At 48.0% G+C, this 90,094-nt stretch carries 65 protein-coding genes and 3 pseudogenes; 50 read left to right on the top strand and 18 right to left on the bottom strand.

Annotated elements, in window-relative coordinates:
- The first annotated feature begins 134 nt into the window (after nt 1-134).
- From KQI79_RS15360 to KQI79_RS15345, 4 genes are all read left to right on the top strand, one after another.
- The gene (locus KQI79_RS15360) at nt 135-401 is read left to right on the top strand and encodes a helix-turn-helix domain-containing protein (protein WP_055109595.1); all 267 of its coding nucleotides are present in this window, start codon (nt 135-137) and stop codon (nt 399-401) included.
- A gap of 16 nt (nt 402-417) precedes the next feature.
- The gene (locus KQI79_RS28480) at nt 418-6,099 is read left to right on the top strand and encodes a DEAD/DEAH box helicase family protein (protein WP_483311394.1); all 5,682 of its coding nucleotides are present in this window, start codon (nt 418-420) and stop codon (nt 6,097-6,099) included.
- Between the two features lie 282 nt (nt 6,100-6,381).
- Complete coding sequence (locus tag KQI79_RS15350) at nt 6,382-6,576, top strand: transposon-encoded TnpW family protein (RefSeq protein ID WP_010274578.1); 195 nt, start codon at nt 6,382-6,384, stop codon at nt 6,574-6,576.
- 81 nt (nt 6,577-6,657) lie between these two features.
- Complete coding sequence (locus KQI79_RS15345) at nt 6,658-8,604, top strand: recombinase family protein (protein WP_216539118.1); 1,947 nt, start codon at nt 6,658-6,660, stop codon at nt 8,602-8,604.
- 83 nt (nt 8,605-8,687) lie between these two features.
- Here KQI79_RS15345 and KQI79_RS15340 read toward each other — a convergent pair whose 3' ends face one another.
- Both KQI79_RS15340 and KQI79_RS15335 read right to left on the bottom strand, forming a co-directional pair.
- Nucleotides 8,688-8,918, bottom strand: coding sequence for a helix-turn-helix domain-containing protein (locus KQI79_RS15340; protein ID WP_216539117.1), 231 nt, complete (start codon nt 8,916-8,918; stop codon nt 8,688-8,690).
- Nucleotides 8,919-9,772: 854 nt separating this feature from the next.
- Nucleotides 9,773-10,975 carry an IS256 family transposase gene (locus KQI79_RS15335; RefSeq protein WP_187373801.1) on the bottom strand — a complete coding sequence of 401 codons (1,203 nt, stop codon included), beginning with the start codon at nt 10,973-10,975 and terminating at the stop codon, nt 9,773-9,775.
- A gap of 690 nt (nt 10,976-11,665) precedes the next feature.
- Here KQI79_RS15335 and KQI79_RS15330 point away from each other — a divergent pair.
- From KQI79_RS15330 to KQI79_RS15260, 15 genes are all read left to right on the top strand, one after another.
- Nucleotides 11,666-12,526 (top strand): ParB/RepB/Spo0J family partition protein, encoded by an 861-nt coding sequence (locus tag KQI79_RS15330; protein WP_010274562.1) that lies wholly within the window; start codon nt 11,666-11,668, stop codon nt 12,524-12,526.
- A gap of 420 nt (nt 12,527-12,946) precedes the next feature.
- Nucleotides 12,947-14,275 carry a methyl-accepting chemotaxis protein gene (locus KQI79_RS15325; protein ID WP_216539116.1) on the top strand — a complete coding sequence of 443 codons (1,329 nt, stop codon included), beginning with the start codon at nt 12,947-12,949 and terminating at the stop codon, nt 14,273-14,275.
- A 142-nt stretch (nt 14,276-14,417) separates the two neighbouring features.
- The gene (locus KQI79_RS15320) at nt 14,418-15,980 is read left to right on the top strand and encodes a helicase C-terminal domain-containing protein (RefSeq protein ID WP_253298172.1); all 1,563 of its coding nucleotides are present in this window, start codon (nt 14,418-14,420) and stop codon (nt 15,978-15,980) included.
- A gap of 179 nt (nt 15,981-16,159) precedes the next feature.
- Nucleotides 16,160-16,444, top strand: coding sequence for a hypothetical protein (locus KQI79_RS15315; RefSeq protein ID WP_216539114.1), 285 nt, complete (start codon nt 16,160-16,162; stop codon nt 16,442-16,444).
- Between the two features lie 49 nt (nt 16,445-16,493).
- Nucleotides 16,494-17,444 carry a DUF3991 domain-containing protein gene (locus tag KQI79_RS15310; RefSeq protein ID WP_216539113.1) on the top strand — a complete coding sequence of 317 codons (951 nt, stop codon included), beginning with the start codon at nt 16,494-16,496 and terminating at the stop codon, nt 17,442-17,444.
- A 164-nt stretch (nt 17,445-17,608) separates the two neighbouring features.
- Nucleotides 17,609-17,899 (top strand): type II toxin-antitoxin system Phd/YefM family antitoxin, encoded by a 291-nt coding sequence (locus KQI79_RS15305; RefSeq protein WP_007130980.1) that lies wholly within the window; start codon nt 17,609-17,611, stop codon nt 17,897-17,899.
- A complete protein-coding gene (locus KQI79_RS15300) occupies nt 17,877-18,194 on the top strand; it encodes a type II toxin-antitoxin system RelE/ParE family toxin (protein ID WP_007130979.1) in 318 nt (105 codons plus the stop codon). The genes KQI79_RS15305 and KQI79_RS15300 overlap by 23 nt, the downstream gene beginning before the upstream one ends.
- Before the next feature lie 266 nt (nt 18,195-18,460).
- Entirely contained in the window at nt 18,461-18,817 is a 357-nt protein-coding gene (locus KQI79_RS15295) for a plasmid mobilization protein (protein WP_010274554.1), read from the top strand.
- Nucleotides 18,818-18,831: 14 nt separating this feature from the next.
- Nucleotides 18,832-20,241 carry a relaxase/mobilization nuclease domain-containing protein gene (locus KQI79_RS15290; RefSeq protein WP_216539112.1) on the top strand — a complete coding sequence of 470 codons (1,410 nt, stop codon included), beginning with the start codon at nt 18,832-18,834 and terminating at the stop codon, nt 20,239-20,241.
- Nucleotides 20,150-21,025 (top strand): DUF3801 domain-containing protein, encoded by an 876-nt coding sequence (locus KQI79_RS15285; protein ID WP_054819553.1) that lies wholly within the window; start codon nt 20,150-20,152, stop codon nt 21,023-21,025. The genes KQI79_RS15290 and KQI79_RS15285 overlap by 92 nt, the downstream gene beginning before the upstream one ends.
- Complete coding sequence (locus KQI79_RS15280) at nt 21,022-21,927, top strand: ArdC-like ssDNA-binding domain-containing protein (RefSeq protein ID WP_216539111.1); 906 nt, start codon at nt 21,022-21,024, stop codon at nt 21,925-21,927. Before KQI79_RS15285 ends, KQI79_RS15280 begins: the two co-directional genes overlap by 4 nt.
- A 21-nt stretch (nt 21,928-21,948) precedes the next feature.
- A complete protein-coding gene (locus KQI79_RS15275) occupies nt 21,949-22,140 on the top strand; it encodes a hypothetical protein (RefSeq protein WP_216539110.1) in 192 nt (63 codons plus the stop codon).
- Nucleotides 22,127-23,896: a VirD4-like conjugal transfer protein, CD1115 family gene (locus KQI79_RS15270; RefSeq protein WP_216539109.1), complete on the top strand. Its 1,770-nt coding sequence runs from the start codon at nt 22,127-22,129 to the stop codon at nt 23,894-23,896. Before KQI79_RS15275 ends, KQI79_RS15270 begins: the two co-directional genes overlap by 14 nt.
- The gene (locus KQI79_RS15265) at nt 23,893-24,195 is read left to right on the top strand and encodes a glutamyl-tRNA amidotransferase (RefSeq protein WP_216539108.1); all 303 of its coding nucleotides are present in this window, start codon (nt 23,893-23,895) and stop codon (nt 24,193-24,195) included. The genes KQI79_RS15270 and KQI79_RS15265 overlap by 4 nt, the downstream gene beginning before the upstream one ends.
- 66 nt (nt 24,196-24,261) lie before the next feature.
- A complete protein-coding gene (locus KQI79_RS15260; RefSeq protein WP_483311393.1) occupies nt 24,262-25,101 on the top strand; it encodes a VirB6/TrbL-like conjugal transfer protein, CD1112 family in 840 nt (279 codons plus the stop codon).
- A 41-nt stretch (nt 25,102-25,142) separates the two neighbouring features.
- On the opposite strand, the gene KQI79_RS15255 is transcribed toward KQI79_RS15260, so the two are convergent.
- From KQI79_RS15255 to KQI79_RS15225, 7 genes are all read right to left on the bottom strand, one after another.
- Entirely contained in the window at nt 25,143-25,283 is a 141-nt protein-coding gene (locus tag KQI79_RS15255) for a hypothetical protein (RefSeq protein ID WP_216539107.1), read from the bottom strand.
- A gap of 66 nt (nt 25,284-25,349) precedes the next feature.
- Entirely contained in the window at nt 25,350-28,487 is a 3,138-nt protein-coding gene (locus tag KQI79_RS15250; protein ID WP_216539106.1) for a type I restriction endonuclease subunit R, read from the bottom strand.
- 17 nt (nt 28,488-28,504) lie between these two features.
- Nucleotides 28,505-29,743: a restriction endonuclease subunit S gene (locus tag KQI79_RS15245; protein ID WP_216539105.1), complete on the bottom strand. Its 1,239-nt coding sequence runs from the start codon at nt 29,741-29,743 to the stop codon at nt 28,505-28,507.
- Nucleotides 29,733-31,256 carry a class I SAM-dependent DNA methyltransferase gene (locus KQI79_RS15240; protein ID WP_216539104.1) on the bottom strand — a complete coding sequence of 508 codons (1,524 nt, stop codon included), beginning with the start codon at nt 31,254-31,256 and terminating at the stop codon, nt 29,733-29,735. Before KQI79_RS15240 ends, KQI79_RS15245 begins: the two co-directional genes overlap by 11 nt.
- Nucleotides 31,257-31,271: 15 nt before the next feature.
- Nucleotides 31,272-32,780, bottom strand: coding sequence for a restriction endonuclease subunit S (locus tag KQI79_RS15235; protein ID WP_367398204.1), 1,509 nt, complete (start codon nt 32,778-32,780; stop codon nt 31,272-31,274).
- A 1,764-nt stretch (nt 32,781-34,544) separates the two neighbouring features.
- Nucleotides 34,545-35,570, bottom strand: a complete 1,026-nt coding sequence (locus tag KQI79_RS15230) for a sensor histidine kinase (protein ID WP_216539102.1) — start codon at nt 35,568-35,570, stop codon at nt 34,545-34,547.
- Nucleotides 35,567-36,238: a response regulator transcription factor gene (locus KQI79_RS15225; RefSeq protein ID WP_055110401.1), complete on the bottom strand. Its 672-nt coding sequence runs from the start codon at nt 36,236-36,238 to the stop codon at nt 35,567-35,569. Before KQI79_RS15225 ends, KQI79_RS15230 begins: the two co-directional genes overlap by 4 nt.
- Nucleotides 36,239-36,424: 186 nt before the next feature.
- Between KQI79_RS15225 and KQI79_RS15220 the strand changes: the two genes are divergently transcribed.
- The 5 genes and pseudogenes from KQI79_RS15220 (at nt 36,425) to KQI79_RS28295 (ending at nt 43,079) form a co-directional block, all read left to right on the top strand.
- Nucleotides 36,425-37,192: an ABC transporter ATP-binding protein gene (locus tag KQI79_RS15220; RefSeq protein ID WP_007130972.1), complete on the top strand. Its 768-nt coding sequence runs from the start codon at nt 36,425-36,427 to the stop codon at nt 37,190-37,192.
- Nucleotides 37,179-40,373: an FtsX-like permease family protein gene (locus KQI79_RS15215; RefSeq protein WP_216539101.1), complete on the top strand. Its 3,195-nt coding sequence runs from the start codon at nt 37,179-37,181 to the stop codon at nt 40,371-40,373. Before KQI79_RS15220 ends, KQI79_RS15215 begins: the two co-directional genes overlap by 14 nt.
- 314 nt (nt 40,374-40,687) lie before the next feature.
- Nucleotides 40,688-40,976 (top strand): annotated as a pseudogene (locus KQI79_RS28475) (transposase); the annotation flags it as partial.
- 547 nt (nt 40,977-41,523) lie between these two features.
- On the top strand, nt 41,524-42,462 hold the full coding sequence (locus tag KQI79_RS15210) for a VanZ family protein (RefSeq protein ID WP_216539100.1): 939 nt from the start codon (nt 41,524-41,526) through the stop codon (nt 42,460-42,462).
- Nucleotides 42,463-42,755: 293 nt separating this feature from the next.
- On the top strand, nt 42,756-43,079 hold the full coding sequence (locus tag KQI79_RS28295; RefSeq protein WP_216539120.1) for a transposase: 324 nt from the start codon (nt 42,756-42,758) through the stop codon (nt 43,077-43,079).
- A 132-nt stretch (nt 43,080-43,211) separates the two neighbouring features.
- Here KQI79_RS28295 and KQI79_RS15200 read toward each other — a convergent pair whose 3' ends face one another.
- Complete coding sequence (locus KQI79_RS15200; protein WP_213413269.1) at nt 43,212-43,577, bottom strand: helix-turn-helix domain-containing protein; 366 nt, start codon at nt 43,575-43,577, stop codon at nt 43,212-43,214.
- A 77-nt stretch (nt 43,578-43,654) separates the two neighbouring features.
- On the opposite strand from KQI79_RS15200, the gene KQI79_RS15195 reads away from it, so the two are divergent.
- From KQI79_RS15195 to KQI79_RS15155, 10 genes are all read left to right on the top strand, one after another.
- Complete coding sequence (locus KQI79_RS15195; RefSeq protein ID WP_074048690.1) at nt 43,655-44,107, top strand: site-specific integrase; 453 nt, start codon at nt 43,655-43,657, stop codon at nt 44,105-44,107.
- Between the two features lie 120 nt (nt 44,108-44,227).
- On the top strand, nt 44,228-45,343 hold the full coding sequence (locus tag KQI79_RS15190) for an ABC transporter substrate-binding protein (protein WP_253298171.1): 1,116 nt from the start codon (nt 44,228-44,230) through the stop codon (nt 45,341-45,343).
- Nucleotides 45,333-46,334, top strand: a complete 1,002-nt coding sequence (locus KQI79_RS15185; RefSeq protein ID WP_367398203.1) for a FecCD family ABC transporter permease — start codon at nt 45,333-45,335, stop codon at nt 46,332-46,334. Before KQI79_RS15190 ends, KQI79_RS15185 begins: the two co-directional genes overlap by 11 nt.
- On the top strand, nt 46,331-47,158 hold the full coding sequence (locus tag KQI79_RS15180; protein WP_216539098.1) for an ABC transporter ATP-binding protein: 828 nt from the start codon (nt 46,331-46,333) through the stop codon (nt 47,156-47,158). Before KQI79_RS15185 ends, KQI79_RS15180 begins: the two co-directional genes overlap by 4 nt.
- A gap of 36 nt (nt 47,159-47,194) precedes the next feature.
- Nucleotides 47,195-48,133, top strand: a complete 939-nt coding sequence (locus KQI79_RS15175; RefSeq protein WP_216539097.1) for a magnesium chelatase ATPase subunit I — start codon at nt 47,195-47,197, stop codon at nt 48,131-48,133.
- The gene (locus tag KQI79_RS15170; protein WP_216539096.1) at nt 48,123-50,120 is read left to right on the top strand and encodes a VWA domain-containing protein; all 1,998 of its coding nucleotides are present in this window, start codon (nt 48,123-48,125) and stop codon (nt 50,118-50,120) included. The genes KQI79_RS15175 and KQI79_RS15170 overlap by 11 nt, the downstream gene beginning before the upstream one ends.
- Before the next feature lie 39 nt (nt 50,121-50,159).
- Nucleotides 50,160-53,858 carry a magnesium chelatase subunit H gene (gene bchH / locus KQI79_RS15165; RefSeq protein WP_216539095.1) on the top strand — a complete coding sequence of 1,233 codons (3,699 nt, stop codon included), beginning with the start codon at nt 50,160-50,162 and terminating at the stop codon, nt 53,856-53,858.
- Between the two features lie 59 nt (nt 53,859-53,917).
- Complete coding sequence (locus KQI79_RS15160; protein WP_155609851.1) at nt 53,918-54,811, top strand: class I SAM-dependent methyltransferase; 894 nt, start codon at nt 53,918-53,920, stop codon at nt 54,809-54,811.
- Between the two features lie 175 nt (nt 54,812-54,986).
- Nucleotides 54,987-55,178 (top strand): metal ABC transporter permease, encoded by a 192-nt coding sequence (locus KQI79_RS28025; RefSeq protein ID WP_306437000.1) that lies wholly within the window; start codon nt 54,987-54,989, stop codon nt 55,176-55,178.
- A 129-nt stretch (nt 55,179-55,307) separates the two neighbouring features.
- On the top strand, nt 55,308-56,222 hold the full coding sequence (locus KQI79_RS15155; protein WP_216539094.1) for an NAD(P)/FAD-dependent oxidoreductase: 915 nt from the start codon (nt 55,308-55,310) through the stop codon (nt 56,220-56,222).
- A gap of 106 nt (nt 56,223-56,328) precedes the next feature.
- Here KQI79_RS15155 and KQI79_RS15150 read toward each other — a convergent pair whose 3' ends face one another.
- The gene (locus tag KQI79_RS15150; RefSeq protein WP_216539093.1) at nt 56,329-56,541 is read right to left on the bottom strand and encodes a hypothetical protein; all 213 of its coding nucleotides are present in this window, start codon (nt 56,539-56,541) and stop codon (nt 56,329-56,331) included.
- Nucleotides 56,542-56,572: 31 nt separating this feature from the next.
- A complete protein-coding gene (locus tag KQI79_RS15145; RefSeq protein ID WP_055109555.1) occupies nt 56,573-57,283 on the bottom strand; it encodes a GAP family protein in 711 nt (236 codons plus the stop codon).
- 88 nt (nt 57,284-57,371) lie between these two features.
- Here KQI79_RS15145 and KQI79_RS15140 point away from each other — a divergent pair, with 88 nt between their 5' ends.
- The 7 genes and pseudogenes from KQI79_RS15140 to KQI79_RS28285 all read left to right on the top strand — a co-directional run bounded on the left by KQI79_RS15140 (nt 57,372) and on the right by KQI79_RS28285 (nt 65,292).
- Nucleotides 57,372-57,965: a TetR/AcrR family transcriptional regulator gene (locus KQI79_RS15140; RefSeq protein ID WP_095397584.1), complete on the top strand. Its 594-nt coding sequence runs from the start codon at nt 57,372-57,374 to the stop codon at nt 57,963-57,965.
- A gap of 397 nt (nt 57,966-58,362) precedes the next feature.
- Nucleotides 58,363-58,494, top strand: coding sequence for a GrpB family protein (locus KQI79_RS28470; protein WP_373872046.1), 132 nt, complete (start codon nt 58,363-58,365; stop codon nt 58,492-58,494).
- A gap of 814 nt (nt 58,495-59,308) precedes the next feature.
- Nucleotides 59,309-59,905: a TetR/AcrR family transcriptional regulator gene (locus KQI79_RS15130; RefSeq protein ID WP_196427080.1), complete on the top strand. Its 597-nt coding sequence runs from the start codon at nt 59,309-59,311 to the stop codon at nt 59,903-59,905.
- 193 nt (nt 59,906-60,098) lie between these two features.
- Nucleotides 60,099-62,204 carry an MMPL family transporter gene (locus KQI79_RS15125; RefSeq protein WP_230192068.1) on the top strand — a complete coding sequence of 702 codons (2,106 nt, stop codon included), beginning with the start codon at nt 60,099-60,101 and terminating at the stop codon, nt 62,202-62,204.
- A 243-nt stretch (nt 62,205-62,447) separates the two neighbouring features.
- Nucleotides 62,448-63,804 (top strand): annotated as a pseudogene (locus tag KQI79_RS15120) (ISNCY family transposase).
- Nucleotides 63,805-64,024: 220 nt separating this feature from the next.
- Nucleotides 64,025-64,884: pseudogene (locus KQI79_RS28290) on the top strand (transposase); the annotation flags it as partial.
- Nucleotides 64,873-65,292, top strand: a complete 420-nt coding sequence (locus tag KQI79_RS28285) for a VanZ family protein (protein WP_356710800.1) — start codon at nt 64,873-64,875, stop codon at nt 65,290-65,292. The pseudogene KQI79_RS28290 and the gene KQI79_RS28285, both read left to right, overlap by 12 nt.
- A gap of 351 nt (nt 65,293-65,643) precedes the next feature.
- Here KQI79_RS28285 and KQI79_RS15110 read toward each other — a convergent pair whose 3' ends face one another.
- The 6 genes from KQI79_RS15110 to KQI79_RS15085 form a co-directional block, all read right to left on the bottom strand.
- Nucleotides 65,644-65,904 carry a hypothetical protein gene (locus KQI79_RS15110; RefSeq protein WP_007130949.1) on the bottom strand — a complete coding sequence of 87 codons (261 nt, stop codon included), beginning with the start codon at nt 65,902-65,904 and terminating at the stop codon, nt 65,644-65,646.
- Between the two features lie 172 nt (nt 65,905-66,076).
- Nucleotides 66,077-66,745, bottom strand: a complete 669-nt coding sequence (locus tag KQI79_RS15105) for a DUF6431 domain-containing protein (RefSeq protein ID WP_216539092.1) — start codon at nt 66,743-66,745, stop codon at nt 66,077-66,079.
- Nucleotides 66,746-67,645: 900 nt separating this feature from the next.
- Nucleotides 67,646-67,864, bottom strand: a complete 219-nt coding sequence (locus KQI79_RS15100) for a hypothetical protein (RefSeq protein ID WP_007130946.1) — start codon at nt 67,862-67,864, stop codon at nt 67,646-67,648.
- 7 nt (nt 67,865-67,871) lie between these two features.
- Nucleotides 67,872-68,963, bottom strand: a complete 1,092-nt coding sequence (locus KQI79_RS15095; protein ID WP_216539091.1) for a GerAB/ArcD/ProY family transporter — start codon at nt 68,961-68,963, stop codon at nt 67,872-67,874.
- Nucleotides 68,960-70,144, bottom strand: coding sequence for a Ger(x)C family spore germination protein (locus tag KQI79_RS15090; RefSeq protein WP_216539090.1), 1,185 nt, complete (start codon nt 70,142-70,144; stop codon nt 68,960-68,962). The genes KQI79_RS15095 and KQI79_RS15090 overlap by 4 nt, the downstream gene beginning before the upstream one ends.
- Entirely contained in the window at nt 70,141-71,625 is a 1,485-nt protein-coding gene (locus tag KQI79_RS15085) for a spore germination protein (protein WP_216539089.1), read from the bottom strand. The genes KQI79_RS15090 and KQI79_RS15085 overlap by 4 nt, the downstream gene beginning before the upstream one ends.
- A gap of 967 nt (nt 71,626-72,592) precedes the next feature.
- Here KQI79_RS15085 and KQI79_RS15080 point away from each other — a divergent pair.
- The 9 genes from KQI79_RS15080 (at nt 72,593) to KQI79_RS15035 (ending at nt 89,922) form a co-directional block, all read left to right on the top strand.
- Entirely contained in the window at nt 72,593-73,204 is a 612-nt protein-coding gene (locus KQI79_RS15080) for a hypothetical protein (protein WP_216539088.1), read from the top strand.
- A gap of 48 nt (nt 73,205-73,252) precedes the next feature.
- Complete coding sequence (locus tag KQI79_RS15075; RefSeq protein ID WP_216539087.1) at nt 73,253-73,942, top strand: response regulator transcription factor; 690 nt, start codon at nt 73,253-73,255, stop codon at nt 73,940-73,942.
- Entirely contained in the window at nt 73,939-75,108 is a 1,170-nt protein-coding gene (locus KQI79_RS15070; protein ID WP_216539086.1) for a sensor histidine kinase, read from the top strand. The genes KQI79_RS15075 and KQI79_RS15070 overlap by 4 nt, the downstream gene beginning before the upstream one ends.
- A gap of 171 nt (nt 75,109-75,279) precedes the next feature.
- Nucleotides 75,280-77,841: a winged helix-turn-helix domain-containing protein gene (locus tag KQI79_RS15065; RefSeq protein ID WP_216539085.1), complete on the top strand. Its 2,562-nt coding sequence runs from the start codon at nt 75,280-75,282 to the stop codon at nt 77,839-77,841.
- Between the two features lie 153 nt (nt 77,842-77,994).
- Nucleotides 77,995-80,814 (top strand): RCC1 domain-containing protein, encoded by a 2,820-nt coding sequence (locus tag KQI79_RS15060; RefSeq protein WP_216539084.1) that lies wholly within the window; start codon nt 77,995-77,997, stop codon nt 80,812-80,814.
- A 74-nt stretch (nt 80,815-80,888) separates the two neighbouring features.
- The gene (locus tag KQI79_RS15055) at nt 80,889-81,218 is read left to right on the top strand and encodes an RCC1-like domain-containing protein (RefSeq protein ID WP_216539083.1); all 330 of its coding nucleotides are present in this window, start codon (nt 80,889-80,891) and stop codon (nt 81,216-81,218) included.
- Nucleotides 81,173-84,043: an RCC1 domain-containing protein gene (locus tag KQI79_RS15050; protein ID WP_483311395.1), complete on the top strand. Its 2,871-nt coding sequence runs from the start codon at nt 81,173-81,175 to the stop codon at nt 84,041-84,043. The genes KQI79_RS15055 and KQI79_RS15050 overlap by 46 nt, the downstream gene beginning before the upstream one ends.
- A 327-nt stretch (nt 84,044-84,370) precedes the next feature.
- Nucleotides 84,371-86,410 (top strand): S-layer homology domain-containing protein, encoded by a 2,040-nt coding sequence (locus KQI79_RS28270; protein WP_483311392.1) that lies wholly within the window; start codon nt 84,371-84,373, stop codon nt 86,408-86,410.
- Nucleotides 86,411-86,619: 209 nt separating this feature from the next.
- Complete coding sequence (locus tag KQI79_RS15035) at nt 86,620-89,922, top strand: S-layer homology domain-containing protein (protein ID WP_216539080.1); 3,303 nt, start codon at nt 86,620-86,622, stop codon at nt 89,920-89,922.
- Nucleotides 89,923-90,094: the final 172 nt, after the last annotated feature.

The raw sequence follows: 90,094 nt of genomic DNA, 5'->3' as shown, positions 1-90,094 counted from the left end.
ATTCCGGAAAGTCCAGTCCCAAATTTATTTTTCAAAGATCAACTGGAAATTTTGAAGGCGGCCGCCAGTCCCCTAGGGGACTGGAAGTAAACTCAAAACTGCCTTCAAGAAATACTATATGAGGAGGACGTACAATGAATGATCTAGCACGCTACAAGCTGATCGCGGGAGCAGCCGTCCCGCCAGCTGCAAAGCTGTTGTACGGCTATTTGCTGGATAGTACGGGCGGGCGACACAAGTTGGTCTACCTGTCCAGTACAAAAATGGCAATCGATGTAGGTTTTTCTCCTTCGACGGTATGTCGAAACTTGCACCGTTTGCAGAGTAAGGGCTTGATTCGGATCATGACCCGCTATTCGGAGGAGGGGATTCAACTGGCCAATCAGATTACGATCTTATGAAAGGAGAAAGGTACCGTTGACCTCGAAAATACAGCATATCGTTGATTTGTCCGTTCATGCCGCCCGCACGGTTGTGGAACATCCCGACCGTTGGGCGGATTTTTTATCGACAGCGGCGTGGAACTACAAGTATCCGTTTCAAGATCAGTTATTAATCTATGCACAGCGGCCCGATGCTACAGCTTGCGCATCCATCGACGTCTGGAACAAGCGGCTCAACCGTTGGGTCAAACGCGGGGCGAAAGGTATTGCACTTATCGAAGACCGGGGCAACCATTTTGGGTTACGGCATGTGTTTGATATCTCGGACACGCAAAGCCGAGATCCTCGACCGGTCTCGCTTTGGCGCATGGAGCCGGGCGATATAGCGGTCGTTACGGAAACGTTGAACAATGCGTTTGGCGAGCAGGAACCGGATGCGGCATGGCCGAATGCGCTGCTGAGCGCAGCACGGAACGCGGTGGATGACAACAGTTCGAATTATGTGGATTCGCTGGTTCGAGAGCTTGAGGGCAGTCTGCTTGAAGAACTGGAACGCCAACCTGTGGAAGTGCTGTTCCGTCAGACCGCGTATCATTCCGTTGCCTATATGGCGCTAACCCGCTGTGGTATGGACGCCTCTCACTATATTGGACGGGAGGACCTTTCAGGCATCGGGAATTTCAATACACTGCCCGCTCTTTCGCAGTTTGGAGCAGCGATCAGCGACATCGCGGAGATGATGCTGCGGGAAATCGAATCGACGATACGGGTGCAGCGGCGTGTAGAACGTCAGACTTCACAGGCTAGAGACGTTCGCACCGTTGCAAGAGAAACGGCCTTGACGCAAAATGAAGCTAAACGATTGCCAGAAAGGATGGATGAACATGGAAGTGACTTACACCCGTCAAGGGGACTATCTGCTGCCCGACCTGACACTGACCGAGGATCATCAACTGATCGGCAAGTATGGGATGTTGCGCAAAAACTACCTGAAAACCGAGAAGAAAGGCACATACGCCAGCCTGATGCTCTCGGGCGAACTGCACCAGCATCTGACGGAAATCGACCGGTCGGCGCGGACGCAGCTCGAACAGACGATGAACGAACTGCTCCGTCTGCACCCGGCCCCGGACAAAGCGAGCGATCCGCTGGGCTGGACGGGTTACATGAACAGCCTGAAGCAACAGGCGGAGGAGACCATTCTGACGGAACTGATTTACAACTAAAATGGTATGATCGAAAAACGGAAGATCGGAGTCTTCCGTTTTTTCATGACCATAACGCCATCAACGATCTGCTGCGCACTGCTCCTTTATTGAAAAGCAAGTCGGAAATCGAGGCTTTTTTTGCCGCGCATGAAAATGAAGACGAGCGGGCGTTGTATGTGCGAAGCCTGTTTGCGCCGGGTCAGACCGAGCTTACGCTGGACGAAGACCTTCTTATCGGGTATGAACCGTATCGCAATGTGCTCCATCTTTGGACGGGTCCGGCAAACGAACCAACCGCACAAAGTTTTTATGATTGGGAAGTGATCGTCGGCCATATCAACAGTATGATAGTACTTAACGAATTTGACCCGGCGCGAAAGACGAAGCCATCGGTTCAGCAGCAAACCTTATTTATGGAACAGGCGGAGGCGGATACAGCCTCCGCTTTTGTCTGGCCGCAGGCGTTGATCGATGCGATTCTCCAACAAGGCAGCGGCTTTGCTAACAGCAAATATCGCATTGCTTTGTATTTTCAGCAATCGTTATCGACAAAAGAAAACGCCGAATTTTTGAAACGGGAATACGGCACGGGCGGGCGCGCCCCTGTACTGATCGGCACGGATATTTATGAGCACCATGATAGCAAAGGCATCACGTTGACCCGACGTTCAATGACGGATCAAGAGCAAAAGCTGGTGTTGCCTTGGATGAAGGTACAGAAGCGAATCGGCGAGTTGCTGGCGGCGGGACGTTATCTGAATCGTTTGGAAACGGAACGACTTCCTGCTTTTGCCGAGCAACAGGAGGAGCGCCGCGGGCAGATGGCCGAAGAAGCGTCTGCTCGCGAACGGTTGGAACAAGAACAGCCCTCCTCCTCACAGCAGTCGGAGACGATGGATCGGAAGCAGGCGCGTTATGCCTATGCGCCCGGCGATACGGTCTTTTTCGGCGCGGACGAATATGAGATTTTGCTGGTGGAAAACGGTAACGTGATGTTGCGGGATGTTCATTTTCCGCTTTTCACAAAGGAACTGGAACGCCGAAATTTTGAACGCATCCTGCGTGAAAATCCGCTTAATGATCATCTGCTAACTGATGAACAAGGAGTGGAAACCGAAGCGGAGGAACCTGCCGAAAAAGAAATGGAGCTGGAGCTTTCCGATGGAGATGAGCCGAAGTCTGCCTCGGCATCCCTTCAGTTAACCGAACAAGTATCGGATGAGGCGCATAATGAGGAAGCATCCTCTGCTCCTTCCGCTGTCGAGGATGTACGGTCTGTTGCACCGCAAACGTCTGCGGTGAATTACCGTATCACCGATGACCAGTTAGGGCATGGCGGAGCCAAGGTTAAGTATGGTTTTAATGTAGCCGCGATTCGCTTACTCAAACAATTGGAGCAAGAAGAGCGCCAGGCAACTGCGGATGAACAGGTCGTTCTCGCCCGCTATGTCGGATGGGGCGGAATCCCACAAGTATTTGACGAAGCGAACGCGCAATGGACGGCCGAATATGCCGAGCTGCAATCGTTGCTGGAGCCGGACGAATATGCGTCCGCTCGTGCATCAACGCTGAACGCTCACTATACGTCTCCAGTTGCCATTAAAGCAATCTATGGTTGTCTGGAAAGGATGGGCTTTCGCAACGGCAATATTTTAGAGCCGTCCTGCGGGATTGGCAATTTCTTCGGGTTAGTTCCGGAGTCGTTTCAAGACTCTCAGCTATTTGGTGTAGAACTGGACAGCATCACAGGTCGCATCGCCAAGCAGCTTTACCCGCAGGCGACGATTGCGATCAGTGGGTATGAGGAAACCGCTTTGCCGGATAGTTTTTTTGATTTGGCCATAGGGAATGTTCCTTTCGGCGGGTATGGTGTGGCGGACAAACGCTATGACAAGCACAAGTTTCTCATTCACGATTATTTCTTTGCGAAAACATTGGATAAAGTGCGTCCGGGCGGCATTATTGCCTTTATTACATCCAAAGGCACAATGGATAAACAGAACCCGGCTGTCCGCAAGTATATTGCGGAACGGGCAGAACTGCTGGGCGCAGTTCGTTTGCCAAACAACGCTTTTCAGTCCAACGCCGGAACGGAAGTGACAGCGGATATTTTGTTTCTGCAAAAGCGCGACCGAATGGTGACCGTCACCGAACAAAGTGCGGAATGGATTGGCTTGGCAGAGACAGCCGAAGGCGTGCCGATCAATGCGTACTTTGCTGCGCATCCTGACATGGTGCTGGGCACGATGGCGTTTGATGATCGGATGTATGGCAATAGGCAGGAGACGACCTGCAACCCGTACCCGGATGCTAATTTAAGCGAACTGCTGGGAGAAGCATTGACCAATATTGATGCCGACTGGGAAGAGGTAGAGCGTGAGGTGATGCCGGATGAAGAGGACACGTCCCTCCCGGCCGATCCGACCGTGCGCAATTTCAGTTATACCCTTGTGGACGGCCAACTGTATTACCGCGAAAACAGCCGGATGCACCGAGTGGACACGTCGGCCACGGCCGCCGGGCGAATCAAAGGTATGATCCGATTGCGGGATACGGTGCGCGAACTGATCGAATACCAGACGGAAGATTATAGCGACGAAGAGATCCGGGAACAGCAGCGGAAATTGAATGCGCAGTATGATCGTTTTACCGCCCAATACGGTCTGATCAACAGCCGCGCCAACAGCCTGGCATTCGCCGACGATAGCGCCTATTTTTTACTTTGTTCATTGGAAGTGCTCGACGAGGAAGGGAAGCTGCTACGCAAAGCCGATATGTTCACGAAGCGTACGATTCGGCAGCGCACGACCGTTCGGCATGTGGAAACGGCAGAGGAAGCGCTGGGCGTCTCCATTGGAGAAAAAGCACGTGTCGATCTCCCCTATATGCAAGAATTGACCGGCATGACAACGGAACAGCTTGTTCAGGAGTTGCGCGGCGTGATCTTCCCCAACCCGGAAAGACTGGATGAGAAAGGACAGCCGGTTTTTGAAACGGCGGATGCTTATTTGTCTGGCAACGTTCGTGACAAACTTCTGATTGCACGGCGTGCCGCCGAAGTGGATGCAGAGCGGTATGGCGAAAATGTCAAAGCATTAGAAGCGGTGCAGCCGAAAGATTTGGATGCTTCCGAGATTGATGTGCGGTTAGGAGCGACGTGGCTTCCTCCGGAAGTGATCCGGGAGTTTATATTCGAACTGGTGGACACGCCATACATGTTCCGGCAGTCTATCGACGTCTTGTATTCCGAATATACAGCTGCCTGGAATGTCCGAGGGAAAAGCAATGACCGCAGCAACAACATTAAAGCCAACGTGACCTTCGGAACGAATCGTGTGAATGCGTATAAGATTTTGGAAGATACCTTAAATTTGCGAGATGTGCGCATTTTCGATACCGTGCTGGAGAATGGCGTGGAAAAGCGCGTTTTGAACAAGCAAGAGACCGCAATTGCCCAACAAAAGCAGGAGATGCTGAAAGAAGCGTTCCGCGATTGGATTTGGAAAGACCCGCAGAGGAGGGAACGATTAACGCGTTTGTACAATGATCGTTTCAATGCGATCCGCCCGCGCGAGTACGATGGCAGTCATATTCGGTTTACGGGAATGAATCCGGAAATCCGGCTGCGCCAACATCAAGTCAATGCGGTTGCCCGGGCGCTGTATGGAGGCAATTCCCTTTTTGCTCATTGTGTAGGCGCAGGCAAAACGTTTGCCATGACCGCTGCGGCCATGGAAAGCAAGCATCTTGGCTTATGCAGCAAAAGCATGTTCGTTGTTCCTAATCATTTGACGGAGCAGTGGGCAGCGGAGTTTTTGCAGCTCTATCCATCGGCCAATATTCTGGTAGCGACCAAGAAGGACTTTGAAACAAAGAACCGGAAGAAGTTTTGCGCGCGGATTGCCACCGGCGACTATGACGCGATCATCATCGGACATTCGCAGTTTGAGAAAATTCCCATATCGATGGAGCGCCAACGTCAACAACTGGAGGAACAAATTTACGAGATCACAAGCGGCATTCGCGAGCTGAAGGAGGCCAAGGGCGAACGGTACGCGATCAAGCAACTGGAGAAGACGAGGAAGACGCTGCAAACCAAGCTGGCAAAGCTGAACGATACCAGCCGCAAGGATGATGTGGTCACCTTCGAGGAGCTGGGAGTGGATCGGCTATTCGTGGACGAGGCCGATTCGTACAAAAACCTGTTTCTTTACACGAAAATGCGCAATGTGGCCGGACTGTCGCAAACCGAAGCGCAGAAGTCGTCGGACATGTTTGCCAAATGCCGCTATCTGGACGAACTGACCGGAGGCCGGGGTATCATCTTTGCGACGGGTACGCCGATCTCCAATTCCATTACGGAAATGTATACGATGCAGCGCTACTTGCAATATGAGCGGCTGCGAAAGCAAGGATTGCAACATTTTGATTCCTGGGCTTCGACGTTTGGCGAGACGGTCACGGCGATTGAACTGGCACCGGAAGGTGTAAGCTGTGGTGGAGGGTAAAACCCAAATCTAGCTGATGGTCAACTCATTTGTGGCGAAATGAATTTTGGCTAAATGAAGGACATAGATTTTGCAAGTGTACCGATAAATGCTGGAAGCTTGCGAAGAAATATACCAATACGAGAATAACTCTTATCATACAGGCTGAAAAGAAGATTGCCAATGGCGCAGGCGTGGCGATCTGTCTTGTTCAGCCTTTTTTGTGTGCCTTTTAAGCTCTGAAATGGCGCTGTAGGCTGCGCTAAGCGCATGCAGCGTATTAGGAATGAAAGGAGCCGTTACATGACCGAATATCAAAATCCGGATGCTGTGTCGCCGAAACCCGATTTACCCGTCGCCGCGCGCAGGTTATCCTGCAAAATTGGCTCAACGACCTACGATGTGACGATTCATTTCAGTAAGACTAGCAAGGAAAACATGAATGACAAGATACTGCGTCTTGTCCGCAACGATTTGCAACGCCGCCTGACGGAATAAACGGCACAATGGAGGCGGCAACTGAATGCATGATAAAATGACACCAGCCACAAATGAGTTGACTGTCTGAAAGGAGCTATTATGCTTAGACAGTCAAATGAGAAAATCACCGCCCTGTACGAACGCCTTTCGAGAGATGACGAATTACAGGGAGACAGCAACAGCATAGTCAATCAGAAGAAGATGTTGGAGGATTACGCAAGGAATAACGGCTTCAAGAAACTTGTTCACTTCACAGACGACGGCTATTCAGGCACGAACTTTGAAAGACCTGGCTGGAAACAGCTCATGGCAGAAGTTGAGCAGGGAAAAGTCGGCGCAATCATCGTCAAGGACATGTCGCGAGTCGGGCGTGATTATTTGCGCGTTGGCATGTACACGGAGGAATTTTTCAAAAGCGGCATACGCTTTATCGCAGTCAATGACAATGTGGACAGCGACAACGGGGACAACGACTTTACCCCCTTTCGCAACATCATGAATGAATGGACGGCGCGGGACACCAGCCGTAAAATCCGGGCGGTTTTCCGGGCTAGGGCTATGGAGGGCAAGCGCATATCGCCATCAACGCCTTATGGCTATCTGCGCGATCCGCAGGACAAGCAAAAATGGATTGTGGACGTGGAAGCTGCGGAGGTTGTGCAGCGCATTTTCCGACTTGTAATCGAAGGGTATGGCGTCTACCAAATCTCTGATATATTGACTGCTGACAGGGTGCTTATTCCTTCCGCTCATTGGGAACGCATCGGGGCAGATAATCAAAGGCACAAGCATTATCAAGACCCGTACCGTTGGCGCGGCGGCGTGGTGGCCAAAATCCTTGAACGCATGGAATACATGGGCCATACCGTAGCTTTCAAGACTCATACCGTATCCTACAAAGACAAACGATCCAAGGCGACAGCGCCGGAAGAACGGGTAATCTTTGAAAATACGCATGAACCCATCATCGACCCGGAAACGTGGCACAATGCCCAGCGGCTGCGTCGAACGGTGCGTAAGCCTGATAAGAAAGGAAAGCCAAGCAGGCTGACAGGGCTTCTTTATTGCGCCGATTGCGGCGCGAAAATGACCCATGACCGCTCCCATGACAAGCGACCGGGTAGAAGCTCCAAGAACGAATACTATTGCTCCAGCTACCGCTCCCAAACCCGTAGTTGCTCGATGCATTATATCCGCGTTCCAGTTGTCGAGACGCTGATTCTAAATGCGCTTCGGGAGGTTAGCTCTTTTGCAAGGACAAACAAGCAAGAATTTATTCGTATGGTTACGGATAGTACCTCCGAGCGGCAGGATAAAACGGCAAAGCAACAACGGAGGAAGCTGATCGCTTACCGGAAGCGGAGTAATGAGCTTGATAATATCATTCGTAAGCTGTACGAAGACAATTTGAGCGGAAAGCTATCGGACAAGCGTTTCGAGAAGCTATCCAGCGATTATGAACGAGAGCAGGAAGAACTAGAGCAGACTATCGAGCGCTTACAGAGCGAGATTGACAACATGGAGAAGCAGACGGTCAATGCAGATCGATTCCTCGACTTGGTTGATCGTTACACCGATTTTGAGGAACTTACTACGCCAATACTGAATGAATTTGTGGAAAAGGTAGTTGTTCACGAAAGGGCTAGAAGCAACCGCTACACGACCACGCAAAAGGTGGATATTTATTTTAACTTTGTGGGGCTAGTGGAGTTACCGGGAGAAAAAAATAACGTCTTCCCTGTTAGCAGTACCCTGCAAAAAAACGTTTCAAAAAAGGCCATGAAAGCTTATGCGCCTCTTAAGCAGTATTTGGAACAGCAGAGTGCCGTCTCGCTTCAATTGACCATTTCTGAAATTGAGAGGGTCATTGGGAGAAGACTGACGGCGACTGCGTACAATTACAGGACGTACTGGTATCCGCGGAAGAATCGTCCATTAGCCAACATCATCTATAATGCCGGCTACGACGTTGAAAAGCTGGATTTGGTGCGTCAGGTTATTCTGTTAAAAAGAGCAGAAACTGACGTAAAGCAGTTTATAAGCTGATTAGGATGATACTTCGGATGGGACGCGCCTAGCGGGGGATAAGGAACGTTGGGGAAGCGTTCACACAATTTTAAATGCCATAGTTAATCCTGTTCTCGAATACGCCCGTAAGGTTTGGGGTTATCGGTCAGCCCTAATAAATAATCGACACTTACTTTATGGAACTTTGAAAGTTTTATTAAAACAGATGTTGGAATATCCAAATCACCGCTTTCGTAGTGGGAATATGTGGCTTGAGTAATATTTAAGTGTTCCGCCATTTGTTGTTGTGTAATGTCTTTATCTTCTCGTAAATCCCTTACCTTTCTGTACATGTCTATCACCCAAACCAATACTACTTTATGCGGTTTTGGTATATTGACATTTATGCGATATTCGTATAATTTTGGTTCTATGGTATATTTGTAGGAAAATGGAACTACTGGGGTGATGGAATGTTTTATTTCACGTGGCTAGAAATGCCTACATGGGCGAGAGTGATTTACTTAATAGCGGGTATTTTGTCATGGGTTATCTGTTTTATACTTGAAGCAAAATATCGACGGGAATTAAAAAAATGCCGGGAAAGCGCTCCCGACACCAAAACATATTTTCATTAAAGGTCGTCAAAACAGTTATCGTCCAATACCTTTCCTCGTAAAAGGTGCGGCATATTTTCGCGGACAAAAAGCTGGGAGATATATTCCTAGCTTTTTGTGTTACTTTACATTCTAAAATGGCATTAATAGACGATCCAATTGATAGATTTTTATTTCAACAACAATATTTTCGAAAAGCGCATTTCTGAAAGATAATCACGCTTCAGATTGATGTTCGCAACGCGAGATGGTTGTCTCGCGTTGCAGCAAGCACTGAATCTGGTCTCCCAAATTTGCTTGTTGAGGGCTGCACCCCCAATCCCCCAATTTCACACTGCCGCAGCGGTGGCGGAGCATGGTAGCTTTGTCTGTAAAGTGTCATGGGATTACAATGTGATTGATTTCATTGCTATACGAATCAACAGGAGGTGATGATAGAAATGAACCATATGTCAGAAATCCTTGAGAGGGCCCACATTCAGTGTATTCGTGAATATTTGCTACGTGGCGCGGCAGGCACCGACATCAATCCGAAGGGTAGTGTCCCGTCAAGTGGTGTAAAATCGATTTCTACCGCGTGACCCAGATATTTACTTCTGCAAGAGTGTGGTGGATGCAAGAGGAAGTTGCTCCCCGTTGACGATTTTGGCCATGGATTCAAGACTAAAATAACGGCGTGCGACGGTCCATTCATCTTGCTGTTCGATCAAGATGGCACCGATCAATCGGATAGCGGATTCCCGATTCGGGAATATCCCTACCACATCAGAACGTCGGCGGATTTCCCGATTCAAGCGCTCCAGTGGGTTGGTGGAATGAATCTGCCGCCAATGCTCTCTGGGAAAGGCCATGTAGGCCAGTACGTCACTTTCTGCCTGCTCAAGAATATCCATGGCTTTCGGGAACTTACCACGAAGTTGCTGGGCGACTTGTCGGAGTTGCAATACAGCCGCCTCTTGGCTCGGTTGCGCAAAAATCGTCCGGATGATCGACGATACCATCGATTGCGACGACTTCGGTACCTGGCTCAGGACATTGCGCATGAAGTGAACACGGCAACGCTGCCAAGTGGCGCCCACCAGAACCTGCCCAATCGCTCTGCGCAACCCTTCATGAGCATCACTAATCGCTAATTGCACACCTCGAAGTCCCCGAGCGACCAGTTTCCGTAGAAACTCAAGCCAAAATGAGCCGTCCTCGCTCATGCCAAGATCAAAACCGAGAACTTCCCGGTCACCGGTCTCCCGGATACCGATGGCCACGATAAGCGCCATGCTGCGTACCCGGCCGCCCTCACGTACTTTGGGGAACGTGGCATCCAACCAGACATAAGGGAATTGCCCTTCGAGCGGGCGCTCCTTAAAGGCCATTACGACATCATCCAGCTCTTTGCAGATCCGGGAGACTTCGCTTTTGCTAATGCCTTTCATGCCTAGGGATTCAACGAGTTCATCTACTTTTCGTGTACTGACGCCGTGTATGTACGCCTCCTGCACAACGGAAAGCAATGCCTTTTCCGCACGCTTCCGGGGTTCAAGCAGGGAAGGGAAGTAGCTGCCTTTGCGAAGCTTCGGAATATTCAGATCGAGTGTTCCGACCCGTGTATGCCATTCCCGTTGCCGGTAACCGTTGCGCTGGTTGCTTCTTTCCGTGTTTCGTTCATAACGCTCGGCACCGATCTGGGCCGCTACTTCCGCCTCCATCAAGGAATGAACAAGCACATTCAAGGCTTCTTTGAGAAAGTCTACATCACCATCAGAACCAGACTTGCGTAAAAGCTCCAAAAGTGACATTCTATCTATAGAAGCCACGGTTTGATCCTCCTTCTAAAGTAGAGTTGCGTCACTTTAGTAGAAATCATACCGTGGCTTCCCTTGTCAAGAAGCCCGGAGCAATTTTACACCACTACTATGGACTATAACTATCCGAAGAGCCACAAGGAACGGATTGACGAAGTGCATAATTCTGCCATGGAGCTTATAGAGCAAAAGTTCCCCAATATGGATGAACACGAGGAAGTAACCAAAAAGGTTTATAACTATGCGGGCACCTGCGAAGATGTGTATATGGAAATTGGACTGCAATGCGGTTTTATACTGGCGGTGCAGTTACTCGGTAATACGCAAACAAAATAGGAAACCGATGGAATCATATCGTGAAGGACTGCCATAAGTGGCGGTCTTTTTTCTTTTGAGGCGATACTGGCGCTGGAACGGCAAGTCGACACGTTTTGGCGCTTTTTATTTAGAGCCCCCCCTGCTCGTTATTGACGGGAAGAAGCGGTTTCTGTTCGAATCAGGTACCGTTCATCATGAACCACGTTCAGCTAACGGGACCAAATGCCGGCGGGAAAACGGAGGGGTATTAGGGGCGCTGCCCCTAACAAGCGAATTTGGATATCCAAATTCAGTGCTTGCTACAACACAAGACAGTGGTCTCAAGGTAGAACTCAAGAACTCGCCGAAGAAGAAGGAGTGGAACGGATGAAAGAAAACGTTACAGCAATTCCCATAGACCAGTTGTATTCTTTTCACGAAAATCCCTATAAAGTGGCGGACAATGAGGAACTGCAAGCCTTGTCCGAAAGTATAAAGATGTACGGAGTTATTTCGCCGCTGGTAGTACGCCAAAGAACCGAGGGGGGCTATGAAATTATATCAGGTCATCGCCGGAAGGCAGCCTGTGAAAAGGCGGGGATTGATATAGTTCCTGCCTTTGTTCGTGAAATGGACCGATACGCCGCCATTATTGCCTTGGTGGACAGTAACCTCCATCGTGAGCATGTGTTGCCGTCCGAAAAAGCCTTTGCCTACAAAATGAAACTGGAAGCCATCAAAGCGCAGAGACAACGTAATGATTTAGTCGAATCTGCAACTTCTGACCGAATCGGACACAAGTCGCGCGAATGTGTGGCTCATGATGTTGGGACAAGTGCAACGCAAGTACAGCGCTTTGTTCGGCTGACCAAGTTGATACCGCCCATTCTCGATATGGTGGACAATGGAAAAATAGCTTTTAGCCCTGCCGTCGAATTGTCTTACTTAACCGAGCAAGAACAGACAGACTTGCTTGAAACGATGGAAAGTGAAGACCGCACACCGTCACTTTCGCAGGCACAGCGGATGAAAAAACTAAGTACTGATGGCCTACTCGATATGAACGTTATTTTCGATATCATGACGGAGGAAAAAGCCAATCAGAAAGAGCAAATCAAGTTGAAAAAGGAAAGCATCAAGGACTTCTTTCCAAAGGGCTACACGGCACAGCAGATGGAAAAGACCATACTGAAATTATTGGAAGAATGGCGGAAAAAGCGGGAACGAAGCCGCCACGATGCGCGCTGATTTTTTCTCGGCCGGTAATAAAGGCATTAGATGACAATATGAAAGATCGTTTGAGTATATTTTATATTCGGTTGACGGCAGGAAAGAAAAAATTTAGTGGCACGAAATATCTGAATATCCCCCAGGTGGCTCCGGGCCAATTCAATAGACAGCATGATAAAAAAAAACGTCCAATTTGATAAGCGTAACGTGATTATAGCCTAAAATAATTGAAAAAATAAATTTTGATGATATCCAGCTCTGTTACTGGTTAGGAATCATGGTACGGGAGGCCCTTCAGCATTGTGACGATTGTAAAAGACTATTTTTGATCGTGAGCAATATGCGACTTAATTGCTAATAGCTGGTATAATAAATGTGTAAAAAACAGATGTTTAGTGTAATCACTGATCTACCATTTTAGTAGGAGGAATCCCAACCATGATAAAAGAAAACAAAGTCTCGCAGTCCATTGAAAGTCTTGCAAAGGTGGTTAATATTGCGAAAGTAACGATTGGTCTACGGCTAAAGATTGCGGCTATTATCATTCTGAGCATCCTTGTTTCTTCTCCAATATCGGCCTATTTGAATACCATTGCCAATCGGGTTTTGACCGGGAATATTGGGATATATTTGACGGCCTCCATGAATCTCATCGTGACGACGTGTATCATACTGCTATTTGTCCAATTTTTTATTATTAAACCCCTAAAGACGGTGTTGACAGCTACCCAAGAAGTTTCTAAAGGGAATCTAAAGGTGCAAGTTTCCTATCGATCCAAAGATGAACTCGGACAGCTCTCCAGTTCTTTTAATCAAATGATTGAAAACCTACGAAATCTCATTGTCGATATGAATCATGCTTCGGATTTTGTCGCACAAGCCTCCGATCAATTATCCCATGTTTCCAAGTCGGTCGTGCAGTCATTTGACCCCATCGTCGAAAATGTAAACGGCATGGCTAAAGGAGCGGAAACACAGGTCGCCGTTTCTCAAGAAAGCAGCAGGGCATTAGAAGAAATGGCTGCTGGCGTGCAGAAAATCGCTGAAACCTCTTCTTTCGTATCAGAGTTGTCCTTAACGACACTTTCCGAAGCAGAAAAAGGTAACGAAGCGATCAATCGGGTGAAAGATCAAATGCAGGACATCAGTCAATCCGTCAACGATTCCGCCTCCATTATTTATAAAATGAGCGAGTTGTCAGAGAAAATAACAGGTATCACCAAGATGATTAGCGAAATTGCTTCTCAAACCAGTTTATTGGCCTTGAACGCCTCGATTGAAGCAGCCAGAGCGGGGGAAGACGGCAAAGGTTTTGCTGTTGTCGCGAATGAAGTTAAGAAATTGGCGAGTCAAACGGAAAATTCCGCAGCCCAAATCAGCGAGATCATTGGTCAAGTGGATCGAGTTTCTACCGACGCGGTACAATCCATGAAAAAGGGAGTACAAGAAGTCCAAAAGGGAATTGAAATTGCGATTTATTCAGGGGAAGCCTTTGAAAAGATACTGGATGCCGTCAAAAATGTTTCTGTACATATTGAGGAAGTTGCCGCAACTGCCGAACAAATGGCGGCAAGTTCCGAGGAAGTAAGCGCCAGCGTTACTGAACTATCCGGAATTGCAACAGGCACCTCCGATAAGGCGAATCATGCGGCAATATCTACTAAAGAACAATTAAAAGAAATGGACAGGATTTTAACATCAGCCGAATCTTTGGCTGAAATGGCGGCCCAATTGAAACAAACAGTTGGGAAATTTTCGATGGCTTAAGATTGGCCTTGCCTAGTCACAATGAAGGGCTTTATACAAATGCGATCAGTAAAAACCTCCTTGACAAACTGCACCGGAAGGAACGGGCTATCGAGCGAAAACCCGGTTTGCCCGTTTTTACAATTTGCCGGAACTGATGAATATGTTCAAGGAAGTGGCTGACATCCAGACGGCGGACATGCTCCAGCTTCCCGTACCGAAATCCCATTTCCACAATGTTGCCGTGCCGCCAAGCGACTTCCAGCGGGAAATGGTCGCGGATCTCGCCCACCGTGCTGAGCGGGTGCGAGCCAAGGAAGTAGAGCCGCACGAAGACAATATGCTCAAGATTACGAATGATGGGCGTAAGCTGGCACTGGATCAACGGCTGGCCAATCCGATGTTGCCCGATGACGAAGGCAGTAAAGTGAGCGTTTGTGCGGACAATGTGTTTCGGCTATGGAAGGAACACGAGGAAAAGCGGCTAGCCCAACTGGTGTTTTGCGATCTATCCATCCCAAAGCAAGACGGAACGTTCAATGTGTATGACGAACTGCGACGCAAGCTGACAGAGAAAGGGGTGCCTACCGAGGAGATTGCGTACATTCACGATGCCAACACCGAGGTGAAGAAAAAGGAACTGTTCGCCAAGGTGCGGACTGGCCAGATTCGTATACTGCTCGGATCGACATTTAAAATGGGGGCGGGCACCAATGTGCAAACGAAGCTGATTGCGCTTCATGATCTCGATTGCCCTTGGCGCCCGCGCGACCTGGAGCAGCGAAGCGGACGCATTATCCGGCAAGGCAATGAGAATAGCGAGGTACACATTTTTCGGTATGTGACGGAGAACACGTTCGACGCTTATTTGTATCAGACGCTGGAGAATAAACAGCGCTTTATCTCGCAAATCATGACCAGTAAATCGCCGGTACGTTCTGCCGAGGATATCGATGAAGCAGCCCTTTCTTATGCCGAAGTCAAGGCGCTGGCAACCGGTAATCCGTATATCAAAGAGAAGATGGACCTGGATATCCAGGTTTCCAAGCTTAAGCTGCTCAAGGCTAATCACTTGAGCCAACGCTACGCATTGGAGGATCGGTTGCTGAAAGTATTGCCGCAACAAGTCAAATCTACAGAAGATCGAATTGCCGGGTATGAACAGGATGTCGCTCTATATCTGCGTTCCAAATCGGCTATGCCGGAGGGAACGGATGAATCCAAGTTCCCAGGTATGGTCATTAAGGATTTTACCTACACGGAGAGAGCGGCAGCAGGCGCGGCCTTGCTGGAGGCGTGCAAGGGAATGACTTCATCCGAGCCGCAGGAGGCGGGCAGTTATCTCGGTTTTTCCCTATGGTTATCCTTTGACAGCTTCCATAAAGAATACAAGGCGACCCTGCGCGGCGCATTGGGCCATACCGTCTCGCTAGGGATGGATGCAGGCGGCAACATCACCCGGTTGAACAATATGTTGGCGGATTTGCCAGCCAAACTGGAACATAGCCGCCAGCAACTCTCCACGCTGCTCCAGCAGATGGAAACAGCGAAGGAACAAGTCGAAGCTCCTTTCGAGAAAGAACAGGAGCTGCTAACGAAATCGGCGCGACTCGCGGAACTGAATGCCCTGCTAAATATGGATAAGCGGGAGAATGAAGCCGTGGACAGCGTTCCGGACGAAGAACCGGAAGCGCCCGAACGGCGAGTGGTGGGCCGTGGGCGATAACGGCCTGACACCGTTGTTCCCCCCTGAAAGGGAACTTCATGCTGACCATTACGGAGAAGAACATGGTATCGGTGCGAGCATTTCACAGGTCGAAGATCGCACACTTGTTAAAATTATCAATTTCATGACGAATGGGACTCCGGTTTTGGGGTCCTTTTCTCGTTTCCGGAGGAATGAACATGTTGTATGCCGGCCCAAGCGGCGGATGCTTTTGTCCGATTTTGCCGCCTTTTGGTTACGGAACCAGCTTGATCGAGGAGGGAGAAACCGTGCCATCGTTGGAGTTGATATCCAAAGAGAAAAACGGATTTGGCGACACGCATGATTACATCCGCGACTCAAACGGGGTGACCAGTCAAGTTCATGAAGGCGATTTAGACGCATTCATGAACAAGAAAGGCGTTACGAAGTTGAAGGAAGGCAGAGCTTATACGTACCCCAAAAAGAGGGGGAAGGCACGATGAACCATAACCCCATCGGACGCTGCCTGGATTTCCAAAAGGAGCTGCGGCAATGAGCTATGTAAACAAGGAACAGATCGAACGTGCCAAAAGACTGGACCTGCTCACATATTTGCAAATGTACGAGCCGGCAGAACTGGTCCGATGCTCCCGCAATGTCTACACCACCCGGACACACGACAGCTTGAAAATTTCCAACGGCAAATGGTACTGGTGGTCAAGGGGGATCGGCGGGCGCTCGGCGCTGGACTATTTGATCAAAGTGCGGGGCATGTCTTTTCCCGATGCGGTGCTGCAAATGGAAGGCGTTCATCCAGGCAGCGCACCTGCATTTTCGCAATCTTTGCAACAACGCTCATCTCCAGCGCGGTTTGAACTTCCTGAACCGAATCGTACATCGCATCGCGTCATGGCCTATCTCAGCAAACGTGGTATCCATCGCACGTTGATCGACTACTGTCTCGAAACGGGGCGTTTGTATGAAAGCCGCCGCTATCACAACGCGGTATTCGTCGGTTTCGATGAGCAAGGAACGCCGCGCTATGCGGCGATACGCGGTACGACAAGCACTCGTTATATGGGGGAAGCCGCTGGCAGCGACAAGCGGTATTCGTTTTCCATTCCGGCATCGGGAAACTGTACGGAACTGCATCTGTTTGAGAGCGCTATTGATCTCTTATCCTACTGTACGCTGGAACATCTCGCTGGCCGGGATTGGCGGCAGGCGCATAAGCTGTCGCTGGCCGGAATATACAGGCCCAGGACAAATGGGAAGGACTCTACTCCCCCGTCTGCCCTAACGCATTACTTGCAGTGCTTTCCCCAGGTGAATCGACTTGTCCTGCACCTGGACAATGATGAGCCGGGGCGATTGGCGGCAGCCACGATACAGAGGCTCCTCTCCCCCGCCCTTCTCATATCCGATGAGCCGCCTAAGTTCGGAAAGGATGTAAACAACGATTTGATGGAATTCCGAAGAAGACGCGGTGAACCATCCCGATAGCGGTAGACGCTGAACGGTTGGCGTCTTTTCTTTCTGGGCTAATGAAATTTATCACAGCATGTGGATAAGATGTGAATAGATGGGGATAAGTGCAGCCGCATTGATTGTATAGCATGTAATAGGTATAATAAAATCAATATACAGCTATGCAAGGAGTGACCAAGATGATTATCAAACCTTCCGCCAGTATCCGGCAAAACTATAATGAAATCGCCGATCTATGCAAAACATCCGGGGAACCGGTTTATCTGACCAAGAACGGTGAAGGCGATCTTGTCGTAATGGACATTGATACGTTTTCCCGTCGCGAGAAGATGTTAAAGCTGCGTGAAGAACTGCTCGCTGTGCAAGAAGATCGTTTGGCGGGCCGTGTTGGCGTGACGCCGGATGAACTGGACGCTTACCTGGAGGGCATTATTGACGAGGTGCAGCATGGAAAAGATGCCCCGTTATAAGATCATCGTCTCCGATCGCGCCCGCCAAATGCTGGCGACTCATGTGCGATTTCTTGCGGAGAAAAGTCCGGATGCGGCGCGAAAAACGAAAAACGAATTACTGCAAGCGATACGTTCCTTGGCGCGAATGCCGGAGCGCTATCCTTTTCTGGAAGCGGAATTTATTCCGTCCAACAAGTACCACAAGATGTTCGTGGAAAAATGGTATCTGGTGTTATATCAAATTCAGGATGAAATCGTGTATGTCGATTACATTGTAGACTGCCGTCAGGATTATCGCTGGTTGGTGAGATAACAAAAAAGTTCGAAGGAAGGCGCTGAGCGGATCGGCGTCTTTTTGTGTTTTTGGGGTTCTCTCTTGTTCCCGGCGGGTGCTTTTGAAGGCAACGCGAGACGACTGTCTCGTGTTGTAGCAAGCACTGAATTTGGATATCCAAATTCGCTTGTTAGTGGCACAGCCCCTAAGACCCCGTTCGCACGATGCAATTGTTTGATGCTCGATTTGATCCGCAGCGTTGAAATTTTCTGTCGGAAGCTCATGTTCGGAAAGGGGTGATGCAAATGAGGAAACGACCAATCTCTTTTCTGGTTCGCTTAGACGAAAGCGAACATAAGCGACTAATGAGAGAAGTGAAAAAAACGGGACTTTCTCGGGAAGCGTACATTCGGGCATTGATCAATGGGTATATTCCCAAACCGCTACCGCCGCTGGAATATTACGCGATGATGCGTGAACTGAACGCTATTGGGAATAACCTGAATCAACTCACTGTGAAGGCCCATACGACTGGACATCTGGAACGGGCTGCATTTCAGGTGGAAGCCGACCGCTTGCGCCGCGCAGTCCAGCAGATTCAACAGGCTGTAACCGAACCGGAACGAAGACCACCAGTGAATCCAAATGTGCATCCGCCGTAAGGGGGGAATTTCGCGTGGCAACGACCGCAATCTGGGGTGTGACCGACAGGCTTAAGCGGGTGCTGGATTACGCCGCAAATCCTGACAAGACAGCAGAACGTAGCGAAGGCGGAGGTTTGGAGCAGGTACTCGTATATACACAGGCGGATGCCAAGACGGAGAAGCAACTATATGTCAGCGGTGTCAACTGCGATCCGTCAACGGCTTATGAGCAGATGCAGCGGACGAAGCGGCAGTTTTTTAAGACGGACGGCATATTGGCCTTTCACGCCTATCAAGCGTTTGCGCCGGGTGAGACAACGCCGCAAATCGCCCATACCATCGGTGTTAAACTGGCACAGGAGTTGTGGGGGGAGCGCTTTGAAGTCGTCATATCGACCCATTTGGATAAACAGCATGTGCACAATCACTTTGTGTTAAACTCGGTTTCCTTTGTGGATGGGAAACGGTATTACGACAACAAAGCTTCCTATGCCCTGCTGAGACAGACATCCGACCGGCTTTGCCAGGAACATCACTTGTCGGTGATCGAGCATCCCGAATCGGGCAAAGCCAAGCATTATGGAGAATGGAAAGCGGAACGTGAGCGAAAGCCAACATGGAGAGGGCTAATTCGGCAGGACATCGATCAGGCTATCGCATCTTCCATGACGATGACACAGTTTTTTGCCCATTTACAAAAGCAAGGCTATGAGCTTAAAACGGCGGTCAAACATGTGGCGATACGGCCGCCTGGAAAGACACGCTTTGTCCGTTTGCGCAGTCTAGGCGATGGCTACACCGAGGAAGCGATCAAGCAGCGAATATTGCGAAACCGGATACCTGAACGGGAGAAGCCACACCATGTTCGCAGACGACGTGCCGTGTGTAAGGGTTATGTTCGGGCTGGTCGCAAGTTGCGCGGTTTGCAAGCTTTATATATCCGCTACTTGTTTGAAATGGGTGTGCTTCCTGGAAAACGAAAGCCTGTCAAAAAGCCATCCTTCAGGCTTCGGGAGGATTTGAGATACTTGTCGGTATTGATGGAGCAAACCAAGCTGCTATGCAAGTACCGCCTCACCCATCAAGAGGAGCTTCTCACTTTTCATGACGGGTTGGAGGAACAAATCCAATCTCTGCACCAGAAGCGCAAGTCGTTGTACAACCGAATTCGCCGCTGCAAGGATGCTGGCCAGCGAGAACAATACAAAACGCAAATTGCTGTTTGTTCTAAACGGCTTGCCTCGCTTCGAAAGGAGGTGAAGCTGGTTCAAGGCATTTTGGAGCGATCAGGAGAATTACGAGAGACGTTAAACAGAAGTGGCGCACAGGATCGAAAGGAGGAAATTTTCGATGAGTACCGAAACGGAAGCCGCCAATCAGGTCGTCAACATGAGCTTGAAAAGCATCGAAGTCATGGCCAAGATTTCCGGCGAAGGCGCTAAGCATTTGGCGGTATATTTGTTTGCGGCCTTGCAAGGACAGAAACGAACAAAGGGCAGCATCCGCTTGGAGAGTTTGCTGCGCAGCGGGAAAGAATTAAAGGTATTTGCGGTCAAGAACGAAGACCTGGCAACCTTCTGCAAGGAAGCCAAGCGGTATGGCGTGTTGTACTGTGCTTTGCGCGACAAAAAGAACGTGGACGGGATGTGCGATGTGATGGTCCGGGCGGAGGATGCGTCCAAAATCAATCGGATCGTGGAGCGTTTCCACTTGGCCACTGTGGATACCGCCAAAATTAAGAGTGAAATTGAAAAATCCAGTGGAATGTCCGAAGCGCCTGCTGTGGAACAAGGACATGAACCAGGTCACGAGCAAGTTCAGGAACAAGAGCTGCCGAAGGAAATCGCAGAAGAAAGGAATACAGACGACTTGTTGGATGAATTGATGGGAAAGTCCGAACTGCCGGAGCCGACTCCATCGGAGGACGACCATTCAACAGCGGAGAAGGAACCGGCGGAAACGTCCCATCCGTCCGAGAATACCTTCGAGCGCAACGAGGTTACCGCAAGGGATACTGATCCACCTTCTCGTCAAGAGCCGGAGCGAGTGTCCGTCCGTCAATTATTGCGGGAAATACGCGAAGAGAACCGCCAGCAAAGGAAATGGGAGAAAGACAGACAGCCGCGGGAACAAGCGGAGCCGTTGCCGTCTCGAAAGGAGCGGATAGCCGCCGATAAACAACAAGCCAACAAAGCAAAAGGTCGAAAGCGAGGGAAAGCCAAATGAGCGAACTGGATGATTTATTACGACAGGATGCTGCGGCTTCCTCTTCTTTCCGTACAACCGAACCATCCTTCGATAAAGAAGCATGGGTGCAAAAGAAACAGGAGCTGCGGCAATGGACATATGATACGATTGATGCCACCACCTTGTCGGTGATGCAGAACGGTGAGGCGTTCCAGCAATATTTGGATGTCCAGAGCCGCTTTGACCGCTATAGCGTGGCCAATGCGCTGCTGCTTCTGGCGCAGCGGCCAAACGCGACTCGCATTGCCGATTTTGACACATGGAAGGAACAAGGGGTATTCGTTCGTCGAAAGGAAACAGGGTTTTACATTCTGGAACCGGGCGAAACCTATCAAAAGCAGGATGGCAGCACCGGTATCAGCTACAATCCGAAAAAGATGTTTGATATTGCTCAAACGACCGCCGTGTTGAAACGGGAAGAACCGGTATTCCCGGATGATCGCGCCCGTATTAAAGCATTAATTGACCGCGCCCCCGTTCCGATTGGCATTGGTGATTCGTTGCCATCGGAAAAGCATGCGCTCTATCAGCCAGAACCAAAAAACATTACCATTCGTCGCGGGCTTGAGGCCAGCGATATTTTTCGAGCGCTTGCCCAAGAACTGACACATGCTGAACTGGATAGCGGCGATGGACGGTACAACCGCTCGGATAACGAGTTTTTTGCCTACTCCGCTTCTTATGTGTTATGCAGGCAATTTGGCGTTGCAACCGATACCTTCCGTTTTGATCGAGCGCCGGAGAGGTTGAACGGGATGGAACCGCAGCAAGTCCGTGCCGAGTTGACGCTCATGAAGGAAGCTTTTCAACAAACAACCCAGAGAATGAACCGGAACCTGTCACAACAGCGCCAGCCTAAACGATCCGATCCGGTTCGCTAAGTTTTGTCTGGAGGGAGTGCTATGAAAAAACAGGAACGAATCTTGTCTTTGAATCATTATGAGCATGGGATAGTCGTCCATGCGCTGAATGCGTTACGAAATGACTTAATCGGTGAGAAACGACCGACGGATGCCGTGGATGATTTATTGTTAAAAATGATTGATGCCCCATATCAAACCCATAAACGCCGGAGGCGCCATGAGGCGCGATGAAACCGCAAGGAGTAATCTAATACTCTTTGCGGTTTTTTTTATTCCCGTCATCTGGTCGGCGATGTTGGTCGCCCCCGCATGGGCAGAAGGGTTGCCGGACATACTGGCCCATCTCAGCACGGCGATTCGCCGTCCGTTTGACATTGAGTGGGTGGACGAGACGCCACGTTGCTTGTTGATCTTTTCGCTGACTTATGGTCTTTGCGCTGGGGCATATTTCGCGACTCCGCGCAACTATCGCCGACGGGAAGAGCACGGCAGCGCCCGCTGGGGCCGAGCGAAAACCGTCAATGCCAAGTATCGAGACAGACGGCCGGAACAAAACAAAATTTTGACGCAGCGGGTCAAAATCGGTCTAGATGGCCGCAAGCATCGCCGGAACCTGAACGTGTTGGTTGTCGGCGGCTCCGGCGCGGGCAAAACACGGTTCTATGCTAAGCCGAATGTGATGCAAGCCTCGACCTCTTACGTTGTTCTGGACCCAAAGGGGGAGATTTTGCGGGACACCGGTCATCTGCTTAAAGCCAAAGGCTATGACATCAAAGTGCTGGACCTGATTCACCCGCATCGTTCGCATGGCTATAACCCGTTTGTCTATTTGCAGGACGACAAGGACGTCTTGAAATTGGTGACCAACCTGATTCGCAATACGACACCCAAAAACAGCAACACGAACGATCCCTTCTGGGAGCGTTCGGAAACAGCGCTGCTGGAGGCGCTTATGTTGTACTTGCTTTATGAAGCGCCGCCGGAGGAACAGAACTTTCCGATGATTATGGAAATGATCGCCGCGGCGGAAGTGCGGGAGGAAGATGAGACGTATCAGAGTCCGCTGGACGAGTTGTTCGAGCGGTTGGAGATGCGCGACCCGGAGCATTTGGCGGTCAAACAGTACAACATTTTCAAATTGGCTGCCGGAAAAACGGCCAAATCCATTTTGATCGGGCTTGGCGTACGGCTGGAGAAATTCAATCTGACCAGCATCGCCGGCATGAGTACGGTGGATGAATTGGACTTGCCCCGCATGGGTACGAAAAAAACTGCCTTGTTTGCCGTCATCCCTGACAACGACAGCAGCTTTAACTTCATCGTCGGCATGCTGTACACGCAGCTTTTTCAATCGCTCATGTATGAAGCGGATTACCGGCATGGTGGGAGGCTGCCAACGCATGTTCATTTTGTAATGGACGAGTTTGCCAATGTGGCGTTGCCAGATGAATTTGACAAGCTACTGTCGACCATGCGGAGCCGGGAAATCTCGGTGTCGATTATCCTTCAAAACCTGGCGCAACTTAAAGCGTTGTACAAGGATGCCTGGGAATCGATTGTCGGCAACTGCGATGTGTTTTTGTACTTGGGAGGCAATGAACAATCCACACACAAATATGTGTCGGAACTGCTCGGCAAGGAAACGATTGACACCAACACCTACGGTGAGAGCAAGGGGCGCAGCGGTAATTATTCGATCAATTACCAGCATTCGGGAAGAGAATTGTTGACCCCGGACGAAGTGCGGATGTTGGATAACCGCTATGCCCTGCTCTTTATCCGTGGGGAACGTCCGATACAGGATGACAAGTATGATCTGCTGCGGCATCCGAACATCGAGCTTACAACGGATGGTCAGGCTTCGCCGTTCCAGCATGGAGGTACGGATTATGCCATCGACTGGTTATCGGTGCAGCTTCATGAAGACGGAGATTACGAGCTGTTGGCAGAGGATGAAGTGGAGTCATTATTTTTAGGAAAGGAATGATAGACGTGAAGCATCGATGGAAACGATGGATGACGCTGTACATGGTTTGCGTACTGATGGGGAGCTTTGCTACACCTGCATACGCGAGCGATCCGATGACTACCGTGAACAATTTGTCTGATTTTATTTTTGGCCTGATCCGGGCTGTGGGCATGATTATTTTGGGTTTTGGCATTGTGCAGATTGGTTTGTCTTTCAAGTCTCACGACCCTACCCAAAGAGCTAACGGGTTCTTAACACTCGCCGGTGGCGTGGTCATTACCTTTACGAAGGAAATTCTCAACCTGATTGCCGGATAAGTACGGGTATTCGCATTCGGGGAATAAGCCAGCGGTTTGTTCCCCGAATCTGGGGGGAGGGTGAATGTGTCTAAGAACAGTTGGATCATCGACAATCTCGAAAATGCATTAGAGACCTGGAACGATAAAATGTCGGAGATTTGGGAGTTGGTCACCGAGTCGCCGGCGGATTTCAAAGGCGGTGGTATATGGCGCGTCATCTTAGATATTCACGGTGCGTTGCAAGCTACGGGATTGGCCTTGCTGGTATTGTTTTTTGTGATTGGCGTGATGAAAACGACCGGTAACTTTGCGGAAATGAAACGACCGGAGGTTGCCGTGAAGTTATTTGTTCGATTTATTTTGGCCAAGGCGGCGGTCACGTATGGTCTGGAATTGATGATGGCGCTATTTTCGATTGTACAGGGCATCATTGCCACCATGATTGGCCGTTCGGGATTTGGTTCATCGGACATGATGACATTGCCGGATACGATTGCCCAAGCGATTCAAGATGTGGGCTTCTGGCAAAGCATTCCGCTGTGGGTGGTAACGCTGCTTGGCAGCCTGTTCATCACCGTTTTATCGTTTATTATGATTCTCTCTGTTTACGGCCGTTTTTTTCGTCTCTATATTTACACAGCCATTGCTCCTGTCCCCCTCTCATCGTTTGCTGGGGAGCCGACCCAATCCATCGGCAGGTCCTTTTTAAAGGGATATGCCGCCGTTTGTTTAGAAGGGGCGATCATTGTGCTGGCTTGCATTGTTTTTTCGGCATTTGCTACCGCGCCATCGGTCGTGAACGAAGGCGCACAGGCGGTGACCATGGTCTGGACGTACATTGGCGAACTGATTTTCAACATGCTGGTTCTCGTCGGCATGGTGAAAATGGCGGATCGGATCGTGCGGGAGATGATGGGGCTGTAATCGAGGGCATGCTGCCGGGAGGGAAGGCAGTTCGGGGAGGATTAACGGATGGCTGCCAAAAAGAGCCTCAAAAGCGCCAGTGCATCGTTTCGTTGCTTTTCAGTACATTGATTTAGCGCAGCTAAAATCAGTTCGGTATCATTGCTTTTGCTATTTGTCTCTTGCTCCAGCAACAACGGCACATTCTCACCTCTCAAAAAAATGGCGTAGAAACAGTCAAACTTGATGTCCTACGCCTTTGATGTCCGTTAATATTTAAACTCTTCCGTCTCCGCCTGTGCCATCAATTCAGCTTGCTGAAGCACCAGATCAATGGCCATCTTTTCCAGATCCGGCGGGTAACCGTATTTCTTCAACAGCCGCTTGACGGTAATTCGCATCTGAGCACGTACATTCTCACGAAGCGTCCAGTCGACCTTAATGTTGCTCTTGATCGCTTGGGTCAGCTCATGTGCAATCTGCTTCAGCATGAGATCGCCCATCAGTTCCTTGGCCGATTCATTCGAAGCGAGCGCATCATAGAAAGCCAGCTCTTCCTTGATCAGACCGAGATCTTCGCCGCGCTTGACGGCTGCGTTCATTTCTTTGGCCATCTGGATCAGTTCTTCGATAACCTGTGTCGTTTCGATGGTACGATTGTTGTATTTCCGAATGGCTTCCTCCAGCATCTCGGAAAATTTCTTCGATTGCACAATACTGGTTCGGGAAACGGCCTTCACTTTCCCCTGAAGCAGCCTGCGGAGAAGTTCCACAGCCAGATTTTTCTGCTTCAACCCGCGCACATGTTCGAGAAACTCATCCGAAAGTATCGCAATGTTCGGTTTCTGCAAGCCTACAGCTTCCAGAATATCGACAACTTCATCGGATACGACAGATTTCGAGATGAGCTGATTCAACTCGGTATCGAGTTCTTTCGTCGTTTTTCTCTTGTTTTCGTCTGTTATCAGCTTAATTATACCAGATTTAACCGCTTTGAAGAAACTGATTTCGACATTGACTTCCTCCGCGGCGGGAGTCGTCGCGCAGAGCGAGAAGGCTCTTGCCAATTCCGTCGTCCAATTCAGGAAGTTCCGCTTGCTCTCTTCACCTAATCCAAGTACGTAATCGACCGTCTCAACAATGGCCTTCATCCGTCCGGCTGCTTTCTCCGAAGCGAATTTACTGTAGTCATACCCATGAAGCAATTCGCGGATGAGCTGCAGCCTTTCCAGCATAAAGTCAACGGCTTGGTCTGTATCGATACCAGCAGTTTTTCGGTCATTTTCCGTATATTGTTGAAGCGCCGATTTCAGCAAGTCCGCAATTCCGATATAATCGACGATCAGACCGCCCGGCTTGTCGCGGAATACCCGATTCACGCGGGCGATCGCCTGCATCAGATTATGGCCTTTCATCGGCTTGTCGATGTACATCGTATTCATGCTCGGCACGTCAAAACCGGTCAGCCACATATCACGGACAATGACGATCTGAAGCGGATCGTTCACATCTTTCATCCGCTTCGCGAGATGTTCGCGTCGCCGCTTGTTGCCGATAAACGGTTGCCACTCCTCCGGATCGCTGGAACTTCCGGTCATGACGATTTTGATTTTGCCTTCGTTATCATCATCGCTGTGCCAATCCGGCCGGAGTGCAACAATCGCTCTGTACATATCGATGGCGATCCGCCGCGACATCACAACAATCATCGCTTTGCCGAAGCCGGCTTTCTGCCGTTGCTCGAAATGTTCGACGACATCCTGCGCGACTTTCCTGACCCGTTTCTCTGCACCGGCCAACGCTTCAAGCCTAGCCCAACGCGACTTCAGACGCTCCCGCTGCGTGTACTCCTGGTACTCCGTAATATCCTCATACTCGCTGTCAATGACCGGGCGCTCCGCCTCCGACAACTCCAGGCGGGCAATGCGGCTTTCATAATAAATTCTGACCGTGGTTCCGTCTTCTACGGCTCGGGTCATATCGTAAATATCGATGTAGTCACCGAAAACGGCAGGCGTATTTTTGTCTGTCAGTTCGACCGGCGTTCCGGTAAAGCCAATATAAGAAGCGTTCGGCAACGCATCGCGCATATACTTGGCATAGCCATACTTAATGGCCGCTTCGTCGTCCCCGGCGACCATATCCGCCTGAAACCCGTACTGGCTGCGATGCGCCTCGTCCGCAATCACAATCACATTGCGGCGTTCCGTAAGTACAGGATACTTGTCTTCATTTTCATCGGGGGTGAACTTGTGGACCGTTGTGAAAATGATCCCGCCCGACTCCACCGACAAGAGCTCACGCAAATGAGTCCGATTTTCCGCTTGCTGAGGCGTTTGCCTGAGCAAGTCCTTCGACTTGCTGAACGTGCTGAACAATTGGTCGTCTAGGTCGTTTCGGTCCGTCACTACGACGATCGTCGGGTTGTTCAGCGTCAGAACAAGTTTGCCCGCGTAGAATACCATAGACAAGCTTTTGCCGGAGCCTTGCGTATGCCAAATAACGCCGATTTTTCGATCTCCTTCATCCATCGTCGCCCGTTCCGTACTTGCAATTGCCTTGTTGGTGGCGTGGTATTGGTGGTATCCCGCCAATATTTTGAACAGATGCTCCCCATCGGTCTGAAACAGCACGAAATGCTTGATAATATCAAGCAGTCGGCTTTTCTCGAACATTCCTTTCACAAGCACTTCAAGCTGGGGCAGGGAGGAGGGCGCCACGTCATCGCCGTCGATCGTGCGCCACATCATAAAGCGGTCTTCATTGGCTGTCAACGTGCCGACCCGCGCATTCACACCGTCACTGATGACCAGAAACGAGTTGTAGGTGAACAGGGACGGTATCGCGCCTTTGTACGTCTGCACTTGATTATAGGCATCGCTGATCCCGACTTCTTCGTTGGAGGCGCTTTTCAATTCAAATACGGCGATCGGCAATCCATTTACGAACACGACGATATCCGGGCGCTTCTCTCCCTGATTTTCAACGACGGTAAACTGGTTGACGACCAGAAAGTCGTTGTTGTCGATCCGGTCCGGGTCGGTGTCGAACAGCCATACTTTCTCTGTCGGATATTCGCCATTGGCGGCTTGATACTGCACGTCGATCCCATCGGTAATCATCTTCTGGAACGCCTTGTTATTGATCAGCAGGCTGGGACTGCGCGGCACTTCAATGACCCGGATCGCTTCCTCAATCGCTTCTCGCGGCACATGCTTGTTGATGCGAATGAGAGCCTCGCGCAGCCGATCTTTCAGGATGACGTCATGGTAAAACTGTCGTTCGGGATACTCGCCTTCCGGAGAAATATCCGGGCCGTATGCTTTCTCGTAGTTCAGTTCTTCGAACCACTCCAGTGCGGCCTGCTCCAGGTCGCTTTCGGTATAGGACGTCGTATAGTAGGCCATGTTGCACCTCCTTTGGATTAGGGCTGATAGATTGCGCTGCTCTCCGCAACCTTTGGCAGATCGGGATGATTATGATCCTGCTCCACAGGGACACGGATCTCGCCCGACATCAGTTTGGGGAGAAGGGTGTCGCGGATTTGGGTTAAATCTTCATTTTCTTCTTCACACTTTTGTGTTAATCTCCCTATCGGTTCAACGATCTCATTAAACTTCGCAAGGACATTTTCTGTAGGGATAAGAACAGGCACTCGCTTCATTTCTGTCCCGGATATCTCCTTAAAGGTTGAGCCCGATGCACGACATTCAATCGTCTCAACATTACTCTTCAAGAGATAATAGACGAATTCTGAACCAACATGTTTGAATGGAATAACGGACTTAAATCCCTGATTTGTTGTAACTTCATTTTTAGCTATTGCAATATAACCAATAGGAGCTCGCGAACTAAATAAAACTGTCCCTTTCGGTAAAAGCTTTACACTGGAGTTGCTAAACCCTTTCTGTGTAATATCTATTTCGCCGCGCGAGATATATTTGTTGTTAGTTTTCGATAGATCTTTAGGAGTGATCCAAGGAATGCCTCTAACGGTATAAAAGTCTTCGTTTTTCTTAGAAGGCGTTGCTCCTCCGGCAACCTCACCAAGTTCACTAATTGTCCCCTGCTTCCACCCCTTCGGAATCAACCCCAACTCGCTTTCCTCAAACTCGCCGCCACTGGATTTATACGGTTCTCCGTTTTCATTTGGAAACTCGAAGTCCACAAACCAGCTATTAAAAAGGGCTTGGGCCATTTCTTCAAGGTTTTTGTTGATTGCGTTGTTGAGTTCGATTTTATAATCCAATGCGGTTAAAATATCCGAAATTTTTATTTGTTCAGAAGTTGAAGGAATTTTCATAACAATGTCTTTTATCAATGATTGCGTTAATAGCGGTTGAGAACTACCAATCCGCATATTATACAAGTTCATACTTTTCAATTTATAATAAAGATATCTGCCTGTCCCTTTAATACATGGTTTGGCAGCTATCGCATTATCTGATATCCAGCAAGGTTGGTTTTCATAATGAACATTTCCACAATAAGCACCAACTCGTCCTATTATCACTGTTTCTCCTTCTGAATTGTAGCTATTAGTGTAATCCATGATCCCATTTCCGCCGTAAACCGGGATCTTTCCACTTTCAGAAGGCCTTTTTTTACCATTTGCAAATTCTGCGATATCGGATAACCTAACTTCCTTCCACTCAAAACTCAAACCCGATCCCCCCTAGCCGCTTGCGAATCTCGTCCTCCAGTTGCCGGGACTTGGCGAACTGCTCCGCCAGCTCCGTTGTCAATCTTGCCATTTTATCCTCGAACGGTTCTCCGTCTTCTTCCGCATCTTCAATACCAACATAGCGGCCCGGTGTCAAAATGTACTCATGCTCCTGCACCTCCGTAAGCTTCGCCGCTTTGCAGAAGCCTTTCACATCTTCATAGATTCCGGCTTCTGCCTGACCGCGCCATGCATGGTAGGTATCGGCGATCTTCCGGATATCCTCCGTGCTCAATTCACGATGCGTGCGATCCACCATATGACCCATTTTGCGGGCATCGATAAACAGAATCTCCCCGCGGCGATCTCGAAGCCCTTTCGGCGCTTTGTTCTTGGCGATAAACCAGAGACATACGGGAATTTGCGTAGAATAGAACAGTTGTCCCGGCAAGGTGACGATGCAATCGACCAGATCGGCGTTGACGAGTTTGCTGCGAATCTCAAACTCTGCCGTCGTGCTCGTTGACATGGAGCCGTTCGCCAGTACAAATCCGGCAACGCCGCTGGGCGCAAGCTTGTTCACGATATGCTGAATCCACGCATAGTTGGCATTCCCTGCGGGAGGCACCCCATATGCCCAACGGGTATCCTCCGTCAGCCGCTCGCCGCCCCAATCGCTAATATTGAAGGGCGGATTCGCCAGAATGTAATCAGCCTTCAGGTTTTTATGCAAATCGTTATGGAATGTATCCGCATGATGCTCACCGAGATTGCCGTCGATGCCGCGAATAGCGAGGTTCATTTTGCACAACTTCCACGTTGTCGGATTCGACTCTTGCCCGTATACCGCAATATCACCAATGCGCCCCTGATGTTCCTCTACAAACTTCTCGCTTTGAACGAACATGCCGCCGGACCCGCAGCAGGGGTCGTATACGCGGCCCTTGAACGGCTGAATCATCTCAACGAGCAGGCGAACCACGCTGTTCGGGGTGTAGAATTCGCCGCCATTCTTGCCTTCCGCGCTAGCAAATTTGCTAAGGAAGTACTCATATACCCGACCCAAAACATCCTTCGAGCGGCTCTCTTCATCGCCGACCTTGAACGAGAACAGGTCGATTACTTCGCCAAGGCGGGTTTTATCCAGCGCTGGCCTAGCGTAATCTTTCGGCAGTACGCCTTTCAGCGACGGATTTTCCTTCTCGATGGCAATCATGGCATTGTCGATGATCTGCCCGATATCCGGCTTCTTCGCGTTATCCTTGATATGGCTCCAGCGCGCTTCCTTCGGTACCCAGAATATATTTTCTGCAACGTATTCGTCCCGGTCCTCCGGATCGGCATACGGTTCATTTTTCAATGCTTCATATTTTTCTTCAAACGCATCCGACACATATTTCAGAAATAGAAGACCGAGAGCTACATGCTTATACTCCGCTGCATCCATACTGCCGCGCAGTTTATCGGCCATGCTCCATAATTTTTCCTCGAATCCAATGTTCGCTGTTGCCATGATCCTAATTCCTCCTCAGTAGAGTTCCTCGTATAACTGGCTCTTCACTTGTTCCCAGCGATTCATCGCTTCCCGAACAACTTCTTTATATCGTTCTTTTTCCCGTATATATTGCTCTATTAACTCGTGCTGCTTATCTTCCGGTACCAGAGGCAATTCCAATTCCGCCACATCCGCCGGGTTCAGATTCATTACAGTCGTCCCCCGCTGGAAGCTTTGAATAAGGGCTGTTCCAACCGGGCTTTCCAGAAACATTTTGGCAAAATGACTCTTGATGGCCGACTTGAACCGGATCACGATCATATTCGAGGAAGCGATGACCATCCCTTGAGCCTCCGGAAATACAGCCAGCTTGTTCACGGTGCCGCGGCACGTCATGACCAGGTCACCCGGGAGAATCTCGTAACGTTTCACTTTCCTCTCTTCCTCGTCAATCGTTTCAAGCTGATCCAATAGCACTTCGCCGTCATCCAGATTGGATATATTCAGCACCTTAATGTTCCCGGGCTTTAGATCCTGCTTAAGAATCGATTTTCCCCGAAAAATTTCTGCCACATCGCGCAACTTCACTTTCGGGGTTGCCGCCTGCTGAAACGAACGAAGTATATCCTGATCTTCATCCAGCAGCAGTTCGATTCGCCAATGATCCAGCTCTCGGAACCGATCCGGATGGATGGTAATCTCCCGTTCCCCCACAAGCTTTGACTTCTCCATATGGAGTCGCCCGAGGATCACCTCTTCCACAGGCACTTTGCCGAAGTCAACCTGATAGGTCTTGATAGAAGTGTAGGGACGAAACAAGCCGTCCGGAAGCGAATAGATCGTTTGCACCGGCGCCTGATCATTCATTTTCTTCCGCCAGCTGGCGATCGCGCCGGATTGAAACAGCATCCGTGCAGGAAAGGTCACGCTCAATCTCCCGCCGTCTTGCAAGAGTGGAAGGAGGTAGCTGGCCGCTGCGCCTTCGGATTCCCGAACCGCGACATCGTCATCGTTCATCTTCATACCAAAATTCGGCATCGCCAGGATCGCGTCGAATTGATGTTCTGCGGGCAGCGGCTGATAAATGGACCCTTGAACGATGCGGATATTGGAATAGGGCTCGAAATACGTTTTGAACAATCTGCCTACGATGTAGTTTTCCGTTAACAATGTGATTGTCCATGGTCGATGGTAACATTTCGTTTCGATGAGTCCTTTGATATACTTTTCAGTTTCTGCAAACAGAATGTTCTTGCAACCATGTCGCTCACACTGATCGACAAACCGCTCGACGATTCCTGGATGGACGACAATGCTCCCTGTAACACGATCTTGTTGGATGGTGAGCATGGCGTATTCCAACAAGTCCATATCCTTGCCTGCATGGTATAATTTATAAAATAAATCCCGATCGCCGGGAAAATGGCCTAATTCTTTGTCTAAGGCTCGTTCCTTCATCCACTGAAACAGCTTCTCAGGTTCTGTCATTAGCTCCGTTTCGGCCAACTGTTGCTGTTCCAGAAGTTGTTGCGTCCGCTTCACTCTAATGGCCTCGCGAAGCAACTGATCACGGGTTGATATATCGTGAAGCAGACAGATATTCCAAAACGACTCAATCAATTCATCACCTTCTTTCGCTGCCAAAAGCCAACTAAATTATACCATCAATGAATTGAGTATTACAATACCAAAAATAAATTCAAACATGTATAGCCGGATGTTTTCAGACTGTCGAAAAATCGGTAGAATGTGAATCCGGCTTTCTATATAACGCATTTTGATGTGGGTGGACTCAACTTTTATAAGAAAAATCGATTTAAACCGATCTGATCACCTTGTTTTTACTTTTGATTTCCTCGTGCCTATTCGAAAAGGACTTTCTCGACAGTCTGATATTTTCCCGTTATCCGATACGCCCAACCCCTAATTGAATCGCGTTGATAATGCTCAACCATATCGATAGTGAAGCCGTTTCATTGGTTTAAAATGTTCTGATCCCAGTGGCCGCCTTTTTGAACAAGCCCCTCAAGAAGCAACTTAATGTCACGCTTAACCGTCATTAGTGAAGTCTGCTGGGTTGGGTGGAGGAGCAATGTCGAAATGGACCAATCATCCGGCCGGGCAATTTCGATAACAAACTTAGTCGTGATACCATGATTCGCCTGTACGATCGCACAGGATCGCCTGGAGCCGTTTGGACATACAGGCTCCCGGAGGTGACGATCACGTCATTGCCGGTATGGGAATGCCGCACATCCTCTCGACGAGCAGTAACTCACGGAAAATTGGAGAATCGCATAAACGTAGGAGGGGCTCCAATACATCTTGACTTGCGGCTCGAATGAATTCGAAACACTGGAAAGCAATAAATCATCTCGTCAAACTGTTGAAGCCCAAGCTCCGGATTTTATATGGAAGTCAATCAAGCTCTTGGGCAAGTTAAATCCATTGCTCATCAGATCTTGATTCATTCTGCTATTGTTATTCTATGTACAATACTTTCAAATGGCTTGATTTGATCAAATCCCGTTGGTGTAGATTTGTCCCATGCGCAAATGGGGGACTGTTCCCCAAGGGTAGGATATAACTTTCAAGTCCCCGGTTACCTCCGAAATGCGACTCGAATTCTCCAATTCCCTTTGTAGTCCGCGAAAGGGGATCCGAACCAAAATAACTCAACTTCCAGATTCTCGGGAAACGGCTAGATACGCAGTGTCAATGCAGCCATAATGGAGTCACCTCAGCAGATGCAATTCGGTTTATTACTGCCCCTTGTCAAATACAACGATTGATTTCATCCGATACCTCTTGGGCATATCCTGGTCGCAGTCAGGCTTTTTTCACAAGTTTCCACCGTTTTTGGGCATTCGCCGGCCATTTTCCCAGCAGCCCAGCGAACAGTTACTAGGTGAACAAGAAATAGAAATCATTGACCATGTTGCTACAGATGGTATCGCCCTCTTAATGGGTCATTCATAGACTGGACGATGACGAGTAGGAGATATGGCTGAAATATCATATGAGAACATGTAGAGAGCGGAGTATCTTGGGGATGAGCAATCATGGATTAGTCATTGTTAGGAAGAAAGAATTAAATAGTCCGTCAGGAATACAGGGTACCAAGAAAAAATGAAGGAGATGTTATAGGAAAGATAGATTGTCATACTGGTCAAGAAATAACTCCTTGGCAACCCCTGTCTCACAAGGTAATTGATACACCCCTAACAGCAATCGCCAAGGCAGGTAATCCCCATCCCTGGTGATACTTAACCGAGCTGAAGGCGTGACGGCAGTTGAAAGTATAAATCACATTTCATATAAATGGTTCGAGTTAGGGAAGTGAAGCGTAAGTGTCGTATAGCTTCCCTCTTCCGATTGGACGGACAATCGGTGTCCGAGTTTGACGGCCATGCGGTTAGCGAGATATAACCCCAATCCTGTCGATTTTGCAAGTTGCCTTCCGTTAGTGCCCGTAAACCCCTTCTCGAAAATACGACCAATATCTTCAGCTTTAATACCAATACCCGTATCCCTTATGGAAAGCCTCTTCTCTTCGTTATCTGCCTCGAAAGAGCAAACGATGCTTCCGCTGTCACCGACATATTTCAAGGCATTCGACATGATCTGATCTACGATATATCCGAGCCACTTAGCATCGGTATGCACCCATTCCTCTTTTTCCCACATTGTAAAATGAACTCGCTTGGCTACAAACATTTTTGCGTACTTTCTCACACTGTTTCGCACGATTCGGTTTAGAGAGACTTCCGCGATCAAGTAATCCTTGGAAAAGGAATCAATTCTTGCGTAAAACAGGGCTTGCTCGACATAATGGTCGATTTTGAACAATTCATCTTCGAATACATGGATCAGCTCCTCTACCGACTTACCTGACGCATTTCTAAACAGCAGGGTACATGCCGTAATCGGCAGCTTGACCTCATGAATCCAGGAAACAATAAAATCATGAAAATCTTTTTTCTCGTCTTGAAGCCTTCCGATGGCCTCAAGCTTATTGCTGTAGAGCTTCTTGATCAGTGCCGTATACTGACGCTGTTCATATGTTAGAGGTTCGGGCAAAGCTACGGTTAGTTCGTCCCATCTGTTGTTTACCAGGTCATGTAATATTCTGTTGCGGGTTCTCCAGCGCAAATAGCCTCCGACCACGTATACCGCGGCCAACAACACGCATCCGGATAGAGTATACATTATGTCTCCAACACGATACGTTCCCTCGGTGCTTACGAACATCATCAAAGCAACGAAGGATAGCATTCCAGCAAAGAAGATCAGAAAATAACGTTTATCGTCCAAATAACGTAGAAAGCTCATTTGATTATATAACCTTCTCCCTTGATCGTCGTAATGAACCCATAACGTCCAATCTCATCCAATTTCTTTCGGATTCGGGTCATGTTCACGGTCAGCGTATTGTCGTCGACGAAACTTTCGTCCTCCCATAGGCAGCGCATGATTTTGTCCCGGCTTACGATATGGCCCTTATTCTGCAACAATAGCCGTACGATGACGAATTCGTTCTTTGTCAGTTCAATCGATCGATCGCCGGAAGTAAGCTTCCGATCACCTAGGTTCAGCAGGACGCCTTCGTGCTCGATTATGTTGACTGGCGTTTCGGCATAAGAGTAGGTTCTGCGGAGCAGCGCTTTGATTTTCGCGATAAGTACTTCGTCGTAGAACGGCTTCTGGATATAATCGTCACCGCCCATATTCATCGCCATAACCATATCCATCGGCGAATCCCGTGAGGAGAGAAAAATAATCGGCACGTTAGACAATTCCCGAATTCGGCTGCACCAATAATATCCATCGAATATGGGTAAATTAATATCCATTAACACGAGGTGCGGTTCGGTCTGAAGGAACATGTCTTGAATCCTGTTGAACTCGTCACACAATACGGATTCGTATCCCCACTTCCCGACGGTCTCGCCGATTAACCCCCGAATAGTCGGGTCGTCTTCTACGATCATTATCTTCATCTTCATTCCATACGCCTCCATATCCTTAATCCTATTATATCTTAATTCGGCTAACACTACTGCAACTAGTACCGTGACAAAAATGTAAGCTCGCCAGTAGAAAAACGTAAGTTCAGCGTAAGGATAACTAGTCACCGGCATGGTACGATGGAAATTGAAAAAGGGAAAGCAGGGAGGAAAGATACAGTGGAAACGGTTATTGAAATAAAAGCGTTAACGAAAAGTTATGGGAATAAAGGGAACGTCGTGCCGGTGCTTCACGGGATCGATATGTGCATAGGCGAAGGAGAATTTGTCGGCATTATGGGGCCATCGGGCTCCGGGAAGACAACACTGCTTCATATGGCCGCCACCATCGATGAACCGACCTCCGGCAGCATCGTGATCGACGGGGAAAACGTTCTTCAAATGAACGAGGCGCAGTTATCGGCTTTTCGGCGATCCAAGCTAGGATTCATTTTTCAAGACTATAATTTGCTGGATACGTTGACGGTCAAGGAAAACATTCTGCTCCCCCTCGCGTTGTCCGGTATATCGGTCGACGAATTGGAGAACAGAGTGTCTGCCATTGCGGAACGATTTAACATCAAGCATATTCTAGAAAAATACCCTTACCAAATCTCCGGAGGTCAGAAACAGCGAACTGCTGCCTGCCGTGCCATTGTGACGCGTCCGCGACTGATTCTGGCCGACGAACCGACGGGAGCGCTGGATTCTAAAGCTGCGGCCAGCCTGCTAGAGGCGCTAAATGAACTGAACGAACAAGAGCATGCGACCATTCTGATGGTGACTCATGATGCATTAGCGGCAAGCTACTGCAGTCGAGTTCTCTTTCTAAAAGACGGTGTCATTTTTGCCGAGATCGTCAAAGGAACGACACCGCGACAAGCATTCTTTAAAAAGATACTGGATGTGTTGACGGTGCTTGGAGGGCGTACGGATGACGTTATTTGAGTTGGCCAAGAAAAATATAAAAGGTAATCTTCGCAACTATTTCATATATTTATTTTCCATGTTCGCAAGCGTCGCCATATTTTATGTCTTTGCTTCACTACAATATAGTACGCAGGTAGTCGAGGCTGTCGAATCTTCAGATAGCATGCAATCTGTGTTCATGGTTGGATCAATCATCCTGGTATTGTTTGTATCCGTCTTTATGATGTACTCTGGCCAATTTTTTACCCACAAACGAAAAAAAGAAGCCGGGCTATATGCTTTATTAGGTTTTCCAAAAAAAACAATCGGCCGGATGCTGTTCTATGAAAATATGATAATTGGAGCCGGCGTCCTGGTTCTCGGCATTGTGGCCGGTACGCTATTGTCGAAGCTGTTTGCCATGATTTTAATGCGCTTATTGGGAGTAGCTGTCGATGTCGGAATCACGTTCTCCCTTCCTGCGGTGCTTACCACTGTGGTTATATTTCTTATACTAATTACAATAACTTCTATACAAGCTTATCGATTGGTCTATCGATTCAAGCTTATCGAATTGTTCCGCGCAGAGCAGGAAGGGGAGCAGGAACCGAGGGCGTCGATCGTTCCCGCTGCCGCCGCGGTCGCGTTGCTCATCGTCGGCTACGGATTCGGACTTCGGAATTTTGAAAATAATGAACAGATCTTTACGAACCTGGGCGTCATGACCGTCGGCATCATCGCAGGAACTTTCTTGCTTTTTTCATCGCTCGTTATTTACCTGCTGAAATACGCCAAGAGGCGGAAGTCCCATTATTACAAGGGCATGAACCTAATCATGATTTCCAACCTGGTGTACCGAATGAAAGGGAATGCACGTACGCTAAGCGTCATTTCCATCTTGTCCGCTATCGCATTATGCGCCTTCAGTTTCGGTTTCAGCACTTACTACGCTTACGAGCACACGGCACGTGTAACGGCACCTTTCAGTTACATGCATATAGCGCAGGATGACGAAGTCGATCAAAAGATCGAGGAGATCATACGTGGCGACAATGCACATCCCGTGAAAGCCAAGATGTCGATTCCGGTCATCCATCTGAGCGGCGAAGCGTCAAGTGACGAAATCTTGTCTGATCGTGAGCGCAAGGCAGCCGAGCATCCGGTGAAAGTGATATCGGTCAGCGCATATAATCGCGTAGCGGAGGCACTGAGTCTTGACCGGTTAACGCTGAACGAATCAGATCAAGTGATCGCGATTCGCCCCATGTATACCGATTACGAATGGGCGGATTATGCAGGAGAAACCATCACCCTGGATTTGCCTAATGGGAACGTTAATTTAGCATTTGCAGGCATGACGATTGAACGTGTTCTCAATTGGCATTATCCGGATATTATGGTCGTCGTTGCGGACGATACATTTCGCATGCTGGAAGCGCAAGTTCCTACCGAGCAATATGTTGGTTACATCGTTCAGGACCAGAAGAATACGAAGGCGACCGCTGATGCGCTTGCAGCTATACAGACATCAGAAATGAAGCTATCGACCTATTATTCCGTGTATCGCCTCGGCATCGAGAATGCAGCTTTTAATGTTTTCATTCTAGGGTTTTTGGGTGTGATGTTCCTTCTCGCAACGGGCAGTATCCTATACTTTAAACAGTTGACGGAGGCGACGAACGATCGTTCTCGCTATGAGATATTGAAAAAAATCGGCGTGAGCCACAAGGAAATCGCCGCTACGATCCTGAAACAGAACGCACTGATCTTCTTGTTGCCGCTGTTGGTCGGCCTCGGTCATTATTTGATTATCTTTAACTGGCTGCGGAAGCTCTTCGGAGGAATGGGTGGTATAAATCTCCTGCTTCCAATATTGGTTTGCGTTGGATTGTTTATGGTGATCTATATGACATATTACATGATCACAGTAAATTCTATCATAAAGTTTATCAACGGGGAGTCTGCTCGTAAGGTTAGGTTCGCCATGTTCGCCTCAGCAGCCGTAATGGTTGCGGCCGTTAGCCTGTTCATCTTGGCTGAACCGCCAGTACAATACGACGAACCGCATACCGGTGAACGGATTCACATCACGTTACCTGAGCCGACTGGCGAGATGCCAGTGGGCGTGACGGAGCTCCACTTGACAGATATCGACCGAGCCGATCCTTGGGTAAAGGATCGAAAGCGGGAGCTTATGATCAGCATCTGGTACCCGGCCACCCGGGAGGTTGGCCAGAAAGCCAAATATATGCCGCCAAACGCAGCTGCATTTTACGACGAAACCGTCATGCCGACAATCGGAGTAGAGCCCGGCCGAATCGATCTATCCAACATCGGAGTTCATGCTTCGCTGAACGCACCCGCAGAGCACGGAGAGAAGGGCTGGCCTGTCATCATTTATTCTCCGGGCGGATCTGTTCCGAGAAGTCTAGGTACGATTAACGTTCAGGAATTGGCCAGTAATGGCTATGTCGTTGTGACCATTGACCACACATATGAGACAACGGTCGTCGAGTTTCCCGAAGGGAGAATAGAGACCGAGCAATTGCCTGATTTCGGGCCGAATACGGTACTGAAAATGATGAGCGTCAGGGTTGATGATGTCCGGTTTGTACTGGATCGACTGGAGGCGCTCAAGGAAGGGCAAAATCCCGATCATGCGAAGCGTGAGCTGCCTGAAGGGTTGGACCTTGCACTGGACTTATCTAGAATCGGCATTTTTGGTCATTCTGCTGGCGGCGCAACGGCTGCCCAAGCGATGTATGAAGATGAGCGAATCGGCGCCGGTATCGATATGGATGGCTCGATGGGCTATTTACCCAACCACCTGCTTCCGGTTGCTCAGCATGGACTTGACCGCCCGTTTTTACTAATGAATGCTGGTTTTACCGACGAGGGAGAGGTGGATTCCCATCTCACGGCGGAGGATAGGGCATCGTTCTGGAACGAGTCGAGCGGGTGGAAACTAGATGTAGCGATACCGAACGGGGCGCATTATACGTTCACCGATCAACAATATCTGCTGCCGCAAATAAGCAGTAAGCTGAGCCTTTCTCCTCAAGTCGTCCAGGGGAGTGTTGGAATCGTCGAGCCGGAACAGGCGCTTGCGGCACAACGCGATTACATTACCGCGTTTTTCGACATGCATCTGAAAGGGTTGTCGCAGCCCCTGTTAGAGTCATCAAAATCTCCTTATGCGAATGTGGAGGTGTTGGAATAACGGTCACAACTGAACCATCTTGAGGAAAAGTTGTAAAATCAAGCACTACGGGTTACTACTCTAATTTTAAGGGGCTGTCTCAAAGTCATAAATGACTAGGGACAGATCCCTCTTTTATAATCTTGCAGTTGTCGGGAGGGGGAACGAGTTCTGGCCGCTCTTGAACGTCGTGTTCTTGGAAAAGGTTAGAAGAGTACAACACGACGTTCAAAGGGCGGACGTAAACTCCTTCACCCATACCCACTCCCTCGCCCTTTTGTAACCTGAATGAGCCGCCTGCAGTCATTAAGCCCATGCGCGCTTCACTTCTGCGCGAGAGCATACAAAAAAATGAAAGCGTGTATGAAGTACAAATGCGTTACTACCGATGTGCAGACTTGAAGGTTGCCCACTTAAGGAGCGTTGCAGCAAAGCGCAAGGGAATCGCGAGATTAAAGTGAGAAATGACTTATCTTGGCTAAAAGGCAAAAGCACGTGAAGAACTTCAGAGCGAGGAAGGTCGTGAACTTTCCGTCCGGCGCATGATCGAGGTGGAAAGTGTAATTCGGTGAAATGAAGAACAACCGGGGATTCCGGCGTTTCTTGCTTCAAAATTTGCGGAAGTAAGCCAAGAGGTCGGATCAGACTTACCAAGAATACTAGAAGTTAATGGCCGCCCTGCTGGATGAAGCAAAAGCGAATAACACAATAAATCTGGAACATGATTTGCGAAGACCGACCGATCACATTCATGACTCGCCAAATACTTCAGAAACTAATCGCTGGGTGAAGATATTGCCTTGAATTCTACATGCCTTGCGATGCTTAGCTCTTGTGTGTAATGCGGACGTCTATAAGTCGGATCACCGGTCAATGCATCAAGTAAGCATGAGCGGCGTGTATCATGCAGGGGAGCGGAAGTTTCCATTGTTCCGACCGATTGTTCCAATGATTTTGTTGTGATAAACGTATGAGACAAATCATCTTCTCCTCTGCGTGGAGTGATTGGTGTTATTTCTATTTTACGCAGAGAGTCAAGGGAGTCTCTTTTTACATTTCATAGAACTGAATTTGGGCAAGTAAAGTTAATCAAGCTAAGGGGTGGGGGGGTTCATGAAACAGGCAAGTAGGTTATAGTGACAAGTGGAAAAATAGAGTGGAGGAGTTAAGCATGGTCAAACAACGCAAAATTTTACTAACCGCAACTATTGTCTATACCATTATTGTACTTTATTTTATGTTCTTCGCTTTCGGCAGAGGAGAGGCTTCGGAGCAAATTTCCAGCTACACCTTTATTTTTATGCCCGAGAACTTTATTAGTTTGCCGTCTCCAGCTGATCTCCTGCATCCCAACCTAATGAGTATGGTGGCTTTCGGGAACACTATTGCGTTTATTCCTTTCGGTATATTGATTCCATGGCTGTACCGGGTCAGCTTCGTCCGGTTCATCACCGTATTCTTCATCGCGATTCTTGTGCTGGAAACGATCCAAGCCCTTACATTCCTGGGCAGCTTCGATATCAACGACGCTCTTCAGAATTCGATGGGAGCAGCCCTCGGTTTTGGGGCGTACAAGCTTGGTTTCCGTTACCGGAGCCTCGGGCGCAATCTGGTGGCAACGGCTATATCGGGTATGGTTCTTTTTATAGCTTTATGGGGATTAGGGGCGGCGGTAGAAAAAATAATAACTAAAGTAGAGGGTCCGTTTGTGGCGATCACTGAATGGGCGGATAACTCGGGCAATTCATCCACCGGAGACAAACCGGACAGTATTCAAATCAACGGACAGAAGATACCGCTCCGCTATAACCTATATGGCGCTGAAGGCGGAGATTCCAGAACGTTCACGTACAAGTCTGAGGGACAGACGATTTTCTCTTTCGATTACGGATGCCCCGAACCAACGGATTATTCCGATAGTATCAGTGTTACTCGGGATGGCAAGGAGATCATGAGCAGTTCTGGGGAATTTCAGCGTACTCATCCTGATTTGTTCCCTTCGCAATTCAAGATTCCGCTTGAGCCGGGGGATGAGCTGAAGATCACGATTAAGGGCGACATGAAAGCGTGGAATGTCGGGTATACGCGGATGCAGTATTTCTGGAACTAAGTGCTTAAAGGGTTTCGCCGCCATTCTATCATGAATAACACCTAGCGTTTTGGGTTTTCAAGCGCTTTTTTTACTTTTGAGATCGAGATTTTCAGAAACCTGGTTATAACCTAGGCTGGTTGGTTGTCCAATTGGGTATTTTATTTTAAATGAGCTGAAGGTCTGGAGAACGATCGGCTCCTCCGCTTACCGAGTATATCGCTATGAAGGGAAGCTCAATCTCTTGGAAAATGCCGCCCTGCTCCGATGTTGGAAAGAGGGAGATGGCTTTGAATCTAAGCTGTTGAAGGCCTCTGAGCACGGATATTTCACTGAGCAATGAAGAGATTCTATGCTATTACAGCAAACGTTGGGACATTGAAACGTATTTTCGAACTGCGAAAGTACAACTGACCATGGATCGTTACCAGGTTCGATCTACTCAGGCGATTGACCGTTACTTGACCCTGCTCACGTTTTCTACGTTATATTACCAGTATGACAGCCAAGGAAGTTTAAACGATGGGTTACATCACTACCGTATCCAGAAAAAGTATGGCATGATTGAATATATTTACAACCAAGCCAAAAGCGAGGCAACATTAGACCAAATTAAAACATGGCTAAGCGTTGCATAGGGATACTGTCTGCTCTTAAAACTTACAAATTATTGAAGCGATTATTGGCAAGTACAGTTAAAGAAAATACAGAGCGAAATCCCGTGTAAAAAAGGGAAACGCTCTTTTTGTGTTAATGGCGATAAAGAATGGCTATCCAGACTTCTCTGCGGCATCTATTGATTTGAAAATCTCCGTTGTTATCTTATGGATCATCTTTACGTCTTCGCTTTTCTTCCCTAATAGAAATTGGTAGTGGACCTCAAGGACAGTTCTGGTCTCAAATTCCTGAGAATCTGGATCGATTTCTCGAAAATCAAAAAGATCACCTGGCTTTATGTTAAGAGCGTCCATGATTTTTTCCAATGAATCAATGGATAGATTTCTTTTTCCAAGTTCAACTTCGGTTAGATATGAGGTTTGTTGCCCTGTTATTTGGCTTAACTGAAGTAGGGTCAGATTTTTTTTATTACGTATGCTACGAATTTTTTCACCGATCAGTTTTTTTAAATCAGACATCGATTTACAACCTCCCTGCTTATCCTAAGGGTAAGTGTTTCAATCGAAAAAATACATAACATTATAAGTTAAATATATTGACTCAATTGGGACTGCGTATTAGTGAGTTGATCACTATTTATAGCGCCTCAATCAAGCAAGTAGGCGGCGATACGATGCTAATTTATTCAACTGGAAAGTTGAGTCCCGAACCAGTAGAGGTTTCAAAGCCAGCGAATCAACTAGTAGTATACGCATTGGATAAAATCAAAGAATATGCAGTGCCGTTACAAAAGGAATCAGGGCTTCCATATTTGTTCCTGTCAAGAAATAGAAGCAAAAAAGGCTACCCGGTTGGATTGGCTTCGCATTCAAATTGGAATAAGAATCATTTGCGACCATGGATTAAACAGCATAATATCCGAGATAAGAACAACGAATTAATTGATTTTACTAGCCATACATTCCGTCATGTATTTGCAAGCTACGCATTAAAGGGTGGGGCATCGATAGAGGTGGCGTTACAGCATATTTGCCATCCTCCCACCTAAACCTTGTTGAACCTTTGTAACCGTCAAGTCCTTTTGATTTTCAAAAAATTAATAGTAAACATTACGAAGTGGTTGACATATAAAAGTAGTCGCTGTTACAATATGCATGAGTTAATCGTAATGATTACGATTAACATCATTTTGAGTGAAGTGTTGTATGAATCAAAAGACAGGAGGTTCAAAGTGATGCATGCATACAAGCGGCAAAATTTACTTCGCCAATGGAGCGGAGGACTGCTAGCAGGAGTTATGTTCGTATCCGGTTGTGCAGCGCCGTCCAATCCTGCGAGCGACAATAATCGTGATGCATTGGAGTTATCGCCGTCAGCGGAGTCTAGACCTGTATCTGTTCATGATGCGGAGGAAAGGGAGTCGTTTCTCACGTTCGAAGACGACACTGGAAGGGAGATTCGGCTGCCTGAGCAACCACAGCGCATCATCGTCCTATCGCCGCAGCTATTGGATTTGCTTTATTCGGTTGACGGTCACGCCATTGCCCACGCCACATCACCGGGTGGAACGGTGCCGGATAAAGCGGAGCGAATCGAAGAAGTCGGGGGAATGACGACCGTCAATACGGAGAAGCTACTTGCTTTAAAGCCTGATCTCGTGATCGGCTCTGTGGTGTTTCACCGTGAGTTAACGGCGATTTTGGATGCGAGTAACGTGCCGTTCGCCCTGTTCAATCTGAGTACATATGCAGATTTGCAACAAAAAGCGGTGTTGTTCGGTCAGCTCTCTGGGACGGAAAACAAAGCTAGGGAAGCACTTGCCGATTTGGATCAGGAAATTCGTGAATGGACTGCCCGGGTACCGGCCAGTGATGCACCAACTTTCATCATGCTGAACGTGACCCCTAACAGCCTTTCTGTGCAGCGGCAAGATACCGTCGGAATCGAGGTCGCAACTATGCTGCATATGCACAATTTGGCGGAAACATGGGAAGCAGCAAGCGACAGTCCGTCGACTGCACCATTTAGTCTGGAAAAAATCGTCGAGCTAAATCCGGATTATGTTTTTATTCTGATCCACGGGGCGCGAGAAGATGGGGAGAAGAAAATTCAATCCGATCTGGCCAGCCAACCTGCATGGACATCGCTGCGTGCTGTGAAGGAAAACCGTATGATCATCTTGCCGTCTGATCGGTTTCTCTCAAACCCGGGATTTCGATTAAGTGAATCGGTCGAATATTTGGCTAAGCTTGTTTATCCGAATACATATGAGAATGGTCATTAATGCTTTCCGTGTTCCGATGTCCAAAGGCGTTCTAGTCATTGTCGCTTTGACGGCTGCGGTAATCCTCGCTACTGGATTCAGCATCGGTACCGGAGCAGTCCGCATTTCTTTTTCAGAGATTTGGTTATATGTCTTTCACGGTTATGACGGTCCAATGAAGGAAATTGTGTGGAACATTCGGCTGCCTCGCACGTTAGTGGGCATGCTCGTTGGCGCTAATCTGGCACTGTCCGGTGCGCTCTTGCAAGGCGTGATGCGGAACTCGCTGGCAGATCCGCACATCATCGGCGTGTCATCTGGAGCAGGATTATTCGGCATCATCGTTCTCATTTTATTTCCACATCTATGGTCGATGCTGACACCTATCGCTTTTCTTGGCGCTTCCGGAGCTGCCGCCATCATTTATTTACTTGCCTGGAAGGACGGTGTACAGCCGGTGCGCCTAATACTTGCAGGCGTGGCCGTGTCCGCCTTTCTCGGCTCTGGCATCTCCGCATTGTTAATTTTCTTCAGCGATCGGGTGAACGGTGCCCTCGTGTTTATGGTTGGCGGCTTGTCCGCCAAAAGCTGGCCAGAGCTTGAAATCATTCTCCCTTATTCGCTCATTGGCATGAGCCTGGCGTTCATTGGCAGCTCGCATTTGAATATACTTGCCCTTGGCGATTCCAATGCACGCGGCCTCGGCTTGTCGGTGGAAGCAGCTCGCTTCTTCCTGACGGCGCTCGCTACCTTGCTTGCCGCAAGCGCGGTCAGCGTCGTCGGCCTGCTCGGCTTCGTCGGTCTGATCGTTCCGCATTCAGCCCGCTTGCTGATCGGCAGTGATTATCGGTTCTTACTTCCTGCATCCGTGCTTCTTGGAGCGGCCGTTGTGACCTTTTGCGATACACTCGCCCGCTTGATGTTTGCTCCTTTGGAGCTGCCGGTCGGCATTATGATGGGAGCTTTGGGGGCGCCGTTCTTTCTATATTTGCTAAGGAGGGAAGCGAGATGACGTTGTTACGCTTGGAAGACGTGTCTGTGAGGCTTCACAACCGTACGGTGCTGGATTCGCTGAATTGGCAGGTGGAGGTCGGAAAAATTTACAGCATTATCGGTCCGAATGGCAGCGGCAAAAGCACCTTGCTCAAAACTTGCGCCGGTCAATTAAAGCCTGCGCAAGGAAAGGTGCTCTTGCAAGGCAGACTGCTCGACAGCTATCCCCGTCGGCAGTTGGCACGGCATATGGCAATGCTTCAGCAAAGTCAAGCATCTCTGCCGGACGTGTCCGTGCGTTCGCTGGTCAGTTACGGACGTTTTCCTCATCAGCCTGTATGGGGCGCAAAGCGCAAGGAAGACGAGAAGATTGTCGAATGGGCCATGGCTCAGACCGGAACGCTTCCCTTTGCGGAGCGAAAGCTGTCTAACTTATCCGGCGGAGAACGGCAACGCGTATGGATTGCCATGACCTTGGCACAGCAATCGGGGCTCATCTTATTAGATGAACCGACGACCTATCTCGATGTCAATCACCAGTGGGAGGTTATGGAGCTAGTCCATAACTTAAATCGCAAATATGGCATCACGATCGTCATGGTCCTGCACGATCTCAACCATGCTGCAGCTTGCTCCGATGAATTGTTGGTGATGCGAGCTGGCGAAATGTATGCCAGCGGACCGCCGGAGCAAGTCATCACCGATCGCATGCTGCGCGATGTGTTCGGTGTGAGAGGGAGCGTAGGAAGGGATGATCGAAGCGGTCGCATGCATTGCCATATCGAAGGGCTGCTTGAGGCGGTTGACTTCTCAGCTCAACCCGCAATCGCAGCAGTCAAATAACGAATGTCTAATACATTTACAAAGGAGAGGATCAACATGGAGGGGAAAGCAGACGTATATCCGTTCGCGGCAATCGTCGGACAGGACTTGATGCGCAAAGGGCTGCTGCTTAATCTTGTCAATCGGAAGCTCGGCGGCATCTTGATCCGCGGGGAGAAAGGCACAGCCAAATCGACGGCCGTACGCGCACTCGCGGACTTAATGCCGGAGCTGAGCGTCGTGAATTTGCCCGTACATGCTACGGAGGATCGCGTCGTCGGCACATTGGATATCGAGCATGCGATTCGAGAAGGAGAGAAAAAGTTCGAGCCGGGACTGTTAGCGAAGGCGCATGGACATATTTTGTACGTGGATGAAATCAATCTACTCGATGATGCGATCGTCGATGCGCTGCTCGACGCAGCAGCCATGGGGGTGAACACCGTTGAGCGAGAAGGCGTCTCCTACTCGCATCCGAGCCGCTTTATCTTGATCGGTACGATGAACCCGGAGGAAGGGGAGCTGCGGCCGCAGCTGCTGGATCGCTTCGCGCTTTCAGTAGAGGTGAATGGGGAACGAGATGTGGAGAGCCGAATGGAGGTCATTCGCCGGCGCCTAGCATTCGAAGCAGATCCAGACGAATTCCGAAGACGTTATGAGCCGCAACAACTAGAGCTTCGGGAACGGATAGAACGAGCGCGTCAGCTGCTCGAGCAGATCAAACCGTCCGAGGAGTTACTGAAATGGACCGCCGCAGTCGGCATTCGGCTGAAGGTAGACGGACATCGTGCGGATATCATGTTAATGAAAACCGCCATGGCGATGGCTGCATTCCAGGGAAGAACGCAGATCGTGGCAGACGATATGGTAGAAGCGGCGATGATGGTGATGCCGCATCGCATGCGCAAGCGGCCGTTCGAAGAGGGAGCATATGACCACGAGACGATACGCGAGCTGCTCGGCGACCTTCTGTCCGAGGTCACCCATGCAAGTTAAGCCTCACTTGTATCCGTTCTGTGCTGTAGTCGGTCAAGAACGTGCGCAAAAGGCGCTGCTGCTTCATGCTGTAAATCCGGGATTAAAGGGGGTGCTGCTGGCAGGCCCACCAGGAACGGCGAAGTCCACGCTCATCCATGGTGTTGCAGAGTTGCTGCCGGAACTTAACGTCATTAACATTCCTTTGAACGTGGATGAGGAACGGCTTTGGGGCGACTGGGATATGGCAGCTGCTGTCCGCAGCGGCAAACGAACGTTTGTACCCGGCTTGCTTGCAGCTGCGGATGGGCACATCGTCACGGTAGACAATGCGCATATCATGCCCGAAAGGTTAATGAAAGCGGTCCTGACTGCTGGCGACAATGTGGCGGGCGAGCCCGCGCATGGGCATGTCCGCAAGAGCTCTGAGCGAAGAAGTGGCCTTGACAGTGCAGCATTCCGCCTGTTCGCAGCTATGAGTCCGGACGATAGGAGGCCGCTGCCGGCGATGTTTGATCGCTGCGGGCTATATGTGCGACTGGAAACCTCGGCGGACCTTGCGGAGCGAACGGAAATCGCAAGCCGCTTGCTCGCCTTCGAACAAGATCCTGAGTCGTTTCGCCTAGCTTATGAATCGGAAACGAAGGAATTGAGAGCACGTATCGCAGCGGCTAGGACTCGGCTGCCTGCTGTACATATTGATGGAGAGCTGCTACGTTTGGCTGCCGAAATCGCTGAGGAAGCTGGCTGTCTGGGACACCGCGCGGACATCCTGCTGATCGAAGCGGTCCGTACGATCACAGCTTGGGAGGGTCTTAGCGAGACGACACAGGAACATCTGCAAGAAGCGGCGGGCTTTGTGCTGCCGCACCGGATGCGTGCAGCATCTCAACCGGAAGTGTCGCGAGGGAAGTCGCCTGGAGACTTGCCGGATCAAGAGCAAACGAAGCATGATTCGAATGGCGATCATCCATCACCAGGATCGCATCGCGATAAGGAAAGCCAAAGAGAAAGCCAAGCGGAAGGAGAGAATAATGCGACAAACGGCGAGCAAGTTGACCGGTCACAATTCGCTTCGCCTGCACAACTTGGGGGCGACCACAACGGCGAAGCCGATAGTAGACAATCTCTTTCCTCAGAGGCGCGGGCTGTAGTGGAAGCCGTTGGACGGGAAATCGCTGTGCAGCCATTCGTCTTTACCTCGCCGCATCCAATGAAGCAAGCGCAAACTGGGAAACGAAATCAAGCGTCAGTAGGAACGGTAAACGGTCGATATGTGCGGGCTGCGATGCCGCGCGGCCCTCTAAGAGACATTGCGTTTGATGCCACGCTTCGTATGGCGGCTCCCTTTCAGCGGATACGTAAGCAACAATCAAGTTCATATAACACGAACTTAAAGCTATGGATTGAGCCGAGTGATGTGCGTGTGAAGGTTAGGGAAAACAAGACAGGAACTGCTTTGCTATTCGTCGTCGATGCCAGCGGTTCGATGAATGCAAATAAGAGAATGAAGGCTGTCAAAGGTGCGGTATTGTCTTTACTTCGTGATGCGTACCGGCAGCGTGACCATGTGGGCTTGATTGCCTTTCGCGATCAACAAGCTGAATTGCTGCTCGGGTTGACACGCAGTGTAGAGCTCGCGGAACGCAAATTGAGGACGCTGCCAGCTGGCGGGAAAACTCCGCTAGGTATTGGACTGGAAAAGGGACTTATGGCGATCCGCCCTTTGTTAAATAGAAGAAGTGGACTCATCCCCGCGATGATCGTCATGACCGATGGAAAGGCGAACGTCAGCGCAGAAGCGGCAGGTGATCCATGGCAGGAAAGCCTGCAAGCTGCACAACGCATCGCAGCGGCTGGCATACGCACACTTGTGATCGATACGGAGGATGGTGTAGTACGGTTCGGCTATGCCCGCAAGCTGGCGGAAGCGATGCAAGCGCGGTATTACCGGTTAGAACAATTGGAGGCTGGGAGTATCGAACGAGCTGTACGGACGTTGATCTAAAAATAATGATTTATGGATTACGGAAAGGAGGATGGCGCGTTGAAGCTATCCATACTCACAAACGGGGAAACGACGTTGTCGCATTTGTCTGAAGCATATCAATTGCTTGATCAAAATCAGAAAAATCAGCTGCATCTGACCATCATCGATTTAGGGAATCGGAAGATCGACGAGCTTGAGGACGTGGAAGCCACGCTTGTTGGAGCTGACCTTGTCATCTTCGATGCACATGGCGTCCGCCAGGACGTTGTCGAATGGTTGAGTAGCCTGCTAAGCAAAGGGACGGCTCATATCGTTCCGCTTGGCGGCAACTCCGCTGAGATCGCTTCGCTGCTCAGGCTAGGCAGTCTGACCTTTGCAAATTTGCCTAGACAAGAAGGGCATACACATGCGGCAACGTCCTTGCCGCTAGAAGGAATGGATGAGGGTAAGGCGGATTATGAACACTACGTTCGATTTACCGAATATTGGCGGGGCGGAGGTACTGACAATATGCTCGGTCTGATTTGTCTGGCTGGCCGAGAATACGGCGGCTGTCACCTGTTGCCGGAGCCTAAGGATCCGGTATATGTTCGGGAGTTAACGATCATGGAGCCGAGCAGTCGCACGGTTTACTCGTCTGCAGCCAGCTACCGGCAAAGCAATCGCTACGACGAAGGTCGGCCGAATGTCGCGATTTTATATCTTGGGAATAGCAATCCGCTCGATACCGCAGAATGTATTGCGCAGCTTAAGGAACAATTGGAGGCTTTCGTGAACGTCATGCCGATCGCGTTTCCTTCAGTGATGAACATTCCGCTCGACCGTCTGCGCGAGTTGCTACTTGGCGACGGTCACCAAGTCGACCTTATCGTGAACCTGCTGCCTTTCCGACTTGGGATTGGTCCCGGCGGAGGAAATCAGGACGGGGCTGTGCAGATGCTGGAACAGCTCGATGTGCCGATGCTGCATCCGCTATTGTTGAACAGTAGAACGGAACAAGAATGGAGACAGTCTGCGAGTGGACTTGAACCTTCTTTGCTGCTCGTTCAGGTCATGCTGCCGGAGCTTGACGGGAGCGTGGAGATGTTTCCGATAGCGGCACTGCAGGAAGACGGGGAAGACGCCGAGCTAAACGTTCCGCTAAAGCGGCTTGCACTTATCCCTGAACGGACGAAACGCTTGACAGATCGCATCCGCCGCTGGCTTGCCCTGCGGAGCAAGCCCAATGCAGAGAAGAAGCTGGCGCTCATTGGCTACAATTATCCGCCAGGCGAAGGAACGGTGTTCGGCGGTTCCTTCTTGGATACATTCGAATCGATAGCACGTTTATTGAGCTGGCTGAAGCAGCAAGGATATCATACCGAGGAACTGTCAGCGGCGGAGCTGCGTGCCAGATTTATAGAGGGCGGTCTAGTCAATTCCGCAAAATGGTCTGATCCTCAAGCTTCGAGTCAGTTGATCCGTTATGCGGATCCCCATTTCACACAGAAGCTATCCGGTCGTTCATGGGGAGAAGAAGCGATAAGCCGCTGGGGTCAGCCGCCTGGTGACATCATGACGGACAACGGCTCCTTTCTCATACCCGGTCTAATGATCGGCCAAGTGTTTATCGGCCTGCAACCTTCACGCGGTATCCATGAGGATCCAGAGAAGTCGCTGCACGATCGTTCGTTACTACCTACGCATCAATATACTGCGTTTTATCAATGGATTCGTGAACAGTTTCAAGCGGATGCCATCGTCCATATCGGGACACACGGCACCTTAGAGTTTCAGCGGGGGAAAGAGGCCGCTCTGTCTGGGGACTGTGTACCGGATGACTTACTCGGGGATTTGCCAAATTTGTACTACTATTACGTAGGGAATCCGTCCGAAGCGATGATCGCCAAGCGGCGCAGCCATGCCGTATTGATCGGCTATCAGGCGCCGGCTTTTACTGAAGCTGAGCTGTATGGCGAATGGCGTGAGCTTGAAGCCTTGCTGCACGAATATCGTGAAGCGAAGCAGCTCGCGCCGGAACGATGTGAGGCGATTCTACAAGAGCTGCAGGCGGTAGCGAAGTCGCTTGACTTCTCCGCGGAGACCGTAGAACACATGGAGGAGGAGCTCTATCGCATGCAGCGTTCGCTCATCCCTAGTGGACTGCATGTGCTTGGCGACAGCTATTCTCCTGAAGTCGCTTTGAACCATATGCAATTCGTGCTTCGCCACGAGCGGGGAAATATTCGCTCAATTCGCGGACTGCTCGCTGAACGTCAAGGCGTTCGGGCGGATGCGCTAACTTCGGGCAAGCATGTGAGCTTGCTGCGCCAGCTCGATGAGGAAGCGAATGCGTTAGTGACCGCTTATGTGTCAAACAAGGCAATCCCGGACATGTATAAGAGTGAACATCCAGATTGGCTTAAGCAGTTGGAAGCTTCGCTCGAGTACGGTTACGAAGCTTACCTAAGATCATTGCAAAATGAGGAAGCAGAAGGGCTGATGCGGGCGTTGGAAGGCCGGTACGTTCCAGCTAAGCTCGCTGGTGACGTGCTGCGAACACCTGAAATATTGCCGACCGGACGCAATCTGTACCAATTCGATCCCCGCTTAGTGCCCAGCCGTACAGCTGCTGAACGGGGGGCGATTGTCGCCGAAAACTCCATACAGCAATATCGCGAGCAGCACGGGGACTACCCGCACACGACGGCGGTCATCCTCTGGGGGATCGAGACGTCGCGCACACAAGGGGAAACCATTGGGCAAATCCTGCATTATATGGGGGTTCGCATTGGCGGGGGAGTCGGAACGTTCCGTACAGAATATGAAGTGATCCCGCTTGCGGAATTAGGCCGACCGCGCTTGAACGTCATGGTGCATATTACTGGGGTTTTTCGCGATTTGTTTCCGAATTTGCTGGAAGAATTACATGACCTATTCCGCAAGGTTTCGGAGCTGGATGAACCTGATGAGCTCAATTGGTTCAAGGCTCATACACGAAGCATGGAGGAGGAGCTGCTTGCTGCCGGATATGAGGCAAGTCAAGCGCATGACTTAGCTTGCGCCCGCATCTTCGGCCCGGCAGAAGGAGAGTATGGCACGACGGTGACGCGGATGATCGAGACGAAGCTATGGAACGAGGAGTCTGAGCTCGGAGCGGCATACACGGACAGCCAGCAGCATGTATACAGCGCACTAGCGCGAGGACAGGCGGAGCCGGAATTGTACCGGTCACATATGCTGGAGGTGGATATTGTGTCGCAAATTCGCAGCAGTCATGAATGGGAAGTAACGGATTCTGACCACTATTATGAGTATTTTGGCGGCTTGGCAAAGTCTGTGGAAGTAATGAAAGGTCGTAAAGCAGACATTCATATTACGGATACGACAGGGGAGCAAATCAAGACAGAATCTGCCGAACATGCGATTGCACGCGGAGTACGGACTCGCTTAACGAACCCGAAATGGATCAACGATCTCTTGAAGCATCCTTATCATGGCGCAAAGGAAATGGCCAGCCGATTCGAGTATGTACTGGGACTTGCAGCCACGACTGGAAAAGTAGAACCTTGGGTATTCGATCGTCTGCATGACGTCTATATGGCTGATGAAGCACTTAGCCGGAAGCTGCAGGACAACAACCGTTGGGCTTACCATGCGATGATCGAAACATTGCTGGAAAGCGAGCAGCGAGGATACTGGACACCGGATGAACAAGTTTTGCATCAGCTGCGGCAGAAATACCTAGAGCTTGAAGGAGAGTTGGAAGGGGAATGAGAACAGCTTGAGGCATAAGCTGAAATCCATTTAAATTAAGAAATGAGGTGTTTACCTAGATGATCGAAATCTTACGCAACGAAGCTGCTTGGGAACAAGCTTGGAAGGACGACCAAACGACAGGTGTAAACTTGATGAAATCAGCAGGGATCGAGCCGAGATTCACTTTTGGCGCCATCGCGGCCCAAAACTACAATGAGCAATCGTTCAACGATGAAGGAAGAAGACGGTCAGCACGTATTATCGGCTGGTTGGAAAATCAAGGCGTAAATTTTAATGGCGCCTCTGTCCTCGACATCGGAGCGGCCTCTGGAATATTTTCTATTCCCTTTGCGCAAAGAGGAGCAGATGTGACCGCCGTTGAGCCGTCGCTTCCGTTCACAGAACTATTGGAGCACAACAATCAAAAATGGGCCGACGGTAAGGTAAAGATCGTGCGCGCAGCCTTTGAAGATATGGATACGAAGACATTAGGCTGGAACCAAGCTTTTGATTTTGTCTTTGTGTCAATGTGCCCGGCGATCACAGACTGGGAGATGGTGGAGAAAGTGATCAGCTGCGCTCGAAAATTTTGTTATATCAGCTTGGCAGCAGGTCCTAAAGAACACAGCCTCACCCTTGAAATATTACCGCTGTTAAACCATTCATACAACAAGCATCAAAACTCCGAGATGATGTATTTGCTGCAGCTGCTTTATCTAAAAGGGTACGCCTTTCATTCACTCGTCACAAAAGAAATGAAAGCCAGGGTTGTGTCTCGTGCGGAAGCCATTCAAGAGGTTTTACATTGGCTTAACTTTTACAATTATCCAGTAGATGAGAATACGCAGGCCATCATTGAAGATTATCTGGATCAAACTTATCCTGGAAAAACGATCCCAATCAAACAAGGAGGGCGCTTCGGCAAAGTGCTCATTCAGTTAGAAGAGCAAAGCATGTTTAATTATTCATGAGGATGAATCAACCAAAGCGCCTACATCAGATGAGTTCCCGCATAAGGGACGCGTTGTACGAAACAATGGCGGTTCCGGAAGTGCGGGAATTTTTGATCCAGATGGGCATGATATTCAGGCGGATGAAGAAAGAGGCGTGTACTTTGATTGTGTTTGCCTTTGAAAAACAACACTTATCATATTAAATGGAATGGTCATTGCGCTTGTTGGCATGTTAAGTGGTTTAGTCGCTTCTTATGAATTGGGTACACCACCCGGCGCTTCCATCACATTAATTTTAATGTTGATTTTTTCAGTCATAACACTTGCAAAGTACATGTTAGATTACTTGAAATTGGATAGACTATTTAATAAAAGTCAAGTCTAGAATGAAATATGCAGAAAATGACAAATCGAGTTTACGCCGTAGATTTGCCATTTTGAAAATAAGCCCATGCATTATACTGAGTAATCACTTCTCGTATGGAAAGTTAAACGAAGTGGGAGGGAGTTAATCATGAAGGAATTTGATGTTGTTATTATTGGAGGAGGTCCTGCAGGTTTAAGTGCTGGACTTGTACTAGGACGTGCTAGAAAGAAGACATTGATTATTGATGAGGGCCAACCGCGTAATGCAGTGACTAGAGAGGCTCATGGCTTTTTAACACGTGATGGCGTTAGCCCACATGACTTTCGAAAAATTGCGAAAGAACAGCTTCGCACTTATCCATCGGTTTCACATCTGGAAGATATCGTCAGGTTGATAGAAGGGGAAGATGGACAATTTTTGTTGGAAACTGTTTCGGGGGTGAAGATAGCCGCTAGTAAACTGCTGTTTGCTATCGGAATGAAGGATCGTGATCTTGGCATACCAGGGTTGGCAGAGGTCTATGGTAAGAGTGCGTTTGTATGCCCGTATTGTGATGGCTGGGAACTAAGGGATCAGCAATTAGTTATCATAAACAGAGGAGCGACATTAATGCATTTTGTCCCATTGCTTTCTGGATGGTCGAAGCAGTTAGTAGTTTGTACAAATGGTCCCGATGAATTGAGTGAAGCAGAACGTGAAGAATTGCGCGCACATAATATCCCGGTATTTAATGCACCAATACATTCAATCCAATCAAATCAAGGCATGGTAAGCCATATCAAGCTTGAGGATGGGACGGAAATTTCGTGCACAGGGATTTTCTTCAAGCCGGAATTGGAACTTGGATCGGATTTGCCAGTTGCCCTTGGTTGCCGGATGTTGGATACTGGAATCATTGAAGTCGATGAGTTTGGAAAAACTAGTGTACCTGGTGTTTATGCAGCAGGGGATGCAACTACACACTTACACCAATCTATTGTTGCAGCTGCTTCAGGTGCTGTATCCGCAGCTGCAATAAACGGGGAATTAAATCAAGAAGAATGGCGGAAGAGCAACGTTTGATTGAATAACCATGAACACTTTACGAGCCTTCCTCACCCAAGTATCATGCTCATAGAATAAACTTCAAGGGTGAGGAATAACTATGAGATCTTCAAGACATAATAGGTTAGTCAACTTTATCCTTTATTTTAAGAGAACCCACACCAATAATTGCTCCCAATATCACTAAAATTATACTGGCTATTATTTCATATCCTTGCAATGCATCGATGTAATTGACGAGAAACCAACTTGGTCCCCCGCCTGCCAATCGATTTATGATACCTCCAACTCCCTGAAGCAATAGAAGTAAACTTGCACCGCTTGTAATCTCTTTCATAACGCTACATCTCCTTTTTACATAACGAATATCAAGATAGAACTCCCCTGATGCCAATATTGAATAAAATCGCCCCAATAACTGCCACTCCGACTAATACAGAAGACAACGGAGCTTTTACTAATTTTGATCGCAGTTGTTCAAGCTGATTCATTATCCAGTTTTTACATAGTATAAACACGATCAATAGTAAGATTGAAGGAAGTACCATAATCGCGTTATAGCCAAGTAAAATGCCAATGGACAAACCCGTATGAAACGCTAAACCATCCATTAGTAATATCGAGTAAAAATACGGTAAAGCTGTGGTAAACTCAATCGCAAAGACAATAATACCGAGTATGATCATTCCTCTTATAGACACTTGCGTAGGTAACCATTCCAAAAATCGGGATTCCATCCCTTTTTTAGGCTTATAAAAACTAATGAGTACAAAGGCGACTCCAAGTATCGTATAAAACCAACTTGAAATTTGATTGTTCGCCATGCTTTCTATAATACCAAGAATCGGCCCAACTCCGAGATAAACCAAGATACCCATTATAAAATAGCAAAATTGTGTCGAAAATAAAAAAACGATCAATCGCGATGCTGTTTTTTCTTTTTGTATGAGAAGGATATAAGCTGTAATCGCCAATACCCCGGGGCTTAAAATATCAATGACAGCACAGAGCACAATAATGAGGAGTGCTGTTGTGAAATCTATGTTGGCAGGAATTAATGATTCAATGAATTCAATCACCTAAACATCCTCCTTATTTATTTATTTCGCGCACTGTGATAAAATAATAATAACACAGTGTGTTAAATAAGACAAGAGGTGATTTGAAGTGCCGAAAATTGTTGATCATGATCACAAAAGAAAGCTCATCGCTGAAACGGCTTGGAAAATTATTGAAACCGAAGGTATTGAAAAAGCATCTATCCGCAGAATCGCATCTGAGGCTGGAATGTCTGCCGGAGCATTGAGACATTATTTCTCAAACCAGGATGAGTTACTATTATTTATCATGGATTATTTTCTTGCTCGCGGGAAAGAACGGTCGAAGAATAAATCATGGTCACAAGACCCTTTCATTGCGGTACAGGAAACGTTGTTAGAATTGGTTCCTGTCGATCGGGATAAACAAGCTGAAGCTGGCGTATGGCTGGTTTTCGTCATTCGTTCACTTACAAGTGCAGTTTTGAACACGAAAAAAGATGAACTCATCGAAGGAGAATACATTTTAATGGAGGCACTGCTTGAAATCTTGATAAAGGCAGGCTATGTAAAAAAAGACATAGATATTGAAATCGAAAAATTAAGGCTTTCTGCAGTCATTGAAGGTTTATCCATACATGCTCTATTAAGACCGGATATATTCACCATTGAAAAAACGGAACAAATTATTACTCACCACTTAAAAGAACTTTGCAACCAATAAATATTAAGTTAACATTTGATTCGAAATAAACCTTGTTGAAGAAATCGACAATGAAAAGAAGCAGGTCCCACTATAAAAGCCGAAGGAGTCAAAAAGTTTTTTGTCTTTTTCTAAAAGTCTTCCAACGAGTATCGAGTTAAGCGAACCAATAGCTGCTGACGCCGTTTAAAGGGTCGAGGGCAAGGTATATGCTTTGGCTTACATATACGCTTGTGGTATATTAAAGAGTTCTGCGATTCCATATCTTATCTGAAAGAAAGCGGTGTGGAATATTTGACACCGTATCGTGACCATTCGACAATGGCATCTGCCAGTGAGGAAAGGCTTCAGAAACGTTTCGAGCAAGAGGCCGAACGAATTCGTTCAATACTTGGCAACAAGGTTCTGCAATTAGAGCATGTTGGATATACTTCGGTGCCGGGCCAAGCCAATCATCGATATGTTGCTGGTAGTAGAGAATTCAGCTGACGAAACGGCCTACGTTTCCGACTTTGAGGAAGAAGGGTACACCCGTCAAAAACAAATGTAGCCTACTTTTTCAAATGGCCGATGACGTGACGGAGTCCCTCTAACAGCACTTCGTTTGTTGATTTGAATCCCTTCTCTGTGGAAGAATGGATCCGAGAGAAGAGGTTGACGGGTTGCTTCTGCGGGGCGTCAAACCGACTATTTCCGTGACCGAATAACCCTTTTCAATCTTGTAATCTTTACTCGAGCTGTCTCTGACCTGCCCCAACGCTTCGAATGCTCGACCATACGGTTTGATCACATCGGAGTCGTCCTCCAGAATTAACGCGTCCTCATCAAGTGCATTCACCATTTATTTCGCATAGCGGGTGGTGAGCGACGGAGACGGTCGTTGCAGATTCTGACTTAATCGATCAATTGTATTCTTTACCTGAATGAATTCATTCAAGGCGACTGCGATATTTCTAAGAATCACACTTTTGGACTTCAACAGACAGTAAATGGTTTGGGTAATAAATTTGGATTCGACTTGACCAGATTCGGATACCAGGTCTTTTGCAAAATGTATCGTTTCCCGTTTTGTTACATACACATCTGTGGTGGAATGGAACATGTTAAAAACCCCTAATAATTTACATTTTTGTTTAGATTAATTTTGGCGGTACTTAAATTATACCAATCAAAGGGAGGTTTTTTGCTGTTTTCAGGTAATATTTCTCACTTTTCATCTCTGTTTTGGGGGATTTTCTTAAGATACACACCTCCGTAATTACATGCCATCCATTTTTGCGGAAACTCAATTAATTAAATTGGTTTACAAGTAGATTTATGCATGATAAAATATATATTATTCAAAAATGAACGGAGGTTCACGAATGCAATATTTAAAAGAGGAAATTAAAAAACGAATCTTAATAGCTGCATTGGATGAATTTAAAGAGAAGGGTTATTTAAGTGCATCCGTTAGAAATATAGCCAGTAACGCAGATACTGCATTAGGTACAGTGTATAAATATTTTAGGAATAAGGAGGATTTGTTTAATTCTGTAGTAGAATCGGTTTATAGCGATTTGTTTGCTACGATCAATAAAATTATTGTTGCTGATGTTAACCCTAATGAAAAATTGATTGAAATTAAAAATAGGATTTTGGACATTTTTAAAGGAAACAGTAAAGAAGTCTTAATTCTTTTCGGTAAGAGTAAGGGATCTAAATATGAGAACTTTAAAAACGAGGTCGTGGATGTTCTTCATAATATTATTCAAAAAGAAATATTCTCTCGTTTTGAAGATAAAAGCATTGTGAAAGAACCATTTATTTTCTATGTCCTATCAACAAATTTTGTAGAAGGATTATATACCATTTTAAAGACTCAAGAAGATGGGGAAAAAATTAGCATCCTCATTGACCAGTTGATGTTTTTCTCATTTCACGGTACTGAAAGCCGATTTAAAGAAATGTCTCACATTTAAATAATGTGGATATTTTTTTGAAACAAAAATGAACAATCGTTCATGGTGTTTATTTTATCAATTTGGTTGTTTTAGCACATATACAGACAGGAAATACAGGAGGAGATTACATTGGCAAAGTATCTTTATAAATTAGGAAATTGGTCAGCAACACATAAAAAAAGCGGTACTTTTTGGCACTGTAGGAATTTTGATGATATTAGCAGTATTAGTACTGAGTTTAAAACCATCTTTTCATGGAGAACTAACTATTCCCAATACACCTGCGGAAAAAGCAGCCAATTTGATTAAAGGAGAATTTGCAGGTACTTCCGAACAATCAACTGTAAACATCGTATTTAAAGCACCAGATAATAGAACGTTGGAATCAGAGGATGTCCAAAGCAAAATTACGGAAGTACTTAATGAAATAAGTAAAGATTCGAAAGTAGCAAGTGTTCAATCACCGATAGAGCTGAACAACTTAAATGAAGATAAAACAATTGGTTACGCACAAGTTACGTTTGCGTTAGAAGCTGACAAAGTGTCAGAAAAATCGAAAGAATACATTTTGGATAGTATTGAAATAACAAGAGATGCAGGTATTCAGACAGAAATAATGGGAGGAGATATTACCTTCTCTAGCATACAGTTTGAAGGAATTTATGAAGTAATTGGAGTAGTGGTTGCATTTATTGTATTAGCAATTACTTTTGGTTCATTTATTGCAGCAGGCTTACCAATTCTTATAGCGGTATTAGGTTTAGGAATTAGCTTATTAGGTATTATGATTGGTGCCTACTTTATTGATTTGAATTCTATTTCTATAATTCTAGCAGCTATGTTGGGTTTAGCGGTAGGTATTGACTACTCACTATTTATTATTACACGATTCAGACAAGAATTGGCAAAGGGACATGCCATCAACAATTCAATTTCAATAGCCATAGGAACATCTGGAAGTGCTGTAGTATTTGCAGGTTTGACTGTTATTATTGGACTATTGGGTTTATCTGTAGCTCAAATTCCATTCTTAACCCTTATGGGTGTTTCAGCCGCTATTAGTATACTGGCAGCCGTGCTTATTTCGATTATTACTTTACCAGCAATTTTAGGTATGATAGGCCACCGATTGTCGCCTGCAAAGGAAAGTAGATTTTGGCAAAAAATCAATGGTCAGAATAGAACAGACGAAGAAAAAGCTAATAGATGGGGGAGATTGGTTACTAAACATCCTATCATTATATCGCTAGTATCCATTGCATTCCTTGCAATTCTTACAATTCCTTTCTTCCATATGAATTTGGGGCTACCATCTGATGGAACAGCTAAATCAACGGAAATGACGGAAAGAAGAGCATATGATTTACTAACGGAAGGGTATGGAGAAGGCTTTAATGCACAATTAGTTGTTGCTGCAAAAGTTAGTAAAGTAACAGAGGAAACACCTCAAGTTATTGGAGAAATAGTGAAAGAAATTAGTGATTTAAAAGATATTAAATCTGTATCACCACTTATACCTGGACCTTCCGGAGAAATTTTTATGATTCAAATTACACCAGAATCCGGACCGGATGATATAGAAACAAAGGATTTGGTAAATCTTATTAGAGACAAATCTAAAGAAACAGAAAAAGAACATGATATTGCATTAATGGTAACAGGTAGCACGGCTATGAACATTGACATATCACAGCAATTGAATGATGCTTTACCATTATTTGCATCCTTAATAATTGGTCTTGCTTATATACTCTTAGTAATGGTCTTTAGATCACTATTAGTACCGTTGAAAGCAGTAGTTGGATTCTTACTTTCATTAGGAGCAACATTAGGATTTATGGTATTTGTTGTTCAAGATGGGCATTTCATTAATTTCTTTGGATTTCCATCGGAATCTCCAATATTAGCCTTTTTACCTGTTATTACAATAGGGATATTGTTTGGACTAGCTATGGACTATGAAATATTCTTAGTTAGTAAAATGAGAGAGAGTTATATGCATACTGGAGATAGTCGTAAAGCTATTTTATATGGAATGAGAGACAGCGGTAGAGTAGTAACTGCTGCAGCTCTTATTATGATGGCAGTATTTTTCGGATTTATGATGAATCCTGATGCGATGATTAAATCAATTGGAATGGCACTAGCCTTTGGAGTATTCTTCGATGCGTTTATTGTCAGAATGACAATAGTACCTGCTGTAATGACTCTAATGGGAAAATCAGCTTGGTATATTCCGAAGTGGTTAGATAAAATTCTTCCTAATATAGATGTAGAAGGAGAGTCTATTACGCATAAAGAAAGAAATGAAGAATAAATCAAGAAAGTAGCATTCTGCAGCTTTCCAGAATGAAGACAAACTCCCGATGCGATGCATGTTGAATGTTGCTCACTGTTAATTAGTTACCCCTGAAAAAATCAGGGTTTTGATCAAAAATAAAAGGAATTCACTGCCTCAAAATGGAATTAGTTATTGTCCAGATAACCATCCAAAGGGGGGCCGAATTCCTATGCTTATGAATTCTTCATTGCCCCTCAAAATCCTTTTGAGGTGAGAAAAATGTTGAAACTTCGTGAAGAACAAATCACATTGTGGGATTCCATCATCTCTGAGAGCGTATGGTCGTTGCCTGAAGAACTGGCTAAAATAGATGCCTTGCTGGATGATGAACGTTTCATGCAGCCTTTTCTAGAGAAGCATCACACCCGAAGGGGCCGTCCGACCAAAGCGATTGAAACCTTCCTGCGTCTCATGTATCTGAAGCGCCGCTACAATTTCGGTTACGAATCCCTCGTGCAGGAAGTAGGCGACAGTCTGACGTGGCGGCGATTTTGCCGCATACCCATTGACGAAAAGATGCCTGATCCGACGACCTTGATCAAAGCGCGCCAGCGCTATGGCGAAGAATGGGTCGAACAACTCAATGAGCTTTTGCTTCAAAAACTGGATGAAGCGAAGGTGCTCAAACACCGGAAGCTGCGGACGGATACCACCGTAGTCGAATCGGATGTACATCATCCGACCGATGCGACCTTGCTGCAGGATGGCGTAAAGGTCATCACTCGCCTGGTAGGCAAGATCCGGAAAGTGGCGTCCGAAGCGACCCGGAACTTCGAGGATAAAAACAGTGAAGTGAAGCAACACATCCTTTCGATCGCCAAGTTGCTGCGCCGGCGCACGCAACAGTCATGGGACGAGCTCAATGCCATAACGGAGCAAGTCGTTGCGATGACGGAAGACGTATGTCAGAAATCAACAGCTGTTATGAATCTTACAAAGGATAAAGGTAAGGCGTCCGTCAAGGCGATGAAAGAGAAGTTAGGTGAAGCTATTACCTTGACCCAAAAGCTCGTCGATCAGGCCAAGCAAGTGGTATCCGGAAACCGCATTATTCCAGATCGGATCGTCAGCTTCTTTGATCCTGAAGCACGCCCGATCAAAAAAGGGAAGCTATCCAAGAGCGCGGAATTCGGATACAAAGCGCGAATCGATGAAACCGAAAATGGGTTTGTAACCGGCTATGAGTTATACAAAGGTAACCCCTCGGACGACGAAATGCTCGTTCCCGCCGTGGTACAACATAAAGAACGATTTGGCTCGGTGCCCCGTGCTGTGGCAACCGACCGCGGCCTTCGGCAGCAAGAAAAATGAATCGACCCTTGCAGAACTGGGTGTAACACGAATCAGCACCCCATTCTGAGGGAAGAAGAGCAAGAAACGTGCGGAACTTGAGAAACAGTTATGGTATAAAGATTTGCAACGCTTCCGCGCTGCAGGTGAAGCCAAAATCATTTTACTGAAACGCAGGTACGGTTTAAACCGCAGCCGGTACAGGGGCTTTGTTGGCTCAAAAACCTGGATCGGCTTGGGAATTTGGGTTCATAACCTCAGAAAAGCCGCTCAGATGATCAAATAAGGCAAAGAAATGGAATACAAAGGAAATATGTCCACCTGAAAATTTCAAGGAGAGTAGAGCGAACTCTAAATTCGAATTTTTCAGGGGTAACTAATTAGAAACGAAAAGTAATCCTGAATTTCGAACGTACAGCTCCGTGGAAACGTGAAAAGGGATCCAAATCTTTGGTAGAATGGTGTTTGACTGAAACACATCACCCAAAGAGAGGAGCACCTTTTAGGTGAAGTCTACCACACCCGTCAGCAAGATCAAGACTGAATTTTCCTTGGAGAATGCCACCAGCTTCGGAGGCATCAAAATCTTTCTGGAATACCTTGAGAAAATAAAGCTCTCCGAAGCGTTACGTGACATCTCTTGCGGCAAAGGACGAAATTCTCTCTTTCCGATTTACCGCATTCTGCTTTATCTCATCGTGGGTTGGATGCTCGGCTGCGAGCGGCTCTTTCATTTTCGCAAACTATAGCGCGACTAGCTTCTGAAGCGATTTCTTGGCGGGCGATGCCCACACCATACCTTGCTGTACAAAGAACTGATTCGATTGAGAACATCTTGTCCTAACTTGCGGTTCGAACTGCGAACGCTCAATCAGACCGTCATTCGGCCCTGCCTGCCGTCTAAACTTGTCCTTGATCTGGATTCGACGGCGGAAACCGTATACGGCGATCAAGTCGGCGCAGAGAAAGGAAAGAACCCGCACAAGCCCGGCCGCAAAAGCTACCACCCGCTACTGACATTTGAGGGGCAGTCTCGCCTGTGCCTGAATGACTTCCTCCGATCTGGGAACACGCATGCCTCTACGGATGCTGCTTCATTCTTAGACAACACGTTCGAGCTCCTTGGCGGACGTTCGGTGAAATATGCCCGATTCGACAAGGGCTTCGGCGGCGAGGAGTTCTATAGCCTGTGGGAAGGCAAGAACATCGGCTACGTCGGCAAGCTGAAAAGGACGCAGCGCCTTGCGGCGCAGGTGCAGCCTGCCGGTACTGGAAACGATTTGTCGATGAAGACTGGATTATCGAAGGGATAACGCTCATTTACAAAGCGACATCCTGGAAAAAGCCCCGCCGCGTGGCGATCATTGTAGTAAAACCTATTGGTTTTATTGATAGAATACAATCCATACTTGAAAATAGGAGTATCGGGATCTGGAACTACAATGTAGATCCTTTTCGAAGTATCTCAAGTTATTTCCGTTTTAAAACGACTCCATTTGCCTTCATAAATATTTTGGGTAATATTGTTACGTTCTGTCCATTAGGATTCTTAATCCCTACTATTTTTACAAAGTACAGGAAACTTTCTAAGACTTTGTTGATTTGTTTAATCAGTATAATTGGGATCGAGAGTTTCCAATTTGTCACAATGTTAGGTTATTTTGATGTTGATGATATCATTTTGAATATGACAGGTTGTTTAATTGGATATTTTGTTTATAGTGGGTTTAGAATATTAGCCAGGAAAATAGCTAAACCTGAATTTCGAAAGTAACAACTCTATGAATACGTGAAAAGGGCTCAAAATCTTAGATAATGGTGCTGGATGCTGAACACATCACATAGAGTGCGATTACTTGACTTTCATAGAAAAAGGGGTTAAATAACTCAACTGGATATAAGGACCTGCAATCAGGTATTAAACTTTTATAGCCGTCAGCTAGTCTGACCGCTAATCCGCGTAGATTTTTGCCCTGGAAACTTTGCTTCCACCGGGTTAGCATCTAGGTAAAAGAAACAGTACGCGAGCTAGAGAACTGATCTTAGTACGCATTATTTCATGAATAAAAATTGTAAATAGACTGTTGTACGGTCTTTTTTCGTTTATAGCGATTTGAATTCAGATTTAGAAGTCTGTTTTCCTATTACAAGCGTTTATTATACGCACATGGAGTTTACTCATTTGACTGATTTGTAAAGAAAATAAGAAATGCTGATGATCTTGCAGCATAAGGTTATCGGCATTTCCCGACGGTGTTTCATACTCGTGGCTTACAATTTCGCGCATGAGTGCCATTTGCTCTCCGGGATCCAATTTGCGGCTAACCAGGGGCGCAATCAAGCCGTAACGGAAGTTAGCCTCTTGCTGCCTTGCTTGCTCATCCATGCAAAATCTCCTCTCCCTGTGGTCTATGAGAGTATCCCATAGACGCTAGAAACCAGGGAGGGCGCATATTTTGTGGGATCGGGAGGGCAACTTGCCGTCCAGGCGATTTTTAAAGCGATTTTGGGGGCGACTTTCGCTTGCCGTGCTCCTTGGCGGCGGATGCTGAAGGAATTTATAAGCGTGATGCTGCAGGTAACCCTGCATTTAGAAAAGTCCAATAGCCCCGTCTAGATGCGCCAGCGGGGATGAATCGGGATAACAGTTTGTTCAGCCAATCCAGTGTGTCCATTGGCGTTGGATTCATCATGGTGGGGTAAAGGCGGAGCATATCTTCGTCTACTCCCCCGGCAATGAATTGCCCGGCAACCCAAAGTGCCGCATTTGCTGCGCGGTGCAAATGCCTTGCCCACCAGCGTTTCAACGTACGGAAGCTGTAACGGACGCTAGATGTTGTCGTGCTTTCTGCGATCTGCCGCCAAGAGAATCCCTTGCGCTTGCGCTTCAATGCCGCTTCTCGCACCCAAGTCGCATACCGGGCCCATGGAATCAGAAATTCCGGCAGAAGGGAAATCGTCTTATTACAAGCAGGACAGTACCAGCGGTAGATGGGGATCAGGATGACTTCGTGTTTCGTCACAACGCCTCGCCAATAACGACCGTGTTTATGGAGAAGCCGGCCGCAATCGTCACAGCAGATTTGGACGTCAGGAGATTGATTCTCGAAAGTGCGTAAATAAGCCTTGCAAGAAAGGCCGAAATAAAGTACTTTTGACATGATGAAGTGAATGCTCCCGGGGATCCTCGCCAAAGGTTCGGGAGCATTTTTCTTTTTAATCGACAATAGCCTAATCCCCCGTCAATGTACAGAAGGGATTAGGCTATTGTCGGCTGTTTATTCGGTTTGGCTCCGCCACACCGAATGGCGAATCCATGGTTTTTTTCCGCCAAATAATCAGGCGGCGAACAGCATATCATGATTTCAAACGTTTTTAATAATAGACAAACATGATATTGCTTTAGCATCTTTTCTGAAAGCTATGAAATAAAAAGAGGGAGGGAAGGGGGGCGAAATAACAAGAAAAAATGCCCGATGAAAAGAAGTTTTGAGCTGTGTTATTAAGGGAAGAAGAAAATTGAAAGGAGTATATCCGGGTTTGCTAAAGGACCTAAACCTAAGGTAAAGTATCCGGAATCACCAGTAAAATGAAAGAGCATAAGCTTACGCGTCCTTTTTGTCTCAAGAAGCATGCAAAATTGCAGTCTCTAGTTAGGTATCCTATCATGCCGCATATCTACTACGAGACCAGTTTGCCGCATAACCCTTGAACCAAGTAAAAAGGCCGTCGTTTCCGACGACCTCCCCCTGATATTTGATCATTGCTTGGTCTCCGATAAATTTAACCTATGATAATCTTCTATTTTGAAAATAGTTTAATGCTTGGTTATTTAATTATGATTATAGTGACTTCACTTCTTGCTTTCCTCCGACAGAAGTATTATTTGATAGGGAAATCTATGAAATGGTTATTCCGCACGAGATCAACCCGTTCAAAATCAGTACCCTAGAATCTGGCTACAAGGCTGGTATGAAGGAACGGTTTATTATAAGCATTAATTTTGCCGCTAGTAATCATTCGTTTTCAGTCATCCTTCATATCTCCTGTTAAGGTTCTGTCACAAGGATTGGCGGATCATAGTGGTACTAAACTGGGAAGAACCCGCAAAACAATTCATTCTACGTTTATATCATCGTCGTTGAAATGGATTTTAACATTTCAATCATTCTTTCAATAAAAATCGTAATGATAAAAGGACGATGATTCACGATACAAATCCATAATCCGTATCCAATAACAGATACAGCCCCAAAAACTGCTGCATCCCGATAAAGTCTCTTTCGAAGCAATCCCAACATCGGTAAACCTATCAAAGGCGCCAGCAGGATGTGAAGCATCAACATGTTCAATTCATCCTCCTTTTCGCTTCTCGAACGTGCGTTTGACCCATGTTGTCACTAGCAACAAAAAGGGGATCAGTAGAACAAAGAAACTGTCATATATGAATGTATATTTTTCATCCCATTCCTCGTTTTGGATCGGGTTTTCATAGATGGACAAGGCGGTCGCCGACAACAAAATCGTCAAACCCAGAAAATGAGGCCACCGGGTTTTTGGACGAAATACTTGACGCAGCGTTTCGGAAGCTCCGTAAACGAGTACCAACAGCTTGATAAAAATCAGAATCAGTAAAATAACGGAGATAATGGAATGGATGTTGACGATCACCTCTCCGATGGAAATTTCCTGCACGGTCGTATACACTGGAAAGGTAAGTTGTGACGCCCTCTCCACTCCTAATAAACCGATAATCATAAACAAGGTCATGCTAAGAGAAAGGGAAGCGGTCAAGAGCCCAAGCAAAAAGGGGCGTGTTGCCCCCTGTTTGACCAGCGGAAAAAGCATCGTGAGCGCTATGGCTTCCATATAGGGAAAGCCCAAAAAGGAATGGTATTGCAAAATGGCACCCAGGCCGGAATGGAAAGCTGGCTGAAGTCTTCCCCAATCCCAGTTCACCATTGCCAGCAACAGAACAAACCAGAACGGGAAGAACAAAAACGGAGTGATGATTTGATTTAATCGTCCGATGGCTTCCGTCCCCTGAGCGACCGTGTAAAAGGCGACAAGCAAAAACATGACGTGAAAAACGGTTTTCGGCGTCTCCGGCATGATGGTTCCATTTAAAAAAACGCTTAAATTTCGAAGAGCCCATCCAGCCAAAATACAGAAATAAAGAAAATACAAGACGGAGACAAGCGTTCCCAGAGAACGTCCCCAAGCTTCCAGCGGGATTTGCACCAGACTTTTGCCCGGGTAGTATCGGAAAAGAAAAGTCCAGAACAGACCGACGAGTATGCCAAAACTTCCTGCCCACAAGGGCATGAGCCAGGCATCCTGTCCCGCCTGTACGACTAGCCGCCCGATCAGCACGAAAAGGGTGGTTCCGAGGATATAATTGATTGTCAGCAGATAAAACTGGAATCGGGAAATCATTGGCTTCATCCTGTTCCTCCATAAGGTTGACTCATGCTTCCCGTTCGGAGCAGCCGGGTATTTGCACGAATCTCAATTTGTACATTTTTCGCCGCTTGGTCGATATCCGGATGATTTGGCGTTTGTTTGCGCAACAAGTCGTTGATGCTTAACAGATCCCAGCCACGCTCCCTTATCATTTGATAGAAAGCAAGCGACTCGTCTGCTATGATCTGATTCAGTCTGTTTTCAAGTCTCTCCACCTCGTTCCGAGACTTCGGGACGGACTCGATTGTATAGGCAGTGGAAAGTTCGAGGTCCATGCGGATCCGAACGACAGGTTGGTCGGATTTCCAGAAGACCTCACGTTTTATGCGAACCAGTCTCAATTCCACGGATACCTGTTTTCCTTCCACCTGAAACTGTCGCACGTGGCGACCTCGATCGCCATTTAGCAAATGGTACCAGACCAGCTGCGTATCATTCAGTTTGCCCGCCATGCGATAATCACGGAAAACCGCCCCGCCTCGGATGATAAAGTTGTTTTGATTGGCGTCGATATCCGCCGACCTTTCCCCGCTGTTGGAAGAAGGTGCCTCTGTCATTCCGGTGATCAACGGTAATACGATCGTATCTGACTTTTCCATCCGTTCAATGACATCACTGACCTTGATCTGTTTTCCCACTAGGAGCGAATTCCGGATCAGCAGGTCGAGCCTGGAATCGATCGTGTCAGACGGCACCCGCTCCAGGGGAGTTAATGTTCTCATGACCTGAGATATCGATCCGTCGACAATCAGCATCGGGACCGACGAACGGCCATTAGGTTGCATTTCGATAAAGTTGACAATATCGCGTATGTTTTGTTTGGCCACCCGTCGAGAAACGAGCAGCACCTTGCAGTGGGCCATAAATAACTTGCGCGGCAACATTTTGTAAATCGTAGATTTGATTTCTCCAAAAGAGGATCCACTGATTTCGTAAGTGTATACAGGGGCTTGTTCGCCTCCCGACGTACCTTTGGCGGAAGTGCCGCTGAGCGGGTTGATGTTCTGGTAATATACGGTTATTTTTCCACTCTCAGGATCTCTGTCCACCCCCATCATACTGACCAGCGCCAGTTCGTTCATTTCCGTTCTGTCCCAGCAAGCCGTAAGCAGGGCGGTAAACATCATCAGGATGAACAGACCCGCTGCATACCGGTTGGTCATGTTTGATCCTCCAGATTACTTTTTCTCTTCATATTCCGAATATATCCGGGCAGACCGTTCGGATTCAGCCAGGGCCGGGGCAGCCGCACCAACACATCTTTCCAATCGGTTCCTATGTACGGGGAAGCGGGAGTGAAGTAAGGAACGCCAAAGGACTTAAGCGACACCAGATGGGCAACCAGAAACAGGGCACCGCATAAAATGCCGAAAAGGCCCATAAAGCCGGCCAACAGCACGAACGAAAAACGAAGCAGGCGTTGTGACATGCCAAAGCTGTAAACCGGAACGACAAAATTGGTGATGCCGGTTATGGCTACAACAATGACAATCGCGGCGGAAATGAGACCGGCTTCCACCGCCGCCTGCCCCAGTACAATCGCCCCCACGATCGAAAGCGCCTGTCCGACCGTTCGCGGCATACGCAGCCCCGCTTCCCGGATAATTTCAAACACGACTTCCATTAACAACACTTCGAAGATGGCGGGGAAGGGAACCCCTTCCCGCTGGGCGGACAAACTGATCAGGAGTTGGGTCGGGATCAGTTCCTGGTGGAACGTCGTGGCCGCGACATACAAGGAAGGGACGAACACGGCCGTAAAAAAGGAAATCAACCGAATCCAGCGAATAAACGTGGCGATGTCCGCTCGCTGATAATAATCTTCAGGAGAACTGAAAAACTCGAAAAACGTCATGGGGGCAAGCAGGACGTTGGGCGTTCCGTCCACCATTACGGCCACTTTACCATCCAGCAACTGGGCAGCTACCATATCTGGGCGCTCGGTGTTGGTAAGCGTCGGAAAAGGAGACCAAATCCGGTCCTGGATGAATTCCTCCACATAAGCGCTTTCCAGCACACTGTCCGTCCGGATGGCTGACAATCTGCCGCGCACTTCCCGGACCAGCGATTCCGGGGCGAGGTTCTCCATGTACACCATAAGCAAAGTCGTCCCGGTTTGATTGCCGATGTTCATTTTATCAAACCGGAGGAATGGGTTGCGGATTCTTTTGCGGACAAGCCCCACATTGGTCAGAATGCTTTCCGTAAAGCCTTCGTGCGGCCCGCGAATGGTCGATTCCGACTTCGGTTCTTCAATGGAGCGTTGTTTGGATTCGGTCACATTGATGAGACAAACGCGCTCCCTTGCAAAATCGGTTAGTGCGCAATGGCCTGCAAGGAGTGCTTTTACGGCATGTTCCCGCAACTGTTCATATGGATCGGAAAAGGAAAATTCGCGCAAAAAACCGCTTTCGGCGGAACGAGGCGCTTCCCCTTCGGAAAACGTATTTTCCGTGAACGATTTCAAAATGTATTCGTCAATCGTTTTTTTATTGACCATCGATTCCAGATATACGCACTGCACGGTTTGTTCCCCTTGGACAAACAAGGATCGGCAGACCAAGTCCGGGGGTAACCCGAGGGCTGATTGAATGTCTCCGAAAAAATCATTCTTGATCGATTGATTTTGTTTTTTTCTTGCCATCGACGAACCTCCAGATTCTCACATCTCATCATTATCATTATTTCCTATTGGGTGGATTCTTATTCCATTGGCAGTTATGCTGTTGCAAATTATCGTGAGGTGAAATCAAGATTCAGGTTACGACATTACTAAGTTATTCGATAGGTGAGGATGTCTAGTACATGACCGCAACTGCCGCAGTCTTCTTGAACATACTTCCCGTACTTGCTGGCATGAAGGTAGAAGCAGGTTTTTATAGATCCGCTCGCAGCATTCGCCAAAGTTGGATGATCTAACGTAAATACGACTCTCTTATTCATGATTTATAGATTATCGATTAGAAAAAAAAGAGGGTCGCCCGTTGACCTCATATTTGTGCACCGTCTGCAAAAACAGGCAGAACAATTCGGCTTTGCGGATCGCGTGACTATTCTGTTTGTAAACGAACTCCCCTAGTCCGTCGAGAACGAAAATGGGGTGGTGGTACGGGGCCGATTTGAAGACAGGAAGGTGTGCGCGTGGACAACCCAAGGCGGCTGTTTCCGTCGGTCTAACGCCCGCGCAGGCGCTCCGGCGTTAACTATCGGATTCATGGATATTACCGGCAAGGCGAATTTGATCGTATCCCTCAACATGGGCGCACACTCGCGCGAATTTTATTTGGGCCTTGCGATCATGTACTGACTCTTCTCTATCTGCTTCCCCGCCATCTACGGCGGTGACTCTGTCAGATCGTCGTGGATTTAACGGATCGACTGCCGGTTGTCATCGGAAAAGCTACCGGTTTTACTGGCAGGTTTGGGTGGACAGTATCATGTTTGATGGGGCTCGTGACTGCCTCGATAACCGTAAGCATCGTTCTCGCCCCAGAAGTTCCTCAGCTGACTTCCTCTTTTTCTGAAATACAGCTGTCTTAACAAAAATTTAACAACAGATCAAATACACTGTGGTTAAGTAGTCGGGGAAAAGAAAAAATGAGGTGAAAAAAATGAGAATGAAACGTTTTTTAATTACGGCTGTTTTGTTGATAACCGTGTTGCCCATGACCGCATTTGCCTTGGCAAATGATGCGCTGCCAGTAACGATTCAAACGAGTGATGTTGTTTCGAAGTCAGAGGATATTTCGGGTCAGTCTTCTGGAGCTGTTACAGTAAATCAACAAGCAATTTCTCAAGTGAATGACACAAACCCAACTTCAAGTGATGTCACTGTGGACGGGCAGCCGGTACACAAAATTCAACTATCAGAGGAAAACATCATTGAATTGAATCTTGGGGATTCTGACGATGTTGGTGTACAGGCTACTTATCCGGTTAACTTCAACTTGCCGGGATCATCACTTGCCACAATAAGTGATGGGTCTGGAAACCCGTGGTATTTGACTCGGAACGAAGAGGTAACCATATCATTGACATGGCTGCCTCGGGACGCTACACTTCGAGTTGGTTTAATCGACTCGGACAATACATTTTTTTATGTGAACTTTACAGGCGGTGCCGATAGTCGAACCTTTGTAGTGAATGTCGCTGACAACTATCGAGTGGGGATTTACAATACCGATACCCATCAAGTGACAGTCACCGGAAATATCACGATCTAAACAAAAACCATTCCCCGACTACATTGTTTTATGAGAGGTGAGCAAAAGATGCGGATGCTGGTAATTGAAGATGAGCAAGATTTGGCCAATGCGATTAAAAAAGGATTGGAAATGGAAGGATTTGCGGTAGATATTGCATTAGATGGAGAAGAAGGCTGTCACCTGGCGGAAATCCATGCCTACGATATCATCATCTTGGATTTAAACTTGCCAGATAGGAATGGGTTAGACGTGCTGCAACACATACGACATCTGTCCAAACAAATCAGAGTGCTGATTCTAACAGCGCTTTCTGATACATCTTCTCGTGTGAAAGGATTGAATTTGGGAGCGGACGATTATCTTGGTAAACCATTTGATTTTGAAGAACTGAAAGCAAGAATACGCGCCTTATTGAGACGTGATCTTTTACGAGAAAGCCCGTTGCTCACTTATGGCCCTATCGAGTTGAATCCGATTACGAAGACAGCAACTTGCGCTGGGCAACAGTTGACACTCACTCGTAAGGAGTTTGCCATATTACAGTATTTTTTATCTCATCCCGATCAAGTTATCTCTTCTGAACAATTGGTTGAACATGTGTGGGATCAGCATGCGGACCCTTTTTCCAGTTCCGTCAGGGTACATATTACGACTTTGCGTAGTAAGATAAGATCCGTTATCCATGCAAACTTTTTGAATACAGTGCCAGGGTACGGCTATCAACTGAACAAACAAATTGAGGAGTTGCCAAAATGACGAAAAGCAGGCGGCTTACATTGGCAGGAACAATCGTGTTGTGGAACCTGGGTTTAATCATATTGACAGGTGTGTTTCTGATGGTTTCGCTCAATATTTTCGTGCAAATTATGCTTCCTGCCGTCCATGTGAAGCCTAACGATATACTGCTTCCACAAGACCAAGAAGTGATCGTACCCACCATTGAAGTGAATCAGGTAAACGAAGAGGGAATGCTCATATCGGATGTAAGCTTTTCATCTGAATTGATCGCATTTAAAGGACAAGTTCTCCTTTTTTCGCTGATCTGTCTGATCATCATGATTATATTAGGTGGGGTCGGGGCGTTTTATCTCTCCAAAAGAAGTCTGTGGCCAGTGCGTTTATTGAGTGAACGGCTTATGAAAATCAATGCCAACGATTTGTCTGTGCAGCTTCCTGTTAAGGAACTGCCCAATGATGAATTGAAAGAATTAACGGAATCGTTCAATACCATGCTGAAAAAAATAGAACATGCTTTTCAACAGCAAGATCGTTTTATGGCCAATGCCGCTCATGAATTTAGAACTCCCTTGACGATTTTGAAGACGAATCTGGAAGTCTTGAGGAGTGACCCATCCGCGACTATGGAAGATTATCAGCAGCTCTCGGACATTTTTGAAAAGACGTTAAAACGAATGAATCATATGATCAATGAACTGCTTGTACTGGCTAAAAATAATGACCCGGATAAGGATGTGATTGAAGTTGGTTCGCTGATCCGTAAAGTAGTGAGTGAATTAAACGATTTAGCTTCAAGACAGACAATTTCTATTGAAATCCACAACCATCCTGGTGTTGAGATATACGGGAACGATCTTTTAATCCAGAGAGCCATTAGCAATCTGGTCGAGAACGCTATTATGTACAACAAGCCACAAGGAAAAGTGATCATCACATGCACAAGTCAAGAAGGCGAGTGTTTCGTTTCAATTATGGACACCGGAGATGGTATAGATGAAAAACACATTCCATTTATCTTTGAACCGTTTTATAGAACTTCGGAAGGCAGAAGGAAGAATAAGGCAGGCACAGGTCTAGGTCTGTCCATAACATTATCCATTATTAAAAAGCATGAGGGAACGATTGAATACAGTCGTGAGCAAACGATGAAAGGCTTTATCGTCCGCCTTCCTGTCATCGACTAGCGGAAAGATGTACTCCATTCTATTTCAAGTTAATAGTACCCCCAGCATTGTCGATCGAAGTGATTTGACATGCTCCGATAAGGCCCTACCTAAATAAAAGTTTTTTGGTAAAATAATAGAAAAAATGTTCATATCTTATGACGGTTGCCAAATAAGGGAGGGGGGCAAGCCATGATCATAGCCACGAAACTGCATATTCCTCGATCGCGAAGCTCGCTTGTTGTGCGTTCCCGTCTCACCCGGCGTTTGCATGAAGGGTTAGATCGCACGCTTACTTTGATCTCAGCTCCAGCCGGGTATGGCAAAACGACATTGCTCGGCGAATGGGTGATGACGCTGGAAAATCCCGTCGCCTGGGTCTCGCTTGATCAAGGGGATAATGATCGCACGCGCTTCTGGGCACATACCATTGCAGCGTTAAAACAAGCTTATCCGTCTTTTGACCAACAGGACGTCCTTCGTCATGCCGCAGAAGATCCATCGGGTGTGTCACTGATTGCTGCGCTCATCAACGGGCTACATCGCATTTCACACACGATGGTGCTCGTATGGGATGACTTTCATCATATCGAAGAAACGTCCATCTTGCAGGGCGTCACTTATCTGCTGGAACGTTTACCACTACATGTCCATCTCTATCTTGCAAGCCGAAATTCTCCAGCGCTTCCTCTTTCCAGACTACGAGCAGAAAATAGGCTGATCTCGTTGGAGGCGAGCGATCTCCGGTTTGTGCCGGACGAAACGACTGAATTTTTTGCGAAGTGCGGTGGTATACAATTATCCAATGAAGATGTGGCGACCGTACAAAAAAAGACAGAGGGTTGGGCAGTGGCGATGCGACTGGCGGTCTTGTCAATGCACGAACATACCGATCCCGTATCTCTAATCCGGAAGATGGCGGGGACGGAACGTGATATATCGGATTACTTCTTTGATGAGGTGTTAGCCCGACAATCCGCAACGATGCAGCAATTTTTACTCTATACTTCCATTTTGGACCGGATGAAGGGCGAACTTTGTCAAGCGGTAACCGGTATAGCCGAAAGTCATGCGTATCTGCAACAATTAGACAAGGAAAGCTTGTTTCTTGTAGCTTTGGACGAGTGGCGGGAGTGGTACAGGTATCATCATTTATTTCGGCAATTTTTGACGGCGCAGTTGAAAATGCGCGAGCCGCGGCAATGGCAAACACTTCACATGACAGCGGGAAAATGGTTGGAAGAGAACGGTTATCCGCATGAAGCGGTAGATCATTACCTTGCGGCTGCCGATTATGAACATGCGCTATCATTGATAGAGGTGATGACACCGGAGCTGATGACCAATGAATGGACGACGCTTTGCAAGTGGTTAAACGCAATTCCCGACACGCTGTTATTTGCCAGACCGATGATGCTGTTGACAAAACTCGCTTCCCAGTACTTGTCCGGGCATGTCGAAGCGGCCACTGACGGGTATTGGCAAGCGGTTCGCAGGCTAGAAGAGGACACAGATCCCCTTCCTCCTGAAGAAGCCGAAACATTGCAAGCCGGACTCGCTTTTCTGGCTGCATTTCGCACGTTTTTGGATCGTGATTTTGAATATGCCGTTCAATTTTCACATGAATATGTCGAGAAGCATCCGGAAGGCGATTTCTTCATTGAGTTTGGGAGCGACGAGGATGGCTATCATCCGGTGTGGGATATTTACGTGTCGGATGACAGCCTTCGATTGGCGGAGCAGGTGTTGACGTCCTTGCTGTCGATTTGGTCTGAAACCCGAAATGTCTATTTTGTTGCTCATCTTTATATCGACTTAGGCAAAATGCAGTACGAACGAAATCGCTTGGTCGAAGCGGAAAAGCTGATGCGCCAAGCCTATGATATTGGAAGATTGCATGATCATCGAAGCTTGGCGACCATCGCAGCGCTATGGCTTGCCCGCATTGCCGCCGTACAAGGAGACGAGGCGACGTCAAAGCACATATTACGCGAGCTAACCCAACTCACGTCCAAGACGGCGAATTCGCGTTTGTCCGGGAAAATCGCCTCGTTTCGCGCCATGCTGGGCAGGATGCATAGAGAAGAGAAACCGGTGAGACAATGGCTGAGAAAGAGCCGCTTGCGATTCCGTGATGAAATTCCGGTATCCATGATCAAGGAATACGATTTACTGGCCTCTATATTGGCGGAGCAAGGAAAAATGGAAGAAGCCGCAGCATTGACGGAGCGTCTACTCCAGCTGTCAATAGAAGAAGGACGGCAAAGCGACCGAATTCGTCTGCTCGTTCACAAGAGTATGATCCTATCCTTACAAGGAAAGATTTCGGACTCCATGGACGTGTTGGAAGAAGCGCTTGCATTGGCGTGGCCAGAAGGGTACATTCGAACCTTTGTTGACGAAGGAGCACCTGTTGGCCAATTATTGGATCAATATATCCAACTGCGTCAAAAACAGCATCGCCGCCCCAGCTATAAGGTGTCTTTATCCTATGTGAAACGGCTGCGGAGACTGATTCCGCAAGTCGAAAGGGAAGCCGGTACTCCCCATGAAGGAACGGTGGTCGTTTTAACAGACAGACAACAAAGCGTGCTTCGGTTGATGGAAACGGGAATGTCTAATAAAGAAATAGCACTCAAGCTGAATGTTTCCTTATCAACCATAAAAACACATATTAACAACATCTATGGAAAATTGCAATCCAAAAATCGATTACAAGCGTTGGAACGTGCCAGAACACTGCAGTTGTTCTGATTCGTTCCTTTTTTTATCCAAATAAACTCCACCCCCTTCTTCAACCTTTGTGATTTTTGTGACAGGCAGGGTTGATCACAAAGGGATTGGAAGTTTGTATAATAAATCAGATGAAGCTATAAAGAGATTAACCTGAAGGAGGATTTGTAAGAGATGAATCCATGGGGAAAAAGCATGAAACAATCATATAAAAGCAATAGGAGGAGCGGCTTGGTGAGGTTGTGCATCGCTTTGCTGCTCATCCAGTCGTTTCTGATCACGGTACCCTATGACAACGTGTCTGCTCAAGGGAGTTTTCATCCAGCCTTGAGTGATCGTTCGGGAGGAATCCTGCAAATCGCAGGAGGGCGGAATCATTCCTTAGCTTTAACAGCGGACGGGAAAGTGCTCGCCTGGGGGGAGAATAAAATTGACAAAACCATGGTCCCCATTGAAGTCCCCGATGAAGCGCAGTCCAATATTGTCTCGGTGAGCGCGGGAGATAATCACTCCCTGGCTCTCACAGTAAGCGGCGAGGTCATCGCCTGGGGGGGAGCAGAGGGAACCGATGTGCCGGAGGAAGCGAAGAGCGATATCGTAGCCATTGCTGCGGGACCTGGTGCCTTCCATTCGTTAGCCCTCACATCTTCGGGGAAAGTCATTGCCTGGGGGAGAAACGACTACGGACAAGCGAATGTACCTGATACAGCGAAAAGCGGCGTGATCGCGATTGCAGCGGGATATTGGCATTCTTTAGCGCTAAAAGAAGACGGAGATGTGATTGCGTGGGGAGATCGGGGAAGGGGAAAACTCAATGTGCCTGAAGAGGTGCAGGGCAAGGCAGTAGCCATTAGTACAGGAGCTCATCATTCTTTGGCATTAACTGAATCGGGGGAGGTGTTTGCTTGGGGGAGAAACGAGTTCGGAGAATCTTTTGTGCCGGAGGAAGCGAAAAGCGGGGTTGTCGCCATTGCGGCAGGGTATGTACATTCTCTTGCCTTGAAGTCTGACGGCTCTGTCATTGCCTGGGGCATTTCAGACAACACAGAATCGGACGACCACGGACAAACGGTTGTACCTGATGCAGCGAAAAGCGGCGTGATCGCGATTGCAGCGGGATTCTATCATTCGCTTGCCTTGAAAGAGGATGGGACGATCGTGGCCTGGGGTGATAATCGTTCAGGTCAACTCAACATTCCAACAAGTGATCTCAAAACGATCAAACTGACCGATCAAAGTGGTGGAGAATTGGAGTTCTTGTTTGATGTTTCGGAGCAGGAATACACTGTTCTAATTGATAATAGCGTCACTTCAGTGAATGTGCTGGCTACATTGGAAAACCCGGAGTATGCCGATGTGTATGTGAATGGTAAGCGACAATCCGATCAGGTCGAAGGAGTCAAGGTCGAAGTTGAAGGTGAACAAACAGTTGTTCAAGTGAAAGTATCCCCTTATTTGCAAGAAAGTAAAACGTATACGATCACGCTCTCACAAGAAGCGGAGCCAGAGCAAGTATCGAAGCCAGTCGCCAGTCCCGCGGGCGGTGCAGTCTTGGCTGGTACAACGGTGACGTTGAGCACGTATACGAACGATGCAATGATCTACTACACAACGGACGGCAGCACGCCTACTAGCAGCAGCATCGAATATACCGCGCCCATCGAAGTGACAACAGAGATGACGATTAAGGCGATTGCCGTAAAGAACGGCATGCTGGACAGTGAAGTGCTGGAGGAGCATTATACGATTGCAACGATACCTGCACCGGCGAATTTAACAGCTTCGGCAGCTGATCGTTCCGTTACATTAAAGTGGGATGCTGTCACGGGAACAGGCAGCGTGACTTACGCCGTTTACCAAGCGGAAGGCACATCAGCTCCTGTCGATCCGGCGAACTGGAAGCTCATTCAATCGAATGTTACAGCGAACTCCTACATCGTCACGGGATTGACGAATGGAACAACGTATGCATTTGTAGTGAAGGCTATCACTGTGAAGGGGGCCAGCGATTTCTCTAATGTAGCGATAGCGACCCCAAGAGCACCAGGAGGTAACAGCGGTTCCGGTGGTGGCGGGGGCGGTCGTATGTTATCCAACAATGCGGATCTTGCGGACCTGCAAGTATGGGCGGGAGGCAAACCGTTGAAGCTCAGCCCATCCTTTGCTTCGGGAACAACAGAATATACGGCACGTACAGAAGCCGAACAAGTGGAACTTGTAGTAAAAGAGGCGCATTCCGCAGCCAAAGTAATTCTACACGATAAAAAAGTCATAACCGACAGGGTGAAAGTCGATCTGGAGGAAGGCGACAATACGATTGAACTAACGGTACAAGCGGAGAATGGCACGAAGAAAAAATATACGTTGACCATTTATCGAGATGTGCCAAAGCCAACCGAACCGGTTATTGAAATAACAGACATCGCCGGACATTGGGCGGAAAGCTACATCAAGCGCGCCACAGCGAAAGGCATCGTCAGCGGTTATCCAGACGGCGCATTTAAACCGAACCATCCGGTCACCCGCGCCGAGTTTACCGTGATGCTGGCAGGTGCTATGAAACTGGCAGGTAACGGTTCTGCGCTAACTTTCACGGATCATGACCGGATCGGCGGATGGGCCAAGCAAGCTGTTGCGCAGGCCGTACAAGCGGGCATCGTGGTTGGATTCAGCGATGGCAGCTTCCGGCCAAACACGCAGATCACACGCGTAGAAATGGCGGTGATGGTCGCCCGGGCGCTACAACTGGAGCTTAACGCGAATGCGTTACCCGGTTTTGCCGATGATGAAGCGATTCCGCAGTGGGCGAAAGGGGCCGTTGAAGCCATCCGCAAACTTGGCATTGTCGATGGACGCGGCGGAAACCGTTTTGTGCCGAACGAAACGGCTACCCGCGCAGAAGCGACGGTGATGCTGCTTCGGTTGATGGAGAATATCTCCGTCCCATCTCTCAATGTGCCTGCCAAAGAAGCACTAGGTTCCACGATTTTTTAAAAAAGAGGGCTTACACAGCCATCGATTCGATTAGCCATTGTTCAATGGCAGCATATGGAAGGAGGATTGCAGTAATGATGAATTCAATGAAGTACCCGATAAAGCATGTATCCCTATGGCTGATTGCCATGCTCTTGCTCAATCTGTTTCAATCGCTGCTGGTTATACCAACGCCGGCTTTGGCTCAAGAATCCGAAACCAATGCAAACGTGATCGGCGTATTATCGTTCGGATTGAATAATTATGGCCAATTGGGACATGACAATAAGGAAAATCAACACACGCCAAAGAAAATCGAAGGTTTGTCAAACGTTCAGGCGATTGTGGCGGGTACTTATCATTCCCTTGCTTTAACGAAATCAGGAGAATTGTACTTGTTCGGATTGATAATTATGGTCAATTAGGATATGGCGATACGGATGATCTACTTACGCCAAAGAAAATCGGAGGTTTGTCGGACATTCAAGCGATTGCTGCCGGGTATAATTATTCCCTTGCTTTAACGAAATCAGGAGACGTGTACTCGTTTGGATATGGTGGTGTTGGCCAATTGGGACATGACAATAGGGAAAATCAACACACGCCAAAGAAAATCGAAGGTTTGTCAAACGTTCAGGCGATTGCGGCAGGCATGTATCATTCCCTTGCTTTAACGAAATCAGGAGACGTGTACTCGTTCGGATTGAATAATTATGGCCAATTAGGACATGACGATACGAATGAACTACTTACGCCAAAGAAAATCGAAGGTTTGTCAAACGTTCAGGCGATTGTGGCGGGTACTTATCATTCCCTTGCTTTAACGAAATCAGGAGACGTGTACTCGTTCGGATTGAATAATTATGACCAATTAGGACATGGCGATAAGAAAAATCAACACACGCCGAAGAAAATCGAAGATTTGTCGGACATTCAAGCGATTGCTGCCGGGCATAATCATTCCCTTGCTTTAACGAAATCAGGAGACGTGTACTCGTTTGGATATGGTGGTGTTGGCCAATTGGGACATGACAATAGGGAAAATCAACACACGCCAAAGAAAATCGAAGGTTTGTCAAACGTTCAGGCGATTGTGGCGGGTACTAATCATTCCCTTGCTTTAACGAAGTCAGGAGACGTATATTCATTTGGAGATGGTTGGTATGGCCAATTGGGACATGACAATAGGGAAAATCAACACACGCCGAAGAAAATCGAGGGTTTGTCGAACATTCAGGCGATCGCTGCCGGGTATAATCATTCCCTGGTGCTTGCCGTTGAAGAAGACAGCACCCCTGTCCCCCCAACTGATCAAGTCGCCAAGCCAGTAGCAGATCCGTCCGGCGGTGAGGTTCCATCAGGCACGAAGATAACATTAAGCACGACAACGGAAGACGCAACGATTTACTACACGACGGACGGGAGCGAACCATCGAGCAGCAGCAGTGCCGAATATATCGCGCCCATCGAAGTGACGGAGGAAATGACGATCAAGGCAATTGCGGTGAAGGAGGGCATGTTGAACAGCGACGTGCTGGAGGAGCGGTATACGATCCTGGAACAGGTCGCCAAGCCAGTTGCAGATCCGTCCGGCGGTGAGGTTCCATCAGGCACGAAGATAACATTAAGCACGACAACGGAAGACGCAACGATTTACTACACGACGGACGGGAGCGAACCATCGAGCAGCAGCAGTGCCGAATATATCGCGCCCATCGAAGTGACGAAGGAAATGACGATCAAGGCAATTGCGGTGAAGGAGGGCATGCAGGACAGCAAAGTGCTGGAGGCGAAGTATACGATCCGACTTCCTGATCAAGTCGCCAAGCCAGTTGCAGATCCGTCCGGCGGTGAGGTTCCATCAGGCACGAAGATAACATTAAGCACGACAACGGAAGACGCAACGATTTACTATACGACCGACGGAAGCACGCCGTCGAGCAGCAGCGCCAAATATAACGATCCCATCGAAGTGACGGAGGAAATGACGCTCAAGGCGATTGCGGTGAAGGACGGCATGCAGAACAGCGATGTGATGGAGGAGCATTATACGATTGCAACGATACCTGCACCGGCGAATTTAACAGCTTCTGCGGCTGATCGCTCCGTTACATTGCAGTGGGATGCGGTCACGGGAACAGTTAGCGTGACATACGCCGTTTACCAAGCGGAAGGCACATCAGCACCTGTCGATCCGAAGAACTGGAAGCTCCTTCAATCGAATGTTACAGCGAACTCCTACATCGTTACGGGATTGACGAATGGAACAACGTATGCATTTGCAGTAAAAGCTGTCTCTGAAGAAGGGGTCAGCGATTTCTCCAATGTAGTGACAGCGACCCCAAGCGCCCCAAGCGCACCAGGCGGTAACAGCGGTTCCGGCGGAGGCGGAGGTGGGCATGCGCTGTCCGGCAACGCCAGGCTTGCCGATCTGCAGGTATGGGCGGAAGGCAAATCATTGAAGCTCAGCCCATCCTTTGCTTCGGGAACAACAGCATATACGGCCCATACAGAAGCCGAACGAATTGAGATCGTGGTCAAAGAAGCTCACTCCGCAGCGAAAGTCATATGGAAGGACAAGGTAATTACGGATAGAATTCAAGTTGATCTGATGGAAGGCGACAATACGATTGAACTAACGGTACAAGCGGAAAACGGCACGAAGAAAACCTATACGCTGACCATATACCGTGAACAGCCAAAGCCAACCGAACCGGTTATTGATATTACCGACATCGCCGGACATTGGGCGGAAAGCTACATCAAGCGCGCCGCAGCGAAAGGGATCGTCAGCGGCTATCCAGACGGCACATTTAAACCAGACCATCCGGTTACTCGCGCCGAGTTTACCGTGATGCTGGCAGGTGCATTGAAACTGGAAGGGCAAGGTGCTGCGCTAACTTTCACGGATCATGAGCAGATCGGCGAATGGGCGAGGCAAGCCGTAGCGCAGGCTGTGCAAGCGGGCATCGTGGATGGGTACAACGATGGCAGCTTCCGTCCAAACGCACAGATCACCCGCGTAGAAATGGCTGCGATGATCGCTCGGGCGTTACAACTACAGCTTAACGCTAACGCGTCAACCGGCTTTGCCGATGATGAAGCGATTCCGCAGTGGGCGAAAGGTGCGGTCGAAGCCATCCGCAAACTTGGCATTGTCGATGGCCGCGGCGGAAACCGTTTTGTGCCGAACGAAACGGCTACCCGTGCAGAAGCGACGGTGATACTGCTAAGATTGTTGGATAGATGATAGAGCATCGTGCTGACAAGTATTTCCCTCATCGTCACGAAGTGAAATCAATGTCCGTCCTATATAGACTGGAAACGCACTTGTAATCTGTATGCTGCATGATGACGATCACCGGAAAGCCGTATGAGGGAAAACCTCACGTACGGTTTGATGAGGAGGGGCTGGCTCCGCCCAGCCTTTCACTCTAGCTTCAATGTTTTCAGTTTGAAATGAGTAAATCTTTTTATAATGGTTGCCAGGTTTTTAGCGTTTTCTTCATTGATACATTGATACAAAGGCGGTTCGATTACTTCATCAGCGGCCATCGGTGCCGATGGTACGATTTATGTGGGTTCTTACGATGGACATTTATATGCGATCGGGCAGGTTGATATAAATGCTCCGACTAACGTAACGGCAAAGGCTGGAGAAAGGTCTGTGCAGCTTGAATGGGAGGTGGTTTCTGATGCCTCCTCTTACGCAATCTATATGGCTACAGGATCAGAGCCGCCGGATACGCAGGATTTATCGAACTGGAAACCATTAAATGACGAGCCGCTTATGGACACATCATGGCTGGTTGATGAGTTAAAGGCAGGAACAAAATATTGGTTTGCTGTGCAAGCCGTTACTGAAGGGAATAGTAGAAGCCAGTTGTCAGCTCCGGTTAGCGCAACGCCGTATGCTGTGGTAAAAGCGGTGAATGATCTCAATACGCTTGAAATAAGCAAGCATATCACGAGCGATCAATTAGCGCAATATTTGCCAATCGAGGTTTCTATACAACTGCACAACGAGACGTTAGAGCCGGATGTGGGAGTCAATTGGGAAATAGTGAATTCTGATTACAATCCGGATCAATCTGGGACATATTGGATATCTGGAAGCTTGCAATTGCCCGAATATTATCTGAACCCGGATAAATTGAAGGCAAAGCTACAGGTTCGTGTTTTACCGGGGTCGAATGCCAAGTTGTCTGAGATTCGAATCAATGGTAAAATTTTAGAAAATTTCAATCCGGATCTGTTTACTTATTATTTGACGGTACCTTATTCAATGGATCGCGTGACAGTAACAGCTTCAACTTACGACTCATCGGCATCGTATGAGGTGATTGGTGGGCAAGAAGCGGTGCTCGAGATCGGTGACAATTCGATTTATATCCAAGTTATATCAGAAAATGAAAAGGAGGAGCGCACTTATTCTTTATACATTGAGCGCCAACTGCTAACGATTACGGAAATTCAAAGGCCAGATACGATATATGTGCCTTATAACACGAAGTTGCAGGATGTTTCCGTACCCGATTCGGTGTATGTTACGTTGGACGATCTTCGCACGATTGAGGTGCAAGTGAGCTGGAATGAAGTTCACCCTGAATACAATGGCAAGGTGGCTGGTCGTTATGAATTTATAGGCACCTTGCAATTGCCTGAGTGGGTGAACAATCCGCTGAATATCAAGGCGAAGGTAAGTGTGATCGTGCTGGACGAGCGTAAGCGAAGCTCCTCGTCATCACCGTCTTCCCGTACGGATCGTGTTTCCAGCGATGCCAAGCTTTCATCACTGGAAATATGGGCAAACGGTCGGATGTTAACTTTACAACCTTCGTTTGCTCCTGATGTGCATGATTACACCGTATTTACAGATGCAGAGGAAATGGTATTTATTGCTCAAGCAGCGCACGATGCGGCCGAAGTGTACGTTGATGGTGTACTTTTGTCACGCTCGGTGCCGATCAGCAAGAAGCTGACAAGTGGCAACAATGAGTTCACGTTTGTCGTTCGTGCGGAAGACGGTACCGAGAAGCGATATACGCTGACCGTGATTCGAGAGACGGCTACTCATGAATCGTCGATGCCATTTTCTGATATTGCCGGACACTGGGCGGAGGACTACATCATGCGTGCTGTAGAGAAAGGCATCGTCAGCGGTTATCCAGATGGCACATTTAAACCGAATCATCCAGTCACACGCGCCGAGTTTACTGTGATGCTGGCAGGTGCATTGAAACTGGAAGGTGACGGCTCCGCGCTAACTTTCACGGATCATGACCGGATCGGCGGATGGGCGAAGCAAGCCGTTGCGCAGGCCGTACAAGCGGGCATCGTGGATGGATACAACGATGGCAGCTTCCGGCCAAACGCACAGATCACCCGCGTAGAAATGGCGGTGATGATCGCTCGGGCGTTACAACTACAGCTTAACGCGAATGCGTCAACCGGCTTTGCCGATGATGAAACGATTCCGCAGTGGGCGAAAGGTGCGGTCGAAGCCATCCGCAAACTTGGCATTGTCGATGGCCGCGGCGGAAACCGGTTTGTGCCGAACGAAACGGCTACCCGTGCAGAAGCGACGGTGATGCTGCTAAGATTGTTGGATAGATGATAGAGCATCGTGCTGACAAGTATTTCCCTCCGATTGGGAAGCGATCAGTTCCGACGAATCCGGGGAACAACAGCAGTGCGTGAACAAGGCCATGCTTGCGATGGAAAGAATTGATCTGGAAGCCTTGGAGAAGGCGAGGAGTGGACTTTATGACGGACAATGATGTGGAACTTGCGGTCTCCGCACATTAGAAAGGAAGTGAAAGGAAAATGAGACCGTTTAAATCATCCGTTCTGTTGGCGGCGTTAGTTCTTTTTTTCGGATGGACCTGGACACAACTGTTTGGGAATGTCGGCATATCGGTTCAGGCCGCCGATGACGGTGCATTCGCGCCGTTAAGCAGTGATTTTGCCGGCGGCTCAGGCACGGAAGAAGCCCCGTATATTATCGAAACCGCTGAACAGCTGAACAAAGTGAGAGATTATCTGGATGCCCATTTCAAATTGGGAGCCGATATTAATCTTTCAACTTACAGTTCCGGAGAAGGATGGTTGCCAATCGCAACGGAATACTCTTCTCCTTTTACCGGAACATTTGATGGCAACGGCTATCAAATTACAGGTTTAAAGATCAACCGTGAAGATGAGAACTACCAATCTTTGTTTGGAGTAACGTCAGAAACGGCTGTCATCCGGAATGTCCATCTCGAGGTCGTGGAGATCAAGGGGTATGATTACATCGGCGGGTTAGTAGGGTATAGCTACGGGATGATTGAAAACAGTACGGTAACGGGAACCCTTATTCGAGGAGAAATGAAGGTTGGCGGGTTAGCCGGTATTGTTAGAAATGACGTGATCGGGTCATCCGCCCATATCGAAGTTGTCGGAGAGCGTGAAGTCGGGGGTCTGGCAGGTCTATTTAGGGGTTCGACTGGTAAAAAGATTACGATTCGCGATTCATTTGCAACTGGTGACGTTGCGGGCATAAATAATCTTGTAGGTGGTTTAGTTGGCATAATTTCATCGGGAAATATAGGAAGTGTCAATGAAATCACGAATTCATATGCGACTGGGGAGGTTAATGGAGACCAGCTTGTAGGTGGATTTGTTGGTAAAGCTGAAGCCCTTCCATCTGGTGTGGTCAGAATTAAGAACTCCTATGCGACAGGGAATGTCAACGGTAAGCAATACGTGGGTGGTTTGATCGGATTTAATGTTACAAATGGTTACGATTCGCCAATAAGTTCAGTGATAGAAGTTGAGCATTGTTACGCGACAGGCAAGGTAACAGGTCATTCTGAGACTGGCGGGCTGGTCGGGGCGAATAATGAATATGAAGAAAGAGGAAATATCATTGAGGTCGCCGGCAGCTACTGGTTGACCGATAGCTATACGGATGGTGAACTCCCTGACAATGGAATCGGAATACCTGTGGAAGAGGCGGATCTCCGCGATCCGGAAACATTTAAGGATTGGGATCTCACAGAGGGCTGGTACCAGTACAACGGACATCGGCCATTTCTCCAATGGCAAAACCCGCTCATCTCCTGGGCTGCGTCCATTGCAAACGATCAGTTGAACCTTGACGACAAGACCCACATTACCGTGAATACGGAACATCAAAACGGGGATCGCTACAATGCGACAACAACCGCCAGGTATAGCGTTGATCCGGATGACCCCGAAATTGTGCGTGTTGATCCTAACGGGGAGGTCAGCACCGTCAAAGGCGGCAAAGCGACGATCACCGTCTCCTTATTCGACAAGTCCGAGACTCTCGACATCGTCGTGGACAGCGGAAATCCGGAACCGCCGACGATCACCCTTCATCCCGACGGCTGGACCAATGCTGCCAAAGTGGAAGTGGCGATCGACCACAGCGCCGCTAACCCAAGGCAGACAGATGTTCACACGATTCGTGTGAAAGTCGGCGACAAGGAGTGGGAGGATCGTGCATTTAACGGTACACCTATCCGCTTAGAGGTGACGGAAGAAGGGCAAACGAAGATCCAGGCGCAAGCGATGGATGACATCGGCAATAAGAGTACGATCGTTGAGCGGACCGTGAAGATCAGCAGAAGCGGCCTGAAGCTGGATGTGGATTTGTATTTTACCGATAATGACAGTAAAGCATATCCCAGCGGAACGTGGACGAACCAAAGTGTGACCGCAGCGGTTTATGCTTCTCATGACCACGGGATCGCGTTGCGGCCCATTGCATATTCGTTGGATGAAGGAGCGGCTTGGGAGATTTATCATGATCCGCTCGACTTCACAACAGAGGGGCAGTACTCGCTTTGGTTCAGAGTGGAAGATGTATTAGGCAATGAAATGAGCGAGCATGTACTCATCCGTATCGATCACACGAATCCGGAGATCGATTTGAAACCCGACGGCGATGAAACCCTTTCGCGGACCATATCCAGTCAAGTCAACGTGAAGGACGACGGCAGCGGGATCGATGCCGCTTCCCTCCGTTATGTTTGGTCAACGAGTTCAGACCCGTTGGATGAACATGCATATTGGCAACCTTTCATTAACCAAAGCACGTTGAGTCATGCAGACAAAAACGGCGGCGACTGGTATTTGCACATTTACGCCAAAGATCAGGTTGGTCAAGAGAGTTACCGAATATCCCGGCGCTTTCGTTTAGAGCGGGAGCCGGTTTCTTCAGAACCGCCGAGTCCGCCTGTCTATATCCGCTCCGGCAATGCAACACTGAGGGAGCTCATCTTGTCAGAAGGCGCGTTGATACCGGAATTTTCGGGGGACATTACGACGTACAAGGCTTTGATCCCGCATGATGCTGACAGCATCCAGCTCACGATCCGTGCTGCACATCATCAGGCTGGAATCAGCGTGAATGGTCGGCAAGTCCGGAGTGATCAGGGAAGCATTCGCATCCCCTTGCACACGGATACGGATATCATTGACATCGTGGTCACTGCAGAAGACGGAACGCGCAGAACGTATTCCATCACCGTGGAACGTATGCAAGAGGAGATGCCGGACCCGCCTTCCCCGGAGCCGTTATTTGCGGATATTGCGGGTCATTGGGCGGAGCCGTTCATTCAGGAAGCCTATGCAAAAGGCATCGTTGCCGGATACCCTGACGGTACGTTTAGACCGGATCATGCCGTCACCCGCGCTGAATTTACGTTGATGCTCGTTCGTGCCTTGCGGCTGGAAGGAGAAGCGGGAGGCGATGCGCCTGCTTTTGCGGACGGGGAGCAAATTGGCGAATGGGCAAAGCAAGCGATTGATTTGGCGGCAAGGGCAGGCATTGTTTCAGGATATGAAGATGGAACATTTCGACCTGGTCGCCCGGTCACTCGTGTGGAAATGGCGGTGATGATCGCAAGAGCAACAGGAGCGGAGTTGACCGACCATACGCACACCCGATTTGCAGACGATGCCCGTATTCCGGCATGGGCGAAAAGTTACGTGGAAGAGGTTCGTATCATGGGCATCATTCACGGTCGCGATCGCAATCTCTTCGCGCCGAATGAGACGCTGACCCGCGCGGAAGCGGTCACCAGTATCCTGAGATTGTTGGAGCTGTTGTCACAATAAGGTTTGGTGCAGAAGCGCTTTTGCTTCTGCACCTTTTTTTGCGGCGTGCCCAACTAAGCACGCATCTTCTAGCCGGTGAAAGTCCGGTCGCGGGAAGGGCCAAGCCCCCGCGTAGCTAGGATACCTACGTATGGCGAAATCTGTACGTAGAAGCGTATCGACGAAAGTACCT

It is taken from the genome of Paenibacillus sp. MSJ-34, assembly GCF_018918005.1.
GTDB lineage: Bacteria > Bacillota > Bacilli > Paenibacillales > Paenibacillaceae > MSJ-34.
This window is presented reverse-complemented; position numbering and strand designations above follow the sequence as displayed.

Bases quoted from the DNA above. Each gene is read 5' to 3' on its own strand.
- KQI79_RS15360 (WP_055109595.1), top strand. From the start codon at position 135: ATGAATGATCTAGCACGCTACAAGCTGATCGCGGGAGCAGCCGTCCCG.
- KQI79_RS15350 (WP_010274578.1), top strand. From the start codon at position 6,382: ATGACCGAATATCAAAATCCGGATGCTGTGTCGCCGAAACCCGATTTA.
- KQI79_RS15345 (WP_216539118.1), top strand. From the start codon at position 6,658: ATGCTTAGACAGTCAAATGAGAAAATCACCGCCCTGTACGAACGCCTT.
- KQI79_RS15340 (WP_216539117.1), bottom strand. From the start codon at position 8,918: ATGTACAGAAAGGTAAGGGATTTACGAGAAGATAAAGACATTACACAA.
- KQI79_RS15335 (WP_187373801.1), bottom strand. From the start codon at position 10,975: ATGTCACTTTTGGAGCTTTTACGCAAGTCTGGTTCTGATGGTGATGTA.
- KQI79_RS15330 (WP_010274562.1), top strand. From the start codon at position 11,666: ATGAAAGAAAACGTTACAGCAATTCCCATAGACCAGTTGTATTCTTTT.
- KQI79_RS15325 (WP_216539116.1), top strand. From the start codon at position 12,947: ATGATAAAAGAAAACAAAGTCTCGCAGTCCATTGAAAGTCTTGCAAAG.
- KQI79_RS15320 (WP_253298172.1), top strand. From the start codon at position 14,418: ATGTTCAAGGAAGTGGCTGACATCCAGACGGCGGACATGCTCCAGCTT.
- KQI79_RS15315 (WP_216539114.1), top strand. From the start codon at position 16,160: ATGTTGTATGCCGGCCCAAGCGGCGGATGCTTTTGTCCGATTTTGCCG.
- KQI79_RS15310 (WP_216539113.1), top strand. From the start codon at position 16,494: ATGAGCTATGTAAACAAGGAACAGATCGAACGTGCCAAAAGACTGGAC.
- KQI79_RS15305 (WP_007130980.1), top strand. From the start codon at position 17,609: ATGATTATCAAACCTTCCGCCAGTATCCGGCAAAACTATAATGAAATC.
- KQI79_RS15300 (WP_007130979.1), top strand. From the start codon at position 17,877: ATGGAAAAGATGCCCCGTTATAAGATCATCGTCTCCGATCGCGCCCGC.
- KQI79_RS15295 (WP_010274554.1), top strand. From the start codon at position 18,461: ATGAGGAAACGACCAATCTCTTTTCTGGTTCGCTTAGACGAAAGCGAA.
- KQI79_RS15285 (WP_054819553.1), top strand. From the start codon at position 20,150: ATGAGTACCGAAACGGAAGCCGCCAATCAGGTCGTCAACATGAGCTTG.
- KQI79_RS15280 (WP_216539111.1), top strand. From the start codon at position 21,022: ATGAGCGAACTGGATGATTTATTACGACAGGATGCTGCGGCTTCCTCT.
- KQI79_RS15275 (WP_216539110.1), top strand. From the start codon at position 21,949: ATGAAAAAACAGGAACGAATCTTGTCTTTGAATCATTATGAGCATGGG.
- KQI79_RS15270 (WP_216539109.1), top strand. From the start codon at position 22,127: ATGAGGCGCGATGAAACCGCAAGGAGTAATCTAATACTCTTTGCGGTT.
- KQI79_RS15265 (WP_216539108.1), top strand. From the start codon at position 23,893: ATGATAGACGTGAAGCATCGATGGAAACGATGGATGACGCTGTACATG.
- KQI79_RS15250 (WP_216539106.1), bottom strand. From the start codon at position 28,487: ATGGCCTACTATACGACGTCCTATACCGAAAGCGACCTGGAGCAGGCC.
- KQI79_RS15240 (WP_216539104.1), bottom strand. From the start codon at position 31,256: ATGGCAACAGCGAACATTGGATTCGAGGAAAAATTATGGAGCATGGCC.
- KQI79_RS15230 (WP_216539102.1), bottom strand. From the start codon at position 35,570: ATGAGCTTTCTACGTTATTTGGACGATAAACGTTATTTTCTGATCTTC.
- KQI79_RS15225 (WP_055110401.1), bottom strand. From the start codon at position 36,238: ATGAAGATAATGATCGTAGAAGACGACCCGACTATTCGGGGGTTAATC.
- KQI79_RS15215 (WP_216539101.1), top strand. From the start codon at position 37,179: ATGACGTTATTTGAGTTGGCCAAGAAAAATATAAAAGGTAATCTTCGC.
- KQI79_RS15210 (WP_216539100.1), top strand. From the start codon at position 41,524: ATGGTCAAACAACGCAAAATTTTACTAACCGCAACTATTGTCTATACC.
- KQI79_RS15200 (WP_213413269.1), bottom strand. From the start codon at position 43,577: ATGTCTGATTTAAAAAAACTGATCGGTGAAAAAATTCGTAGCATACGT.
- KQI79_RS15190 (WP_253298171.1), top strand. From the start codon at position 44,228: ATGATTACGATTAACATCATTTTGAGTGAAGTGTTGTATGAATCAAAA.
- KQI79_RS15185 (WP_367398203.1), top strand. From the start codon at position 45,333: ATGGTCATTAATGCTTTCCGTGTTCCGATGTCCAAAGGCGTTCTAGTC.
- KQI79_RS15180 (WP_216539098.1), top strand. From the start codon at position 46,331: ATGACGTTGTTACGCTTGGAAGACGTGTCTGTGAGGCTTCACAACCGT.
- KQI79_RS15175 (WP_216539097.1), top strand. From the start codon at position 47,195: ATGGAGGGGAAAGCAGACGTATATCCGTTCGCGGCAATCGTCGGACAG.
- KQI79_RS15170 (WP_216539096.1), top strand. From the start codon at position 48,123: ATGCAAGTTAAGCCTCACTTGTATCCGTTCTGTGCTGTAGTCGGTCAA.
- KQI79_RS15160 (WP_155609851.1), top strand. From the start codon at position 53,918: ATGATCGAAATCTTACGCAACGAAGCTGCTTGGGAACAAGCTTGGAAG.
- KQI79_RS15155 (WP_216539094.1), top strand. From the start codon at position 55,308: ATGAAGGAATTTGATGTTGTTATTATTGGAGGAGGTCCTGCAGGTTTA.
- KQI79_RS15150 (WP_216539093.1), bottom strand. From the start codon at position 56,541: ATGAAAGAGATTACAAGCGGTGCAAGTTTACTTCTATTGCTTCAGGGA.
- KQI79_RS28470 (WP_373872046.1), top strand. From the start codon at position 58,363: ATGTTGGATATACTTCGGTGCCGGGCCAAGCCAATCATCGATATGTTG.
- KQI79_RS15130 (WP_196427080.1), top strand. From the start codon at position 59,309: ATGCAATATTTAAAAGAGGAAATTAAAAAACGAATCTTAATAGCTGCA.
- KQI79_RS15125 (WP_230192068.1), top strand. From the start codon at position 60,099: ATGATATTAGCAGTATTAGTACTGAGTTTAAAACCATCTTTTCATGGA.
- KQI79_RS15110 (WP_007130949.1), bottom strand. From the start codon at position 65,904: ATGGATGAGCAAGCAAGGCAGCAAGAGGCTAACTTCCGTTACGGCTTG.
- KQI79_RS15100 (WP_007130946.1), bottom strand. From the start codon at position 67,864: ATGTTGATGCTTCACATCCTGCTGGCGCCTTTGATAGGTTTACCGATG.
- KQI79_RS15095 (WP_216539091.1), bottom strand. From the start codon at position 68,963: ATGAAGCCAATGATTTCCCGATTCCAGTTTTATCTGCTGACAATCAAT.
- KQI79_RS15090 (WP_216539090.1), bottom strand. From the start codon at position 70,144: ATGACCAACCGGTATGCAGCGGGTCTGTTCATCCTGATGATGTTTACC.
- KQI79_RS15085 (WP_216539089.1), bottom strand. From the start codon at position 71,625: ATGGCAAGAAAAAAACAAAATCAATCGATCAAGAATGATTTTTTCGGA.
- KQI79_RS15080 (WP_216539088.1), top strand. From the start codon at position 72,593: ATGAGAATGAAACGTTTTTTAATTACGGCTGTTTTGTTGATAACCGTG.
- KQI79_RS15075 (WP_216539087.1), top strand. From the start codon at position 73,253: ATGCGGATGCTGGTAATTGAAGATGAGCAAGATTTGGCCAATGCGATT.
- KQI79_RS15070 (WP_216539086.1), top strand. From the start codon at position 73,939: ATGACGAAAAGCAGGCGGCTTACATTGGCAGGAACAATCGTGTTGTGG.
- KQI79_RS15065 (WP_216539085.1), top strand. From the start codon at position 75,280: ATGATCATAGCCACGAAACTGCATATTCCTCGATCGCGAAGCTCGCTT.
- KQI79_RS15060 (WP_216539084.1), top strand. From the start codon at position 77,995: ATGAATCCATGGGGAAAAAGCATGAAACAATCATATAAAAGCAATAGG.
- KQI79_RS15055 (WP_216539083.1), top strand. From the start codon at position 80,889: ATGATGAATTCAATGAAGTACCCGATAAAGCATGTATCCCTATGGCTG.
- KQI79_RS15035 (WP_216539080.1), top strand. From the start codon at position 86,620: ATGAGACCGTTTAAATCATCCGTTCTGTTGGCGGCGTTAGTTCTTTTT.